Below are 115,343 nucleotides of genomic sequence, written 5' to 3'. Positions count from 1 at the left end.
AAGATTATACCCTCTTCCTATCACCTCCCCTTTACGAACGATCACCGCCCCTATCGGAACCTCCCCCAACTCCGCTGCTTTTCTCGCTTCCTCTAAGGCTAACAACATATATTGCTCATCATCAGGAATCATCATTGCACCACCTCTAGTATGCTGTATCCCATTATGACAAGCATCTAAACGAGATGCAATCATGATGCCTTAATTGAGGTGTTCGTAAAAGGCCTCATCCTCTAATTCACCCTCTACAATATCCCATACCCATTCTCCATGATCATTTTGATGCACGAAGATTTCAGGCTCTTCCAACATCCTCTTTAAATAATGCTTCAAGGCAAAACGTATATCCTCTTGGCTTGGTTCAAGCTCTAAATCCCCATACCGAATTTCCATATAAGCTTCAACAATCGTTTTTACTTGATCATCCGTTAAACGATTCCCAAAGAACTCCATAAACTCCCTCCTTGTTACTCCTAGTATTTGTTTTTTAAGACCATAAATCCTGATTCCGCAAAAATCCTTTAAATGAGAAAAAAGAAAGGCATGATTCTTAACGAATCATGCCTAGTCTCTATTAAGGAATTAATAATTGTTGTCCTGGTTGAATTAAGAATCCAGCCTTGATCTTGCCTTGATTTGCTTTAACAATCTTGGTGAAAGCAGACCCTTTACCATAGTGCTTCTTCGCAATTGCCCATAGGTTTTCACCTTTTTGAACAACATGAGTCTTCTCAGCAGCCACTGCTGGTACTTGAGCAGATACTTGTACAGGAGCCGGAGTTACAACTGGTGCTGGAGTCTTCGCCTCTTCTGCAGCTGGACCACTTAAGTCAATGCTAAAGATACCAAAGCCCTTATCGTCAGTTTTTCCAGTATACGTAATATGATCTACTTGTTTAGCAAGCTCTTCTCCTTTTGGATTAGAAGGGAAAGTAACATTTACTTTTCCATTAATAGTAGAGAACTTCCAGTTGTTGTTTACAGAAGCATCAACAACCTTATTCGTTACTACATATTCCATTACTGCTTGGCGATTAGAATCAGGAGAGTTAAGGATGGTGTTTACTCCTCCTGGATTGACTAACTTTCCTGTACTTGCACGGTAGTCATTGGTCGCTACAACGAACTCCATGTTTGGATCAAGAGCCTTACCATCAAACTTAAGATTCTTGATACGGTTCGCTGTTGGGTTAATAACCGCTTGGCCATTATCGTATTTAGCAGGCTCTGTTATATCAATCTCATAAGTTACTCCATCAATAACATCAAAGTTATAAGTTGGGAAACTGGAGTTGATTAGGTTTTGTTCTTCTGTGCTGTTCGGATCAATCTGATTAAACTGACCAGCAGACCACTCTAGCCATTCTTTAATGTCAGAACCCTTAACCTTGATAGCTGTAACTACGTTGTTGTCATACAAGTAAAGGTCAGCAATATTTTTGATAGTAATCGTTCCGGATGAAACATTCGTGTAGTTATCTACACCACCGCGACCTGCCTTAAATGGTGCTGCAGCAGATAATACAGGAATTCCTTCGTACTCTGTACCCTTTAGGGCTTTTTCTACATATGCCTTTTGTGCACGATTTACAATTTCCATAGAAGCATTATCTTGCACTAGTGCAAAAAATGTATTCAAGTCACCCTTCAATTCTCCAACTGGACTAGCCATATATTGAATGGTAGCTTCATGTTCAACCTTCACTGCCTCTTCAATTTCTTTATTGGAATCAGCAACGGACTCTTTATTAACGACAATCGGACGTAATTGCGCTTTACTTTCAGTTACCGCCCACTTGCCATCCTTCTTTTCGATTGTTAAGTCAATTAAACCTAAGTTATCTCCCCAAGAACCAGGCATAATGGTAGGTACGCCATTCACTGTACCCTTTTCATTATCAAAGCCATTTCCATTAGGGAACACTTTATTATCAGCTAGAGGGAACTTTTGGTGTTGGTGCCCTGTAACGATCGCATCAATACCTTCTACTTGACTCAAGTAGTAACCGGCATTTTCCATTCCTTCAGAATAAGCCTTCAAGTTCTTGTTGTGGTCAAATTCTGCGATGCCAGAGTGAGAAAGAACTACTACGACATCTGCTCCAGCTGCTTTCATCTGTGGAACGATTTCCTTAGCAGATTTTACAATATCTTCTACTACTAGTTTTCCTTCAAGGTGCTTCTTATCCCAGCTCAAAATTTGAGGAGGAACAAATCCTGTTACGCCCACTTTAAGTGTATGAGTTTCTCCATCCATATCTACCACTTGACGCTCAAGGATCGTATACGGGGTGAAATAGTTCTTACCGGTTTCCTTATCATAAACATTACCGTTTACCCAAGGAAACTCTGCACCCTTAAGCGTAAGATCCAAGAACTCCATACCATAGTTAAATTCATGGTTTCCTGGAGTCGCTGCATCATAGTTTAATAGGTTCATTGCTCTCATTACCGGATGAACATATCCAGGCTTGACTAAGCCTTTGTTTTCCACATAATCACCTAGCGGACTTCCTTGAATCGTGTCTCCATTATCTACGAGAAGGCTGTTCGGAACCTCTGTACGAGCTTGGTTGATTAAGGTTGCGGCTTTAGACAATCCGAATGCATTAGTAACACCATTATTGTAGTAATCAAAGTTAACAACGTTAGCATGAATATCCGTAGTACCAATAATTCGGAAGTTAACAATGTCTTGATTGTTTGCAAAAATCAAGTTTGGATTAGCCATTGGTGCTATTAAGCCCAAGACAAGTGTAGCACTTACAATCGCTCTCTTCTTTAATGGGGACTTCTTCAATGCGGTTCCTCCTCATTTTGAAAACATTTTTAATAATAACTCGCTTCTCATTATCCAGATTGACTTGTTAGACATCTGACTTTAACATTCGACATTTTGCTACAAAAACCTTCTTTTACTTAAAAAGTATTTTCTCAAGGAGCAATTTCACATTCATGTAATACAGAACAAAAAAAAAGGCTGTACAATATGTACAACCTCTTAGGCTTATCTTATCTCTGTCCTTTTTCATACGGCTTCCCTAATGCGCTAGGAGCGTTTGCTTTACCAACCAAGCCTGCTAGAGCGAGGATGGTGAGGATATAAGGAAGCATCGTTAAAAAGTCCGCAGGGACGTATTTCGTTAGTCCTAGAACTTGTCCTACCGCTGCAAGAGCTTGGGCCATACCAAAGAATAAAGCCGCTCCTAATGCACCGATCGGATGCCACTTACCAAAGATAAGGGCAGCAAGTGCCATGAAACCTTGTCCGGATATCGTACTGTGCGTGAAGTTATTTGTAATCCCTAATGAGATAGCCGCACCACCAGCTGCTGCTAGCGCGCCACTTAACAATACTGCAATATATCTCATCTGAACTACGTTGACGCCGACGGTATCCGCCGCCTTGGGATGTTCCCCAACGGCACGTAAACGTAAACCAAAAGGAGTCTTAAAGAAAACATAATACACCACAACAGCCAAGATAATGGCTAGATAAGAAGTAGGATAGGCAATAAAAATGGCTTTTCCCAAGTAAGGGATGTCCGACAAAAATGGAATAGCAAATTTCTTAAATGGGTTTTGAATGGTCGTCGTTTGGGCTGCACCATCAAACAGTTTCTTCAGCATGAAAACAGCAAATCCAATGGCCAAGAAGTTAATCGCTACTCCACTTACCACTTGATCCGCACGGAAGCTAATGGAAGCCACGGCATGTGGAAGAGCAAAAATAATCCCGAAAACAATTGCAAATAAGAGTCCTATCCACGGGGCTATTGGCCCAAGCCCCATCGTTTCACCAAAAAATATGGTGGTAACCGCAGCAGCAAAACCACCCGATATCATTAAGCCTTCCAATCCGATATTCACTACCCCAGAACGTTCTGAAAAGGCTCCACCTAATGCCGCAAAGATGAGAGGCGTGGAATAAACAATCGTATTATGTATGAGTGTTGTTAATATATCAAGTACGGTCATATCCTTTAGCCTCCCCTTCCGGCCTGCGGCGAGCCCTCTTTACTAACCATTTCACCGCGCCATTAGCTGCAACGAATAGGATAATCACGGCAATGACAATGGTAATAATCTCTGTTGGAATATGCGCCGTATGCTGCATATTATTGGAACCGTACTGTAAAGAACCAAACAATATGGCTGCCAAAATAATTCCGATTGGCGAATTGGCTCCTAGTAGAGCTACTGCAATCCCATCAAATCCATATCCAGGCATGGCTGCGTTGATAGCTAGATAACCATACACACCAAGACTTTCTGCTGCTCCTCCAGCACCAGCCAAGAAGCCACTGATCATCATTGAGGTGACAAGGTTCTTCGGCACACTCATGCCCGCATACTGGGAAGCGAAAGGATTATATCCAACCGAGCGAAGCTCGTATCCCCAGATCGTTTTCCATAGTACAACGTAAAACAAATAGGCAAATAGGAGGGCAATAATAATCCCTAAATGGATACGAGAGTAATCAAACAAAGCAGACAGTGGCTCAAAGGTAAGCGAAGCGGAGCTGTGAATTTTCTCCGTTCTCTCGGAAGAAGACTTTAAATAGGTTCGAATTAAATAATTGACAGAGATAAGAGCTACATAGTTTAACATGATCGTCGTAATAACTTCATGCACGTGCAGCTTAGCTTTTAATATACCAGGAATGGCTGCCCAGAGTCCTCCTGCAATACACCCTGCTAGAAAAGCTAATGGTGCATGGAGATACCAAGGAAGGTCAAACAATACCCCTACTACAACAGCAGCAAGTGAACCCACAATAAATTGTCCTTCCACACCAATGTTAAATAAACCTGTGCGGAAAGCAAAAGCAACGGCTAGTCCCGTAAAAATAAGAGGGGTTATCTCTCGAATCGTTTCTCCAACATCATAGAGCGAACCGAAAATTCCTGAGAAAAGAGCACCGTATCCTACTATCGGATTATAACCGCTAATTAACATGAGCAAAGCTCCAGTTAATAAGCCAATAAGCACGGCAATCAGCGGAATTAATAATGCATGTTCTTTCTTATCAGCTGCCAATCTCATCACCTTCTTGCTTGTCTTTTCTTCCTCCGGCCATCAAGAATCCTAGTTCCTGCTCTGTTGTTTCTTTAGGGTTAACGATGGCTATGATTTTACCCTCATAGATAACGGCAATCCGATCGGAAAGTTGCATTACTTCCTCTAATTCAAAGGATACAAGTAAAATAGCTTTTCCCTTATCACGTTGCTCAATTAGACGTTTATGAATGAATTCAATAGCCCCTACATCCACCCCTCTAGTAGGTTGAGCTGCAATTAATAAATTGGGGTCCTTATCAACCTCTCGAGCAATAATGGCTTTCTGCTGGTTACCACCAGAGAGCGAGCGAGCTAAGGTATGCTCACTTGGAGTCCGAACATCATACTCTTCAATAAGTCTTCTAGAATAGTCATAAACCTCTTTGTAATTAATGATCCCTCCCTTAGAGAAGGGTTCTTTATAATAAGTCTCAAGGACCATATTTTCACCAACACTAAAATCTAATACCAATCCTCTTTTTTGGCGGTCTTCTGGAATATGAGAGACTCCCGACTCAATAACAGTCCTTGGGGACTTATTGGTCAGATCCTGATCATTTAGGAATATTCTACCACCATTTACTTTACGAAGCCCTGTAATGGCCTCAATTAACTCGGATTGACCATTTCCATCTACACCTGCAATACCTACAATTTCCCCAGCTTTTACCTCTAAATGAATGCCATTAAGAACAGATATTCCTTTTTCATTCTGGGATGTTACACCCTCTACATTAAGAACAGTTTTTCCTGTAACAGCTTCTTTCTTTTGAACCTCAAAGGAGACTTCCTTACCCACCATCATAGCGGCTAATTTATTTGGATTCGTTTCTGCTGTCGCGACAGAACCTACTACTTTTCCACGGCGAATAACGGTTACCATATCGGATACAGCCATAATTTCTTTCAGTTTATGCGTAATAAGAATAATGGACTTACCTTCACGGACAAGGTTCTTCATGATAACCATTAATTCTTCTATTTCCTGAGGGGTTAATACTGCTGTTGGCTCATCAAAAATAAGGATTTCTGCACCACGGTATAGGGTCTTTAAGATCTCCACGCGCTGCTGCATCCCAACAGATATCTCTGAAATCATGGCATCAGCATTTACAGACAAACCATAACGTTCAGAGATTTCCTTAACCTTTGCTCGGGCCGTCTCCCGGTCAATAGCTGCACCACGTCTAGGTTCAATTCCTAAGATAATATTTTCTGTGACAGTAAACGGTTCCACGAGCATAAAGTGCTGGTGCACCATGCCGATTCCCAATCGATTAGCATCATTGGGATTTTGAACTTTTACTTTCTGTCCGCGAATGAGGATATCCCCTTCATCTTGTTCATATAGACCGAACAAGATATTCATAAGGGTGGACTTCCCCGCACCATTCTCGCCTAGAAGAGCATGGATTTCACCTTGTTTAACCGCGAAAGAAATATTATCGTTGGCTACAATGCCAGGAAATCGCTTCGTTATTCCTCTCATCTCTACCACTGTATCCGCCATATGTTTCACCACCCCTTTGTAACGACTAAAGACCTTATAACTTACATTTAGGTAAAACACAGGACTAGATTGTTATGACAACCTAGTCCTGTGTAGTATTCACTATAGCAAGATTTTACATGTATTACTTAAACTCGTTAAACTCTGCTTCGGTTTGAGGTACCTTGATTTCGCCGCCCTTGATTTTTCCTTCATAGTCTTTAACTAGGTCAAGAACATCTTGAGGGACGTTCTTATCAGAGGTTGGAGCGATCCCTACACCTTCTTCAGCCAAGCCAAGAACAGTCTCTTGTCCACCTGGGAATTGGTCGTTCTGTAATTGCTCAGAGATCGAATATACAGCTACGTCTACACGCTTAACCATGGAGCTCAAAGTCTGATCTGGAGCCAAGAAAGACTGATCCTTATCTACCCCGATTACCCATACGTTTCCGCGTTCCTTAGCTTCAGCAAAAACCCCATCACCTGTTGCACCAGAAGCGTGGAAAATAATATCTACGCCACTGTCATACATGGTTGCAGCAAAAGTTTTACCTTGGTCAGGCTTATCAAAATAACCTACATAGTTTACACTTACTTCCGCGTCAGGGTTTACAGCTTTCACACCCGCTCTGAATCCATATTCAAACTTCTCGATAAGCGCGAATTTCACTCCGCCAACAAAACCAACTTTATTCGTTTTTGTCATCTTACCAGCGATAACTCCCATCAAGAAGGAACCCTCATGCTCTTTAAATGTTACAGCTGCAACGTTAGATGGAATTTCACCATTTAAGTTGGAGTCAATGATACCAAATTTAGCATCAGGGATTGCTTTTGACGTATTAGAAATTGCGTCAGCCATCAAGAATCCAATACCCCAAGTCAAGTTTGTGCCACCGCGAGCAAAACGGTTTAAGTTAGGCTCATAGTCTGCATCAGACTTAGATTCGGCGTATTGAGCTTCTATGCCAAGTTCACTTTGAGCTCTTTGTAGTCCTTCCCATGCAGATTGATTGAAAGAGTTATCGTTAACTCCACCAACGTCCGTAACCATACCAACTTTTAACTTTTCTCCTGCATCTTGTGCAGGTGCTTCTGTTCCTTGCTGAGGTGCTTGCTCAGCAGGTGGTTGTGCTTGGTTTCCGCCACCGCAACCAGTGAGTACACCAGCTGCTATAAGCATAGTAGCCATGAAGGTAGATAGGCCTTTCTTTAACATGTGTATTGCCCCCTTAATTTTTTCTTCGTCGAACAACGGAAAACTTAAATTTGTTCGCTCGAAAATAATTGTTGGAATATATAATCGGCCTGTCCAGACGGTCGTAATGCATCTGATTCAGGACAAGCAGACTTTCCCCCTGGTCACAATTCAGTAGATTGGAGATCTCAGCTTCATATCCCAGAGCTGATATGTCCGATCTTGCGTATTGAATCTCTAAAGAATTGCTTTCTTTAAGATCTTCAAATAGAGATTGATGTTTGTACGTGAAGTTTTCCGGCAAATACTTAGCTGGAATCTTGTCGATACAAAAAATCACATTCTCATTATTGGCTGTACGTATTCTTTTTAAAAGTAAAATTTTATCTTTTGGGTTAAGTTGTAGTTTTACTTGGTCTTTCTCTTCTACTTCAACAAACTCCAGGCTGACCAACTTAGCTCCAGGGATCTGTCCGTTTCTCTCAATCATCTCCGTAATGCTGAGTAACTCTTCAATCCCGCCGGCAATGATGGGATCACTCTTCACAAATGTCCCTACACCATGGATTCTTTCCACTACATTCTCTTCTTCAAGTACCCTTAACGCTTCGCGCAAAGTTGCCCGACTAACCCCTAAAGACTTCGCTAATCTCGGTTCAGGGGGCAGTTGTTGTCCAGGTTGAAAACGTTCCTGTTGTATCTCCTCTTTAAGCTTATCGACCACTCTCATATAAAGAGGCCGAGGGTCAGGGTTAATTATCATCATGATATTCTCCTCCTAGATGTCCCAAACCTCATTCTAGTCTGATGTCTGACAAATATCAAGTGAAATTTTCCAAGGCAACCATAGTTAATATTTTTTGGATTTTAAATCTAAAACCCACGGTTTTCCTTAGTTCCGCGGGTTCGCAACATAACTAACATTTTTCAACATACTCTCTACTTCTTGAATAGGCATGGGTTTATAAAATAGGTAACCTTGAACCGCATCACATCGATTATCCTTAAAGAAGTGCAGCTCTTCTTCAGATTCAATACCTTCGGCTACAACATTCAACTCCAATCCATGAGCTAATTCAATAATTGCCTTCGCGATGGCTGCATTTCTCGGATCTGTTAGAATATCCTTAACGAAGGATCGATCAATCTTTAATCGATCAATTCTATACTGCTTAAGATAACTTAAAGAAGAATAACCTGTACCAAAATCATCGATGGATACAGTCACACCAAGATCTCTGATACCATCAATAATCTTGATAATGCTATCAATGTGATGAATACTTATTCCTTCCGTAATCTCCAATTCGAGGTAAGACGGGTCTAACTTCGTCTCTCGTAAAATACGAGAAATCGTTTTTAGTAAACCTTTATCTTGAAGCTGTCTAGGGGAGAGATTTACCGCTATCTTCATCGGCTTATACCCATTGTCTTGCCACGCCTTGTTCTGTCTACAAACGGTTTCAAGCACCCATTCGCCGATCTGTACAATTAGGCCCGTCTCTTCAGCAAGAGGGATAAATTCCGCAGGAGAAACGACCCCCATCTCGGGGTGATTCCAGCGAATTAAGGCCTCCATACTGATAATCTCTCTTGTATGAATATCCACTTGAGGTTGATAATAGACCATAAACTCATGTCTATCCAGAGCCTTATGAAGACTATTCTCCAGCATGATCTTCTCTGTGGTCGTCTCTTTCATTTCGGTGGTGAAAAATTGATAATTGTTCCCTAGTTCTTTTGCACAATACATAGCTGCATCGGCGTTTTTAATAAGTGTTTCGAGATTCCTCCCATCAGCTGGGTAGACGCTGATTCCAATACTCGTTGTAATAAAAAATTCATTTTCTTCAAGTTGAAAGGGTTGGGATAAAGCCTGAGCAATCTTCTCAGCAACCTTCGCAGCATCCTTAGCTTGTTGAATAGTGGAAAGGATAACCGTAAATTCATCCCCTCCCAAGCGGGCAACCGTATCGCTTTTTCTTACACATTTCTTCAAGCGGTTGGCAACACTTTGCAATAGTTGGTCCCCGATCCCATGTCCGTATGTATCATTAATCCACTTAAACCTATCTAGATCAAGAAACATGACGGCCACTTGTCTTCCTAATCGTTGCGCTTGAAGCAACGCCTGTGTCAAGCGATCTTGAAATAAAAATCGATTAGGCAGCTCGGTTAACACATCATAGTGTGCAAGAAACTTTAGGTGTTCTTCCGATTTTTTTCGTTCCGTAATATCAGAGAACATCCCTACATAGTTTGTAATGAATCCACTTTCATCCTTCACCGTATTGATACTTAACCACTCTGGATAGATCTCGCCATTTTTCCTTCGGTTCCAAATCTCCCCTTGCCAACTTCCCTTATCGTAGATCGTCGTCCACATATCTACATAAAACTGGGCATCATGTTGGTTTGAGGATAACATGCTGGGTTTTTTTCCGATTGCTTCCTCCGCAATATAGCCGGTTGTCGCCGTAAACGCAGGATTAACCCACAGTATGGTTCCTCTTGTATCTGTAATCATAATCCCTTCACTCGTATTCTCAAATATCCTGCTGTACAAGTGAAGTTTCTCTTCTGTTCGCTTGCGTTCTGTTATGTCCCAAAAAATTCCAACAAAATGAGTAATCTGTCCCTCTTCATCTTTTACAGCATCAATGGTTAACCACTCTAAATAGACTTCTCCATTTTTCCGCCGGTTCCAGATCTCTCCCTGCCAGGTTCCCTTCTCATAGATGCTCGCCCACATCTCAATATAAAAGCTTGGAGATTGCTTTCCAGACTGTAGAATACTTGGTCTCTTTCTTATTACCTCTTCTTCCGTATATCCGGTGGTCAATGTAAATGCGCGATTTACAGAAAGAATGGAACCCCGTTTATCTGTAATCACGATACCTTCATGGACATTTTGAAAGACTGCTGCGTATAAATCTGCTCGATTAACAAGATCCACACTCTCACCCCCTCGGAAAAACGGCTATCAAATTAATGAATGTCAAACACTCTTGTTAATCTTGTAAGTTCGAATAGTTCCTTCACATGACCATGCAATCCGTAGATGGATACCCCTCCACCATTCTGTACAGCCTTTTTCTGAAGGGCCACTAATACACCTAACCCTGAACTGTCAATATAATCTACCTCTGCAAGGTAAATAGAAAAATACTTATAACCCTTCTCAACATAAGGAAAAAGCTTTTCCCTCATGGCTGTAGCTACATCGACATAAATTCGCCCAGAGAGAGAGACATTAACTTGTCCATTCGCAGTTTGAATCTCTTTTATCATAACTAACCTCCTACAGTATTAAATGATTCGCCATGAATTTCTCCGGATATCCAGGGTTTCATTATATATCTATTAATGATAGCAATCATTTTTATTTCCTATTATAATACATAATCAATCCATTAAGTTGTTTCATTTTCGTAAACCCACTATACGACCACCTTTCTCATTATTCATATGTCATTTTTATGTCTGGTTTTGATTTTTCATAATTTCCACTATTAGCACGATATTAAAGTTGTTTTGTGAAAACGTTCACAAGTTCTTGTATACTAAACATACAATGAACCTAGTTGATAGTCAATTATTGGTTTTTTTGATCGCGAAAAAATAATTAAAAAGGAACGCAACTATTTGCACATCCTATAGTCTAATATAATAACTAAACTATTACGGATGGTTTAGGTGAGAGTTATTAAGGGCTTTCCTTTAGAGATGCGTCTCTAGTGGGAGGCCCTCTTTTTATATTTTCTAGTCTCTCTATCACTCTTGTAGAAACTAAACAGTCAAGGTACAATTGCTATCAACCCCCTCACATCTTTAAAAAGGAGAATCACGTTGGAGAAGCGATTACTACTTGGCAAACTGATCAAATGGATATTAATTATTGGTACAATCATCTTTCTTTACTTTCATTTTTCCGTATTTGTCCCCATCATCATGGCCTTTATTACCGCTTTAGTACTAGAACCTTTAGTCAAGTGGTTTCAATTTCGCCTTAGAACCAACAAAAGACTCATCCCTGTCTCCATTTCCTTCACTTTATTTGTTCTCGTCATAGGGGTGGTCATTCATTTTACTACTACTTATCTTGTACGAGAGGCCATCAAGTTTATTTATAGACTCCCTCATTATATGATTGAGATTAATGGATTTATTGATCAGTTGATAAGGGACTTTAACAAAGCGATCGCTGACGTTCCACAGAAGGACCTAATTATTAGAGAGCTAGAGCAACAGAGTCAAATGGCCCTAGCCAAAACACAAATGCTGTCGCAAACCGCTATCCCTACACTCGCTCAGTGGATTCAAGGTATTCCTAATATGATTGTCGTTACGTTAATCTATCTCATTACCCTTTTCTTACTTAGCTTGGACATGCCTTCCATCATTCAGAATTTCTACGCTCACTTTCAGGAAGGAACAAGCCAGAAACTGAAGTTTATTTTCCAACGTTTAAGTAAAGTATTTACAGGGTTTCTTAAAGCACAAGTACTCATCAGTATCGTCATCTTTGCTGTTGCCTATGTGGGTCTTCTTTATATCACTCCGAAGAACGCCCTCATTATGGCCATTATCATTTGGATTATTGATGTTATCCCACTAATAGGTTCCATTGTGATTCTATTACCTTGGTCTCTTTACACCTTAGTTTCCGGAGATACTACGACTGGGCTGCAATTAGTTACGCTTACCATTATCTTATTAATCTTGCGCAGAACCTTGGAACCCAAGATTATGGGGGATCAGATCGGACTTTCTGCATTACCCACTTTACTCTCCATTTATTTCGGATTTTACTTCTTTGGTTTTCTAGGAATGTTTATTGGTCCTCTATTATTCATCGCTTATCGCTCAGCTGTAGAGGTAGGCATTATTAGAACAAATTTTAAACTCTAAAAGAAATAAAGGATGAACCGAGAAACTGATGGTTCATCCTTTTTGTTTTATTATCAATAAAAAAAGCCCCTATCAAAAAAGAATAGGGACAAAGAGGATGTAAAAATATAAAAACATTCGACAAGAGAAAATTATACTGAGTAGTACAGAAAATGTCTATAGTTATTTTTTATCTCTACTATCACTTCCAACTTTCTCCTTCCCAAGCCATAATTGTTTATATATAATATAGTAAAAAGATGTAAAAAGATAAAAACAATCGACAATGTTATTATACAGTACAATGAGGCTGATCCACCCTTTTCGGATTAGCCTTTTTCTCTTTTTCTATCTTTCACAACAAGGATTTCGCTGGATTATGTAGAATTTTTTGATTATCTGTAGATATGAAGAAAGTTGAGGGGGGATTACTAGTGACAAAGCTAAATACCGAAGAGATCAAAGATTTCTTTGATGCCGTCATGGAAACATTGAACACCCTCGTCATTATCTTAGATCCACAAGGACGAATCGTCCAAATGAATCAAGCTTGCGAGAGAATTTCCGGTTATTTTTTAGATGAAATAAAGGGAGAATACTTCTGGAATGTATTCATTCCTGAGGAAGAAAAAAATACTATGATCACAGCCTATCAATCCCTACTAAAGAATAAAAAAGGAAAGCTAGAACACGTCAATGTATGGGTGAATAGAACTGGTGAAAGAAGACTTATATCTTGGAATAACCGCTGTTATCCCCATGGAAATAACCCTGTTCAATATGTGATCGGATCAGGTATAGACATAACAGAACAAAAAGAAGTCGAAGAGAAACTTAAACTAGCCCAACAAGATTTAAAAAATACAATAAGCTATCATCAAGGCGTTATCTTTAAGTTCATTAAAATTGGTGATCAGTACATCCATACGATGTGTGAAGGTAACCTTCATGATTCACCCCTTATTCCCTCGCTCATAGGTAAAAGTTTAGAAGAAATTATCCCTGTTGATAAAGCTCTAAGTCTCAACACTTACTATGACCGGGCATGGAATGGAGAGAGCTCTGTTTATTTCGAATACACCCTTCTTAATGGAATCACCCTCCTTGTCCGTTTGCGTCCGCGATGGGAGGATGGCAGAGTTATTGAGGTCATTGGCTCCGCTATCGATATCACGGATCAGAAAAGAATAGAACGGGCCTTTCGGGAGAGCGAAGCTCGTTATCGCTTAATTGCCGAACATACGACGGATCTTATTACTGTTTTAGATAGTCAAGGCAGAACCCTATACGCCTCTCCTTCCCACGAGACCGTGTTAGGATATCCTCCTTCCGCTCTAGAGGGAACCCTTCCTCTAGATCACTATCATCCGGAGGACAAGCCTATCATGCATCAAGTTCTTAGAGAAATTAGAGAAACTAAGAAACCTATAGAAATGGTATATCGGTTCAGACATGCGAATGGACATTGGATTTATATTGAATCCCGCGGCGTACCTGTATTTGATGATTCGGGTGAACTTAAGATCATTGTAAATATTAGTCGTGACATCACCAAGCGCAAGCAAACCGAAAACGAACTTCATGAGGCGAAAGAGCAACTTCGCAATATCTTTGATAATTTAGATGAGGTCTTCTTCTCCGTGGATGTAGCAACCGATAGATTCCTTCAGATATCATCATCCTGTGAATCTATCATAGGGATAAACCATGCTGATTTATTAAAAGATTCAAGCCTACTCTTTAGTGTCATAGATCCTGAAGACATACCAGGCATTATCGGTAAAAACAATGAACTGCAAAGCGGGAGAACAGTGACTTACGAACATCCAATTTACCATCCCACCGATGGAATCAAGTGGCTTAGAGCCAAAGCTATCCCCGTCATGAAGGAAGGACAACTCACTCGGATCGATGGTATTATCACAGACATTACAGAACAAAGAAAAACAGAGGAACTGCTTAGGAAATGGGAGCGGGTATCAGCTGTGGGAGAGATGGCTGCGGGAATAGCCCATGAAATTCGTAATCCACTCACCACTTTAAAAGGATTTTTACAACTCCTCCAGAAACAAACGGACGATCCAAAATACTTCACTCTCATGCGATCAGAGCTTGAGCGCATTGAAATGGTGACCAACGAATTCCTTATGTTGGCCAAACCACAAGCGAAACAATATATCCCTATTGACGTTGTTGTTTTGCTTGATGGTATTATTACGATCTACAACACGCAAGCCATTATCAAAAAGATCCAGATCACGCTAGAAACAGACGGCACCAGCCCCCAAATCCTAGGTGACCCTAATCAATTAAAACAGCTTTTTATAAACTTACTTAAGAATTCTCTAGAATCAATGACGAAAGGTGGAAATATTGTAGTTAAGGTCGCATCACAAGAAAATAATCAGGTCCTGATCCAGGTCATTGATCAAGGATGTGGAATTCCTGAAGAGCTTATCTCTAAGCTTGGGGAACCTTTTTATACCTTAAAAGAAAAAGGTACCGGCTTAGGTCTAATGATTAGTTATAAGATTATTAGAGAACATCAAGGACTGATCCAGATTAAGAGTCACGTAGGCGTCGGGACGGACATACACATCTCTTTCCCTCTTGCAAATTAAAAGCAAAAACCCCGTACTTGAGAAGTACGGGGTTTGTTATTATTTAATATGTATGGTGGAGCATAGCGGGATCGAACCGCTGACCTCTACACTGCCAGTGTAGCGCTCTCCCAGCTGAGCTAATGCCCCATAAGTTACACAACATAGAAGTTGTTGTGGTGCCGGCTAAAGGACTTGAACCCTCAACCCCCTGATTACAAGTCAGGTGCTCTACCAATTGAGCTAAGCCGGCAATATGGTGGACGATGACGGATTCGAACCGCCGACCTCTACGATGTCAACGTAGCGCTCTAACCAACTGAGCTAATCGTCCATTAAATTATGGTGGGCCCAAGTGGACTCGAACCACCGACCTCACGCTTATCAGGCGTGCGCTCTAACCAGCTGAGCTATGGGCCCTCTTGCTGCTATCTATAAGAACACCAGCGTTATTAACTTAATATGGAGCGGGTGATGGGAATCGAACCCACGCGACCAGCTTGGAAGGCTGGAGTTCTACCATTGAACTACACCCGCAATAGAATCTTGCACTACGCGAACTACGTCTTCTCAGTTGCGGTATATGGAGCGGACGACGAGACTCGAACTCGCGACCCCAACCTTGGCAAGGTTGTGCTCTACCAACTGAGCTACGTCCGCCTAATGGTGACCCGTAGGGGATTCGAACCCCTGAATGCATGCGTGAAAGGCATGTGAGTTAAGCCGCTTCTCCAACGGGCCAAGCTATAAATGTGATAGCGAAATTTATATTATAACATTTTTTCATAGTTGTCAAGGTTTCTTAAATCTTTTTTTATTTTATAAGTCATCTCCCTGACCACATTTAATAATTTAGCATAGATCTTTATACAAGTCATTAGAAAATTTTGCTGTTCAACTGTTTTCTACACTGTTTTTCCTGCATACCATCTCAAGTTTGTGTTATCTTATCAATAATAAGGTCAGACTGTAAGGTGGGATAACCGGCTTGAGAATTAACAAGTACATTAGTGAAACAGGAATTACTTCGCGACGTGAAGTGGATAAGTGGATTGCAGAAAGAAGAATAACCATTAATGGTGTAGTTGCCGAATTAGGAAGCCAGGTTCAACCGGGTGATGAAGTACTCATTGATAGTAAACCCATTAAAAGCAAACCTAGGTCTATTTATATTGCATTAAATAAACCTATGGGCATAACCACAACCACAGAGCAGCATATTGAGGGGAACATTATTGATTTTGTAAACCATCCCCAACGCATCTTTCCTATTGGACGTCTGGATAAGGACTCTGACGGCTTGATCATGCTTACGAACGATGGAGATATCGTCAACAGGATTCTACGATCCGAGAACAAACACGAGAAAGAATATATCGTTACAGTGGATAAACCCATAACTCCTGCCTTTCTTAAAGGTATGGCAGGGGGCGTAAGAATTTTAGGAACCAAAACATTACCCTGTAGAATCTTCAAAGTCTCCGATCGAGTTTTCCGGATCATTCTCACCCAAGGACTCAATCGCCAAATCCGTAGAATGTGCTCGGCCTTCGGATATCAGGTGCGTAGACTTCAACGCACCCGTATTATGAATATCCATTTAGGCGACCTTAAAGTTGGACAATGGCGCGACCTCTCGAAGGAAGAACTAAAGGAGCTGTTTAAGAGCTTAAATTACTCCCCTAAGCTCTAGGCTGAAGCAGACAAATCAGATCCATGGGTATTGTTTTGGTCTGTACGTTGAGCCCAAAAACTATACCCTACAGCTGCTACGATATAAGAAAGCAAAATAACCGGAAAAAGATCCTCTTTCCCGGTTACGACATTCCACGTTTATGGCAGCACACTCCCGCCTCTCATAAAACGATATTCATAATGCGTGTCGAATACATTGTCTATACGAACTCCTCCTGTCCTCTGACTCGCTGTATGCAGCATTCTTCCATTTCCTAAGTAGATTCCTACATGCGTAATCGTCTCATTATTTTTATTAATGCCACTGTAGTTCTCTCTAGTCGGCCCCTTATAAGACATAAAGAACAGTAGATCCCCTCTGCTCGCTTCACGGATATTCCATACTTTTCGATTAGAATGAGCATCTACATATCTCGCCTGGCTTCTCGAATCCTTAGGCAGATCCATCCCTAAAGAAGCGAGGTAAGCCCACCTAGTAAAATCTGAGCAATCGAACGCACTTGGATCTGATCGATCTGAACCATATTGGTAAGGAGTGCCCATATAATTCTTACCTAAGGAAATTACGTTCTCCACATAGCTCCCATTCAAAGGCGGAATGCTTCTGTTAGGGAACACCTCATGAATCGTATTGTAATCATGTCCTTGATGATGACTAATAGAGGCTCCGTCAGTTAATTCACTTTCTAAACCAAGATCCCCTATATGAAAGAGTCCATCTTGATTAAGTATTTCCGGATTATTTCCTCGATCATCTGTAGGCATTTCATAAATCATGTTCCCATTAGCCTGATTTAGATTTGCCTGCGTGTTTTGCTGTTGTTGACCACAGCCAACTAAGAGAAGTAATACACCCATGATGATTAACTTGTTCAGCACCATTCATCCACCTTTTCTTGTTGTTGTCTTTAGTTATTCCCTGGATGTGAAAAGGATATTTGAATGGAATTGAACCCCTACCCCAAGCGTTTGAAGTTGGTTTAGTTAAAGTTCTTGCGTTGGTCTGTGTTGAGTTGTACATACTGGTTGATTTATTTGGAATCATTATTGGTTCGTGACTACGTAACAATCGTTCGTAACAATAGGGCCCGGATTCATGAGTATCAGCAATGACTAGGTCTATCGGCTACGAATGGTAGATGTTTAATCTGCAATTATTACACCTTTGTAATAAAAAGGACGTTGTTCGTGACTTTTTTTGTTCTCTTATTTGAAATAGATACAGCATCGGGAGTTCCGGGGGGGCGTTCATGACAAAAATGGATAAATACGTGAGTATTGACTATAAATCGTGAGTATCCTGTAAAAGACAGACTTCTCAAGCCTTTTAGTTTCCCTATAACCAATGGTCCGGGGAAGTATTTTGAACGCACCCTCTAAAAATAAACCCTTTTAACCGTAAGAAGGTCCCCTACGTCCCCCTGACTAAGAAAATTTTAAAATAAAAACCAAAAAAGTGACCCCTAAAATAGACTAAAATGAAAAAAGCCTGGCTTCCGCCAAGCTAATTCTCCTCAAACCTACTATGATGCAATCTGTTTATGAGATGAGGAACGACGAAACTGAATATCTGAGATAAAGAAAATACTACTCAAAATAACTACAAGCCCAGCAACCATACCAAGTGTAATTTTCTCGCCTAGGAAAACCACACCCCAGATCATGCCAAACAATGGAATCAAAAAAGTTACACTAGCCGTCTTTGTCGGTCCAACACTAGTAATGAGATAAAAATACAATAAATAAGCAATAGCTGTGCACAATAATGCCACCCCAACAACAGAGAACACAACAACGGGAGTTACATCAGCTGTGGATGGCGGTAATTGGAATAAGGTAAAGGGGAGGAGCAGTAAAGATGCTCCCATTTGTTGTCCTACTGCCAATGGTAAAGGTGATACACCTACAAAGTACTTTTTAGTGTATACGCCTGCAAAACCATAGGATACGGTAGATAAAACGGAAAGAACGATGGCAAAAATTACATGGGGTGTATATTCTATTGGGCTCCACCCAACGAGTATCATTACACCTATAATCCCAACCATAATACCTATCCACTTTCTTAAGCCCAATGGTTCCTTCATCCAACCCCATACGACAAGCGCCGTAAATAGCGGTGTCATGGAATTAAGTAGGGCTGACATCGATGCATTTAAGTAAAGAGCCGCTGTTGCAATAAACACAAATGGAATGGCTGCATTCAGAGCACCGATCATTAAATAGGATTTCCATCGTTGCCTCCATTCTGAAGAACGGCCAATAACCACCATATAAATAAATAGGGCTATAGCCGCGATGCTCACACGACCTTGAATGGTAAGGAACGGACCTAATACAGGTGATGCAATTCGGATAAAAAGGAAAGAAGCTCCCCATAATGCCGCAAGAGCAAATAGCGCCCCAATATCTTTAATTTTCATGTGTTCTCCTATGAGCTGGTGTGTATTTGTTAACTAAAAATGGAAAGTTATTGAAACTAGTATATCATTTTGATAGAGTTTATAATAGCTACATAAGAGCCCCTTCACAGATTCTTGTGATGGGGCTCTTATGTTTTACATTAAGAAGAAGTAGAATACAGCCGCTAAAATGAAACGATAAGCCGCAAACCACTCCAGTTTTAATCGCTTAATTAAGTTGAGGAAGGTGACTACTGCAATCATAGCCACGACGAAAGCAGAGATAAAACCGATAAGGAATAATACTAGATCATCGGAAGTTAAGAATTCACGACTATTATACATATCTAATACCGTTGCTCCAAACATCACGGGTACGGATATAATAAAGGTGAAGTCAGCTGCTGCTTTCTGACTTGTCCCTAGTAAGAGACCACCAGAGATCGTCGATCCTGACCTAGAAAAGCCAGGCCACAACGCAAGGCACTGAAACAGACCGATACCAAATGCTTGCTTATATGTAATCTCATCCGTATTCTCGGCAGTAACTTTGACCTTAGCTCGAGAAGCCACAATCATTAAGACACCACCAACAATTAATCCAATTAATACTGCAGTTGGCCCGAACAAGACTTGTTTGATAAAATCCTTGAAAATTAGATATACGATTAAAGCAGGCAACATCGCAATGATCATATGAATAGCGTTCAACTTCTTAGCCGTAAAGTTTAAACCCAATAGATTCCTCAATATTTCCATGTATCTTTTCCAATATAGAACAAGAACCGCCATAACCGCTCCGAGCTGGATCACAATTTTAAACGTGGTGGCTGCGTCTCCTTCAAAATCAAGAAGATGTCCTACTAGAATCAAATGTCCCGTTGATGATACCGGGAGAAATTCCGTTAATCCCTCTACTATACCTAAAATAATAGCCTTAATCATATCAGACATAGGTCATATCCGCCTTTCATTTGACGCTTCTCGTTAATCATCATACAGTGTTTCTTGAAAATGAGGTAGTTATTTTTTATAAGCATCCACGCTAAAATAATACCTTGGGTGCGAAGTACAAAGGGAACCAAAATCAAAAACCAACCAGGATGAAAAAATCTGGTTGGTTCTTTAATCTACGACCCTAAGCCTCAAGGGTTTCATGCTCCTCAACTTCTTTCATGCTCATGAAAACTTTTTTTACGCGTTCACGTTGAGGCTTTGAAATTAATACATACAGTATGTCCCCTACACATAATCTGGTGTTACCCCGAGGGGTTATTAATTTTTCCCCTCTTATAACGGCTGTAATCAATGTATCTTCCGGAAGAAGCAAAAGGTGCAATTCTTTACCTACAACGCTTGATTCTTCTTCAATATGAATCTCAATAATTTCATTGTTGGTCTTCCCCATAGAAACTAATTCCAAACTATGAGGAACGCTAACCTTGTCTCCTCCAGATAATCCAAGTTTATTCGCTAGAGGAGATATACTGGATCCTTGTACAAGAGCCGAAATAAAAACAACGAAGAATACCACATTAAAGAATAATTGACCATTTTCAAGACCGGCAATTAAGGGGTATGTTGCCAATACGATAGGTACAGCTCCCCTTAAACCTGCCCATGAGATAAAGACCTTTTCTTTCACCGAGAACTTCATAAAGCTTGTGCTGATAAATACGCCTATTGGTCTAGCCACAAACATTAATAGGATCGAAAGGGCTATACCTTGCCATGTCACAGCAATTAACTCGGCTGGGAACACAAGCAATCCCAGTATGATAAACATCAGAATTTGCATCATCCACGCAAAACCTTCATTAAATCGAAAAATAGAATGACGATACGTTAAATCGGAGTTCCCCATCCAAAGAGCCATGACATAAACGGCAAGAAGTCCGCTTCCGTATAATAAGGCAGTTGAACTATAAGTGAAAATAGCAAAAGCTAAGGCAAGAACAGGATATAAACCAGAGGAATCCAAATTGACTCGATTAATGCTCCAAACCGCTACTCTACCCATAATTAATCCCATCAATAGACCAAAGCCCATTTGCCACAAAAATGCCACTATCAGGGTAAATAAACCATTCGATTCTGGTGCGTGTATTAATTGGATAAGAGAGATGGTAAGAAAGACCGCCATTGGGTCATTCGTTCCAGATTCCGCTTCTAGAACAGAGGTCAAACGACGCTTGATATTCTTATTACCAAGAACCGCAAATACCGCGGCCGCATCCGTTGACCCTACAATAGCCCCAAACAGCATTCCTTCTAACCAAGATACCCCAAGTATATATTTTGCAAAAACTCCAATTACAACCGTCGTTAACACAACACCTAATGTTGCGAGTGTAAGAGAAGGAACAGCTACCTTACGTACATCTGTCCATTTCGTTTGTAATCCACCCTCAAATAAGATAACAATAAGAGCAAGTATTCCAAACAGTTGTGTTAAGAAAGCATTATCATAGTAAACAAAATGACTTAATACCATCCCTACGACAATAAAGAGAACAAGGGATGGTAACCCAAAACGAGTAGAGAACTTCGTTGTAATAACCCCAACAACTAAAAGAATTGCAAACAGAAATATTGAATTATCGGTTGTAAATTCCATTTACACCGTCCTCCATAAATAATTTTTTATAAAAGAACATCGTCCTTTCTTTATAATGGATATATCTATAGTAAGTAAGAATACTCTACTCAATATGACAGTATGCCCACCTTTTCCTTCAACTCATTGACTTTACAAGCCCATTCCTCAAGACCATTTGTTAATAACTTGGAGATCTTCCAAGCCTTATTAGATCCCATAATTATCATACCATACTTTTAGTACTTATTTTATGAGAGCCACCCTAAATAAACACATTATCAGAAAAGCTTTTTCAAAAACATATTCGTAGCCTAGGTCTCCTAACCAAAATCATAAGTTTCAACTATTCATTGAATAGTTTGCAAACTTACATCAATTAGTCTCTTGGAACCGTAAAGATCATTTTAGGATGGAAAATGCTATAAAATTGACATTTTATACTTATTAGTTTAGAATGTTTACATATAAAAAGTTGATATAGCAACTGGGTTAGTTTAACACAAGAACTTCATTTATTCTTAACAATACTCACTTTCGATTAGTTGCTACAACACCGTAAAATATAGTTGCTATATCAACCAAACTACAATGAAAGTTTTATGGAGGTATATAAAATGGCTAAGGTTCTGTTTGTAAAAGCAAATTGTCGTCCAGTTGAACAAGCGGTAAGTGTAAAGCTCTATGAAGCTTTTCTTGAAAGTTATAAGGAGTCTCATCCAGGAGATGAGATTATAGAGCTTGATCTTTTTGAAGAGAACCTACCTTATTACGACAATGATAAAATGAACGGTATGTTTAAACTCGGGAGAGGATTAGAACTTACGGAGAAAGAAAAAGAAGCTACTGATTTGGTTAACAAATACTTGAACCAGTTCCTTTCTGCCGATAAGATCGTGTTTGCTTTCCCACTATGGAATTTCACCATCCCTGCTGTGCTTCATACGTACTTAGACTACCTCGGTCAGGCTGGCAAGACGTTCCGCTATACTCAAGACGGTCCAATAGGTCTGCTCTCTGATAAGAAAGTTGCCCTTCTTAATGCAAGAGGAGGGGTCTACTCAGAAGGACCAGCTCAAGCAGTGGAAATGTCTGTGAAATATGTATCTGCTGTTCTTAATTTCTGGGGCATTACAGATATCACATCCGTCATTGTTGAAGGACATAATCAATTCCCTGATAGAGCAGAAGAGATTATTGGAGATGGTATTGCAAGAGCAGCCACAGCAGCAAACCAGTTATAAAATTTAAATTATAAAAAGGGGCTGTAACTGGGTTTCTCTTTCCCACGCAGTCCCTTTTTCCTTAACTCTTAAATAGGTAGAATCCCATATAAAATATCATTACGCTTCCTAATAATGATACTAAAACATAGAATACCGCTTTCTTGTAATGCTGATGACGTAGTAATTCCACGCTCTCCATACTAAACGTTGAAAAGGTGGTAAAAGCACCAAAAAATCCGATACCCAGTCCGAGGTAAGTTAGGTTATTATATACATTTACCGGGAAATCCTCTAAATATAAACCAAATAATATACCTAGTCCCGCCGAACCAAGCAGATTACACAGCATCATCGCAATTGGAATCGGTGGATGCAGAAACTTTCTCATGATCAGAAGTCCAACTAGGTAACGAGCGATGGCCCCAGCCGCTCCACCAATCGTTAGTGAAATAAGGCTCATTTCGTTTCCACCGTCCTCGTTTTTAATAATTTACTCCCTCGTCTCCCTACAACAAAACCCACAAATGCTAAGGATAGTCCACCAAACAGGGATATGGATAAATATAGAACAACTTGATGAATAGAAGAATGCTGATGCATCATAAATGTATCTGCTGCTAAAGTGGACATCGTCGTAAAGCCACCGCAAAAACCAACACCTAAGCCTAAACGAAGCCATTCCTTCATCTTTCGATGCAATAACCAACCTGTTAGCACACCAAGTATAAAACTCCCGACCAAATTTACTAATATTGTCCCTAATGGGTATCCGAAACCAACGGTATTTATATTGAACATATATCTAAAATTTGTCCCAAGTGCCCCTCCCAGACCAATAGCGAGTAGATTTCGCCAACTCATCTTTCCACTCCTTCTATGCTTTCATTTAGTATAGTCTTTAGCGGTGGTGACATTTCGCGGCTATTTATCTCTCCCATAGATAATCTCCCGTTAAAAATTTTTTGTCCTGCATCCAATTATTAATTTATATTTAACCATAATCAATAATTATAGCTTTCCAGGTGGAGGGGTCGAGTTGGAGGAAGACCTCATTACAGGACTCAGAAGAGAAGTTGCAGAGGAAACAGGGGCTCGGAATATAGAAGTTCTGCGCAAGTTTGGCATCATTGACGAGTATAGACCTCAGTATAAACCGGAGTATGATCTCATTCATATGATTTCGTATTTTTATGTATGCCAGACGGTGGCGCTCTATATCTGATGGGATAAGCGGAGAAACTTCCGCTATTGCCCACAGATGGACAAAAATCTGCTAAATAGGCGGCATTTTTTCCGCTAACTCGGAAATTCACCCCAGGAACCCACTCTCTAACACAAATAACAGGAATTCCTTCCCTTATTTGAACATTATGAGCACCCCTTTTAAAAATAACCGGAAATTCTCCGCTTATTCTTGGCAGCTAACCTCCCTGCCTGTCTTCGAATCAAGTTCGCACTCAAAATAAAAGAGTTCGTCTCCCGAACCCTTCGCAGTAAATTTCATTTTTTAGTTTTGGACAAACATGGCTGTAACGATGGTTATCAAGTATTTAATAGGTTGATACTTGAGATGGCGGTTTTCCTCAAAAATTTGCTTTAACTCTTTTTTTGTTTCTTCCTTGTCGCTCTCCCATGACTCAAGGGCTTTCCTACGGTATTGAGATTCGAAAATCACCCATCATTCCCCCAATTGGTCATAATAATGAAAACGCTTACCATTATTATACATCTCTTAAAGGGGATTTCCAAACAATTTTATCTGAATATTACAAAAGGTATTTCCAGATATTCATTTTCTAGAACAAGATAAGAAGGAATCAATTGGTCCCTACTACTTATATCCCTCTAGAACCGAGGTCATTAGATATGGTTTGAGCCGTATCCATGACGAAATTAATCCACTTCTGTATGTTCTCTTCCATTCTTTCCGAAGGACCAATAATACTGAGTGCTGCGAACACTTCTTCATTAGCATCTCGTATGGGGGCAGCAATACCCGTTACCCCCACATTTCTCATGTTGGAGCTAAATTCATAACCGTTTTGTCTTATATTGTTCAATCTTTGTTTCATTTCGTCCGCTGCTTTTACACTATACGGCGTAAAGGTCTTCATTTCTTGGGACAAGACTTCCTCAATTAATTCTTCGGACTGAAAGGCTAATATACTCCTAGCTGCTGATGTGGAGTAAAGAGGAAAACGACGATAAATATCCACATTAAATCGAACGGGATGGGGAGAGTCAACTTTATCAATATAAATGGCATCTTTACCATCAAGGATACATAAGCAAACAAGCTCTTTCGTTGAATCAGCTAGCTGTCTTAGATAAGGCTTGCTAAAGTCCACCATGTCATGATTTTTCAAGACTCTATTCCCTAATTCGAGTAAAGTGTAGCCCAGGGAATATTGTTTGTTTTTAGGATTCTGACGTATGAAGCCCTCACTCTCCAGTGTGATTAACAGCTTATGTACAGCGCCCTTCGACATATTTAGTTTTTTACTAATTTCTGTAACCCCAAACTCTTTTGATGAGTTTAGAAAAAGCTTTAAAAGGGTACAGGCATTCTTAACAGAGGATAAATAATTGTCCATGACGGTCTTCCTTTCTTTAGCGAATACTGCCAGTTCTCTTAATTATATAAAAATTTACATTAGTATATTGATGTTTTTTGTCGAAAATGGTAATATCTCTTCATAGGTTCCCTATACAAAAACAACGTTCACGTATAGAGAACAGTATATCATGAGGGGGCACATTATGAAAAGAAAATTATGGTCCATTTTATCCGTTACCTTGTTGGCCGGATCTTTGCTAACAGGTTGTGGAGGAGCGAAGCAAGATTCAGCCGCACCGGCAGCACCAACACCGTCTACAGAACCACCTGTTGCAGAGGTAAAGATGGAATCGGAGCTTATTGTTGCGGGGAACGGAGCAACGGTAGAAACGCTTATGAAGGACAAGATCTTCAAACTATTTAACGAAAAGTATCCTGATGTGAAGTTAACGTATGTTTCAGGTGTTTCCACGGATATTGTAGCCAAGGTTAAAGGTCAACAAGCTTCTCCACAAATCGATGTCGCTATTATTGAAGGTGGAGAACAAGAAAAAGGAAGACAAGAAGGGCTGTGGGAACCTTTAACTGCAGATATGATTCCGAATCTTAGCCGAGTGCCTAGTGATCTAGCCATGACGGAGAATAGCGGAGTAACTGTAAACTTCACGCCAATGGGAATTTCTTATAACAGCAAAGTTGTACAAGAGAAGGGACTTCCTGTTCCTACTTCATGGAATGATTTGGCTCGACCAGAGTTAAAAGGTAACATCACTATTACAGACGTTAAGAGTAACTTTGGACGTTCTGCTCTTATTATGCTTTCTTATGCTAATGGTGGTTCTGAAAAAGATATGGAGCCTGGTTTCAAGCAGATGGAAACGATTGCAGGGTATATCCCAACCTTTGCAAAGAGTGCGGCTCAGTTACAACAAGATTTGCAAAGTGAAACAGCAGCTTACACTACATGGACCATGGCAAGAAGCTTAACGCAAAAAGCAGCCGGGCTTCCTCTTGAGTTCGTGTTCCCGCAAGAAGGTGGAAACATCGTACCAAACGTAGGCGTTATGATTAAAGGGGCTAAGCATCCTGAGGCGGCAAAAGAATTCTTGAACATGATACTAACCGATGAAGTTCAGAAGTTATATGCAACCGATCTTTACTATAACCCAGCAACAGACGTAGAGCTTCCAGCTGACGTTGCAAAAACACTAGAGTTTGATCGTTCTAAAGTCGTTAATTTTGATTATGAAGCGATTGCAACCAGCATGCCTGCATGGCTAGACCGTTACGACAAGGAAATATCAGTAAAAATAGGAAAGTAGGTATAAGCCATGTTTGATGTGGAATTGAAAAATATTCAAAAGCGATTTAATAACCAAGCGGTTGTTAAAGACTTTAACCTACAGATCGAGCAGGGGGAGTTTATCTCCTTCCTCGGTCCTTCCGGTTGTGGGAAGACTACAACCCTGAACATGGTTGCGGGATTCCTCGAGCCTGATGAAGGAGAATTGCTCATTAAGGGTAAAAAGATGAATGGTGTTCCCCCTTATAAGAGAGAACTAGGCATGGTATTTCAAACCTATTCCCTCTTTCCTCATATGACGATTGAAGAGAACATCGGATATGGATTGAAGTTTCGTAAGGTACCTAAATCTGAAATGAAAGATCGTATTCAAAAAGTGCTTGAACTTATTAAGCTTCCTCATGTTGCTGATCGATTTCCAAAGCAACTATCCGGCGGACAGCGCCAACGGATCGCAATAGCTAGAGCTCTCGTTATTGAGCCTTCCTTATTGCTGCTTGATGAGCCATTGAGTAACTTAGATGCCAAACTTCGCCATGAACTTCGAAATGAGTTGAAGCGACTTCATCAAGAAATCGGTGTCACTACCATTTTTGTTACGCACGACCAAGAAGAAGCTTTATCTTTATCCGATCGTATTGTGGTCATGAGCCACGGGAATATTGAACAGATTGGGAAGCCATGGGATATCTATCATCATCCTAAGACTGAATTTGTTCATACGTTTATCGGAAGCACCAACCGTATTGACGGTACCCTCGTTTCCAAGTCAGGTACTGAACTGACGATTAAAACGGCACAGGGCTTGATTCGATCCACTACCCATTCAGTGGATACCAATATAGGAGGTCCTATATCCGCTTATGTGCGTCCAGAAAAAATCCGACTTGTTCATGATCATGGTGGTGAACTCACGACCAATCAGTTCAGAGGAACCGTTACCATGATGAACTTTTTAGGGGCTTTTATGGATTGTGATGTTACAAATGGAGATATGAAGCTTACCGTAAAACTGCAGTTGAATAATGACAATATGTCTATACAAACTGGAAAATCCGTTATTTGTGAGTGGAATTCTGAGGATCTGTTCTTGATCCCAAGAGGGGAGGCTTAGGGGAATGACTACCCTTTCCTCCAAATCTGCTAAGACTCTTAGTATTATCCTGTTACTGATACCAGCCATGGTAATTTTGTTAAGTGTATTTATCATCCCGATGCTCAACATTTTAATGATTAGTTTTCAAGATAAACAACAGCAATTTAGTTTGGCCAATTACCTGCTGCTCTTCCAAGACCCATTTTATATGCAAGTATTATGGAAGACGATTAAGCTAAGTTTATGGACGGTGGCTTGTACCATTCTTCTTGGATACCCTGTTGCTATGTATATGTCACAAGCCTCAGGCAAGATGAGAGGAATCATTACTCTATTAATTCTATCGCCCCATCTAATTAGTGTGGTTATTCGGAATTTTGGATGGGTTGTTATTCTCGGGCCTAAAGGCTGGGTTAATGAAATGTTATTGAAATTGGGAATAATTCAGGAACCGTTGAGACTACTTTATAACGAGCTTGGCGTAATTATCGGTCTAACAGATGCTTTTATTGCCTATATGGTAATAGCCATTGCTACAAGTCTTTATACTATTGATTCCTCCCTCTATAAAGCAGCCTCCATTCTTGGAGCATCCAGATTTCAAGTATTTAAGACTGTAACTTTACCACTAAGTTTGCCTGGTTTGTTTGCAGGAACCATTCTCGTATTTAGTTTGTCTATGAGTGCGTTTGTCACACCTGCACTAATGGGGGGAACATCAGTAAAGGTAATCCCAGTCTTAGCGTACGATCAGATAATGGCTACATTGAATTGGCCATTAGGCGCAGCCTTAGCGTTTCTACTTTTAGGTAGTACCGTAGTGTTGGTGACCGTCTTTACTCGTCTTTTTGAGACGAAGAAATATAAAGAGGTGTTTGCTTCATGATTCGATTTTCCTGGCTGGGCCTACTTACGTTCCTCATCATATTGTTTGTCACGGCACCTCTTTGGGTAATTATACCAACCTCTTTCACGTCGGCTGGTTACTTATCCTTTCCCCCTGTAGGGTTCTCCTTGCAGTGGTATTACAAAATTTTGGAGAGACAAGAGTTTGTTGATTCCCTCATTTTCAGCTTACAACTAGCAGCGATTACAGCTATTCTATCTACGTTAGTAGGAACGTTGGCTGCTTTTGCCATAGCGAAGTACCGTTTTCCGGGGAGTACGATTATCAATAATCTATTGCTCTCTCCTTTAACGGTTCCTTCCTTAATTATTGGAATCGCGGCTCTTGTATTTTTTACGAGAATTGGACTCTCTGGTACGTTTTTAGGATTGCTGTTGGCTCACATTCTCATCTCGATTCCTTATGTAGTTCGGCTTGTATTAACGGGCTTAACAAGCTTTGACTTCACCTTGGAACGAGCTGGATATATGCTTGGTGCTAGTCCATTTCGGGTATTTTGGGATATTACTCTTCCGTTGATTCGACCAGCTATTTTTTCCGGAATGATCTTTTCATTCTTGACGTCCTTTGATAACGTCACCGTGTCTTTGTTCTTGGTTTCTCCGGATACCACAACACTTCCGTTAGCTATCTTTAGTTATATGCAAGAGACACTTGACCCCCTTGTGGCATCCATATCATCGGTTGTTATTTTACTAAGCTTACTGTTCATTTTTATTCTTGAGCGTGTATATGGTTTAGACCGCATGTTCGGATTAAATTCACATTCACACTAATGGAGTTGTCTATTTATGGCTTTGCTTTCACACATCAAGAAGGAGTTACCTCAATTTCTGAATCTATTGGAAGAGAGTGTCAATATGGACTCTCCATCGAAAGAAAAAGAACAAAATGATCAAGTAGCCCAGTGGTACGCTACTCAATTTGAATCTATTGTTGGCGGTCGTTCTGAGATCATTCAAAACCAAGACTATGGGAACATCGTACGGTGCACCTTTGGGCAGGGTTCTAAGCAAATTTTGATCATGGGACACTATGACACGGTCTGGCCGATGGGCGAAGCGACTAAACGCCCCTTCTCTATTAAAGAGAACAAGGCCTACGGACCCGGTGTATATGATATGAAAGCAGGTCTCCTGCAAGCTTTTTTTGCCTTAAAAGCACTTCGAGATCTAGACCTCTTTCCAGTAGATACGCAGGTCGTGTTGTTCATTAACAGCGATGAAGAAATCGGCAGCCCAAGTTCAAGGAAGTGGATTGAAGAGGAGGCCAAGCGTTCTCATGTCTGTTTTGTATTAGAGCCTCCTCTTGAGCCATTGGGTGCGCTAAAAACCTGGAGAAAAGGAAGTGGCCGATTCTATCTCACGGTCAAAGGAATTTCTGCACATGCCGGAGTTAATCCAGAAAGTGGTGTCTCCGCCATTGAAGAATTATCCCATCAAGTCCTTCGTATCCATTCCTTTACGGATTACGCTAACGGAACCACCTTAAATGTTGGACTAATTAAAGGTGGAATCGGAGCTAACGTCGTGGCGGAATCGGCTGAAGCTGAAATTGATGTAAGGATAAAGTCTATTGAGCAGATGAAAAAGATCGAGGAGGAGCTTCTCCACCTTCAGCCTGTGCTAAAAGATACTGAGCTTTCTATTAAAGGCGGGTTTATCCGACCTCCAATGGAGCGAACAGAAGGCGTAGGCCTCCTCGTCTCCCAAGCAAAAAAACTAGGGAAATTGCTAGATTTAGATTTACAAGAACAAGGCACAGGTGGAGTGAGTGACGGCAATTTTACAGCAGCTTGTGGCATCCCGACTCTCGATGGGCTAGGTGCTAGAGGTGGTTATGCCCACTCCCCTCACGAATTTGTAGATATCGATCAGATTCCAGTAAGGACCGCACTGTTAGCATTGTTAATTCAAGAATTAGAGTTTTAATAAGTGACTGCGGACATACAGTTTTATATCAACGACCAAGCAAAAACAGGCAGAGATCTCTATGAATCTCTGCCTGTTGCAATATGTTCAGTTATGATAAACGTTATATTAATTTCTCTTTTCCTTAGTTCTAACAGTAACTATCTTTTCGGTTTATCTCATTATCACAGCGTTTATTCAAGCTCTACTGCAGCTTGTTGTATTCATGCACGCTGGTGAAACGGAAGATAAATGGATAATTTATGGGAAATTGTATTTTATGATTGCCATGGCTCTTATCACCGTTTTTGGAACATTGCTCATTTTCCTTTGGGATATGTAAGATTTATACAAGATTCCAGAACAGGAATCATACAAAATGGGCTAGGCAGATATCTGCCTAGCCCTTACACTGTTATCTTCTCCTTAACTCATCTCATTATTTTGAAAGTCATCATGTTGGATTATTAGTTGCCACCATTGGAAAAGATAAATAAAAAAGGGAAGAATTGGGTTGAGTAAATTGGGACTTTTTTTTAAGAAAAAAAGAAAAACAAACCAAAATCAATCGGTTGAACATATAAAAGACCTAACGGAATTTATAAAGAGCTCCTTTCATTACCCTAACAACAAAGATTTTAAAATAAGAGAAGTTTTCATCCCTAGTTTGAAACGAACAGCACAGTTATTCTTTCTTGAAACGATAGTAGATTCACAAGAATTGGAAACAGCTATCATTCGACCACTAACATTAGATTATTCTGAATCACGTACACTCCAATCGTTAATAACGGCTAAATCTATAGAGATAGCGAGTGATCGTAAGGATGCCCTTACAAAAATGGTAAAAGGGTCTGTTGGATTAATCGTTGAAAGGGACAAAAATATCTATCTCCTCAATGTAACCAAATTTCCTAAACGTTCGATTGGAAAAGCAGAGAGTGAAATTGTTTTAAAAGGACCTAAAGAGGCTTTTACGGAATCCGCATCTGATAATATGGGGTTAATTCGCAAGCGAATTCTAAATGAGAACTTGGTATTTGAAAATGTAACTGTGGGTAATATATCCAATAATGATGCGGTAATTGTCTATCTCAGTAATGTGGCAAATGCTAACCTCATTGATTCGGTTAAGAAAAGAATTAAAGAAATACAGAGTGATGGGGTCATTAATCTAGAAATACTTGAACAATACATTGAAGATAATCCAAAATCACTGGTAGCAACGATGGCATATACGGAAAGACCGGATCGGGTCGCATCACATATTGATCAGGGTTATGTAGCAATTCTCATGGAAAACTCCTCAAGTGCTTTATTATTACCTACAACCTTTTGGTCTTTTTTCCATTCGGTGGAAGACCACTATCTTCGTATGCCTTATGGAAACTATATTCGAATTCTACGAGTGATAGCCCTACTCATTGCAATGTTAACTTCGGCTTCTTATGTTGCTATCACTAATTTTCATAGTGAAATGATACCCCCTGATTTACTGCTTGCGATTGCAGGGGCTAGAGAAAAGGTGCCCTTTCCCATTGCCGTAGAAGTTTTAATCATGGAAGTCGCTTTTGAACTCATACGTGAAGCTGGACTTCGTATTCCAAGTGCTATTGGCCCAACGATTGGCATTGTAGGTGCTTTAATTTTAGGACAAGCCGCAGTAGAAGCGAATATTGTTAGTCCTATCATCATTATAGTTGTAGCCATCAGTGGTTTATCCTCTTTTTTAATCTCAGATATTAGTTTTAATTTTGCTGTTCGTATCGGTCGATTTGGATTTATTTTGGGGGCAGCCACGTTTGGTTTCTTAGGCATCATGGGAGTTTTGGTCATGGGTCTTTCTTATTTAACAACAATAAAATCTTTTGGAGTACCGTTTTTTGCTCCTATGACCCCTCAATATAGGTCTAGTGGAGATACCATATTTCGAAGGATTGTGCAAAATGAGTTGTTTCGACCTGCCTTTTTGAAAACCAAGCGACCAAGGAGAAAAGGATGAGTAACTATTCACAAGGAAAAATTGGAATAAGAGAATTCGTTTCTCTTATTCTTCTTTCGATCGGTTCAAAACTTACAGATATGACTCCAGCCATTATCTTTAATCACGTTAAACAATCCACATGGATGGTCCCTATTTTTTCACTTATTATTATTGCTCCATCCCTTTTCATTTTACTTTCACTTTTCAAACGGTATAAAGATAAAAACTTATACGATATTATCGTACATTTGTTTGGTAAGTATATTGGTTTTATTGTAGGTATCCTCCTTTTTATCATAGTTATCGAAGCCATAATAACATCAAGTCGCAGTTACTCAGATATTCTGGGAACCATGTATTTTACAACAACTCCTCTTTTGGCTATTTACGGGGTATTCATCGGGGTAAGTTATATGGTTGCTAAAATGGGATTAGAAGCGATTGGTTCTTCTGCTTATCTTACGATTCCATATATAAAGGTAACCTTACTATTGCTTGGAATTCTCGGTTCATCTGAAGGGGTATTCGGAAGAGCCTTCCCACTTTTAGGTGATGGTGTGGATGTCATTTTAAAAGAATCACTTCTTAAGAGCTCGATCTTTGGAGATATTTTCGTTTTAACGATGATTTACCCCTTGGTCATGGAGGGAAAGAATTTTAGAAAAGGGTTGTGGATGGGGCTGGTCATCACGGCAGTGGAGATATCCTTCTTTATTTTCGTTTATGCCATCGTTTTTCTAGAAAAAATAGCCTACCCCTTTCACGAACTGGCACGATATGTTCGCTTAGGAACCTATTTTACCAATATTGAAACCCTATTTTTGGGATTCTGGCTCATCGCTGCCCTTATTCGCTTTGCCATTTATCTTTATATTGCTTCCCTATTGTTTGGGGCTATTTTTAAAATCAAAGAATTCGAACCTATATTATTACCTTTGACTATTATCGTGATTCTTGCCGGTATGTTGCCTGAAAATCCTATCTATAACGTCCTACATTATCGGGACATGCTTTTAAACATCGATTCCTTCTTCTTTTTGGGTTTACCCATAGTCCTCTGGCTAACGGCTAAATGGAAAGGGGATTTGTCTACATGAGAATGTTCCATATCATTTTTCTCCTTACATCATTTTTTTTGACTACGGGTTGTTGGGATAAAACTGAGTTGGAGGAACTTGCAGAAGTCATTGTAATTGGAATCGACCAAGCGGAGAACGGATATATCAACATTACCTATAAAGTAGCTAACCCTGAAGTAGGGACATCAGCAAAAGCTGGAGGTAATGAAGAAGAACCTGCTCAAACGTTTTCTCTTACTGCTACCGATTTCTTTAGTGCGAAAGATATCGCTAACTCCTTTATTACACGGAAAATGACTTATAATCACGTTCGAACTCTTATTGTTTCCGAAGATTTTTCACGTAGTGATGAATTCTTAAAGTTTGCCTATACCATGACTCGTGACAGAGAGCTTCGACGTGATACATGGCTTATCATCTCTAAGGAAAGTGCCAAGGAGTTTATTCAAAATAATAAACCAAAATTTGAAACCAGACCTCATAAATACTACCAATTTATGATGCAAAGATCGATGGAGACCGGTCTTGTACCACCTTCTAGCCTTCATCGTTTCCTTCAAGTGATGGAAGGAGGAGAAGACTTATTTCTAGCTCCTTATGTGACTACAAAGAAGGAGAATAAAAAAAAGGATGGAAACGAAGACGAATTTCTGGCAGGGCAAGTTCCGAAGGAAGGTGGAGATATCGCACAGGTTATCGGATCTGCTGTAATAAAAAAAGGGAAGGTAATTGGAACTTTAACAGGCGAAGAGACGCGTTTGGCCATCTTGTTAGATAATACGTTAGAGACAGAGGAGATGCTTGTAACGTATCCTGACCCTCTTCACCCCAAGTATCGTATTGCCGCAAGATTACTAAAAAAACAATCGACAGATATCAAGATGAAACTGGATAGTGAAACTCCAGAGATAGAAGTCCATGTTCCTATCACTTTAGAAGTTATTGCCATTCCGAGCATGGAGGACTATGTGGAGGATATTAAAAAGCAGCAACTATTGAAGGACTCTTTGGAAACTGGAATGAAGGATAAAATGTTAAGGATCATTAACAAGTCCCAAACTGAATTTGAGGCATGTCCGTTTTACTGGTCCATGGTAGCAAGAAAGCAATTTTTGACCAACCAAGAGTACAAGAAATTTGATTGGAAGAGTCAGTATCCGAAGGCCCGTATCGATGTTTCAGTATCCATTCAATTAAATGAATTTGGTTTGAAATTGCGTACAACTGAAAATAAAAATTATAAGGATGAGTAATCATGTCGATTGTTTTCTGGGGAGTAATTGTTTATTCGTTCATTTATAGCTGTTTGTACACAAAAGTAGTATATCAAGAAGGGAATCGTCTTGGCGCATTAGCCATTGGTTGTATGATCATTATCATGATTTCATTAGCTTTTTCTGTGAAAATTAGATAAGGGGAATAATATAATCTAACAAGCCGACTTTACGAAGTCGGCTCTTAATTTCTTACCGTCAGCTTTAATTGATTCAACAGCATAAATAGCTTTTTCTTGCTCCTTCGGGACATTAGAAAATTGAGCTTGCTTGTACCTTGGATGAAAGAGACCGTTTACGCTGTCTCTTTTGTTTTTTCTTTTTTGAATGTAAATGTGTTAAATGACTTTCATGAGGGGAATCCATTTTTATTAGAATATTCCAGTAAATTTTTGATTCTATTTTACAATTAGCACGGGGCAGTTTGCCCTTTTTGCTACTTTATGACTGACACTGCCGATAACAAATTCCTGTAGGGCATTCAATCCGCGACTACCAATAACCACAATATCGAAGCCATTTTCATTGGCGTACTTCACAATTGTCGGACCAGGTTCCCCGCGAAGAATTTTGATTTCGTAATTTACTCCTGCGTTTTTGGCTTTTTCTTCAGCCGTTCTAAATTTTTCTCTTCTTGTATCCGCTACTCCGGCAGTATTCCAATTCCTTAACACATCTGATTTTGCCCTGTCCTCGTCTACTACAAATACTACCTCTACTTTGGAATCAGCGTTGCATTTCGCAAGGGCTATGGCGTTCTCTGCGGCTCTAACGGAGTGTTCTGAACCGTCTGTTGCCAAAAGAATCTTCTTATACATTTAGAGTACCTCCTTTTGAACTAATGACTTCCAAATTTATTGGCTAATTTACCCACAAGTTCCGAACTATCTTCGTTTAGTCCTGTTACATTCACCTTTATCCCGTTTTCCTCAAATTTATAAACGATTTTATCTATAGCTGCTACTGCTGAATCATCCCACAAGTGAGACTTGCTTAAATTAATTTCCACTTCATCAATGCTTTCCTTGTAGTTGAAAGCAGCCAATAAATCCGTCACAGATGCAAAGAAGAGTTCCCCCGTAATACGGTATATGCGCCTATTATGTTCTAAGACACTGTTAATCTCCACTTTGGATATTTTAGATACAAAGAATATCGCACTCAAGATTATCCCTGCAAAAACACCAATAGCTAAGTTATGCGTGAAAACAACCGTGACAACAGTGACCAGCATCACAATGGCATCTGTTCTTGGTAGGAGGTGTAGCGTTTGAATGGAATTCCAATCAAACGTACTGATGGATACCATAATCATTACGCCAGCCAGTGCTGCCATAGGAATCTGTACCACAATGTCCCCAAGGATGACGATGAGGAACATGAGAAAAACTCCGGCAATTAAAGATGAAAGGCGTCCTCGACCACCTGATTTAACATTAATTATGGATTGTCCGATCATCGCACAACCCGCCATGCCTCCAAAGAATCCCGTAACGATATTTGCTATACCTTGTCCGCTGCTTTCCCTGTTTTTATCGCTTCCTGTATCCGTCATATCATCTACAATCGTAGCTGTAAGTAGGGACTCTAAAAGTCCGACCATCGCTAAGGCTAGTGCATAGGGAAGGATAATTATCAGAGTATCTAAATTAAATGGGACATTTGGGATAAAAAAGGAGGGTAAGGACTTTGAAATGGCCCCCATATCTCCAACCGTTCTGACCCCCGTGTCGCTAAACATTGCAAATGCTGTAACAGTGATAATTGCTACCAATGTGGAAGGAACGGCTTTGGTTAAATACGGAAATAGGTAAATGATAGCTAAAGTTACTGCAACCATTATATACATTATCCATGCCTCACCATAGAAGTGAGGAATTTGAGCCATAAAGATAAGAATGGCTAACGAATTTACAAATCCCACCATAACAGAGCGGGGGATAAACTTCATGTAACGCGATAAACCAAGAACACCGAAAATAATTTGTATTATTCCTGTTAACACGGTTGCTGCTAACAGGTAGTCAAGACCATGTTCATTTACCAGAGTTATCATTAACAGTGCCATCGCACCAGTTGCAGCAGATATCATTCCAGGTCTTCCGCCAACAAAGGCTATGGTTACAGCTATTGTAAAGGAAGCATATAATCCAACCATTGGGTCTACACCGGCTATAATGGAAAAAGCGATAGCTTCCGGTATTAGAGCGAGCGCTACCACTATTCCGGCAAGAACATCCCCCTTTATGTTCCCGAACCAAGATTCTTTTATAGAATCCATAAGTCACACTCCTCTTATTTAGTTCATTTTCCTTTTAAGGTTAGTATGTGTAGTTGATGTCAAAGAAGGGGATGAACATCTTTCCAAATTGGTCCATAAAGAGGAAGGAGATACGGTCTTTATTACGTTAAACTGCCCGTTAGCGTGCATGTTGAAAACACAAAAAAAACGAGCCTGTAGAATCAAGCTCGTTTAGACTAAAATTCATTATGTATGGTGGAGCATAGCGGGATCGAACCGCTGACCTCTACACTGCCAGTGTAGCGCTCTCCCAGCTGAGCTAATGCCCCATAGCACACGGAATACTTCCTGATGGCTGCTTCCTTCCAGATCTTACCTGTTCGAAAGCTTCCGTTGCCTTTGGGCGGTGAGTATATCACCATAAGATGGAGCGGGTGAAGGGAATCGAACCCTCGCGACCAGCTTGGAAGGCTGGAGTTCTACCATTGAACTACACCCGCAAAAGAAAAATTAATTTCCTTAAAGGAAGATAAGAGTAAAGAACGTTGGCTGATGAAATGGCTGTAAGCCAGGTTTTGTTCCTGCTGTGCTCAAACGATGCCAATCTCGCACATATACAGGTGTAGTCATTTAACTATCAGCAATGCCGATCCGTCCCTTTGGTTGAATTCCCGCAGGAAGGTGCCCCTACCATTTCCCTATCTTGACATCAACCCTTCGGGTCAAATTTGATAAAATGATTTTATCAAATTTGAGGTGGAACCTTGATGTCAAGATAGAGAATATTTGGGTTGCTCGCTCGTGGGGTTTACCCGTTCCATCCTTTTAGACAAGGCCCCGTTTCTGTGGCACTTTCAGGTTACTTTCAGCATATCCAATGAAGGACTTAGCAAGATTTCACCGCCGTCAGTTGACTTAATATCAACTGCCCATCCTTGCGAATGGCACGATCACTCCGTGCATCTCAGCACTGGGCGAGCCTGGACTTTCCTCACGGCATTCAGCCGCGCAACTACTCACCATTTCATGTTCTTTCGTTTAATCAGCGACAAGTAACAATTTATCATATATCAGGATCAAAATCATTACTCCATTTGTGTAAACGGAGGTAATGCCATCCATGGCAATAAACTAAACGGATTTCATTATCACCAGCACTTATATCCTCTCCTTTAATGTCCCCATAAATAAAAAACAGATGAGTTAGCTTCCTCACCTGCTTTATCCTATGGTTTCGTTAAGTTATGTATGGGGTTGTTTTGTACTATTTGTCCCCAATTTGTCCCCAATCGGGGTGTTTCATGATTTTTACTGTAACAGATAATTACAGATAAACCCTTGATACAACTGGATTTCTATGGCGGCCCCGAGAGGACTCGAACCTCCGACTCACAGTTTAGGAATGTCTACATTTATGTTGGTTATCATCTAGATTAGTTAAAAACCCTTGATTTTAATGGCTTTTCACTTGCTCTTTTTGAGGTCTAGTGAGTGGAAGTTGGGGCCATTTTGTAAAGTTTGGCCCCAATTTTGGCCCCAATGATTTTATCTCCAATAAGTCGGTCTTAAAACAGCGAACAGCAATCCCCTTATCGAGAAGAACCAAGCTGAAATCAACTTTTATAAATTCACCTTGTTATTCCGCTATCCCCTTTACTTCAACAACAAAGAGGAACAGCTAAAGAAAAGTATTCATTATTGGCATCACCGTACGCCTTGATGTCTGCTTTCCGCGTAAACGTCTTTACTTTTTTCCGTTTGTATCGAGGAAATCCACGACAAATTCATTTGAGTTTGGAAGTAATCGGACGTTTGCATCATACGATGTTAAATCAAATAGATTTGCAGAGGCTCCAGCTTCATTTACTTAAATCAAGCTACCCAATTAAAATTTTTTCCTCTACATACTTCACCTTACTCTTATTGCCTTGCTTCATAAGGGCAAAAGCCATCGTTAACGGACCAATTCTTCCAATAAGCATTAAAATCGTGATAAGAACTCTCCCTGCCGGGGATAGATCTCCCGTTAATCCAGCGGATAGACCTACGGTACCAAAGGCAGATATTGTCTCAAATAATATCAATTGCATTTCTGCTTGTTCGGTATAAGTAAGCAAAAAGAAGATTGAACCTACAAACATGATCGCGGTGACTGCAATCGAGAAGGCTTTATTCACTAACTCCCAGGGAATTCTTCTTTTAAAGATACTCACATTCTCCCTAGCCGTAAGAAAGCTCCAAAGGGCCAATAGTATGAGGGCAAACGTAGTGACCTTGATCCCCCCTCCTGTTGAGGCGGAAGAAGCTCCGATAAACATCAAGAACATAATAAAAATTTGAGAGGAAATCATCATTTCTCCGATATCGATCGTGTTAAAACCAGCCGTACGTGGCACCACTCCTTGGAAGTAGGACGCCCACCACTTGTCTGCGAGAGAGAAGTGGCCAATGGTTTGAGGGTTGTTATATTCTGTGGCAAAGATGATCAGAGTAGCTGTGACGTTCAGAGCTAAAGAAACCAGTAAAGCTAATTTGGAATGTAGGGATAATTTCCGTAAGGACTTCTTGTTCCACAAGTCTAAGATTACCGTGAAGCCTATTCCACCAGCCATAAATAAGAATGTAATTACAATATTGATCGTAGGGTCTCCCACCCACTTACTCAGGCTATCTGGCTCTAACCCAAATCCTGCGTTATTGAACGCAGAGATGGAATGAAAGATACCATAATACAATGCTTGGCTCCAAGGCATCTCGTATGACCAACGAAACGCTAATAGTAGAGCACCCACAGATTCAATAAAAACCGTTAAAGAAATGATGAGTAACACTAGCTTGACTACCCCTTGAATAGAGAATTGGTTTAAGGTGCTTTGAAGTACCACCCTTTCTTTTAATCCAATTCTCTTTCCTAAGACAATAAACATAAATACCCCGGCAGTCATAAATCCCCAACCGCCGATTTGAATTAACGCTAATAAAACAATCTGTCCGAAAAGCGTAAAGGTCGTTCCCGTATCCACAACGACCAATCCTGTCACGCAAACCGCTGATGTTGCCTCAAATAATGCATCTATAAAATTTAATTCATGACCATCTATCGTTGCCATGGGAAGCATCAAGAGAAGGGTGCCGATGAAGATTAGGAACCCAAAACCTAGGATTAATAGCCGTGCTGGATGCAACTCGATTAGATTTAGCTTCTTTAAAGAAAACATAACCCATACCCTCTAATCCTTACATAATGTGCTGCTCAAACCGCTTTAAATCCTGATTTTCTCCAATCACAACCAGGATATCCTCTTGTTGAATCTTGTCATTGGCTTGTGGAGCAATATTAATATGGGGTCCACTTTTTATGGCCATCACATTCACACCGAATCTAGCTCGGATATTTAATTCAACGAGTGACTTCCCCACGATCTTCTCTCCTACAAGCACTTCCACTACACTATAATCCTCAGCTAATTCAATGAAATCCAAAACGTTGGGTGATGCCAGATTGTTAGCTACTCGGCTACCCATATCTCTCTCAGGAAATACCACCTTATCGGCTCCTAGCTTATACAGTACCTTTCCATGGCGTTCGTTTTGCGCCTTGACGGTAATGTACCTTACTCCTAGTTCTTTAAGAATGAGTGTTGTGAGAATACTAGCTTGAATATCATCCCCGATTGCGACAACAACAATATCAAAGTTACGAATACCTAATTCTTTTAAAGCTTGCTCATCGGTTGAATCGGCTTGAACAGCGTAGGTTACATAAGAAATATACTCTTGGATTCTTTCCTCACTTGAGTCTATCGCCATGACTTCATAGCCCATTTCATAAAGTGTTTTTGCTACACTGGAGCCAAATCGTCCCATACCGATGACAGCAAAGGTTTTTTCTGACATAGATAAATTTCCTTTCTCATAATCACTACTAATGGATGATATCTTACTCTTAATATACAAAATTTGCAAACCTATTATCCTGAAGCTTATCGAAACTTAAAGCGATGCCCTATAGAGTGGCATCGCTTCTTTATGATACTACTCTATGTTGGTCCAGTCTTTTACCCGTCCATCCGACACCTTAATGATCTTAGTCTGATAATTTTCTATATACTTAAACAGCCCACTCTCAAAATCTGTATGAAGATCCTTAAAGAATATGCCCTCTACGTCCGTTTTTTCTGTTCTTTCAAAAGCTAATAAATATCCATCTTCTACCTTTTGCAGATAAGCTCTAACGCCTTTCTCATATTGGTCCTCCCACTGATGCAGCTCCCGCTGTACCGAAACAATGTGCAAATCTATGAAATCAATCTTCTTGAGTATTTCATTAACAATGGAACCTTTTGTTATCTGTTCCCAACGACTCTGAGCGGTCTGTCCAAGGACAATTTGCGTAACATGCTTTCGTCGAGAGATCTCAACAATAATATCTGCCACGGTGCGTGAACCCTTTTTCTCAACGAAGAACTCTGCCTGGTAGTGCTTGGCTAGTTCCTTCCATACAGTCAGATTTTCTTGCTTCTCCGTTTGATATTCCTCATAACTTACCGTATCCACAGTTAGGATATACAATGGTGCTTGAAAGGATTGAGCCATTCTCCAGCCCCTCCGAATGAGTCGCTCTGCATTTCGTCCATAACTGACACATACAAGAATAGCTTCTTTCATTTTCATCTCTCCTTTATTAGGAAGGGGGCTAGATTAATCCGCCACTACCAAGACATCCAAATGTCTTACTGCACGTAATAACTTCTGAACAACCGACCCCTCACATATCTCCTTCCAGCGGGTACGAGCCGATTGACCGATGATGACTTGAGTAGCCCCTTTTTCATTCATCTTTGCTACTAATTCTTTAAAGATCACTCTTCTATTTTGTGTCTCATATATTTCAAATCTTCCCCCGAGCCTTTCTGTTAATCCTATTAATCTCTCGAGTTGTATTTCTTCCTCCTGGGTTAAAGGATGATCCTTCACATACGCTACAATCCATTTCGCCTTCAATCGATAGGCAATGCGAAACCCTCTTCGGATTAATCGTTCACTATCCGATCGTATATTCACACAAACAAATATCACTTCTTCTTGTCTCCAAGGACCTCGTAATGTTCGTTTGCGCTCCCATGCTTCCAAGCGCTCATCGACATCATCTGCTACTTCACGTAAAGCCAGTTCACGCAAGGCAATGAGGTTTCCCGTTTTAAAAAAGTTGGATAGGGATTGTTCCACCTTCTCCATCTTATAGATATGTCCTTCTCTCATTCGCTGACGTAGCGCTTTGGGTGAAATATCAACTAATTCAATCTCATCAGCTTGGTGAAGAATATGATCTGGCACAGTTTCGCGGACACGTACTCCAGTGATTTGTTCAACACTATCATTTAAGCTTTCAAGATGCTGTATATTCATTGTCGAGATTACAGATATACCGGCATTTAATATTTCTTCGACGTCTTGATATCTTTTTTCATACTTACTTGTCGGTATATTGGTGTGAGCGAGCTCATCGACTAATACTACTTCCGGATTACGTCTAATAATGGTATCTGTATCCATCTCTTCTAATGTTACATTTTTGTAATTGATTTGCTTTCTAGGAATCGTCTCTAGTTTATCTACCTGTTCGGCTGTCTCTCTTCTCCCATGTGTTTCTAGTAGCCCAATAACCACATCAATTCCTTGTTTCTTTAACTGATTGGCTTCTCGTAACATGGTAAAAGTCTTTCCGACTCCCGGGGCTGCACCCACATAAACTTTGAATGTTCCGCGATTTATTCTCTCAATGGCTTCTACCTTTTCTTCCATGGATAATCGACGATAAGGGTCGGCTTGAGTTACATCCAGATTTTTGGCAGGGATTACTCGCTCCCCTTCCTTTTCACCTCGATCAGCCACAATGAAAATATCAATGTTTTTTGTCTTGCTCATAATTTTATTCACAATGGAGCCTCTCATCACTTCTTCCCAACGAGTTCTCTTGGATTGTCCCATGACAATACGGGTGACTTTTTGATTCATGGCGTACTGAACTATTTTATAAGCTACTTCTCTATCTTGTTCTAAGGGGATTTCCTCAAAGCTACCTCCTAGCTTCTCCACTAATTTAATGATGGATCTTCGAAAGGTGGCTTCCTCTTTGGATAGTTCACGCTTCTGAGATTTAAAGCAAACCACCAACAGCTCTGCCCCTAAGCGTTTGGCAATTTGATGTCCTCGACGGATAAGGATCGAGCCATTCCAATGATACTGAACAGAAACCAAAATTCGTTCTGATGCCCCAGAAGCTCCCACCATTCCATGCTTTTCACGATAATCGTCGAGGTCATCATTCACCCCTTCAGCAACCACTCGCAGGGCTAACTCTCGTAAAACAGCCAGATTATTTCTAGCAAAAAGTAAGTTACTGCGCTGGTCCCCGTGATCTGATATGTGGATTACTCCTTCTTTAATTCTTTTTAATATTGATTCTGGAGTTACATCTAGTAGTCGAACCTCATCTGCTTTCGCTAATGTATCTACAGGTACACAAAAGTCAACTTGCGGTGGTATTCCAGTAAGTTTTTCCGCTATTTCTTTGACTCCTTCTAGCTCATAAATGTTTACTGTTGTAATCACACTAATATTATTAGAAATGAGGTATTGAACATCCTCTAAACGGGTTTCCCTTTGGGCACCGGGACGATTTCGATGTGCCAACTGATCAATTAAGACGACCTCAGGGTTTCTATCTTTGATTTCTTCCACATTAAGATCATATTTCTCTTGATTTCCACAGTTCCAGCGAATAGGGGGGATCATTTCGAGATCGCCAGCTTGTTCCATCGTCTTCGGGTGATGATAAGAGCCAACCACACCGATGATGACATCAATGCCCCGTTTCTTTAAGCTGTTCCCCTCTTGCAACATATGGTAGGTTTTCCCTGAACCACTGACTGCTCCGAGAATGATTTTTAATCTACCTAAATGCATTTTTGAAATGGAATACAAGAGTTCTTCTGGCGATTTCCTTCGAAATGGTTCTTGCATAATTCCCCCCCCTCTTCGTTTATACTCTGAACCGCTGGATCAGTCCCTTTAATTCCATAGAAAGTCGGCTAAGCGAATCCGTAGCTGAAGCAATTTGGTCCATATTTTCCGATTGTCGTTCGGAAGCTACCGCTACTTGCTTCATACTGTCAGCAGCCGTCCTCGCAATAGAGGATAATTCTTCTACTGATGAAGTGGCATCCTTAGAGAATGTAGCAATGTCCTTTGAAATACTTGTAACATCCTGAATTTGTATTGTGACCTGTTGAACCGCCCGGAGTATATTTTGAAATGTTTTTCCTGCCTCATGGACAACTAAAACACCTGAGTCAACATCTTCTGTTCCTTTTTCTATGGAATTCACAGCTTGATTGGTTTCATGTTGAATCTCATTGATTAACAAGGCAATTTGTTCAGCCGATTGCCGCGACTGTTCAGCTAACTTCCTGACTTCGTTGGCTACTACCGCAAATCCTTTCCCCTGCTCCCCTGCTCTAGCCGCTTCAATCGCTGCATTGAGAGCCAATAAATTTGTTTGACTGCCAATCGAGGTAATGACTTCAATAATTTTACCAATCTCTTGTGATTTCGCGCCTAGGCTTCTTACAACTTTAGCCGATTCATCTACAGAAATAGCAATCGATCTCATTTGGGAAACGGTCCGATTTACAACGTCTTCTCCTCTCTCTGCTAACTCCGTTGCTTGTAGTGCCGATTGCGAAACGACCGATGAGGCATCCGTAATGCGTTGAATCCCAGCATGAACTTGGTTCATGGCTTTAGCTGTTTGTTGAGCAGCACCTACTTGCTTATCCGAGCCTACAGCTACTTCTTGGAATGCCGAAACAATCTGATGAATAGACTGCTTCGCCTGAGTTGCGTGTTGCGATAGCTCTGTAGAGGAGGTAGCGACTTCCTCTGAGCTCGGTCCTACTCGACTGATCAGGTTTCGTAGATTTCGTGCCATTTGGTTAATCGCTTGAGCCACGTTTCCTGTTTCATCCTGATGACTAACTTCTATATCTTTTCCTGTTAGATCTCCTAAAGCCATAGCCTCCGCTGATTTCGCTATTGTATTCATTGGCTTAGAGATCTTGGCAGAAATCCAAGCACCAACTAGGATAGAAAGTGAAAATGCGGTAACACTATAGAGATGAACGGCCTGCTTTTTTGACTCCACTTTTTCTGATATCTCCTTACTCCGTTCTTCTAAGCGTTGTAGTTGTTCCTGAGTTAGAGAGGTTGCCTGTTCTTTTATGACCGAGGTGTACGCTTGATCGAGTTCGTCAATATAATAGTAGTAAACTTCTCCTGTCACTCCTAATAGGGATGCGATAAATAGAAATCCTAGCATCAGCTTTAAACGAATGGTGTATTTCATTTGAGTACCTACCTAGATTGAATATTTTAAGCAGAGTGAAAGAACAAGAATACAAGGATAATATCTATCATTTTAATCGCTAGGAAAGGAAAGAGGATCCCTCCTAATCCAAAGATCATTAAATTTTGAGAAAGCAATTCATTCGCACTCATGGGAAGGTATTTAACTCCCTTTAAGGCAAGCGGGATGAGTCCCGGAATGATGAGCGCATTAAATAAAAGAGCTGACAACACCGCAGACATGGGGGAATGCAAGTTCATGATATTTAATATATTCAATGAAGGAATGGCCTGACTAAACATGGCTGGAATAATGGCAAAGTACTTGGAAAAGTCATTTGCTATACTAAATGTCGTTAAGGCGCCACGAGTCATCAATAACTGTTTACCAATAAGCACGACTTGAATTAGCTTCGTTGGATCGGAATCTAAATCGACCATATTCGCTGCTTCCTTAGCCGCAATAGTCCCACTGTTCATCGCTAATCCAACGTCTGCTTGTGCTAAAGCGGGAGCATCATTGGTTCCATCCCCTGTCATGGCCACCATTTTTCCTTCTGCTTGCTCGTCTTTTACCACTCGGATTTTATCTTCCGGCTTACACTCCGCAATAAATTCGTCAACCCCTGCCTCCTTGGCAATGGTGGCGGCCGTTAACGCATTATCCCCTGTACACATAACGGTCTTAATCCCCATCTTGCGAAGCTCTTCAAACTTTTCCTTCATTCCCGGTTTAACCGTATCCTTCAGGTAGATGACGCCTAGAATCATTTCATTTTTACATACTGCTAAAGGGGTGCCCCCTTGACTTGAAACCTGATCACTAATTCGAAATAAATCTACGGGAATACATCCGCCTATCGATTGAATATATTGCGTTATAGCCGAGACGGCTCCTTTTCGATATGTACCTTGTTTTTCTAAGATTAACCCACTCATCCGTTCCTCTGCAGAGAAGGGAATGATTTTTCCTTTATCGTAATTCTTTATATTCCAATGAAACTTCATGTTCTTTGCAAGCTCAAGCACTGAGCTTCCTTCTGGAGTTTCATCATACAGTGAAGTAATGACCGCAGCTTCGATGAGTTCTTGTTCATTTACATTAGAAACAGGAATAAACGAAGTTGCTAACCGATTCCCAAAGGTAATTGTCCCGGTTTTATCTAGGATAATCGTATTAATATCCCCTGCCGCTTCAACTGCTCTCCCAGATTTAGCAATGACATTGAATCGAGTGACTCGATCCATTCCCGCAATCCCAATGGCCGAAAGCAGTCCACCAATAGTGGTAGGAATCAAACAAACCAAAAGAATAATTAAAGTCGACAGGTCCATCTCAATCCCTAAATAACCAGCGATGGGAATCATCGTCATGACAACGATCAAAAAGATAATGGTGAACACCACTAACAATGTATTCAGTGCAATTTCATTAGGCGCTTTTTGCCTTTTGGCACCTTCTACGAGATATATCATACGATCGATAAAGGAGTCGCCAGGGTCTGTAGTGATTCTAACTTTGATCCAATCACTACACACCATCGTCCCCCCCGTTACGGAACTGAAATCACTCTTTGCCTTTCGAATGACTGGAGCTGATTCCCCTGTAATGGCTGATTCATCGATTGACGCTACTCCTTCCACAATCTCTCCATCGCCAGGTATAAATTCCCCCGCTTCGACTAGTACTAAGTCTCCTCTCCTTAGCTCTAAAGAAGAAACCGATTCTATTTTCCCACTCGAATGTATTCGTTTGGCAACAGTATCTTTTTGCGCCTTTTTCAAACTATCCGCTTGGGCCTTCCCACGCCCCTCTGCGAAAGCCTCCGCAAAATTAGCAAATAGAACGGTTAAAAAGAGGATGTCAAACACAATGACATTGTATAGAATCTGATTCTCAGTTCCAAAAAGAAAGGGAAACAGTATAGTTAGTAGGATCAGAAACGTCCCCATTTCAACCACAAACATCACGGGATTTGTCATCATATGAATGGGATTTAACTTTATGAAACTATCTTTAATTGCTTGACTTATTAGTCCTCTCTTCATCCTGTGTTGTTCTCCTTTTGCCCAACTATATCAGCAATCTAAAACTTCTCAATATTGGCTAGAGCGTAGCCTAAATATATGAGAATCCCTACTGCAAAAATGGATACAATGACCATGTTCAAGCTCTCCTACTCATAAGACTTGTAATTTCCTCTACGAGCCAACGGTAGTGCGTAATACTTGGTTTACAACAAATCACATGTTGAGCTCCAAACAGCTTGAAAATGGAGGTATATTTCACGTTTTGTGTAATTACGATCGGTCTCAAACCAAGATTATGAAGCAAGCTAATCCAATCGAGAGGCTTCTCTAAATCGTCTGGAAATACGTAGGTCATATCATAACTCGAGTACTCCAGGGAACGGTGCTGAATCTCTTCCATGCAAATAGAAGAACCTACTACGCTAGTATTTTGGATATAGCAAACATAGGTGTGCTCACCTGGTTCCTTCATGAATGAAGATAAATCAGTAAAATTAGAAGTGAAACACTCAAATTGAGCTCCTCTTCCCAAAATTAAGATAGTAGTACTCATGATCCGCCTCCATTAGATGGTATAAAAAAGACCAATGCAAACGGCTCCTGTTCACCACTTCCAATTGATTAATGATCATGGAAGGTGGATGAAGAATTGTCTACATCAGTCTATGCGATGTCCCGTCTCCCACTCTTATTTATAAAGGTAAAAATAATAGGCAATGGGTAAAATGACGGACGATAGAGCCAAAGCAATAAATAGTCCCCTCTTCACATCATCGTTAACCACTTTCAGTCTTTTCGCTTCTTCCAAGTCTGAGTTCATGAATACCTCCTTTTAGGAATTAGCTGCTCCATACTTCTCTTGTAAGGTTGAAATTAACTCGCTAATTGAAGGCCTTATCCACAGTTCCTGTTCTACTTGCTGCCTTACCCAGTCCTGTTTTTCCATCCATACCTTACCCATTTCGTTAGGACTGAGAGTAGCACTTAAGAAATAGACTTGCTCCCTTGGGCGAGGAAGGGCATGAGCACCTAACACATAACTATCTAAATATCTCAACAGCTGTTTTCGATGTTTGATCTTCAATAATTCATTGCCAGTGGTAATTTCCGTACCCAATTTCTGTTGTACATTTCCACTGTCTAAACCGTTAAGTAAATTTCCTACAATAAAATAGATATTCTCTGCAGCGACCTGATACTGTTCCTTCGCTTGGGAAACAATACGATTGACCCTGATATACCACTTCATCCCTTTGTAACTTGATAGATTGGGAATGATCTTGATCACCCCAACTTGATCCTCATTTTGTTTCAGCAACAGTACATCCTGTTGAGGCTCCATTTGAAGATGGGAAGGGAATCTATTCTGAAAAAATAGGGCGAGTTCTTGATATAGCATGGTGGTAATTCTTGTGTTTGACTTTCTGGCATTGTTTTGGCTCTTTCGGAGTTCTTCCTCCTTGGCATACACTTGTGTCATGCTAGAGAAGAACTCCCTCTCTAGAGAACCATCTCCAGACACGGTTCTTCTCTCTAATAAGCATGCCTTACATTCTGATATCACTTGTGTGATCTCATCGAGGAATTCCTCAATTTGCTTTAGTTTTCTTTGATCATCCATTCCACTCATGGCAGGTAACCCCCGATACCGGTAAGTCAGGCTGTCGATCATTCCTTCTTTAACTCCGCTAACACATCTAGGTTGAGCTTTAAGACATTCACACGAGGCTCACCGAAGATCCCCCATTCTTTTCCTTGTGTGTTCTTTTCAATTAAAGTTTGAATGGTCGCTGCATCTAGACCTGTATTTTTCTCAATGCGAGGAATCTGAGCAATGGCTGCTTCAGGGCTAATATGTGGATCCAATCCAGAACCAGAATTGGTCATTAGATCCATCGGTACTTCACTTACAGGAACATCTGGGTTTTCTGCTTGCCACTTCGCTATCGATTCCTTGGTTCGATTCATCATGTCTTCATTAGAAGGCGCATAATTGTTCGAACCTGAACCTGAACCGTCATGTTCAATACTTGAGATTCGCCCATGAAAGAGACCTGGGTCATTGAAATTCTGACCAATCAGTTCGGATCCAATGACTTGTTGTTGCTCATTCAAGATTAGACTTCCGTTCGCTTGGTAAGGAACAAGGGCTTGTGCAATACCTGTAACCAGTAAGTGATATCCTAATCCACATAACAGCATCAAAACGACACTTAAACGTAAACTTTTGAATAAATGAGATCCCATTGGGGTGCACCCTTTCGCATCGTATAGTAGAAGGAGGGCTTACCCCTCCTCGTCATTAGACCAATAGATTTAATAAAACATCAATTACCTTGATTCCGATAAACGGTGCAATGACACCGCCTAATCCATAGATAAAGAGATTCCTTCTTAATAATTCCGAAGAGCTCATCGGCTTGTAGACTACTCCCTTCATCGCTAACGGGATGAGCATGGGGATGATAATGGCATTAAAGATGAGCGCGGATAGAATCGCTGACATCGGTGAACCTAGACCCATGACATTAAGAACCGCCATCTCAGGAATTGCAAACATAAACATCGCCGGGATAATGGCAAAGTATTTGGCTACATCGTTGGCAATACTAAAGGTCGTCAACGCTCCACGGGTCATCAGTAACTGCTTACCAATCGAAACTACTTCAATGATTTTGGTAGGATCTGAATCCAGGTCTACCATATTGGCTGCTTCCTTGGCCGCAGCGGTTCCAGTATTCATCGCTAATCCGACATCCGCCTGAGCGAGCGCTGGTGCATCGTTCGTTCCGTCCCCTGTCATTGCCACGAGTTTCCCTTCCGCTTGCTCCTTGCGAATGACATCGATTTTATCCTCTGGTTTGGCTTCTGCGATAAAATCATCAACTCCGGCTTCCCGGGCAATCGTCGCTGCCGTCAGTGGGTTATCCCCCGTACACATAATCGTCTTAATGCCCATTTTTCGCAGTTGCTCAAAACGCTCACGCATACCAGGCTTAACCGTATCTTTCAGATAAATGAGTCCAAAGATTTCTTGACCCACAGCGACAGCCAGCGGTGTTCCACCTTCCTTGGCAATTTGATTGCTCTTGGCATCTAAATCCGCAGGAATCTGACCTCCATGAACGGATACCCATTTCTTCACGGCATCGACGGCGCCTTTGCGAATTTGACGTCCATCCTCTAAATCCAATCCACTCATGCGAGTTTCCGCTTTAAATTCGATAAAGTCACTTCCATAAGCCAAGGATTCATTATATTTGAGCTTCTGATTTTTCATTAATTCAAGTACTGAACGTCCTTCTGGCGTTTCGTCCTGCACCGAGCTAATCGCTGCCCAACCAGCTAGGTCCTCTAATTTGGAATCTCCAACTGGGATTAATGCACTGGCCATCCGATTCCCAAAGGTAATGGTTCCGGTTTTATCCAGGATAATCGTATTAATGTCACCAGATGCTTCGACGGCTTTACCGGACATCGCAATAACATTGAATTGGGTGACACGGTCCATCCCCGCAATCCCAATCGCAGACAGTAACCCCCCGATGGTCGTTGGAATTAAACAAACGAGCAAAGCGATTAAGTAGGGAACTTCAAGGGTAAACCCTAAATAGTTGGAGTAAAAAGGCAACGTAACCACAACAATCATAAAGATTAAAGTTAAACTCGTTAACACGGTGTTGAGTGCAATTTCGTTTGGTGTTTTTTGTCTTTGAGCGCCTTCCACGAGCGAGATCATGCGATCTAAGAAGGACTCTCCTGGATCATTGGTTATGCGAACCTTAATTTGGTCACTCACGACACGAGTTCCACCCGTGACAGAACTAAAGTCTCCACCTGCTTCTTTGATGACAAGAGCAGATTCACCTGTAATCGCCGATTCGTCGACGGAAGCCACTCCTTCAATGACTTCCCCATCGCCAGGGATGAGTTCACCTTGAGCTACGAGGACAATGTCCCCTTTCCGTAAATCCGTAGAAGGTACATTCTTAATGGCTCCATTCACGAGCTTTTTCGCTAAGATGTCCTTCTTCGTCTTCTTCAGCGAATCTGCTTGTGCTTTTCCACGCCCTTCGGCCAAAGCTTCTGCAAAATTAGCAAATAAAATGGTGACTAGTAAGATCAATGTAACCGTGACATTAAACCAGAAAGGAACCGCTCCGCCAAACGCACTCGGAAAGATGGTACCGAGTAAGGTGATGACAAAGCCAATTTCCACAACGAACATGATGGGATTTTTCACCATGATACGTGGGTCTAGTTTTACAAAAGATTGTTTCAGTGCATGGATGACCATCTCTGAATTCATCATTGATTTATTATTTTGACTCATTTCCATTCCTCCATCGAGTTCTTCACACTTAGCGAAGGGTTAAGTATTCAGCAATCGGACCCAGAACGAGCGCTGGGAAAAAGGTTAACGCACCAACCAGAAGTACGGTTCCAATGAATACCCCAGCAAATAATGGAGTGTCGGTACGGAAGGTACCTACAGTTTCAGGAACACTCTTCTTTGCAGCTAACGAACCCGCCACCGCTAACATCGTCACGAAGGAGAAGTAACGGCCCAAGAACATCACGATTCCCGTTGAAATATTCCAGAATGGGGTATTGTCTCCTAAGCCTTCAAAGCCAGAACCATTATTCGCTGCGGATGACGTATACTCATACATCGCTTGCGTAATTCCATGGAAGCCTGGGTTTGAAATCGTATCCGGATGAAGCATGACCGCAATCGCTGTAGGAACTAGAATTAAAATCGGATGTACCAACAAGGTTAAGGCAATCAGCTTCATTTCCTTTCCTTCAATTTTCTTACCTAAGAACTCGGGTGTGCGACCCACCATTAACCCAGATAAGAAAACCGCAATCATCGCATACATCAATACGTTTAAGAACCCAGCCCCGACCCCTCCAAAGATGGTGTTTAACATCATATTGGAGATCGTGATCATTCCACCGATTGGTGTTAAGGTATCATGCATCGTGTTAACTGCTCCTGTTTCGGAAGCGGTAGTAACGACAGAGTATAAGGCAGATTGAGCAACCCCAAAACGCACTTCTTTTCCTTCCATGCTTCCTTGCTCATGTTGGATTCCCAATGAATTTAAAGCTGGGTTACCCGCGTACTCAGAAGATAACGAAACACCCGCCATTATTAAAAACATCATGAACATCGAAACGAATAATACGCGGCCTTGCTTCGCATTTCCTACCATATGGCCATAAGCAAATGGTGTAGCTGTTCCTAATAACAACATGAGTAAGATTTGAATCAAATTACTAATCGCATTCGGATTTTCGAATGGATGGGCGGAGTTGACTCCGAAGAATCCTCCTCCGTTGTTTCCTAATTCCTTAATGGAAAGGAAGGAAGCAACCGGTCCTCTTCCGATTTGTTGTTCTTCACCGGTGATTGTCGTTGCCGTAACGGTTGGATCTAACGTTTGTGGCACCCCAAGCAATACAAAGAAAATAGCCGTTACAAAAGCGATGGGGAGCAACACTCGGAAAATGGATCGAATTAAGTCCACATAAAAGTTACCTAAAGGTTTTCCAGCTAATCCACGGATAAAAGCGATAATAACCGCTAACGCAGTACCTGGTGCTGTAAACATGAGGAATACAATCCCCATCATCTGAGCTAAATACGATAAGCTGCTTTCTCCACTATAATGCTGTAAGTTTGTATTGGTCATAAAGCTGATTGCTGTATTCAGAGATAAGGTCGGCTCCATCGCCGTAATCGCACTTGGATTCAGTGGTAGTACGCCTTGAATTCGGAAAAACGTGTAGGTAATCAAAATCATTAAGGTATTCGAATAAATAATAGCCAGCGCGTACTCTTTCCAGCTTTGATTTTGTTTTCGTACACCGCCTAATTTTAAAATCCAGTTATCAAATCCGAAGATGCGATCCACACCTGTCGGCTTGTAATCAAATGCTTTAGTTAAATATAGACCCATAGGTCTAGCAAGTAATAATACTAGAAGCAAGGTAATCCCAACAGAAATCAATGGCGTTGTCAACGTAATCCCTCCAAATGGTAGTTAAAATTTCTCAGGGTTCACTAATACGTATCCTAGATAGATAAAGGTGGCTGCTGTTACCAAACCCAAAACGATCATCATGATCTATCGCTTCCTTTCTCAATTACCTGCTCAGAAAATTTCGCTAGTCCCACCATCGTAGAAGCTAGACCCACAATGATTAACACCATAAAAACGTCCATCATCTTCAACACCTCCTTGTTCTCCGTCACCAAGAAGCCCTGTGAGCTACGTCCTCTTACTCCCTTGTGAACGGCCTGAATCGGTTCAAACCACTCACCCTGGAGCAAAAAAAATAGACCAATGCTTACCTCAACCCCACGAAACGAAATCAAATTCGTACGCAACACCAAATAGGCGTAAAGCGTTCTGTTACTAGCTTGATTTCGTTCCACATGTGGAGAAAAAGTACTCATTGGTCTACCTAACGCCCAGCCGACACGTAGTGCCCTCTTTGCGATCTGTCTCCCTGTTCCTTTTTAAACAGTGGTATTTAATTTTAAGCAAAACAAAAAGACCTGCGTTTATTCATCTTAAAGAAACCTTTTGTCACCCAGATCCCTAGATAACAAAAAAGCCCCCTCAAAATAGGCGGTCATTGACCTCCCTCGCTTTAGCCGACGAAGTTAGCTGACGGGTAGGATGGCGAAGAAGCTTTCTCATCCCTTCTACCGAAGTAGAATTAACCCCACTTAATTGGGTCCTCCGTTCCCAGGTGCCCTGGGATTTGGCCGATCTGCAATTGTTTGCTTGATGTGACTTATTATAATCTCATTTGTCGATCGTTGTGAAGCTTTGAATTGCTTCAATTTCAGCCATTTTTTTGCATTTACCCGAGATTACAATATTGTTTTCTACGTATTTATAACTGTCTTTATCTTTTTCTCCCATTTTCATGGTTTTAGTTAAGTTTTTTATAAATGATTTGAATTTCTAAAGTGTAAGATTTCTATTTATCCTAATAAACAGAGATAGAGCTAGAAAAAATAAGTAAACCATAAATGTTAGCGCAATCAAGATTACTTTTTCAGCTTTTTCTTGTGATTTTCACTCTTTACAAATTTTGTGAACAGCATGTATGATCATCCCATATCAAATGTTATAAACATGCTAATCGCTTAATCTCCTTAAGGAGAGCGGGGGAACCATCGTGATGGCTGCCATCACAGGGGTGAATCTCTTTTGAGTAGGGCTACTCTCATGCCCGAATCCGTCAGCTAACCTCGTCAGCGTTAGAGAGAGGCATCTTTTTTCGCGTGCTTTTCATCACGTTTATTTTGTGGTGAATTCAAAAGCCACAAGAGGAGACCTCTTCTTGTGGCTTTTTTGCGTCCAAAATGCATGTGCTCTCCCCTTTAACCATAATCTAGGAGGATACCCATGGCTTCAACAAAAAAGAAATTAGAAGCAGAGTTAAGCGAAGCATTTATTAAATTCCAAAGAGAATTAATTGGACGTGGTCCACAGGAGGCAAAGACCTACATTGTAGAGGATATGGTTATTCTTCGCTTTAAAGGGGTTCTTACCGTGGAAGAAAAGCACTTGGTTAAAAATGATCAAGGTCGAAGATTAATTAAAAAAATGAGACAAACCCTACGTGAGATGTATAGTCAAGATTTTGAAGCCATTGTTCAACGATACACCGGATGTAAAGTACTAAGTAGTCATAGCGATATCAGCACTAAGACAGAAGAACGTATTGAAGTCTTCGTGATGGATCGAGATGTCGAAAAAATGCTAGACAAAGAATGCACAGGAAAAAAATTATCAGCCAATTAAAAGGGGATCTATCATGATAGAAGAAATTCGTAGACAATTATTTGCTAATCAGAATATGATTGTTGAGGTTATGACCAAGCACCAGACACGCATCCAAGGTAAATTGACTTGGTTAAGTCCAGACAGATCGATGGCAGAGATTACCCTCCATGACGGTCAAATTAAAACCATTACTGACATTGATATCAAAAATGTCGTTGCTTTAGAGAAAGCTTAGCCAATTACAACGGAGAATTATCGAATCTGAGCTATTATAAAAAGATGACTGAAAATCATTCATGTTTATGAGGGTGCCAAACCATAAATGTTTGGCACTCTTTGTTCCCTAGTTCTAAGAGGTCCTATACTAGACATAGCTAATGAAACAAAGTCCACCATGATAAAAACACGAGCAGCAACAATCGTTGGTATTTAATGACTTGATCAAACACCAACACAGATAAACACAGGTATAAGCAAGAACTGCATAAAAATTGTTTTTAACGCAATCGCAGCGTAATGAATAAGTCTTTTGCTCTTCCTGGATGGATAAATAGAAATGCTGTTCCTATCATTAAGATGTAAGAAATAAAGTTTAATGCCATTAGGATAATGAATAAAGTTATTGTTTTGGACAAGATAATAGCTGTTCGGCTAATGGTAAAATAAATAGATTAATTACTGCCTCTGTTTGGTATTCCTGAACAGTAATAAAGGCCGTCAACACTCCAAAAGTAAGTGGAAAAATAAATAAATGGTTAATTTGCATACACAGTCCAATGATATCGTCCCAGTGAACCATTGAACCTGTTCCGTTAGTTTTAATGAATTAAGCCACAAAAATAGCGATAATAACAAAATAACAAACAACAAGATTTTTGAACGTTTCCCCTTCATGATATCCAATTGAATTGGAGTTCCCACTATTGCTCGCTTCCACACGATGGCTCTTTTAGGTTCATTTACTTTAAGCTCAATGTAGCAATTTCCATGTTTATGAATGTCTTCAAGTGTAACTTCTTCGGTAAGCTTCCATTTTGAACAATCCAATTACAAACAACAGACGCAATTCTATTTAGTTTCTAAATAGAATTGCGTCTGTTTTTTTCTAATTAGTTATCAGTATTTTATTTACTTTTAGCAGTAAACTCCGCTTGAGAAACGTTCATAATTTAGACACAAAAATGACGACCGTTTTCTCTTTCATGGTCGTTGACTAATAACATCATCATCTTGGAAGGAGGAGTATGCATGCTAAAAGCAACACTAACCGCAAAAGAAGCAGCTTCATATTTAGGGGTAAGCTACTGGCTCGTATTAGATGCTGCAAGGCAAAGAAAAATCCCACATTTCCGTATTGGGCAACGCATCATGTTTAGACTGGAAAGCCTTCAACAATGGATTGAACAACAGGAGGCAAGTTCAATAATTGCTCCACTTGAAACGCAATCCGGTAAAATCCGAAAGATCCTACCATAAAGTTTTACTAATTTTAAAGGAGCATATTCTATGGAGTCAATCCAAAGCAAATACCCTTGGTTAGTCTCAGCACTTGAGTGTAGTGAAGAGAACCATATCTCCCAAGAAGTAATTCAACTTTTCATACTTTGGATAGCAGAAAATTCGGGGGAACAAAATGAATAAAATCTTCAAAGAACTGAACATCCGTGGGAGCGAAACGTATGTTCTAACAATAAAAAGACCAAATACGCCAGATGTTGAACTCATTAAAGACAGTCAACTCCAACTTAACTTCTGGGATCTAGAACAAGAATCTAACGAAGACGTATAAAATCACCTTCTTCTGGAGAGTCTTTTAGCATTTCAGACTCTCCAAGGAGGATACTTTATGAAGGATCTAAAAGTAACGAGTATTACTTACACCAACGAATCACCCAAAGAATCATTGATTTGGTTCCATCAGTTGCTCACCAAACTGATCATTGATGAACTGAAACTTGATCCGTTCCATGCAGGTAGTTTCATCATGTCAGCGCATCAGTTCTTAAAGCTTATCGAAAATATGGAAGATAAAGGAGAAGTAAACAATGACTAAGTACATTGAATCCTCTATAGCTCTCTATTACCGTGTAAGTACATCGTCACAAAATGATGATATGCAAATTGGTGCCAACCAAAGTTATCTTGAGAAAATGGCAGTTAAGGAATTTATTGAATTAAACGATCATGGGGTATCTGCACTCAAGAATGAATTGCATAAGAGACCTAAACTGGTTGAATTACTTGAACTAATCAAAGCAGGTCAGATAAAGACTGTAATTGTTTACGCAAGAGATCGTCTGTCACGTGATATGTACGAATACTCCAGCATCGTACAAATATTTTATGACTACAAAGTAGAAGTCATTTTCACCATGGAAAATCATACGTCTTTCCAACAGACCAAGGATATGGAGCTATTGGCATTCCTTTTTTGCGACCAGGAAGGAAGAAACCTTCAGCAGAGAACAAAGGATCGTAACAAAAGAAACCCTTACGCAATTTTTGGATATAAAAAAATCAAAGATGGAAGCAATAAAGATTTCTATAAAATAAAGCTTGAAGAAAAGGACCGCTTAGTTAACCTCTTTAACCTTTGCTTGAAAGCTCAAACTCCTAAGGATATGCTTGATTACCTTGAGAAACAAAAGAAGTTATTCAAAAAGCCTAATGTATTTGAAATATTAAAAATACTACAGAATCCTTTTTATAGTGGCCACTGCGAAGAAGAATACGGATTTCAGTCACTACTACACGTTGAATCAGTGGTTTCATTGGAAATGTTCCTCAATGTGAGGACCAAGTTGAATCATTTCAGCAAGGACATCTTTGAAGCAATGAATGACAACCCTGTGGTTCAAGCTTACTGCGCAGTATGCAACCAACAAATGAAAATAAAGGGGAAAAGTTTAACCAGTGCTGGTTACTTTCTTTGCAAAAACAATCATTCTCGGGTAACTATTCATGTAGAGGAACTGGACAAATTATTGAAAGAGGCTATGGTTAATCATTTTAATAGTATGGCTACTGGAAAATTAAAGAAAATTACTAGAGCATCAGTTATCAAGCTAATAAATGAGATAGAAGCATCAATAACCAAGATTCATAATGAAATTAAAGAAGAAAGCATTAATTTATCCTTATCTTTTGCGCCAAATAAATCCAACCCACTTGTGTTACACAAATTTCAATTAATTAAAGAACTCAAATCCCAAATACGAAGACTGTCGGTAAAAAAATACCAACTTAACCTTACACTTAGCGACATAGATCTGTTACATCAAGAAGTACATAAAAAAGTTATTGAAGGATGTCTAAAAACTAACCTAAGAAAACTTGCAAATCTAGTTGTGGACAAAGTAGAAATTTCAAATGGAAATGTAATGTTCCATTTCTTTTTTAAAGAATTTATCCAACATCAGGGAAAGTAATCTCACTTTAAGGAGATGACCGAAATGGAAAAGTCGAAAGCGCTTGGAATTTTACGAAAGTCGTCATATAAACAAAAGAACAATCTTAGCTTTGATATTCAGAGGGAAAAAATTCTAGGTCTCCCATCAGCACAAGAGTATGACATAGAATTTATTGAGGAGATTGAATCGGCATATCATTCAAGTGCATCTGAAAGGTCGGGCATGCAAGAAGTAGTAGAAAAAGCTATTAATGGTGATTATAATGCTCTCTTCTTTTACGAGGAGTCACGGGTAAGCAGACAATCGGGCAGTGATTTCGTCATTGATATTGTACGTGAAATTGCACGAAGGAAACCTTACTTTAAATTCTATAGTACTAGCAAGAGTGGTGAATGGGATCCAGATAGCTTAGAAGTAAAAATCAAAATGATAAGTAGTGAGTCTGATTCAAGGAAAATATCCCAACGTGTCATTGATACAAGGAATACATTGTTAGGTAATAAAAAAAGGCCAGGAGGCCCACCGCCATATGGTTACATCCTAGTTGAAGGAAAGCTTGTTCCCGTTGAACATGAAGTCCCCATCGTTAACTTTATATTCTTCTTAGCAATATGGGGGACAAGTAACAAAGATATTTCGAACTTACTCAATCAATGCAATGTTCCAACTCGTTCAAATGGAAATTGGAGCCCAAGTAGTATAGATGTCATCCTTAATAATCACACATACATCGGTGATTATACAAATGGCAAACGGAAGAGTCATTCAAATGGTGCAAGGAAACCAAAAGATCAGTTTGAAGTAATAAAAGACTTTAATGAACCTATCATCCCTCAAATTCTCTGGAATCTTGTCGTTCAAGTACGTCAACTTAAGAATGATTTCGGAATGAAAATGAGGACACCTTTTCTTTTAAGGGGTGTTATTGAATGCAAAAAGTGTTCAGAAATCCTTAAATGCAAAGACAATACGCCAACAGGTTCTAAGAACAGTTATCTGAACTACTATTGCGACAAGTGTAAAAACAAGATATCCCCAGAGCTTGTTCACCCAGAGTTTATCAAGAAATTTATTCAAAAAATACTCACAGTTTTAACCGACAGTAAGGGATATACCAAACAAATGCTGAAGCAATGGGAAAAAGATCTCAAATCCAAGAGTACAGATCTCAAACACAAGTTAGACATAGTCGAGTATCATCGGTCCTTATTAGATGACAGTAATGAATTATTCGAAGAGTGGAAATCAGCTTTACAAGTTACAATGGATTCCTTTAAAGAACAAATAGAACTCAATAAAGAAGAACTTATCAAAGTAGAACGACTTATGTCCAACAAAGGATTTACCAACCTCTTTTCCATTATTACTAACTCAAATCTTTCCATGCTTAGACAGTCGGAACTCCGCATATTGGTCCTACAGTTTACGAAAAGAGTAATTATTGACTTCATCGATAATGAACAGCATATTGAATTAAAATCATTATCTCTCTAAAAAAAAGACATTGGTTCAAAAGCCTAAAATATTTGCATTAGAATTAAAGTTGTTGGACGAAAACTCTAAGAGTTGGTTTTATACGTCTAGAACATGCCGCAAAAGATTATAAGATCCCTTGATGCCAAGGGATTTTGTAATAAACGTCTCGGTTTTTTAGCCGTCGTGGGATCAAACGACGGTTATAAAACCGAGTACCTTATTAAGATTCTAGACAAAAAACCTAATCGTCAAACCTAGTGAATTAACACTTTTTTGCAGGGTTAAACTTTCTCTTGCCGAGATAATAAATCACTGGGAGGAACCATCATGGCTGGTACATTGGAAAAACGCGGTGAGGGTATTTGGAGACTTTCTGTTCGCTCTGGAATTGGCCCCGATGGAAAATACATTCGTTATAGAAAAACCATTAAAGCCACAACCGAGCGCGAGGCACGGAAGCAACTAGCCTTATTTGTTGCAGAAATAGAGAAGGGACAATATCATGAACCTTCAAAGATGAATCTTAACGAATACGTTGATTACTGGATAACAAATTACGGTGAAATTAATCTTGCACCTACTACACTATCATTGTACAAAGGTCTACTTAAACGTATATTAGCTGCAATGGGTCACCTTAAATTGGATCAGATAAAACCAGTTCATCTAATTGAATTTTATAAAAATTTATCTGAAGATGGTATCCGTGAAGATGGGCGTCCCGGCAAACTTTCACCTCGTCGAATTCTCCATCATCACAGTTGCTTATCTTCAATACTTCAAGATGCTGTAGAATGGCAGTTGTTATCGCAAAATCCTGCAAGTAATGTTACTCCACCAAAAGTTGAACACCAAGAAGCGGATTTTTTCACAGATCAGGAAGCTCAAAAACTGTTAGAGTCCCTTGATAATGAGCCGATGAAATACAAAGTATTGATCCTGCTTGCCATAACGACAGGACTCAGAAAAGGTGAGCTTCTTGGGTTAGAATGGTGTGATATTGATTTTACCAAAAACACACTATCTGTATGGCGAACTAGCCAATATACGAAGGATCTTGGTGTATTTGAGAAGGATACAAAGAATAATCACTCACGCAGAACAATATCAATTTCTTCATTATTGGTCCAACTATTACAAGCGTATAAAAAAATACAAGATCAAGAAATAGAAATGCTCGGTGAAAAATGGGAACATCATAATAGGCTCTTTACCCAATGGAATGGAGCACCTATGCACCCAGGAACACCAAACAACTGGTTTAAAAAATTCCTAAAGAGAAACGGGCTGCCAGAAAAATCCCTACACTCATTAAGACACACTAATGCAACAATATTGATCTCTGAAAACGTTGATTTAAAGACAGTGGTAAACCGGCTTGGGCATGGTGATCTAAGCATGATATCTAAAGTATATGCCCATGTTCTTCAAAAAAACGATCAAGCTGCAGCTGAGAAATTCGACAGATTGCTAATTCGCTGTTAGCATATTTATTTAATAAGTCCTTCTTAATAGCCTCTAGTTTAAGCCAACGTGGGTTCATATGTTATTTACTCTCTGCTAAATGTCATCTATACGAGGAATAAGTTTATCTATATCTTTCAATACAATCGCGTTTAATAGTCTATTTTCAAACAAGTTTTAGAACAAAAAAGGATTCTCAATAAAAACTTATAAAAAGGAAATAAAGAGGTGTTCGCGGAATAACTACCCTACTAACCTCCTAGCTCACACTCACAACTAGGAGGTTTTTTCTATCTTCTCAGTTAATCCCATATGCACGTCCACATCACCCTCTCGGTAGCTATAAGCACCATGCAAGGTCTTCTCGATCTTCCCCTCTGGAACCAGTATCTTCGCACCGTTATCAAAACATAGCTCCGTTTGGAAGTCATGTGTAATCACTTCCGTCAACACTCCCTCGCTCTTAAAGAGCATCCCCTGAGGAAGTAAACAAGGTTTCCAACATACACCATACTCTACCATTGGGATATACGTTTCCGGTATAACTTCATTACTTGGAGCAAATGGCTCTCCTAAGTGATATACGAAACTTGGTTACCTTGTCAGGAGCAGACATTTCAAAACCCCCATATGGCGTATTTTTCCACATCATTACATATAATTTTGCAGCCTGCAGATGATTTTGAAGGGCTAACAACATGCTGTTAGCCGAGTCGTAGCTAAATGTGGTGCATAATAAAAAGTAAAAAGCTACCGAAGGGACCGACAGATGAAGAAACATCCATAACTAAAGAAATTGCTGCCCAATTTCATCAGCAGCTCGGAAGTCAACTAAATTGTGACTAACCAAATCCTATGATTATCCCGCAGGATTTCTTTTTCTTTACAATAAATTATCCTAAAGTAGTTAAGACGCAGGTGACCTTCTACAGGTGATATGGTTTTCCAATATCAGGATGAGAGGTGTTTTGATATACAATAATAGGCGCATTCCATGTCTTATGCTTTAACATGTACTTCTGCAACCAAGATTTATCATGTCGCGCGTAAATCTGATAACCCAAAGAATCGATAAGGTCAGGGTAAAATGACTTTATATAGTTGTAGATATCATCCTTTGACCAAAGCTCTTCTTTGAAGTGCATCTTCTCAAAACCCAGAAATGAGTAGTTATCAATATCTGCATAATGTCTATAGATCCAATTCTTTAATGCACATTCTGGAAAATTCGGAAGTAAAGGTGCCGCGCGTTTCTTATATTCTTCGAAGGGTTCTTTATCAAAAGTGCCATCACCAATTGGTTTTAGACTCTTAATTAGATCTAAGTCCATAAATTTAAACTCCTTTGTCCGTCTTCCTTTCCAAAGCAATTTTGAAGGATCTTATCCATAGTTGCCCCATCAATGGATGGATCGGAAATCAGAAAGCATTTGATTCAATACTTCGCCTGTCTTCAAGCGAGATACGATATGTTCTTGATGTCTCTGATTATCTGCCTCTATCCATGAAAATTCTCTATCAAGACTGTTGAATTTGTCTATGAATACATTCTTATAATGTTCAACATATGCAAGGAAAGCATCCTTCTCAAAATCGTTTTCAAATAACAGAACGACTTCAAAGAAACGTCTTCGGGCGAACGATGCTTCCTGGTTATTATCGTCATATAGGAACTTGTTTAGTTTATAAGATGGGCTATCCTTCGTAAAATACTTTAGTGCATAATCGGGATTCACCCCATGCTCTCCAAAGAAGAGGAACCCCCATTCTGGAGTAGGAGTGCAATATCGCCCCCCATCAAGAAAAGCAACTAGAACACTATATAGCTGCGTTCCAAAATATTTGATACTGAGATTTCGATATGTAGTCGACGAATCCGTCAATGTGTACGCATAGAACTCAGATCTAGTTCTTGCCTCGCCATCATTATCACTTATTGTGATGGTGAACTCAGGATTATAGACATTGTGATATGTATCCTCATTACGCTTCCATTCACTCTTGTTTGCAAGACGTTTCATAACCTGTTCAAAGGGTGATCGGGTTAATAAGAACCGCTTCTTCCACAGATACTCTACGTTGTTAATGTCGGCACTCTTATTGATATCGGTATTTGTATCGCCTACCCGAGTATAGATGTAATTGGCACGAACCCTTCTACCTTGAAAGTCATAGTCTTCGGTTAGATAATACGGAGTGTCAGTGCTGTTCTTAATGACCAACACGTCAACCTCCTGACCAGCAATCATTAAGTTGCGCAACTCTACTTTGGGGCGGATACCTGACACAAACTTCTTATCCTTTAAAAAATCAATCATATGTTGCTGAGTCTTTCGATTTTCATCATTGCTAACCCCGACAACTTCGTAAGTCCTGTCTACAACTCCAAATATAATGTAGGCATCCCTATCTATACGATTGTTCGCCATACAAATAATGTCGTGTAAAAAATCAGCCGAATTGGTATGATAACTCACTTTGAAGTCCCAATAATCATCTTCACGTTTAGAATCGATTAGCATCAATACTTCGTCCCTGAGTTCCAAGCTCCTTAACCCACCTTTCATAAGTTAGTCATAGAAATTATCTATTTCTTTTTCGACCCCAACTGCATACGTCTGACTTCTATTTCGCGCTTACGCTCGGCTAGAATCTGCTCGACAGTCGCATCCTTCTGTACTAAAGAAAGACCTTTCTGTTGCTTACGTTGTCGGGTTCCATTGATATCGAATAACTTGTACTTAGTTTTCTGTTCTGGGTAGACGACATACGCAACTGGATCAGCGGTTGGCGTTAGTCCCATACGACTTAATCTACTCTGAGTAAATAAGTGGTCAGGTACTTCCTCGGGTAGATAATGCATTATTTCATTACTGGACATCCACATTTCCTCCTTTATATCAGCGTCTGCCCGTTTTCTTTACCCCAGGCACGAAATCATTCCGACACCATCTGACAAAGTTATTGGAGTGAAGAAGATACGTCTTAACTGTCTTTTCTTCAAGAATACCATCATGCTGCTTATCCAAAACTTCTTTCTCATATTGCTCATACAATAACTCTAACTGTTTGATAAAGTCCTGTGATGCCCTCATTGAATTTGGCCTCCTCGGCATGTGTTACAATCATTATACTGAACTGGAAGCATTTGCATAAGTAATTGGAGTGTTGTGATCTAGCTGTTGTGATGGAGTTTGTGACTTGAAGATTGTGATTAGAATAGAACCTTTAGGTTGCCTGACGACAGTAACATATCCAATGCTAAGTAAATAGCTACCGATTTTCGCGGCAGCTGCAGAATGGTTTTGCGTTATCTATTAAGTTCCTCGTTCATCTTATAAATCTTATCGGTCAAGTCTTCAAGACCTTCTCGTCCTGCTCGATTCAACTTATCGCTCAGAGTTTCCAAATAAATCCTCCCCAACACTATCTCCTTATCAACCACCTTGTTGAGGAACGTGACCATAAACTCTAAATCTGCATAGTAAGCGATTAACTTGAAGAAGGCTTCCTTCCACCAAATCTTCTCCAATAACTCATGAAATACCTCATCGCTAGACAGCAGACGCTCCTGAAACAGCTTAAGGCTCGTTATCATTGGCGTAAAGCCTTCCCTTATTAATGACTGAGCAGCTCGGGACGGGTACGAATATCCTGCTGCCTTATAAATGGAGCAGATCAAATTGATATGGTCGTCATAGGTGATGTGGTCAAAGATTGGTGCATTCCACTCCAACAACAAACCAATACCTGCATTTTGGTCATTGAAATATCCGCTTCTAATTATTTCAAGGATCTTACGGAAACAGACCCTGTGCAATTCGCCGTCAACAAACTCTCTCGAAGGAGCTAGGAACGCCTTAAGTTTTGCGCTGTCCGTAGAGGATTCATTACCTGTTAGGGCGAACGTAAGCTGTGATATTTGCCCCATAAGTTGCTCTGCATTAACATTCACCGCAAGGTCGAGTCTCCTGAACAGAGTTGATGCGAAGTAAAGTAACTCTAATGCTTCCTGTTCTGACGGATTTGCCCTTTGATCATGCGCTAAGACGTTCCTGACTCCCATAGCTCCTCCCGAAAAAAGTAACATTGCACCTAATTGGGCATCTGGAGCATCACTTAATTTCAGAACAGGACTATTTTTAGAAAATGCACTGTCCATTAAAGGTTTACCTGTAGTGGCAAGACAGCTTTTCCTTTGAACATCATTATCCAACGCTACATACGTATCGAGGACAGCCGAACGGAAGTGCCCATCTTGGTAAAGACTTTGGGCGACCTCCAACACTCTTGGATGAAGCCCCTCCAGCTTACTAGGTTGAGCAACAGGAGTCGGCGGCTCAATGACTAGTGTTGCAGGTGCTACAGGTGCTGTAGCAGAAGCGTGAGCCTCAATTTGGGATACACCTTTCGCCGTTACAGTGAGATGAGTAGGGATCTTTGCGTCACCAGTAACCAGACCTTCTTCGACCAACATCTTCATCATCATAATGCAAGGTTGTTCTTGATTTACCTCAGGGTAGAAGACAGGGTAGTCTTTGGTCTCAAGCAAAACTGCATGACCAAAATATGTTGAAAGTCCTTGAAGATTACTCAGTACTTTCCACTTACGATCTGAAATAGATGGGAATAGGTCAATAATTTGTTGAATCGAATACCCCTCAGGATAGCCATTTGGATCACAGATAAATAATGTTGCTACCGGCTCATGATTGATATTTCGCGATCTAATAAATGCAGAAACCTTCATCAAATGTGGATGTAGTTTCCGCTCAGCGGGTAAATCATCCAAACAATCCCGGGTGATTTGGAATTCACCGCAACTTGGACAACTAAGATTGTATACCTCAGACCCGTCTCTTTTTTGTACTGAATCATTGCCGCATAGTGGGCAATTAATCTTCGATGTCACATCAATCACTCCAAACATAAAATTCATAAGCAATGGCACTTGTAAATATTCACCAGTTGAGGACTTAACTCCTGCTCCAAAAGCACGAATCGACAAGAATCCCCTTTTGGGAAATAAAATGCGGCTACCCATCTAGGATAGCCGCTTCTGGTGTATAGAACTTTACTTCTCATACAGAGGGAGCCTTGCCGCGACATACTCCCAGATCGCAGGTAGTAACTTCTTCAACATTTCTACACATTCACTTGTAATCCACTGTGGCAGGGAGGGCACTGTTGCCCTCTTTACAAGCGACATCTAACTTCTTATCGTACTCTTTACCAATCTTGGTCAGTTACCCCAAACATGCAACCCGAACGTAGTCACGTTAATCGGGACAGGGTTTGTTACTTTACATCAAATACCCCTCATTAGACTTAAATGAATTCTTGTTTACTTTATATCGTCAGCAAGCCTCGCTAAGAGCAGGAGCTGCAGGTCGAGCTTGTCCGTTTCCAAACTGACGAATGGCGGCAATATCCCTGCGCCGATTAGCCGCTCAAGGTGATAGTCAACCATTGATAAAGGGTACGACGAATTGTTCAGGTACTCGAATACCTTGCCTAGATCGTAGAATACGTCTTTAAACCTGTGGGATCTCGAATGCAGAAGGTGTCCATGGGCCAAACCATCTTCACTAAACGTCATGCTCTGGAATGCTTCGTAAAGCTCATCGACCAACAGATGCAGGGAGTCCAAGTACTTCGCTACTTTTTCACGCCCTTGCTCGGGGAAGTCCTGCGGAGCGGTAAACAGCTCGATCAACGTCTGGATGTCATGATGATACCCTTCGCCGTCACCGATCCGAATACTGTTCTCCTTCAAGAGTAGTTGGAGCTGCTCGACAACATCGGAGCTACGCTCGATCTCCCGTTGCCGCTGCTCCTCGACAAAGATACCATTCTTTTTCTCAATTACACTAACCACGTTCGATAAGAGGGAGTATCGCTTAACGGTATATTCATGAATTTTGGCGAAGCTCATTGAGAAGGGGATCGGCTGAACCACATCAGGATTGTTGCTGTAGAGATAAACCGTATAATCTCCGCTACCACCTACATTACTAGACCAAGAAGCGAAGTACTTGTCCGTACTCTTCGTTCCGTCTGCACTCCTTAAATCTACTGGATGAGCCCCGAAGCATGCCCGGATCTGCGCGAAGTAGGCATCGTCTGGAACTGCCTCATTGAATACTGAATCGTCCTTCTTTAGCGGGTGTTCCATCTCGAAAACACGATGGAGCTGCTCGATGGCTTGGAAGACAAGATCGTATGTCATAATCAACTGTAGAACATTCAGCGACCGCACATCGTCGTGAGAGTGGTTCAAGTCGATGTAAGGCAACCCGTTCACACTGACCGATAGCCAGTCCTTCGCTGAGCAAATCAGGTTCCATAGGTTTTTACCGTTGTAGTTGCTATATGTGTTAATCAAGAACTCGTCATGATCGCTTACGGCTTGCTTGAACTTTTCAAGCAAGGAGCTATCGAGAATGTATAGGTTCTTGCTTTTCATGCTTTACCCCCGTTCGACAATGGATACATCAATTCTAGCTTAATTTCCCATTCTCAACCACCTTGTGACTGGGTGAGTGGGTGCTGAAAATCACACACCCCATGCGCCGACAAGTCCGCATAGGGCTTCGAATGCCTGTAAAATGGTACTTATCCATCTAATGACCGATTATAGTTTCATACATAGAGATTATCTTATCAATTATAACGTCATAGATTACTTTGTTATCTCTGCAGTTCTCATCCAATCCGATACGTTTACATACAGAGATAAACTTTTCTTCTCGACTCTCAGCAGAGGTTAAATGAGCATACACGATTCGCAAATCGTATAAAACAAACAGCGGAAGCAAGCGTTGATCTACCGTTTCTTCCGATAGTTGTAGGAATTGCATTAACCAACAACGAAGAAGCTTCATACCCCTTAACTCTGCTAGATCCTTTTTTTCAGACTCGTGTTTTGTATGATAATGGCTTTGATTTCCTTTACGTTCAGCGATTCTACAAGAACCTTATTGTTATCCTCATACGTATCACCAACCTCTTTGTCAGTGAACAGTATAGGCTTACTTATCCGTCTATTGATAATCTCCGCTTCCTCATCTAACATAAACAAATTCAAGCCATGTACCTGCGAAATCAGTTGAGATAATAATTTCGCAATGACTTAACCTGATTGATCTTTGAAGGTTCTACCCAAATGCACTCAAGTTGACCTTCATAAAATTCAGAACCAACATCATGGTCCAAAACTATCCATCTTTACATCAATAAAGTGCTAAACCATCTATATACACAGCCTTAGATTATATTATTCTAAAGACTCACTTCCGTAATGCTTCATGAGGAAACCATTAAAAGGCTCTCGAATTACCTATATTGCTATACTCAATACCTGAGATAAATACAGTATTCTCCAAGCAACCACCAAACTGATACCCATCGAAAAACGAAAAAGCAGACATCAAAATGCCTGCTGCTTTTGGGTAATTTATGCTGTTGTTAAGTCAGTTTTTGTATTGTTTGGCCCCAATTTGGCCCCAAGATCAAGTCATTCTTGGTTAATATCATTTAGATGAGTTTGGAGAACCCTTGATATTCCTGACTTTTTTGGCGGCCCCGAGAGGACTCGAACCTCCGACTCACAGTTTAGGAAACTGCAGCTCTATCCTGCTGAGCTACGGGGCCATCATTCACTTTCTAAATTATCATATTCAAATACAGAGTTCAAGTTCCCTTAATATGGATCCATCGTTTTACCTTTGTTCAGGAATACCTAGCAACTCTGTAACCGTGACAAACTGATATCCCTCATTTTTAAGTTCTGGAATCAATTCATCTAGTCCTTTAACGGTTCCCGATAAGTCCTGTCTCCAGTCTCCTGCACTATGTAAGAGGATAATGGCCCCGGGGTGCAAGGTTTTACGAATATTATTCTTTATTTGCTCTGCAGATAGTTGGTTCCAATCAAGTGAATCTACAGACCATCCAATGATCGAATAATTCAGATTCCCTAATACTTCTACCAAATCTTCACGAAGAAAGCCATAAGGCGCTCTAAACAACCTTGGGCGAAAACCATATACGGTTTGAAAAGCTCGGTCTGTTTCTTCCAATTCCCATATCATGCGTTCAGCGGGCTCTTTTGATAGGTTGGGATGCCAATAGGTATGGTTACCGACAACGTGTCCTTCTTCCTTGATTCTTCTTGCTATATCTTGATTTCCCATGACACGAGATCCCATGAGAAAAAACGTGCCTTTCACCTGATGCTTCTTAAGGACATCCAACACTTCCGGTGTATAGCGACGATCGGGTCCATCGTCAAACGTTAATGCTATCTTCTTCTCTTGAAGGGAACCATGTAACACGACAATAGAAGGATATTTCTCTTGCAATACGATATTGGATACGGCTGTTGTTCTGGCACTGCGAACTTGGCTTTCCGAGCCATCCTCTAAGTAGGCTGCTGACTCTTGATGATATTTCACGGGCTCTTTAACTTCTTCTGTAGCTGAGTAGCCACAAGCGGCAAAAAGAGGGGCAAACAACAAATATAACCATGCAAACTTAAGATGGTATGACTTCAACCCCATAAGTACCAAACCTCCAAACTTCCATACCTCAATAAGCTATTGATCATTCTACCCCTTAGTCCCTTTATTTATGAGAACCAACAATTCAGAATAGGAATATGATACAGGATAACTACCTAGAGAAAAGGGTGAATCTATGTGTCCCCAATCCAAAATCATTAAGAAGTGTGAACAAGTGCCTGTTGGTTTTCCTCCGCAAGAACAAGCCCGCCATCCAGGGATTGAATCCATTATGGTTCCAAGACCCATCTCCGAGAATCCTTATTATCGCCCCAACTATAAGCTCTGGGGGAAAGTAGCTGTCATAACTGGTGGGGATAGCGGCATTGGTCGCGCAGTGGCCATAGCTTTTGCAAAAGAAGGAGCAGATAGCGTCATTGTTTACTACAACGAACACGGTGATGCCAATGAGACGAAGCAACGCATTGAGCAGCTTGGCCGAAGATGCTTGCTTCTTTCTGGCGATATCCAAGAGGAGTCCTTTAACCAGCATGTTATAAACCAAACCCTTCAACACTTTGGTAAAATCGATATTCTTATTAATAATGCAGCCGTTCAATACGTACAGAAGAGCTTGCTCGATATTTCTGCAGAACAGCTCTTAAAAACATTTAAAACGAATATAATCTCCTATTTTTATCTAACCAAAGCCGCCCTTCCCCATCTTAAACCTGGGAGTACGATCATTAACACTACCTCCGTTACAGCTTATGAAGGTCATAAAGAGCTTCTGGACTATTCCTCAACCAAAGGCGCTGTCGTAACTTTTACCCGTTCTCTCTCGCAGTCATTAGTTTCCCAAGGTATTCGAGTAAACGGCATCGCTCCTGGCCCCATATGGACCCCGCTAATTCCTTCTAGTTTTTCTGCTGAAGATGTCCAAGAGTTTGGAAGAGACACACCTATGAAAAGGGCAGGTCAACCCTATGAATTAGCGCCGGCTTATGTTTACTTAGCCTCTGATGATTCGAGTTATGTAACAGGGCAAATCCTTCATATTAATGGGGGTACGATGGTAAGCTCCTAACAAGACTTGGCCTCCTTACATCCCCATGATAAGGAAGCCTTTTTTTATTCCCAATTACATCAGTATATCGTGTGACAAATTTATCCATAATGTTATAGTGAGTAACCACTCTTTTAAAAAAGGAGAGATACCATGGATCAAAATAATAAAGAGAGCTTTAAAGAAGCACAAGACAAGGTTGAGGATATGTCAGCCGATCTTGTCACCGTGGATACATTGCTCGCTGTTTTAGGAGTCGGGGCTGTGGTTATTGCTATCTGGTATGGAGTATGGTCTGTGTATACTTCCAGACTGTAAATTACGGTGATTAAAAAAGAAGGAGAAGAAAGATGCACATACATAAGTATGAAAAACTTTGGCTAATCTTGGGAACTGGCACCCTGATTGTTTTCTTAGCTACGGTGGGGGTTAGTGCGTATGTTCAGGGAAACCATCCTCCCAGCAGCTTAGAAACCATTCACCCGGATATGATTGATGTGACTCCTCCCTTCGATAACCCGGGAGTTGTACAAATTGGTGAAAATGAGTATGAGGTTAACATGGTTTCTTTGGCCTATGCTTATATTCCTTATGAAATCTCTGTACCTAAAGGCGCTACGGTTCACTTCAATGTGGTTACGAAGGACGTTTTGCACGGATTTGAGATTGCTGGAACGAGCGCTAATTTCATGGTTGTGCCAGGCCATATCAGCAAGCATACTGCCGTTTTTAATCAACCGGGAGAGTACTTAATTCTGTGTAACGAGTATTGTGGACTCGGACATCATGTCATGAATGCAAAATTGGAGGTGACCGAATAATGAATGACGCTGTTCGAGTTGACCCGCGTGATGCTCGTCTTTGTATGGCGAACCTCTATGTCGCCTTTATTGCTCTGGCATTGGGGGGAATTGCCGGATTATTACAGGTTCTGATTCGTTCCGGTAGCTTTATTTTGCCAACTTGGCTAAATTATTATCAAGTTTTAACACTCCATGGCGTGCTCTTAGCTTTAATTCTCACGACCTTCTTTATTATTGCTCTGTTCTTTGGCGCAATGAGTAGAACAATGGGGCCCTTTAGCAATGGAACTCGTCTCTGGGGATGGGTCGCTTTCTGGATGATGACAGCCGGAACTGCTATGGCTGGAACCTTAATGCTCTTGAATAAAGCCAGTGTACTCTATACTTTTTATGCTCCCCTACAAGCGCATACAGGCTTTTATATCGGACTAGCCCTTGTCATTGTCGGCAGTTGGATTGCTGGATATTGTATGTTTTATCATTATGCGAAGTGGAAAAAAGAAAATAAGGCTAAATTCGGTCCTTTGCTTGGTTTTATGGCCGTGATCACCATGCTCATGTGGCAAGTTGCTACTCTTGGTGTGGCTACAGCGGTTATTTTTTACTTTATTCCCTGGTCACTTGGTTTAGTTGAGCGGATTGACGTCTTAATTACCCGTACACTGTTTTGGTTTTTTGGACATCCTTTAGTTTACTTTTGGCTTCTTCCTGCCTACGCGGTATGGTATGTCATCGTCCCCAAAATCATCGGAGGGAAAGTATTCTCAGACTCTTTAGCTCGGTTATCCTTTATCTTATTTTTGCTTTTCTCCATCCCAGTTGGATTCCACCATCAGTTGATGGAGCCAGGTATTAGCCATAATTGGAAGTACCTTCAGGTCATTCTCACCTTTGCGGTTGTCGTCCCTTCTCTTATGACGGCCTTTACGATGTTCGCTACATTTGAAATGTACGGTCGCACCCAAGGAGCTACAGGAGTGTTCGGATGGTTTAAAAAATTACCTTGGAGAGACGCTCGCTTCTTGGCACCTTTCCTTGGCATGTTGATGTTCATTCCGGGAGGGGCTGGGGGAATTGTCAATGCGAGTCACCAGCTTAATCAAGCCATTCATAATACGATCTGGGTTCCAGGACATTTCCATCTAACCATTGCAACAACGGTTATTTTAACCTTTTTTGGGGTAACCTTCTGGTTGGTTCCTCATCTAACAGGCCGAGTGTTCACTCGCAATATGAATCAAATGGGTCTGATTATGACCGTGACTTGGGTTGTGGGGATGTTTTTCATGTCAGGCGCCATGCATTTAGCCGGTTTGTTGGGTGCACCCAGGAGATCATCCTTCTCTACTTATGGAGATGCCCCTCAAGCCTTTGAATGGATTCCTTATCAGATTGCTCAGGCGGTCGGAGGAGTTTTGCTGTTCATTGCGATCATACTGATGTTGATTATCTTCATTAACCTTGCCTTCCTGTCCCCGAAGGGCGAGACTGAGTTTCCTGTTGGTGAAGTGGCAGATAAGACGGAGCGAACACCTGTTGTATTTGAGAATTGGTATCTCTGGTTAGGCGTCCTAGCCTTTCTCATTTTTGTTGCTTATACCTACCCCGTCATGCATATGATTCATAATGCTCCGATTGGGGCCAAGGGATATATCTTGTGGTAAACAGGGAAGAAGAGTTGCCTTTTTGTAAGGCAACTCTCTATTTTTTACTAATAGAACTATCATACAACCTTCACCTTCACCTCAGCGATCGCATTGTAACCATAACCCTTTCGATTCCAGAATGGCTTCTCAGGTTGAACCCGTCCGTTGTAGTCCTTGGCTCTGGATTTAATTCTATACTCCCCTTTCTCCTTGACTTCCCACAGATACGACCACTGTGTCCAAGCATAGGGCTGTGCTGTACTGTTTACAAGGGTAGCCTTCTCCCAGCTTTCTCCTCCAGTCACACTTACTTCAACCTCTTTAATACGTCCTAACCCAGTCCATGCTAATCCTTCAAGTTGATGAATACCTTGATCTAGAATTTGAAATGGAAGCGGCTGTTGAATAATGGAATTAACGTTCGTCACGGTGACTGGTGTTTTTCCCTTATCGAGATCTGGGTAAGGATAATACTGATAGTCAATAGTTTGAAACGGCCCTTGATATTCATGATCAATTACCTTAATTCGCTTAAGCCATTTTACGGAAGCCATAGCATACCACTGAGGAACAATTAACCGGTAGGGATATCCATGCTTAAAAGGTATTGGTTTTCCATTGAACTCATAGGCTATGATCGTATCCGGATGTAAGGCTTTGGTTAGAGGAAGGCTTCTTCCATAATAAAAAACACCCTCCAGATCCTCACGTTTGCCGAAATCCTGTCCTTCGAAAACGACTTCCTTCGCTGTGGAATGAAGACCTGTAAGGGTTATAAGGTAGGCTAAGGGAACTCCTCTCCAAGTTCCCTGACTGACGGCTCCATTTTCCCATTGTTCTCCGTACACTCTAGGATCAAATTTAGACCGTTGATTGCCAGCACACTCTAAAGCTACTGTTAGGGTCTTTGAAGGCATACTTGCTAAATCCTGATAAGAAAACATTCTCGGTTGCTGAACATGACCTAATATAGGAAGAAAAAGATGATCCTCTGGTAATCGGGGATATTGAAAATGATTGCGTCTATAAAACAGTGGTTCTTCCGTTTGCCAACCCCTGATAAAGGAAATGGGAGTTTCTTGATTTTCCGGAATTAAGCTTCGCGTCGTTAGATATGGTCTCATCGTTCCCTCCCCCAAGTACATCATTTATCTTAAATATATTGGGAGAAGGGTCTTATGATGATACCTTGCGAGTAACAACCAATCTCTATGCTTTCGTAATCCGCTCTTTCCCTCCCATATAAGGACGAAGCACTTCAGGGATGATTACACTTCCATCTTCTTGCTGGTAGTTCTCCAAGATGGCAGCTACGGTTCTACCCACGGCTAGACCAGATCCATTGAGTGTATGCACGAATTCTGGCTTTCCTTTTGCTTCACGACGGAATCGGATGTTTGCACGACGAGCTTGGAAGTCTTCGCAGTTACTGCAAGAAGAGATTTCACGATAGGTCTCATAGCTCGGAAGCCATACTTCAAGATCGTAAGTCTTCGCGGCAGAGAAGCCCATATCCCCCGTGCACAAGCTCAACACACGGTAAGGAAGACCCAGTAATTGTAATACCTTTTCGGCGTTAGCTGTCATTTTCTCTAATTCATCATAAGATTCTTCCGGTCTTGCAAATTTAATTAATTCTACCTTGTTAAACTGGTGCTGACGAATCAACCCTCGTGTATCTCTTCCTGCAGATCCAGCTTCCGAGCGGAAACAAGCACTATAGGCTGTATAGTAAATGGGTAGTTGATCATTCGTTAAAATTTCTTCACGATGGTAGTTCGTTACTGGTACTTCCGCGGTTGGAATTAAGAAATATTCTGTTCCTTGGACTTTAAAGGCGTCATCTTCAAATTTCGGAAGTTGTCCTGTACCCGTCATGCTGGCCCGGTTCACCATCTGTGGCGGCATCATTTCCACATAACCATGCTGATCCACATGAAGATCTAGCATAAATTGAATTAAGGCGCGTTCTAATCTTGCCCCTAATCCTCTATAGAAGACGAAACGACTTCCGGTTACTTTCGCCGCAGCTTCGAAATCAAGGATGCCTAAGTCTGCCGCAAGATCCCAATGAGCCTTGGGAGTAAAGGAGAATGTGTTAGGTTCTCCCCATTGGCGAACCGGAACATTATCTTCCTCAGACGCACCGACAGGGACACTTTCGTGAGGGAGATTAGGTAGAGTCAACAATAATTGATCTAACTCCTCCTCTACACCGCGAATCTCTTCATCCAATTCCTTGATTTTGTCGCCAACACCCTTCATTTCGGCAATCAAATCATCAGCATTTTCTTTATTCCGTTTCTTTACCGCGATTTCTTCAGATACGGTATTTCTCTTATTCTTTAAGGTTTCGCTCTCAACTAATAACGATCTTCTCTTCTCATCCAATTCCGTAAATTGATCTAGTCCTGCAAATTCTCCACCACGATTCCCAAGCGCTTGTTTTACCCCTTCTAGATCGTTTCGAAGGCGTCTAATATCTAACATAAGTCATCCTCCTTTAAATAAATGAAAACAAAAAAATCCCGTCCCTAGAAATTAGGGACGAGATTTCACCCGCGTTGCCACCCTAGTTGACTATTGTTGAATAGCCCACTCTTTACATTACAACCGCTCAGGGATGGATTCATCATAAGACGAGTTCGGTTTGCACCCACCACCGACTCTCTAGACTCCGTCTGATATGACTACTATTCCCATCATTGCTTAAGTATGAAGCTTATGGAAAATAATGTACTATATTTTTACAGTTAATGCAAATCCATTATACAGAAGCAGGCTCAGATTGGTACTTCTCAACCAATTCCAAGAAGTAACCATGGATTCGCTCATCATCAGTTAATTCTGGATGGAACGAAGCGACCATAAGATGACCCTGTTGGGCTGCTACCACTTGGTCGTTGTGAACGGAAAGGACTTCTACGTCTTGACCTACTTCTAGGATTAAAGGAGCACGAATGAAAACCGCACGGAAGTCATCCGCAATCCCTTTTACCGGTAGATCGATCTCAAAGCTTTCACGTTGGCGTCCGAAGGCGTTTCGCTGTACGGTAATATCCATGAAACCTAAGTGATTCCAGTCCTGACCAGCAATCTGCCCGGCAAGGATAATCATCCCTGCACAAGTTCCGAATAGTGGTTTCTTCTGCTCATGAAACTCCTTCAAGGCGATATCAAATCCGTACTGCTTCATTAGCTTCCCGATGGTTGTACTCTCACCGCCAGGAATAATGATGCCGTCGATCTCATCAAGCTGAGATACCTTCTTAACCGCTACAGCTTCCGCTCCTGCTTTCTCAAGCAGGCGCATATGTTCTGCTACAGCTCCTTGAAGAGCTAATACTCCTACTTTTCTCATGATTACCAACCGCGCTCAGCCATACGCTCGTTTTTCAACAAAGTAGAGATCTCAATCCCTTTCATCGCTGTTCCAAGGTTCTTGGAAAGCTGACCGATTAAAGCGTAATCTTGGAAGTGAGTAGTTGCTTCCACGATAGCCTTCGCGAAACGCTCAGGATTGTCGGACTTGAAGATACCAGAACCTACGAATACTCCGTCAGAACCTAAGTGCATCATCAAAGCAGCATCTGCTGGTGTAGCTACTCCGCCTGCTGCAAAGTTAACCACTGGAAGCTTTCCGTTCTTGTGGATATACTCTAATAATTCATAAGGAGCACCTAAGTTTTTCGCTTCAGCCATTAATTCATCATAAGACATGCTTTGTACTTTACGAATCTGGCTTTGCATTGTACGTTGGTGACGAACAGCTTCTACGATGTTCCCTGTTCCTGGTTCACCCTTCGTACGGATCATGGATGCACCTTCTCCGATACGGCGAAGAGCTTCCCCAAGATCACGTGCACCACATACGAAAGGAACGGTGAAATCCTTCTTGTTTAAGTGGAATACTTCGTCAGCTGGAGTTAATACTTCACTCTCATCGATATAGTCTACTCCTAAAGCTTCTAATACCTTTGCCTCAACAAAGTGTCCAATACGGGCTTTCGCCATAACTGGAATAGACACAGCTGCCATAACTTCTTCTACAATGGTTGGATCAGCCATACGAGCTACTCCGCCAGCTGCACGAATATCAGCTGGTACTCTTTCTAGTGCCATAACCGCTACAGCACCTGCTGCTTCAGCGATCTTTGCTTGTTCAGCGTTGATAACGTCCATGATGACGCCGCCCTTTTGCATTTCAGCCATTCCGCGTTTGACTAAAGAAGTACCTGTTTCGATCATAATTAATTTATCCCCCTACTTATATCCGTTAGAAATATTTATAAAATTATTCTTATTGTACATAAAGCCTGACAAAATGACAACATTCCCCATGGAAATGCTAGAACATCCCGGTAATACTGTCGAAAATCCCTACAACAAAGCTCTTAATCGCGCGGAAGAACAGGCGAACCATTCCACCTTTTTCCACTTCTTCTTTTGCAACTAGTTGAACCATGACCTGTTCTTGATCAGTTGGACGAAGATATTCTTGTAAATCCTCTCCAGAATATTCAACACCTATTTTTCCTATAGATTGTCCCTTTTTCACTGGAGCTATTACTTCTTGGGTAGTGACAACCGGTTTGTAATTTGCTTCATCATCAATGCGAACCGGTACAACGAGATTTCGTTCAGGGATAGCCCTGGCTTCTAGCTCTTTCCCTTTTCTCACTTCTACGGTTTCGAAGCCTTCAATCTCTTTTCCTTGGGTTGCAATAGTTTGCATCTTATAATTATTAAAACCATGAGTCATGAGCTTCTTCGTTTCAGCGAATCGCTTCGCTTCCGTTTCAGCTCCCATTACCACGGTAATAATCCTCATACCATTACGTTCAGCGGTTCCTGTGAAGCAATATTTAGCCGCATCAGTATGTCCGGTCTTTAGACCATCTACTCCTTCAAAACCGTATACCAGACTCGGCAACATAAAGTTCCAGTTGTCCATACGAACCTTCTGTGGAGAATCTTCACCTCTGAAGAACTTTCTTGGGATTGAAGAGATCTCAAGGGCTTCAGGATGGTTCATTATAATTTCCCGAGCAAGAATGGCTGAATCCTTCGCCGTCATCAGATTGTCGCCTTCTGCATTAGGTATGAATTGCTTTAATCCACTCGCAGGATAACCTGTACTCGTGACAAAATAAGAGTTATCCATGCCAATCTCAGCGGCTTTCTGGTTCATCAACTTTGCGAAGTTCTCTTCCGTTCCGGATATATGCTCTGCTAGCATAACCGTAGCATCATTGGCAGAATAGATAGCCATCGCTTCGTATAGTTCTTTAACAGTTCGAACTTCTCCTAAACCAAGATAAACACGAGATCCCCCATATCTCCCCATCCAATGTCCATATTCCGATGTTTTCACTTTATCGTCCCAGGAGATCTTACCGCTTTTCACAGCTTCTAGCGTGAGGAGCTCTGTCATCATCTTCGTCATACTTGCTGGAGGAAGAGCCTCATTCTCGTTCATCTTGTAGAGAATACGACCTGTTGTAGGTTCCACCATGATGGCTGATTTCACTTCTAGATTAATTCCTGCCGGAGCTGCCTCCGCTTGATTCCCTGAAGGCAAAGCCAACATGAATACTAAGGCTAACGTCAGTAAAGATGCAATTCGTTTCTTGATGTTATATTTCAACCTTTTCTCCCCTCCTCATGTAATACAAGCCAATATTCATTGTACCACAAGAGAACTCAAGATTTTAAGAGCTAAATAAGAGCCGAGGAATTCTCCTCGGCCAATGGCTCTTTAACGTTTATTACATAGAGTAATTCGGTGCTTCTTTAGTGATATGAACATCGTGTGGGTGACTTTCCACCAAACCTGCGCCTGTAATACGTACGAACTTTCCATTCTCTTGCAGCTCATATAAACTTTTTGTTCCACAATAACCCATACCCGCTCGAAGACCCCCTACAAGCTGGAAGACAATATCGGATACAGGTCCTTTGTAAGCTACTCGTCCTTCAATTCCTTCAGGTACAAGCTTCTTTTCATTTTCCTGGAAATAACGATCCTTACTTCCTTCCTTCATCGCACCTAAAGAGCCCATTCCACGATACACTTTAAATCGACGACCTTGATAGATCTCGGACTCTCCTGGACTTTCTTCACAACCAGCAAATAGGCTTCCAAGCATAACAGCACTTGCTCCGGAGCCAATCGCTTTCGTAATATCCCCAGAATACTTAATTCCACCATCTGCAATAATAGGAATCCCATATTTTCTGGCAACCGTAGCACAGTCAAACACAGCCGTTACTTGTGGAACACCAATTCCAGCTACAACCCGTGTTGTACAGATGGAGCCTGGCCCGATACCCACCTTAATAACAGAAGCTCCTGCTTCAATTAAATCTTGTGTTGCCTCACCCGTAGCCACATTACCTGCAATAATCGTGAGGTCTGGGTACTTTGCTCTTAATTCGCGAACACTGTCCAATACCCCTTTAGAATGTCCGTGAGCTGTATCCACAACTAAGCAATCCGCTCCCGCAGCAATTAACGCTGCAGACCGTTCGAATAAATCCTTAGACACCCCTACAGCTGCTCCTACAAGCAGACGTCCTTGCTTATCCTTGGCTGCATGAGGAAATTGGATAGCCTTCTCGATATCTTTGATCGTAATGAGACCCTTAAGCACATTATTTTCGTCAACGAGAGGCAACTTCTCAATTTTATGTTTTTGCAGAGTGCTTTCCGCTTCTTTGAGCGTCGTACCTACAGGTGCCGTTACTAAGTTTTCTTTCGTCATCACTTCAGAGATCGCAATAGAATAGTCATGGACAAATCGTAGGTCGCGATTCGTCAGTATCCCCACTAAATGGTTTGCCTCGTCCACAATTGGAACGCCAGAGATTCGATACTTGGCCATAATTTCTTCCGCACGATAAACTTGTTCTTCTGGTCTTAGGGAAAAAGGATTAGAAATGACTCCACTTTCAGAACGTTTTACACGATCTACTTCTTCAGCTTGTTGTTCTATACTCATATTTTTGTGGATGATTCCCATTCCACCTTGCCTAGCCATAGCAACAGCCATTGCCGACTCCGTTACCGTATCCATTCCGGCACTAATAATGGGCACATTCAATCGGACATTCTCACTCAATTGAATCGCTACATCTACATCACGAGGCAAGATTTCTGATTTGGCAGGTACCAACAACACATCGTCAAAGGTTAATCCTTCTTTAGCAAATTTGTTTTCCCACACTTGTTTTCCCTTCCCTTCGTCCATTTATTTTTCATAGGCTCAAGCTGATATAAAAAGATATTAGACGTAGTTTAACAAAACCCATAATTTACTGTCAAGAATCCCCTTATATTGTTCGTATTCTGAAGCAAACTATTAGGAAACAGATAAAATATTGTCACACCTTATCAACCATTACCGAATATTAGAGAAGATTGGTGATGCTTGTGGACTGTATTCATCGCATAGCATGCGAAAATCCTAACGAAAAAATGTTAAGTATGTTCGTGTATTTTGAAAGTGAGCCTCATGTGAAAAGCTTCCTAGAAAAAGCTTACCGGACTCAACATGGAGATCATGCTTCACGTTTTGCTTTCCAAAATACGCATAAGTTTATTTATTACATTAAGCAAGGCAGAGAATATTACACTGCCGCTTTCAATAGCAATATCCTTGTTAAACCCTTGCTCATCTACTACGGAATGGTTAGCTTGTTAAAAGCGGTCATTCTAACCTCCGATCCCGGATATCCAGCGCATACTCGTGTTCTTCAGCATGGGATTACCAGTCGAAAGCTTAAAAAGCTTGAATATAGTTTCTCTGAGGACGAGGTCAAAGTTCAGAAAGAAGGGCTGTTTCCAATGGTGGCCCAACACTTGCAATCGGGCCATATTGTAGGAGAGAAGTTTAAACTGAAAGATCTCCTCTCCATGATTCCTGAATTACGGGAGAGCTATGAGAAGACCTATGAGGAAGTTTCCTTGATTCCTCTACATATCTCCAAACATATTGACTTTTCTTCTCCTGTAACGATGTTTTACCTTCCTGAACATATTTTGGATAAATACCACTTATCTTATGAAAGCTTTATCCATTTTCTCAATCGGCGTAATCAAGGAAAGGCGATTTTTGCTCCCCACTCCCTCCGAGCGCCTAAGGGAATCATTCGTATCAGTTGGGAACATCCGTTAAACATCCATGTATCTGAATCGCCGTCTGGATTTGAGAATGACTTATTTATTCAAGATTATAAAGGGAATCATTACTTTCTCTTGAAGGACAATCCTGCTCTATTTTTTCCAGAGCTCATGTCTCATTACATGCTGATGTATATTCTAGGAATGCTTTGTCGATATGAAACCGAACTATGGGGAGAAATCATATTCTCCTTTACATCTGGGGAGATGTTTATTATTAATGAATTCTTGAATATTAGTTTAAGAAAATTCCCCAACATGATCCTCAACTTATTGTTTAATGAACGGTTTATTTTTGAAACCATGTAAGATAGAAAAAGAGTATCCCAACGATAAGGATACTCTTCTTTCCTAATTTTAGTGGCCAAGATACGCCTCTTTCACTTTACTGTCATTCAAGAGGTCGGTTGAAGTACCTGAAGTTACAATTTTCCCCGTTTCTAGTACATAACCTTTATGAGCCACCTTCAATGCTTGACGTACATTCTGTTCTACGAGCAAGACTGTTGTTCCGGAGTCATTAATTTCTCTAACAATCTTAAAGATATCCGCCACGATTAATGGCGCTAAACCCATGGAAGGTTCATCTAGTAATAGTAACTTCGGGCGAGACATCAAAGCACGGGCAATCGCGAGCATTTGTTGCTGTCCACCTGATAAGGTTCCACCTAATTGAGTCTTCCTCTCTCTTAGGATCGGGAATCTATCCATTACCTTTTCAAGGTCACCCTTTATTTCTGCATCATTTCGCTGAAAGGCGCCCATCTCCAGATTCTCTAAAACCGTCATCTTAGCAAGGATGGCCCGGCCTTCTGGAACAAGGGCGATTCCCTTGCTTACCAACTGGTCAGGACGCAAACCTGTAATGTCTTCTCCAAGGAACTCAATCTTTCCTTTTTTGGGTTTGATTAGCCCAGCTACCGTTTTCATTGTCGTGGTTTTTCCTGCTCCGTTTGCTCCGATGATGGTTACTACCTCACCTGCAGAAACTTCGATATCAATCCCTTTTAGAGCTTGTATGTTGCCGTAGTAGGTCTCCACTCCTGTTAGTTTTAGCATACTTCTTCATCCTCTTCTTTTCCGAGATAGGCCTCAATAACTTCTGGATTATTTTGAACCTCCTCAGGCTTTCCTTCTGCAATCTTTTTCCCAAAGTTAATTACTGTTAATCGATCACAGATGTTCATCACGAGTTTCATATCATGCTCAATTAAAACGACGGTAATATCCATGGATTGAATTCGTTTAATCAAGTGAAATAAATCATCCGTTTCACTTTCGTTCATTCCAGCAGCAGGTTCGTCCAGCAATATTAACTTCGGATCCGTAGCAAGTGCACGGGCAATCTCTAAGCGACGCTGTTGACCATAGGCCAGATTTTCCGCAATCGTTTCTTCGTACCCTTTAAGTCCAACTACCTCAAGAAGGCGGAATGCTTTTTCTTTCGTTGCTTTTTCTTCTTGTCGTTGTGACTTGGTCTTCAAGACACTTCCCCAAACTCCGGACTTCGTTCGACAATGCGCCCCTACCATCACATTGTCTAAGGCAGACAAATGGCTAAATAACTTGATATTCTGAAAGGTACGAGTAATGCCTAATTCAGCAATCTGATGAGCTTTCCAACTGCTAATCGGCTTTCCCTCGAATGTGATTGTTCCCTGAGTGGGCGGGAAAATCGCCGTAATGACGTTAAACAAAGTGGTCTTCCCTGCCCCATTCGGACCAATGAGCCCGAATATTTCTCCTTTCTTTACTTCGAAGCTAATATCGGAAAGAGCAGCTAGACCGCCAAACATTTTACTCACGTTCTCAAGCTTTAAGCTCATGAAGACACCTCCTTCGATTGGCCGTCTGTTTTCTGATTAGGCTTTCTCCATGAAGTAAGAGCTCTTAGCAAATTCGCATCCAAGAAACCTTGAGGTCTAAAGATCATCATTAATACTAGAATCGTTCCGAAGATCATCATGCGATAATCACTAGCAAAACGCAATGCCTCAGGAAGAAGGGTTAAAAGAGTTGCTCCTAATAGAGGCCCCCAGATGACTTCACTTCCTCCTAATACAGCAAAGATAAGAATATCTACAGCCTTATGATAGTCAAAGTCTACCGGACTGATAAAGAACGTCACATGCGCAAATATAGCACCTGCCATCCCCGCTAGTACTGCTCCCTGAGCAAACGCAAGAACCTTATAGTACGTGATATTAATTCCCATAGCTTGTGCAGCACTTTCATCCGCTCGAATGGCCTCGAAGGCTCTTCCCACACGAGATTGCCCTTGGCGATAGATAAATAAGAATACTAACACTAATAAAAGCAATAAGACCAAGATGGTCAATAGGGAGGAGAGTTGAGGAGAAGTCAACCCTAATGTTTTGGCTTGAATCCCCATCTCCTTGAGCATTTTGCTCAAGTTCTGACCCAATTGAGGAATTCCACTCAAGCCCAGCGCTCCATTTGTAATCTCTAAGTTGTTAAAAATAACGCGAACCATCTCACCAAAACCTAGGGTACAAATCGCTAAATAGACACCGCTCAGACGCAGAGCCGGAATTCCAATCAGCACGCCGATAAATCCAGCCATTAAGCCACCTGTGACGATACCAATGGGCATAGGAAAGCCCAGTTTCATCGTCAATAAGGCTGACGTATACGCACCGATACTCATAAAACCTGCGGCCCCTAAAGATAACTGCCCTGTAGAAAGGGGAAGATACATACTTAAGGCCAACATACAGTTAATTAAAATAAAGATAAAGATCTGTAAATAATATGGGTTGAATAACATATCAAACATACATCTCACCGCCTAACTGGTTGCCCAGAGCCAAAGAGTCCCTGTGGACGAAGCAATAATATAAGAATAATCATTCCAAATGCCACGGCATCACGGTAAGCGGAGTCTCCGTAAGCAACTGCAAATACCTCAGTTACCCCAAGAATCAAACCACCAGCCATAGCGCCTGGTACGTTGCCCATTCCCCCAAGAATAATGATAGCTAGTCCTTTAAGACCCATCGATATTCCCATAGTAGGAGCTACTGCGTTAAATCCCATACCTACGAGTACGCCAGCTAGACCACCGAGCGCAGAAGCCAACATGACGGTCATGATCACGATTTTTTTCGTATTCACCCCTAGTAAGCTGGCAGTTTCCATGTTCTCTGCAGCCGCTCTTAGCGCCTTACCATACTTCGTTTTACCTAACCAAATCTGTAACATTACCATAACAGCTACTGCAATAGCAAAAATAATGATTTGCACTAAGGAAATACGAGTGGTTCCAACTTCGAAGATAATGTTGTTGAAGGGAATAGGGAAGGGTTGTGTTTCAGCTCCAAACAGCTTATGAGCTAGATTCTCCAAGATAATCGATACTCCAATGGTACTGATTAAGGAGGCTAGATGAGATACCCCTTTTTTCCCTCGCAAAGGTCTAAGCGCGAACCATTCTAATAAAAGACCTAGAACAACGGTTACAGCAACGGCTGCAATAATCGCTGTCAAAATCGAGCCTTGATAATAAACGACGGTCATAAGACCGACAAAAGCCCCAAACATAAAGATAGCTCCGTGGGCCATATTAATGATCTCTAACACCCCGAAAATTAACGTATACCCTAGTGCAACTAGGGCATACGTACTTCCGAGGGTCAAACCATTGATGAGCTGTTGCGTTAACATATGAATGTCCCCTTCTTCATCTCAACATTTTTCCCTCTAATTTTTACTGTTTACTGTACAAGTACAAACTCTCCGCCTTCAATATGAAGAACCTTCACTTCCATTACTGGATCACGATTTTCGTTAAATGCAAACTTTCCTGTAACTCCTTCAAAGTCCTTCAATTCCATTAGGGCATCCTTCAGAGCGTCACGATCGTCTGCTACACCAGCATTTAGTACCGAGTTAGCCATAATGTAAAGAGCATCATACGCTTGTGCTGCGAATTGGTCAGGACCTTTTCCATACTTTTCAGTATATTTCTTCACGAACGCATCTACCTTCTCAGAACCACTTGGATACCAAGGAGTTGCTACATAGCTATGATCTGCTGCTGCTCCCGCTTGCTTAACAAGCTGCGGTGAGTTAAACCCATTTCCTCCGACGAAAGGTACATCAAGTCCCATTTCTCTTGCTTTCGCCAATACAAGTCCTGCTTCCTTATATAGAGCAGAAACAAGAACAGCATCTGGCTTCTTAGAAGCAACGGCTGTTAATTGAGCACTGTAATCGGTATCCCCATCCGCAAACGTTTGGGTATCTACTACTTCAAGACCCATATCTTTTACGGCTTGTTCCATAGTTTTATATCCAGAAACGGCAAAGTCATTGTTACTTGCATACATAAGAGCGACTTTCTTCACGCCATGCTTCTCTACCGCTGTCTTAATCGCTTCAGGAATCGCAATAGATTCTGGAAGGGCATTACGGAACACATACTCTCCAATATCCGTAATTCCTTCTGCTGTAGTAGAAGTACCCATGATTGGTACACCATTCTGATTCGCTACAGGTCCAGCAGCAAACATCTCACCACTTAAAGTTGGTCCAATGATTCCTACTACGTTATCATTATTAATCAGCTTATTAACCGCACTGATAGCTTGATCTTTCTTCCCTGCAGAGTCTTCAATCACTAACTCTACCTTCAGCTTCCCTGCATTAACTTCATTTAGTTCTTCTTGGGCCATCTTCAAACCGTTCGTAATAGCTTCTCCATAAGCCGAACCACTTCCCGTTAAGAAGGAAACGACGCCAATCTTAGCTAGTAATTCTCCTTGAGCTTGTCCAGCATCCTGTTTTGTTTCTCCATTTGTTGCAGGTGCAGTTGACTGTCCTCCACCGCCGCATCCTGCTAGCATACTAACCGCTAGGACAGATGATGCAAAGATAGAGAAAGCCTTTTTCTTAAAAAGCCTCATTTAATGATTCCCCCTGATCCCTCATTGTTTTGTTTTAATTTTTCTACAATTCTTTTCTTCAAAGAATTATATATGATTATCTGATAATTTACAAATCATATTTTATTACAATACTATAATTTCAAGAAAAAGGAAAAACCCTTGTTCTATAAGGGTTTTTGTATACTAAAATATTTTTTTAAATGAGAACTGCTTTAATATATATATTACGGTTTAAGGATAAATTAATAATTTTACCGTTTACCTCTACCATTGGTCGTGTCGGCTGGCTCGGATCCACGAAGACGATTTTCCCCACTGATCCGTCATGTAATTCTACATTCGTACCTAGTGAGAATTGCGTCATCCCGTCTACAAAGGTTCTAACGAACCCAGGATCTAACTTTCCAAAGCTATCACTGATTAACTGCTCCAATACGACATAAGGGGAAAACCCTGACTTATAGCTTTTGGAAGAACACATCGCGTGAAAGATGTCCGTTATGGCAACAATCTTGGCATACAAGTGAATCGATTGCGATTGAATGGCTAGAGGGTAACCTGAACCATCTTCCCTTTCTTGGTGTTGTAAAACTCCAAGAGTTACTCCCTCAAGAACCGCAGGGATTGCTTTAACAAGGTGATAGCCATACACGGGATATTTCCGCAGCTCTTTCATCTCTAGTATAGTTAGTTTCTCTGGTTTATAAAGAATGGAGGGATCAATTTTACTCTTCCCGATATCATGGAGGGCACCTGTTAAGGCAATAGACATGATCTCTGCCTCAGCTACACGGCTCCATCTTGCTATACATGAGCTTAAATAACTAACAGAAATACTATGGAAATACGTATAATCTTCTATGGGATAATTTTGCTTTAAGGTATTCATAATGTTCGACAGTTCTAAAGGGCCTCGAATAAGCTCTGCTAATTTCTCCTGAAGCTCTTTGATAGGGATAGGCTGCCCGTCTCTCACCGATAGAAACATCGTTTTAAACCACTGTACTGTTTCTCTGAATCGTTGCTCAAACGTGACTGGAGCGTTCATTTTGGCTTTAGGAACATCATCCTTAGGTAACGGTGGGCTCTTCTTCTCCATTTGGTCCACGGGCTCTAGAAGTGCCTTCTCCATCTCTTCTCTACTAGGCGACGCTGTTGTTGATTTTGATTCTGGTTTCACTTTAGGTTGCTGAGGTTGTTGCTCCTCTACTGTGACTTCTTCGACAAAGAACGCTTTTAGGATTTCAATTTCTCGTTCATATATTTTCCTTCCCTTTTCAAACAAAAGACCGCCAAGCGGAGTGACAACATCCGCACTAAGAGTGTATCCTGGTTTCAAATGGGCTACTAATACCTGCGGCATGACATCTCCCTTCCTCTCCGTCCATTTCCTTATCCTTACTGTACAATAGGAAAAGCAATCCTTCCACATAAAAAAAGAAAGGCCGATAGGATCGACCTTTCACCTTATTCACTATCTTCTACTTCAAAGATCTCTTCATCTTCTTCTTTTTCACCTGTTCTCTCTACCTTTGCAACAGAAGCTACTTCCTGTTCGTTCTCAATTCGGATGAGCTTTACACCTTGAGTGTTTCTACCCATGGTGGAGATCCCGCTGATATGCAAGCGAATAATGACGCCCGCCTCGGTTACGATCATGAGGTCATTTTCTTCACTTACTACCTTTAAGGCTACGATATCGCCATTGCGTTCCGTCACATTGAGTGTCTTGATCCCTTTACCACCACGAGATTGAATACGGTAATCCGCCTCAGGTGTTCGCTTGCCGTAACCCCTAGAAGTTACGATAAGCACATCAGCGCCTTCTTCAATGAGATCCATATCGATAACCTGATCATCATCGTCTAAGGAAATTCCTTTTACTCCGGTAGCCGAACGACCCATGGATCGAACATCCTTCTCGTTAAAACGGATAGACATTCCGTGCTTGGTTCCCATGATTAAGTCCTGGTCTCCATCTGTAAGAGCAACACCTACGAGTTCATCATCCTCTTTGATGTTAATCGCGAAGAGACCACCCTTACGAATGTTCTCGAAAGCTTTCAAGTAGGTTCGTTTCACGATTCCTTGCTGCGTAGCAAAGAATAGATAATGGTCTTCAGTGAAATCCTTAACAGGAATAACCGCCTTCACATATTCCCCTTGCTCAATTTGAATGAGGTTAATGATCGGAGTTCCTCGAGCTGTCCGACTAAATTCCGGTACTTCGTAGGCCTTGATTCGATACACCTTGCCTCGATTCGTAAAGATAAGGAGATAGTTATGAGAATGAGTTACATATAGATTCTGGACAAAGTCATTTTCCTTGGCTTCCGCTCCTTGAATCCCTCGGCCTCCTCTACGTTGACTCTTATACGTAGATAATGGCAAGCGCTTAATATAGCCATTGTGGGTAAGCGTAATGCAAACTTCATCCTCTGGAATCAAGTCTTCAATTTCAATCAGATCTTCTGACTCGGCAATCTCTGTGCGTCGTGGATCTGCGAATCTCTCTTTTACTTCAAGCAATTCTTCTCGGATAATGGCTAGGATCTTCTTTTCATCTGCGAGGATAGCCTTCAATTCCGCGATCTTCTTCACGAGTTCTTGGTATTCTTCTTCGATTTTATCCCGTTCAAGACCTGTTAGACGCTGCAAACGCATGTCAAGGATGGCTTGAGCCTGTTCATAGCTCAGAGCAAACCGATCCATTAATCCGGTTCGAGCTTCTTCTGTTGTGCGAGAACTTCGAATCAAAGTGATAATTTCATCGATATGGTCAAGTGCAATCCTTAGACCTTCTAAGATATGCGCTCTCGCCTCCGCTTTTCGAAGCTCGAACTCGGTACGGCGACGAATGACAGATCGTTGATGATTAAGATAATGAGTGAGCACTTCCTTCAGGTTTAATACCTTAGGCTGCCCATTCACTAATGCCAGCATGTTGACCCCGAAGGTAGTTTGTAATGCAGTCTGCTTATATAGATTGTTAAGCAAGACCTGGGGATTGATATCTCGTCTTAATTCCATGACAATGCTCATCCCATTACGGTCTGATTCATCACGGAGATCTGTAATCCCTTCAATTTTCTTGTCGCGAACTAATTCTGCAATTCTCTCAATGAGCTTGGCTTTGTTTACTTGGTAAGGGATTTCTTCCACGACAATGCGGAACTTTCCTTTTACTTCTTCAACATTCGCCTTGGCTCTTACGGTAATACTTCCACGTCCCGTTTCATAAGCACGATAAATGCCACTACGTCCCATGATCTGAGCTGCCGTTGGGAAGTCCGGACCCTTTATCACTTCCATTAAGTCCCGTATGGTAACTTCTTCATGATCAATCAGGAGAAGAACTCCATCAATGACTTCCCCTAAGTTATGTGGAGGAATGTTCGTTGCCATTCCGACGGCAATCCCTGCAGCTCCGTTTACCAATAAATTAGGAAACCGTGCAGGTAAAACAAGAGGCTCCTTCTCATTGCCGTCATAGTTTGGACCGTAGTCAATCGTGTCTTTGTTAATATCACGAAGCAATTCCGTTGCTATCTTAGATAACCTTGCCTCTGTATATCTCATCGCCGCTGCCGGATCACCGTCAACAGAACCGAAATTCCCATGGCCATCCACTAAAGTGTAGCGATAAGAGAAGTCTTGCGCCATCCGAACCATCGTCTCGTAAACAGCTGAATCTCCATGTGGGTGATATTTACCAATAACGTCCCCTACGATTCTCGCTGACTTTTTGTAAGGCTTATCCGGCGTCATTCCCATTTCATTCATGGCGAAGAGAATTCGGCGATGTACCGGCTTGAGCCCGTCACGGACATCTGGCAGAGCACGGCTTACGATGACGCTCATAGCATATCCCAAGAAGGATTCTCGCATTTCCTGAGCGATATTTCTATCTATTACGTTGGAACGTTGCTCTTCAGCCATTCCGCTTTACCTCCGTATCGTATCATCCTAAATGTCCAAATTCACTGCGTACTGCGCGTTCTCTTGGATAAAGTCGCGTCTCGGCTCCACTCGATCCCCCATCAAGGTATCAAAGATTTCATCCGCTTCCATCGCATCCTCAAGACTTACTCTTAGCAGGGTACGTGTTTCAGGATCCATCGTCGTATCCCATAGCTGATCAGGATTCATCTCTCCTAAACCTTTATAGCGCTGAATGTTAGGTTCCGGTTTATCGCCTATTTCTTTTAGTGTTGCACGAAGTTGTTCATCCGTGTAGGCATAGCGAACGCTTTTTCCTTGTGAAATCTTATAGAGTGGAGGCTGGGCAATATAGACGTACCCTTCCTCAATCAACGGTTTCATATATCGATACAAAAAGGTTAACAACAATGTGCGAATATGAGCTCCGTCGACATCTGCATCTGTCATGATGATAATCTTATGGTAGCGTGCCTTCGCGATATCAAAGTCTTCGCCAATTCCTGTTCCAAACGCTGTAATAATCGTTCGAATCTCATTGTTTGAAAGAATCTTATCCAATCTGGCCTTTTCTACGTTAATGACTTTCCCTCGTAAAGGCAATATAGCCTGGAAGTGTCTGTCCCGACCTTGTTTGGCCGAACCCCCTGCTGAGTCTCCCTCAACAATGTAGATCTCACTGATAGACGGGTCTTTAGAAGAACAGTCCGCTAATTTACCAGGTAGGGCACTGACTTCAAGCGCATTCTTTCTTCGCGTTAACTCTCTTGCTTTTTTAGCTGCTTCTCTAGCACGGGAAGCCATCATGGCTTTCTCCATGATTTTACGTGCTTCCACCGGATGCTCGTTCAGATAATCCATAAAATGCTCAGAAAACACCGATTCTGTAATACTTCGAGCTTCACTGTTTCCTAATTTCGTTTTCGTTTGTCCTTCGAATTGAGGGTCAGGAATCTTTACGCTAATAATCGCGGTTAATCCCTCACGTGCATCATCCCCTGTAAGGTTATCATCTTTTTCCTTTAGGACATTGTGCTTTCTTGCATAATCATTGATAACCCGAGTTAACGCACTCTTAAACCCTGACTCATGCGTTCCCCCTTCGTGGGTGTGAATGTTATTTGCGTAGGAGTATAGATTACTTACAAAGCTATCGTTATATTGGATGGCCACTTCGACGAATAAACCGTCCTTTTCCGTGGAAATATAGATAGGCTCTTCCAATAAGCTCTCTTTGTTTTTATCTAAGTGTTGTACGAAGGAAACAATTCCTCCGTCATATTTATACGTGTCATTACGGTCTTGACGTTCATCTACAAGAGAGATACGAATGCCTTTATTTAAGAAGGCCAGTTCACGTAGTCTTTTTTGAAGGACTTCATACTCATAGACAGTGGTTTCTGTAAAAATCTGCGAATCTGGTTTGAAGGTAACCTTTGTCCCTGTTTCTTCTGCCGTGCCAACAACCTCTAGATTGCCCTCTGGACTTCCAAAGGCGAACCGTTGCTTATGAATTTTTCCGTCCCGTTTAACCTCTACTTCCACCCATTCGGACAGTGCATTTACGACGGAGATCCCTACACCATGAAGACCGCCAGATACTTTATAGCCCTCTCCTCCGAATTTTCCACCCGCATGAAGAACCGTCAATACCGTTTCTACTGTCGATTTACCTGTCTTTTCATGGATGCCTGTAGGAATCCCACGACCGTTGTCAATGACTGAAACACTGTTATCCTCATGAATCGTTACTAGAACGTCGCTGCAGTAACCAGCCAAGGCTTCGTCAATACTGTTGTCAACGACCTCCCAAACCAAATGATGAAGCCCTCTGCTGCTCGTTGACCCAATATACATCCCCGGACGTTTCCGAACGGCTTCAAGACCTTCTAACACCTGAATCTGACTCGCATCGTATGAATGATTTTCAGTCGTCAAGGAAATCACCTACTCTCTAAACTGCTTACAAAATTTGCTCTTCGCTTTAACGTTAAGGATGAAATGGGGGAACAATAAACTCTGTCATGCATGATGACATAGGACTTTGTTTCTTCTTTACTGATGCGAATCAATAGCTGCTCTCCACTCCTTTGATCAAGGAACTCCTTCGTAATTTTTGAAGACTCCATATGATTGTCGATAATAGCAATCACATCGGTAGATCGAACCACTGTATCTCCGCCTAGATGAATAAACAAACATCCCACCTCATTTCTCCATAGTCGCTTGTCCTGCATGAATTCGAAAGATAGACGCATTCTCTAGAGTCTCATGGTGAAGCCCTTCTACTCCTGTTGTCGTAACAAAAGTCTGAACTCTGTCTTTAATGGCATCGAGTAAGTGAGACTGTCTTGATGCATCGAGTTCTGATAGGACATCATCCAACAAAAGAATGGGATATTCTCCGATTTCTTCGTAAATCAATTGGATTTCTGCTAGCTTCAACGATAGTGCTGTAGTTCTCTGCTGGCCCTGAGATCCGTACTGTTGGACATTCGTCCCGTTAATATGAAAAGTAAGATCATCCCGATGTGGACCAAGCAACGTTGTTCCACGGGCAATCTCTTTTTCCTTTAGCTGATCAAGTTGTCGGATAAATTGACCCATAGTTTCCTGATCAGACTTATCTTGCGCAAGAGGGAACGAAGGGAGATATTCCAACGTTAAGGTTTCTTTCCCTTGGGTAATGCCCTGATGTACATTATTAGCCCAAATACCCATTTTTTTGAGGAAGTCTATTCTTCGGGATATGATCTTTACCGCCAGTTCAGCTAATTGCTCGTTAAGAATATCTAAAAAGCTGATATATTTCTTGTTTTTATAAGCATCTTTTAAGCATTGATTACGCTGGGTAAGTACTTTTTGATACTGTGACAATAGATGCAGATACATAGGAGAAACCTGTCCTATTTCCATATCTACAAACTTCCTTCTTTGTTGGGGAGTTCCCTTCACAATGCTGAGATCTTCGGGAGCAAACATGACCACATTCATAGCTCCGATATAATCGCTCAGCTTTTTTTGCTCCAATCCATTTATTTTCGCTTTTTTTCCCTTTCCAGTCAACTGAATTTCCAACTGGAGAGGTCCCCTTTTTCTTTCAACCGTTCCTTTAATCCAACTAAACTCCTCATCCCAGTTAATCCACTCTTTATCTTTGGTGGATCGATGTGATTTCGTTAGTGCTAAAACGTAGATGGATTCCATAAGGTTGGTTTTTCCCTGTGCATTTTGTCCGAGAAAAAGGGTTATATTTTGATGAAAGGTTAACTTCTGTTGCCCATAATTCCGAAAGTGCTTAATATCGAGTTCCTTCAAAAACACTACAGGGATCCTCCCTTTTATTCAAAGGACCACTAATTAAGTTAGGAAGACTTGCCAATCACATAGGAATGAGTGCCTTCAATCTCAATACGATCCTCTGGGTAAAGTTTCTTACCACGGCGATTCTCTGGCTCATCATTAACGAGAATCTGTGCTTCTTCCAAGAAGACTTTTACTTGTCCACCTGTATCTACAAGTCCTACCAGCTTAATAAACTGTCCTAGCGTAATGTATTCATCACGAATATGAACCATTTCTTGATTCATAAATACACCTCATCATCTTGTTATTAGTAAGTTCTGACAGGAAGAATGAGATATAAGCTTAACTCATTTTCCGTTGGATGAATAATAAAAGGACTCATCGCGCCCGTAAAACGAATTTTGACTTCTTCACTATCAATAACCCTTAAAGTATCAAGCATATACTTAGCATTGAAGGAAATTTTTAATTCCTCTCCTTCAATCGAAGTAGCTTGAAGTTCTTCTGTTACCTTTCCCACCTCTGGAGAAATAGAAGAGAGCTCCACATGAGAATCAGGGGTTACAGAAAACTTGACGACATTATTTTTTCCATCCTTTGCTAATAAGGATGCCCTTTCTATCGCATGTAGAAACTCTTTTGTTTTTAAAATTATATCGGTTTTACTTTGTTGAGGAATAATTCGGTTTACATCTGGGTATGTTCCATTTAACAAGCGAGAATAAAACAAGATACGTTGGGTTTTAAACAAAATTTGATTGTCGGTTACGACAATATCCACTAAGGAATCGTTATCAGACAAGATCTTGCTTAATTCTTGCATACTTTTTCCTGGGGTAACAATGTTATCTATGGTTAATTCCGACGATGCTTCTACAAAGGATTTCTTGCTAGCTAGTCGATGGCTGTCCGTTGCCACAAAACGAAGTTGATCCCCTTCTAACGCCCACATAATCCCTGTTAAGATTGGACGCAATTCGGTTGTAGCGGCTGCGAATACCGTTTGTTTAACCATCGTCTTTAGAATATCGCATGGAAGACTAAAAACTTTTTCTTCTTCAATTTGAGGCAACCTAGGGAAATCATCTGGATCTAGGCCATTCAAATTAAATTCCGACTTACCGGAGCGAAGAATGGTTTGGAAACGATCTCCTACTTCTAATTCCACAAACTCTCCTGGTAATCGACGAACAATATCGTTTAAATATCGTGCAGGAAGAACAATACTTCCATGCTGCTTAATATCAACATAGAGATCCCCTTCTTGTTCTAAGGGAATGGTGTATTCAATAGAGATATCAGAATCACTTGCGGTTAAAGTAATCCCTTCGGAATGACTGCTAATTTTAATCCCCGTTAGGATAGGAATAGTAGTGCGAGTTGAGACAGCTTTACTTACGTCATTGATGGCTGCTGTCATAATGTCACGGTTAATCATCAAATGCATGATAGATTACCCCCTTTTTCTATTTCATAAACTTATATTCTATCTTCTTGAAGAAGCGTTTTTTTCTAGAATGTTAATCTTTATTATAACTTATCTATATCTTTTTTTTAACAGTAATAGTAGTAGGGCCTGTGAGTTTGTGGATAAGAGCCTTAACGGAATGAAAAGACAGTCCATCCACATGTGGATAAGTTGTGGTTAGACTGTCTCTTCTATTCACAGGTTATTAGCCCTTTATTTTACGTTTTTAATTTTATCGATCAACTCTTTAACGGTTTCCTGCAGAGTGTGGTTAGACTGCAACTCTGTTGTAATTTTATCATTGGCATGAATAACGGTTGTATGATCCCTTCCTCCAAATTCGTCACCAATCTTCGGAAGAGAGTAGTCAGTCAATTCTCGAGATAAGTACATCGCAATCTGCCGCGGATAAGCAATGGATTTATTTCGTTTTTTAGCTTTAAAGTCTTCCAACTTCACCCCAAAATGCTCGCCGACCACGCGTTGAATATCCAAGATCGTAATCACCCTAGGTTTACTAGATGGAATAATATCTTTTAGAGCTTCGGTAGCCAGATCAACATCAATATCGCGATTAATAAGAGAAGAATAAGCAACAACACGAATAAGAGCACCTTCAAGCTCACGAATATTTGTATCAATCTGGTTCGCTATATAAACCATCACTTCATTGGCTATGTCTAGATTTTCTGCTTTGGCCTTCTTCCTGAGAATCGCAATTCTTGTCTCGAGATCGGGCGGCTGAATATCCGTAATTAATCCCCATTCAAATCGAGATCGAAGGCGATCTTCTAGCGTTGGGATTTCTTTCGGCGGCCGATCACTAGATATGACAATTTGTTTACTCTCATCGTGCAAAGCATTGAATGTATGGAAAAACTCCTCTTGGGTTTGTTCTTTTCCCGCTAGAAACTGAATATCATCTATTAGCAAAACATCAACACTTCGATACTTATTGCGGAAATCCACTGCTTTATTATCACGAATACTATTAATAAACTCATTCGTAAATTTTTCTGAGGAAAGATAAACGACTTTAGCTGATGGGTTATGTTCTAAAACATAGTGACCAATCGCGTGCATCAAGTGCGTTTTTCCTAATCCTACCCCTCCATAGATAAATAAGGGGTTATAAGCTTTAGCCGGGGCCTCCGCAACCGCCAGTGACGCTGCATGAGCAAACCGATTTCCCGTACCGATAACAAAAGTGTCAAACACATACTTAGAATTAAGCATGTGGCCAGGCCCTGGGTCATCTGACGCATAAGATCTCTTATCATCTATCTTTTTAGGTGAACTGGATTTCAGATTTACATCAGGATCTGAAGTTACAATTTTTACTTTCATATTCTCGCCAGTGATCTCATATAATGTCTCAACGATTAATTGAGCATAGCGCGATTCCAACCAATCTCTCGAAAACTCATTGGGAGCTGAAATGAATAAGGTATCATCGTCAAGGGCAATGGCCTTTGTTGACTTTAACCATGTTTCGAAGCTAGGTTTACTTAATTTTGTCTCAATCATGGCTAGGGCCTTATCCCATACTCCTTGAATCCCTTTCATACCATTCCCCCCAAATGCTTATACACAATTACTGTGAATAGGAAGAGCTTGTTTTCTCTCTATTTTCGACAACATTCGCCCATCATCCACATAATCACAGATGTTATTATTCACAATAGTGGATAATTGTCCACAATTCTATCCACAGATTGTGGAAAACTCCCTCATACCTTTTACTTTATCCACGAGTTAAAACACACTTATGATAGCAGATAAAACTCCTTATATCAATGGGTTTTTGTGATTTATCCACAACCACAACACGTTGTGGCTTATTCTTATTCACAATACTATATTATGTGGATATTAGCTCGATAACCCTGTCGATATCCGACGAAAAATGTTTCACGCTTTTCCACAACGAGGTTTGGGAAATAATTTCAAGTCTTTTATTCTTAAGTGATGACTGTACTATTCAATAAGTGATACAGTTTTTCTTAGGTCCAGGATTTGGACAAGCAATATTCTTGACAGAGCTAGGCAGAAGGAATATAATAATCGAGAATGTCTGGAGAACTTGTGGTACTTGCAAGACGAAGGGCAGCACTCCTATTCGAAGAATGAAAGTGAATACTGATTTGGTCTGGAGTGTTAGAATAAGTGTTATTCCTCAAGGGAGGTGGATATAATGAAACCAACGTTTAGTCCGAATAATCGTAAGCGTAAGAAAGTGCACGGATTCCGTAAGAGAATGAGCACAAAGAACGGTCGTAAAGTTCTAGCTGCGCGTCGCAGAAAAGGAAGAAAAGTATTATCTGCCTAGGCCACTTTTGCAAGTGGCCTTTCTGTAATTCAAGGCTTTTTTCCGGCAGTTTGGGTTTATTCCGATCTCCGCTTTCCCATAATCTTAAAAGAGGAACCAACTTACATGGGATAGGGGTTTACTTATGTTACATAGCAACAACCGTCTTCGTGATCAAAATGAATTTCAGAAAGTCTTTCAACAGGGGAAATCGGCGGCTAACCGCCAATTTGTTGTCTATATGCTCCCTAAAGAGGGACAAGAACAGATTCGTATAGGGATTTCAGTTTCTAAGAAAATTGGCAAGGCAGTAGTCAGAAATCGGGTGAAGAGGCTGATCCGAGAGGCTTCTCGGTTAGTGCTCCCAGAGATAACCTGGAGAGGTGATCTTGTGATTATTGCACGGACTCCCGTAGCAGAGATGGAATTCCATGAATTATCCGCGAGTTTGAACCATTGTTTGAGGAAAGCCAAGCTCCTATCTAAGGAATAGCTTCTAAGGGAGGAAGGGTTAGTGAAGCGCTTGCTATTAAGGGGAATTCGGTTCTATCAATTAGGAATTTCACCATTAAAACCGCCAAGCTGCCGTTTTTATCCCAGTTGTTCAGCCTACGGCTTTGAAGCCATTGAAAAATTTGGAGCGTTGAAAGGAACATGGCTAACGGTGCGAAGAATAGGAAAATGTCATCCTTTTCATCCTGGAGGCTATGATCCCGTTCCTTAAATCTTATACATATTCGTGCAAGGAGGAGTTTTCTTGCGTTTTAGGAAGAAAAGCTTTACCTATTTATCTTTACCTTTTATGATGCTTCTCCTAACCGGTTGCGGCACCGATTATATGACCAATCCACCTCCCATTGATCCGAATACAGGCGGGTTTTGGGATCGTTATTTCGTTTATCCATTATCTTGGCTGATCGATGAGTCTGCTTTATTGTTATGGGGTAGCTATGGTCTTGGGATTCTAGCAACGACCATCATTATTCGTCTTGCTGTATTGCCATTAATGATAAAGCAATTAAAAAGTTCTAAAGCGATGCAAGCCCTGCAACCAGAGCTGCAGAAGATTAGAGATAAGTATAAAGATAATCAGCAAAAGATCCAAGAGGAAACATTAAAGTTATTTCAAAAGCATAACGTAAATCCACTTGCTGGCTGTTTACCTTTGTTAGTTCAAATGCCGATCCTCATTGCTTTCTACCAAGCTATTATGCGCAATGAGCATGTAAGAGAACATAGTTTTCTCTGGATGGCGTTAGGACAACCGGATCCATATTATATTTTACCGATACTTGCTGCCGTCACAACATACTTCCAAAGTAAAATGATGGGAATGGGAATGCCTCCTAACCCTCAAATGCAGATGATGATTGTCATTATGCCAATCATGATTCTTGTAATTGCTGTAACTTTACCTTCTGCCTTATCTTTGTATTGGGTATTTGGTAATATCTTCACCATCGTTCAAACCTTTTTCATTAAAGGGAACACACCGGTTCCAGCCCAGGAGGTTAAAAAGAAGTGAAGAAAGTAACGGTTACCGCCAAAACGGTCGATGAAGCTATTGCCCTGGCACTTAAACAGTTAAATGCTGAGAAGAACCAAGTAACCGTAACTATCCTAGAAGAACCAACAAAAGGTTTTTTTGGTTTCATTGGCGCCCGCCCTGCAAAATTGGAAGTAGAACTTAAGATTGATCCAATTCAAGAAGCGAAAACTTTCCTTCAAGATATACTTGCTACCATGAGTGTAACGGCCACTATCGAAGTGAAGAATGAAAAGGATGCTACGCTTTTGGATATTATTGGTGAGGATCTAGGTATTATCATTGGCAGACGTGGCCAGACTTTAGATTCACTACAATTTTTAGTTAATACGGTCGCGAACAAGCACTCAGATTCTTATCTTCGGATTGTTTTGGATGCAGAAAATTATCGACTCAAGCGCAGACAAACCCTAGAGCAACTTGCTGATCGATTAGCACATAAAGCGATAAAAACCGGCCAAGTGATCAAGTTAGAGCCAATGCCTTCACATGAACGAAAAGTAATTCATACTTTTCTTCAAGAACGCAAAAACATTAATACATATAGTGAGGGACAAGATCCGAATCGCTATATTGTTATTCAAGCGAAGAAATAGAAAAAAACACCTTGTACAATCTTTGTATAAGGTGTTTTTTGTGATTCTGATTGGGATATGAATAATTATTCAAGTCAGCACGTTGCTAGGCTTTTTTATTTTCTACTGGTATGATATTCTAATATTTTAGGGAAATCTATATACTAAGGCATTTTTATATAAGGAGCACTCATTCTATGGAATTCGATACCATTGCAGCCATTGCCACGCCTATGGGTGAAGGTGGGATAGGGATTATTCGTGTAAGTGGACCCGAGTCCATTCTGGTTGTGGATAAGATATTTAAAGGAAAACACAAGTTATCCACTGTGGATACACATACGATCCATTATGGATATTTAATTGAGCCCAGTGAGGGAACGATTCAGGAAGAAGCAATGATTTCTGTCATGAAGGCGCCGCGCACATTTACGAAAGAGGATGTTGTTGAAATTAATTGCCACGGAGGAATTGTCTCGGTTAATCGGACGTTGCAGTTAGTGTTGGAGAATGGAGCTAGATTAGCCGAACCAGGTGAATTTACGAAGAGGGCATTCTTAAATGGAAGAATTGATTTATCTCAAGCAGAGGCTGTAATTGACTTGATTCGAGCAAAGACGGACCGCGCAATGAAAGTAGCCCTACATCAAGTAGAGGGGAAGCTCTCGAGACTGATTCAACGCTTGAGACAAGATATCTTAGAATTGCTGGCTCATATTGAAGTGAATATTGATTATCCTGAGCATGATGTAGAATCGGTTACGAGAAACATGTTGTTAGAAAAGAGTAAGCTCATTAACAAAGAGATCCTGCGACTTGTTAGTACTTCGGAGCAAGGCAAGATTCTTAGAGAAGGATTGTCCACCGTTATCGTAGGTCGCCCCAATGTGGGGAAGTCCTCATTGCTTAACAGCCTCATACATGAGAACCGGGCGATTGTTACAGACATTCCAGGCACGACACGTGATGTTATTGAAGAGTATGTTAACGTCAAGGGAGTTCCGTTGCGGTTGGTCGATACAGCAGGGATAAGAGAGACAGAGGATATCGTAGAGCGAATTGGAGTAGAGAAGTCTAGACAGATGTTAAAGGAAGCGGATTTAATCCTACTCATGTTGAATTATAATGAAGAACTCTCTGAAGAAGATAAGACCTTATTGGATTTAGTTAAAGGATTAAATACAATAGTAATTATTAACAAAGTAGACCTACCAAAGAAATTAGACCTAGAGGAATTGAAAAAACTAGTTCCTGATCTAAAATTGATTACAACGTCTGTAAAAGAGGAAGAGGGAATTGAGGATCTTGAGCAGGCTATAGCTACATTGTTTTTCCAAGGGCATGTCATGCAAGAAGATCAAACCTATGTAAGTAATGCAAGGCATATTGCTTTATTAAAGGAGTCCATTAAAGCGATGGACGATTTTGCTGAAAGTATCGAATCTGGAATGCCAGTCGATATCTCAGCTTTTGATTTAAAACGAACCTGGGAGCTGCTTGGTGAAATTGTTGGGGATACAGCAAGCGACAGCTTACTAGATCAGATTTTTTCTCAATTTTGTCTTGGAAAATAAGGAGGGGAGTTCATTGGTATCACAATATGATGCGGGCTCGTATGATGTTATTGTAGTTGGAGCTGGACATGCAGGAGCGGAAGCGGCACTAGCTGCAGCACGAATGGGATGTAATACCCTTTTACTTACCATTAATTTAGATGCAGTGGCCTATATGCCTTGCAATCCTTCGATTGGAGGTCCGGCTAAAGGGCACGTGGTTCGGGAGATTGATGCATTAGGCGGGGAAATGGGTCGAAATATCGACCAGACTTATATACAAATGAGGATGCTCAATACCGGTAAAGGGCCTGCCGTTCATGCTCTGCGTGCGCAAGCAGATAAGTTCTTATACCAACATAGAATGAAGGAAACTATTGAGAACACGCCTAATCTCATGTTAAGACAAGGGCTGGTAGAGGAGTTAATCGTAAACAATGGAGTATGTGGGGGCGTCATCACGAAAACAGGAGCAAGGTATCTTTCCAAGGCAGTTGTTTTGACCACAGGTACCTATTTAAGAGGAAAGATCATTATAGGAGAGCTTCAATATGAGAGTGGGCCAAATAATATGGCACCGTCTATAAACCTCTCCCATAACTTGAAGGATTTAGGATTTGAACTTGTTCGCTTCAAAACAGGGACACCTCCTCGCGTGAATCAGAACACCGTAGATTTTAGTCAGATGGAAATCCAACCTGGAGATGATAAACCCCAATTTTTCTCTTATGAAACGAAAGAGGAAGTACCAAATCAAATTCCTTGCTGGCTTACCTATACAAGTAGCGAAACACATGAGATTATTAATTCCAATTTACATCGAGCCCCTATGTTTTCAGGGGTCATTGAAGGAACGGGTCCACGCTATTGTCCTTCCATTGAAGATAAAGTGGTTAGATTTAATGATAAACCAAGACATCAGATTTTCTTAGAGCCTGAGGGGAGAAATACGTTGGAAATGTATGTTCAAGGTTTCTCAACCTCCTTACCTGAAGATGTTCAACTTCAGATGTTACGCAGCATTCCCGGAATGGAAAATGTAAAAATGATGCGTACAGGATATGCAATAGAATACGACGCTGTCGTACCCTCTCAACTTTGGCCTACATTAGAGACCAAGAAGGTCGAGAATCTGTATACGGCTGGGCAACTTAACGGAACATCTGGTTATGAAGAAGCGGCTGGCCAAGGTTTAATGGCAGGAATTAACGCAGCACTAAAAGTCCAAGGAAAAGAACCGCTTATCTTGGACCGTTCCGAAGCTTATATTGCTGTGATGATTGATGACTTAGTAACGAAAGGAACGTTAGAGCCTTATCGTCTACTTACCTCTCGTGCGGAATATCGCCTCCTGTTGCGTCATGATAATGCAGATCTAAGATTGACGGAGAAGGGATATGAAATTGGATTAATCTCTGAAGAGAGATATACAAAGTTCGTGGAAAAGAAAAAGTGGATTGAAGATGAGAAGGAACGCTTGATGAATACGAAAGTTAAGCCAGATGCCCATGTTCAGGAATTTCTGAAGCGGTCCGGTTCTGCCGTGATAGATAATGCAATAGAACTTGGGGTTCTATTACGGAGACCAGAAATTAAGTACAAAGAATTGGTTGAGTTAGCTCCCCCGGACATGGAGATACCAGCTGATGTGACGGAGCAAGTAGAGATTCAAATCAAGTATGAGGGATATATTCGCAAACAACTACAGGATGTAGAGCGAATGAAAAAGATGGAGAGTAAGAAGATCCCGGCTCACATTGACTATCAACAACTACAAGGTCTCGCTAAGGAAGCTAGAGATAAATTAGCTAAGATCCGACCTTTAAATATTGGTCAAGCAGCTCGAATCTCCGGTGTTACACCTTCTGACATATCCGTGCTCCTGATTTATTTAGAACAAAGAAACAAAGTCACGAGTTAGGAGAGTTTTATGGAACCGACAATTTTTCAAGAGAAGTTAGCTGAAAGAGGGGTAACCTTAACAGCTGGGCAGATGGGTCAATTTGAAAAGTATTACACCATGCTCGTGGAGTGGAATGAGAAAATCAATCTTACAGCTATTACGGAGAAGGGCGACGTATATGAAAAACATTTCTTTGATTCCATCTCAGCGTCTTTCTTCTTTGATTTTTCTAAGGTTGAAACGCTAATTGATATTGGAGCAGGAGCAGGGTTTCCCTCTTTACCTATTAAGATTATTTATCCTCATTTACGAGTTACTATTGTAGACTCACTCAATAAGAGAATTACATTTTTACAGCAACTTGCTCAAGAATTAGGCCTTCAAGATGTGGCGTGTGTACATGGAAGAGCGGAGGAGCTAGGAATAAATCCTCAATATAGAGATCGCTTCGATGTCGTGACAGCAAGAGCGGTGGCTCGATTGAATATTCTATCTGAGTTTTGCCTGCCATTCGCCAAGGCAGGGGGAGTTTTCCTTGTATTAAAGGGAGCAGATGCCTCGAATGAACTAGATGAAGCGAAAAAGGCTATCAAAACCCTAGGCGGTAAGACGGAGAAAATGGAGAGTTTTCAGCTTCCAAATGAGCAATCCGAAAGAAGTATTATATTAATTCACAAACTTTTTCAAACACCCAAAGGGTATCCTAGAAAAGCGGGTACTCCTGCAAAAAAACCAATCGTATAGGCAAGTTCAATTTAGAGGCTTCTAATAAAGCCTCTTTTTAATTTGCTTGTTGTTTCACGTGGAACATAATACTTAGATAAGGGATGGGGAGGCAGGAGAATAGTAGTGGATGGCGAATTATATAATAATATGTTTCAACATGACGACTATATCATGATCTTCCAGGAAAGTACGAAGATTTCATATATCCCACAGGGTGGTGTACGAAATTGAGGGATCAATTTACCCGTTTGTTTGGTTTGTCAGAAAAAAGTGAGCAAGATGAAATTAAACATATTGCTGTAGAATCTATTATCCCGAATCCGTATCAACCTCGAACGGTCTTCGATGATGAGCGGATTGACGAGTTGTGTATAACCATCAAAGAGCATGGAATAATCCAACCCATCGTCGTGCGGGTACGCAATGGACAATACGAGCTCATTGCTGGAGAAAGAAGATGGCGTGCTACGAAGAAGTTAGGTTATGAGACGATCCCTGCGATTGTAAAAGACCTGAACGACTCTCAAGCTGCCTCTATCGCACTAATAGAAAACCTGCAACGTGAAGGATTAACAGCCATCGAAGAAGCTATTGCCTATCAGAAGCTCATTGACTTACATCAGTTAACACAGGAAAGTTTAGCGCAAAAACTTGGAAAAGGACAGTCAACCATTGCAAATAAGCTTAGGTTGTTGAATCTTCCAAGTACAGTTCAAGAGTACCTACTGCAAAGAAAAGTAACAGAGAGACATGCTCGGGCACTATTAGCACTCAAAGATGAAAATATCCAATTAAAGATGTTAGAAGAAATTCTAGAAAAGGATCTGAATGTAAAGCAAACGGAAAATAGAATTAAACAGATTCTTGAAGCTAAAGAACCTAAGAAACCACAAAAAAGAGTTTCCTTCTCTAAGGATACAAGATTGGCTATCAATACTGTCCGTCAGTCCATCGATATGGTGATGAAGAATGGACTCTCTATTCAGTCTGAAGAAGAGGATTATGAAGAGTTTTACCAGATTACGATTAAGATACCTAAAAACAAGTAGATGGTTAGTCTATTCACTGTGAAAGAAATGAGATACAATAGAATTTGACCCTTCATAGACTCTTGAAGGGAGCAAACGCACCTAATACAAATAAAGTTTCTGGTGAATGCTTGGACAGTAAGAGGTGAATAGAAGATGGGGAAGGTCATTGCGGTGGCTAACCAAAAAGGAGGCGTAGGTAAAACTACGACTTCAGTGAATTTAAGCGCCTGTCTTGCTACTTTAGGCAAGAAGGTCTTATTGGTTGACATCGACCCGCAAGGAAATGCAACAAGTGGAATAGGGATTAATAAAGCCGATATTCGTTATTGCATTTATGATGTACTTATTAATGATATCGACCCATTGGATGCCATTATTCCGACTGAGGTTGAAAATTTATTTTCTCTTCCAGCTTCTATACAATTAGCTGGAGCCGAAATTGAGTTAGTACCTACGATTTCCCGTGAGGTTCGGTTGAAGAAAGCAATAGAATCGATTCGAGATAAATACGATTATATTTTTATAGATTGTCCTCCGTCCCTTGGGATTTTAACGGTCAACTCCTTGACGGCGTCGGATTCAGTGTTGATACCTATTCAATGTGAATTTTATGCATTAGAAGGGGTAAGTCAACTGTTGAATACGATTAGACTAGTACAAAAACATCTTAATACCTCTCTTCAGATCGAGGGGATTTTGCTAACGATGTTGGATGCTCGGACGAATCTTGGCATCCAGGTGATAGAGGAAGTTAAAAAGTATTTTCGCGAGAAGGTGTACCAGGCGGTTATCCCTCGTAATGTACGTTTAAGTGAGGCGCCAAGTCACGGACAAGCCATTATATCGTACGATCCTCGCTCTCGTGGCGCGGAGGTTTATATGGATTTAGCAAGGGAGGTGTTGGGAGTTGGCTAAGAGACTTGGAAAAGGATTAGACGCTTTAATTCCATCGCTTCACGTTGAAGAAAATGATTTAATTGTAGAAGTTCCGCATGCAGAGATCAGACCGAATCCGTATCAACCACGTAAAGACTTTGATGAAAAAGCGCTCGACGAACTGGCAGAATCGATTAAAGAACACGGAGTTATTCAGCCTCTTATCGTTAGAAAGAGTATCAAAGGGTATGAGTTAGTTGCAGGAGAACGACGATTAAGAGCCTCTGAAAGAGCTGGGTTAAAGAAGGTACCGGTTGTTGTACGGGAGTTTTCAAATGAGCAGATCATGGAGATCGCCCTTATCGAAAACCTCCAACGAGAAAATTTGAATGCCATTGAAGTAGCACTTGCTTATGAAAAATTAATGAAGCACTTATCTCTTACTCAGGAAGAACTAGCAAAAAAAGTAGGAAAGAGTCGCCCGCATGTCGCGAACTTTTTGCGACTGATGCATCTTCCTCAAGAAATTCAAGACTATGTTTCACGTGGAACATTATCTATGGGGCATGCTAGAGCTTTGCTTGGACTAGAGGATAACGCATTGCGAAAAAAGGTTGCCCAAGAAGTGATTAAGAAAGATCTAAGTGTAAGACAAGTGGAAGAGATGATCAAAACTCTCTCTCAACCTGTTTCACGTGAAACAAAAGAGAAACCGAAGAGAGATGTGTTTCTATCTCAGTTTGAGGAAAGATTACGGGATACCTTTGCGACCTCTGTGCAAATTAAAAAAGGTAAAAACAAAGGTAAAATCGAAATAGAGTTTTACACAAATGACGATTTGGAACGGATTATGGAAATTATTCAAAAAGGGTAAGCTAAGTATGTTGGTTATGTCGGGAAAGTACCGCATAACCTTTTCTTTTTGATCTATGTGGAAAGGGGGATGGGGAATGGAGATTACGTATCTAGACAATGCGGCTTCAACTTGGCCGAAACCAACGGCAGTTAAGCAGAAGATGGTGGAATGTTTAGAAGAATATGCGGCTAACCCTGGAAGGGGAGGTCACCAACTTGCCTTGCGAGCTAGCAAAGAATTGTTCTACACTCGAGCGAAAATAGCGAAATTATTTCATGTAAAGAATCCAAATGATATTGTGTTCACTCTTAATGCGACAGCTGCGTTAAATTTAGGGATAAGAGGTTTACTGAAACCGGGAGATCACGTCATCACTACGACGTTGGAACACAACTCTGTAAGAAGGCCGTTGGAGTTTTTGAAAAAAGAAATAGGGGTAGAGATCTCTTACGTGAAGCCAAATAGTGAATATATCTTTGAGTTGGAAAGCTTCCGGAAAGAGTTTAGGTTTAATACGGCTTTAGTAGTTGTAAGTCATGCCTCTAATCTCATAGGAGCACTAGCTCCTGTTGAGGAAATTGGTCGGCTGTGTAAAGAGAAGGGAGTTCCGTTCATGGTGGATGCCTCTCAATCAGCTGGTGTGTTTCCTATTGATGTGGAAAAGATGAATATACAGCTACTTGCATTCCCGGGTCATAAGGGACTATATGGACCGCAAGGGACGGGGGGGCTGTACATACATCCAGAGTTAGAAATATCCCCAATAATGGTTGGGGGGACTGGTAGTCACTCGGAGGCAATTGAACAACCTTTGACAAGACCTGACCGTTATGAAAGTGGGACCCAAAACACGGTTGGGATTGTAGGGTTGGGTGCAGGGGTGGATTTTGTACTTCAGACCGGTGTGGATCAAATTAGAGAAAAAGAATTTTCACTTACCTATGAGCTAATGAGTCGGTTAGAACAACTTGAAGGTGTAACTCTTTACGGACAAAGTAAAGAGGTGGAACGAGCTGCTGTTGTTGCGTTCTCGATAGATGGTTTGGATGCTTCAGAGGCAGCGTTTATCCTTGATCATGAGTACGGTATTGCTGTGCGTTCTGGATATCACTGTACACCTCTCGGTCATGAGACGATTGGTACCCTTGACCAAGGGGTTGTGAGAGCAAGTTTTGGTTATTTTAATAAGATGGATGATGTTAAGGTTTTAGTAAAGGCTATCCAAGAAATAATGGAAAAACTAAAACAGTAGGAAAATCTATAAAAAAAGATTGTTAAGTGAGAGAGGGGCAAGTGAGAAGTATGGTTTTGTGGGGTACAATTATCAATGCTGTCGCCATAATTTGTGGAGCGATCCTTGGTAGTGTGTTTACGCGAATTAGTGATGGAATCCGAACGACGGTCATGCAAGGGATTGGAATTGCGGTTGGGTTATTAGGTCTTACTATGGCATTGAAAACGGAAAATTTTCTTATTCTTATCTTTAGTGTTGTTATTGGTGGAATATTAGGCGAATTGATTCGTCTTGATCACTGGTTAAATGAGTTGGGGCAATGGATAGAGCGAAGAGTTGGTGGAAAAGGTAAAGGGAATATTGCAACTGGTTTCGTTACAGCTACACTAGTTTATTGTGTTGGGGCTATGGCGATTCTTGGAGCGATGGATAGCGGGTTAAGAAACAATCACGATATCTTATATACGAAGTCGATGCTTGACGGTTTTTCTGCTATTATCTTTACTTCAACTTTAGGTATTGGCGTTATGTTTTCTGCTATTCCGGTCTTTTTATATCAAGGACTAATAGCGATTGCTTCGACTTTTATCTCCGTGTTAGTCAGTCAGGAAATGCTAGAGGCAATTATTGCCGAGATTACTGCGGTTGGTGGAATACTGATTATTGGGATTGGGATTAATGTTCTCGAGATCAAAAAGATTAACGTCGCGAATTTATTGCCAGCTATCGTTGTTGCTGCTCTTATGGTCCCGTTAATTTCAAAGACTTCTCAATTGTTTGGATAGATAAGAAAAGCTCAATGGCCTTTAATTGCCTGTTGAGCTTTTAGTTGTTTTTATAGAGATGAAGTTTAATTGTGAACTAAAGTTTAACGTTAGCTAAGTTTTCTTTAGGGTGGAAAAGTTGATATGATGATTTATAAAGAGAATGAGCAATGGTGTCTGCCATCTTCATAACGATGCTTAATCGAGTGTTTTGGAGGACAAAATACTCCATAAAACCTCCGATATTTACAATCCCTGTAATGTGAAGGTTTCCTACTTCAGGTAGTTCTTTTTTTACACCGGCTCCGGGTTTCAGAGGACCGTGAGAGATTGTAATATTGCCAACGCTGTTAAATTGACCAAGACAGGCGTCTACTGCAATGACAAGGGCGTAGGGGTGTTTCTTTTCAATCTTTTCGATGTTCTCTTTAAGATTGACGGCATGGACAGGCTCGTCTATCGTTCCGTAGATTTGCATGCCAGGTGGGTACAGCTTTTGAAGTCGTGTTCCAACCAGAGGACCTAGTGCATCCCCTGTAGATCGATCCGTTCCAATGCAAAGAGTAACGACCTCCGTAAATGGTCTGTAAGCCAGCATACGTTTGTTGAGATCGTGAGTAAGAGCGTCAATTGCATCATCACGAGTATATTCTATCTTGAATGGGGATGAAGGCGTTTGAAAAAAAGGGTTACGCTTCATAGCTACCTCCTGGAAAAATAAGTATTAATAGTATACGGAATTTAGAAAAATAATATACATTTGGACATTCTTAAAACGCCTCTTACATAAAATTTTGTAAGGGGGTGTCCAAGCGGTTATGTGGAGAGCGGTCAAGATTGGATTAACGATTATCGGAACAACCATTGGAGCTGGGTTCGCATCGGGAAGAGAGATTTGGGAGTTCTTTGGGTCCTATGGTGTGAGGAGTCAATATAGTTTGCTTCTTGCTATGGTTTTATTTTTTATAATGGTCATTGTAGTTCTCAATATTAGTAAGACAAAACAAACTGCTAATTATTATGGAGTGTTAGAAGCGTTAATGGGAAAGAGACTGGCTGCAGTGTTTGATGTCTTAACCATGCTTTATTTACTATCTATGTCTGTTGTTATGTTTGCAGGGAGTGGGGCAACATTTGCTCAATGGAATTACTCGTATATGATAGGGGTTCTGTTTATTGCTGTTATGGTTTTTGTTGTTCTTCTATTTGACGTAAAAGGACTAGTTTCCATTCAATCTTTTATCATTCCAGTACTTATTGGTGTGTTGTTATTTGTATGTATTCGTTTTATTATGGGATACGAAGCAGTAGGTCAAGCTAATCAAGTGGATACAGATTCATGGCCATCTGGAATCACTTATGCAGCCTTGAATATTGTTCCTCTAATAGCTGTATTATCGACGCTGGGAGGGGAGTTGAAGACGAGACGAGAGCTTTGGGTGGCTGGTTTGGTGAGTACGGCAGGGTTAGCTTCCATAGCCCTATTGATGAACTATTCTCTCATGCAAATGTCCGAGGAGATCAGTACATATGAAATTCCGCTGTTCTCGTTATTACAACAGTACCCAACAGGGATGATTATTGTTGTATCTGTTATTTTGTGGTTAGCCATCTACACAACAGCATTAAGTGGAGTGCATGGGATCGTCTCAAGGGTTTCATCTATACTAACCGTACCTTCTTGGGTTATGTCATTTATCTTGATATTGCTGATGATTCCCTTAAGCCAATTCGGATTTTCCACATTAGTAAGTGTCCTTTATCCTATCTATGGTGTACTGAATTTATTTGTCTTAGGCTTATTAATTTTATATCCTATTAGTAGAAGGCTCGAAAGTAGACCTTAGAGAAAAGATGAAAGGAAAATGAGATGGCGAGTATATTAATTGCATTCGATTCGACCCAGCAAGCAATTCGTACAGAAATGCTCCTGGAATTTGCTGATATTGACATTGATACCAGACCTACACCTAAAGAGATAACAGCAGGGTGCGCTTTGTCTATTGAATTTCCAGAGGAAGATCTGCACACGGCAGCGAAGATTATTCGAGATGAGAAGGTAGAGATTCGAGGCTTCTTTCAGAAAAGAGAGGCAGGTTACATGGCGATCGAATGGAATAAAGAGGTGGAGGGTTAATCTTGGATAAACAGCTTGAGGCTTCTAGCCAGTGGTTTGAAGCCGTCTATTTTGAAATGTATAGATATATAACCAATACCGATATGTGGATTACAATTGGAAAAGCATCGGTAAAGATTTTGTTTATTTACATCGTAGCTCGGATCCTAGTTAAAGTCCTGTTAGGAAGCATCAATCGAATTTTTCAGCAACGGGGCAAGTTTCAAGTAGATGAAAGACGAATGGAAACGATGCGTAGCTTGGCAAGTAATGTAGTCACCTATGTCATTTATTTTGTGGCGATACTCTCAATTTTGACTCAATTGGGATTCAATTTAGCCCCTGTACTCGCTAGTGCCGGTGTTGTAGGGTTAGCAGTGGGTTTTGGGGCGCAGAACCTAGTCCGCGACGTCATCACTGGATTCTTTATTATATTTGAAGACCAGTTTGCTGTGGGGGATTATGTTACAACCGGAAACTTCACAGGTACCGTACAGGAAATTGGCCTAAGAATCACGAAGATTAAAAGTATAACAGGGGAAGTTCATATTATACCTAACGGAAGTATTACCGAAGTAACAAACTTCTCGACTCAAAACAGTGTAGCTGTACTAGATATCAGTGTAGCTTACGAGGAAGATGTAGAGAGGGTAGTTGGAATCTTAAAAGAAGAACTAGAGAAAGCCCCTATGGAGATTGAGGAATTAATTGGAGTACCTAATGTCCTCGGGGTTCAAAATTTTGGGGCTTCAGAAGTGGTGATTAGGCTGACAGCAGATTGTAAGCCCATGGGACACTTTTCTGCTAATCGCAAATTAAGAGCCATGATAAAGAGGATATTCGATGAAAGAGGTATAGAGATACCGTATCCTCGACTTGTAACAATTCCAAACCCGAAGGAAAAGGTGTAAGCATCATAGGAGGAGTTCTAATGGAGAGAAAGCAATTCGCTTTAGGGGATGTTGTAGAAATGAAGAAGCCTCATCCATGTGGAGTGAATGCATGGAAGGTCATTCGTATGGGAGCCGATATACGTATAAAATGTACAGGCTGTGACCATAGCGTCATGATCCCGAGATTAGAGTTTGAGAAGAAGATGAAGAAGGTGCTTATTACAGAAACTGATCAATAATCCTCGTAATGAAACTTTCCGAAAAGCTTCAAGATAAGTTATAATAGGAAGCGTTCAAATGAATAGGTTGTTAGGAAAAAAGTTGAAATAGAGGAGTGCTTTGATCCATGTCTAGATCAGTAGGAATCGTCGGGTTGCCTAACGTAGGGAAGTCGACGTTATTTAATGCGATTACCCAGGCAGGTGCAGAGTCTGCCAATTATCCCTTCTGTACCATTGACCCTAATGTCGGGGTAGTAGAAGTGCCAGATGAGCGTTTAGATAAATTAACCGAACTTGTCGTACCAAAGAAAACCGTGCCTACAGCATTTCAGTTTGTAGATATTGCGGGTCTTGTAGAAGGAGCGAGTCGAGGAGAAGGGTTAGGGAATAAATTCTTATCCCATATTCGTGAAGTAGATGCCATTGCCCATGTGGTTCGATGCTTTGAAGATCCTAACATCACTCACGTTGCAGGTAAAGTCGATCCAATTAGCGACATTCAAGTTATCAACTTAGAACTTATCTTAGCTGACTTAGATTCTGTCGAGAAAAAAATTGACCGTATGGGAAGAAAAGTGAAGTCCGGAGATAAGGAAGCGAAGCTTGAGCTCGACGTGTTAACAAAGCTTAAGGAAGCATTCGAAGCGGACAAGCCTGCTCGAAGTGTAGAGCTAACAGATGAAGAAAAGTTAATCGTAAGAGATCTTCATTTGCTGACCATGAAACCGATTCTTTATGTTTCGAATGTCAGTGAAGATGGTCTGCTTGAAGCCGATTCTAATCCACTAGTTCAGAAGGTCCGTGATTTTGCTGCTACAGAAGGAGCAGAAGTCGTCGTGATCAGCGCCAAGGTAGAAGCTGAGATTGCGGAGTTAGAAGGCGAAGATAAGAAGATGTTTTTAGAGGAACTAGGACTTGAGGAATCAGGACTTGATCGCCTCATTCGTGCGGCTTATAGCTTGCTTGGACTTATCACATATTTTACCGCTGGGGTACAGGAAGTAAGAGCTTGGACAATTCGCCGAAATACGAAAGCTCCCCAGGCTGCGGCGGTCATTCACACGGATTTTGAGCGTGGCTTTATTCGAGCAGAAGTCGTTGCGTATCAAGATCTTGTAAACTGTGGATCGATGAATGCAGCAAAAGAGAAGGGGTTAGTCCGTTTGGAAGGAAAAGAGTATGTAGTGCAAGATGGAGATGTTATGCATTTCCGATTTAACGTGTAATATCTACGCGTTAAAAAGCTTGTGTTCTACTTCTCCTTCTGATATAATACGGAAATGCGAGTCGAAAAAGAACCGAATTTTTAACTCGCTCCTTGCCCTGTAATAGGGCCGTCTAGTCCAAAAGGAGGTGAATCAGATGCGTAACTACGAATTAATGTATATCCAACGCCCTGATGTTGAGGAAGAAAAAAGAAAAGCTAATAACGAGCGTTTCAATTCCATCATCACAGAGCGTGGTGGAGAGCTTACTAAGGTAAACGAAATGGGTAAGCGCCGTCTTGCTTATGAAATCGATAGAAACCGTGATGGTTACTATACGTTAACCAACTTCAAGGCAACCCCTGAAGCGGTAAATGAATTAGAGCGGATCATGAAGATTTCTGACGACGTCATCCGTTATTTGATTGTTAGAGAAGAAGAATAATCTGTAGTCCTGAGGGGGAGGGGTATTAGTGATTAATCGCGTTATTCTTGTGGGAAGATTAACCAAGGACCCTGAGTTGAGATATACGCCATCTGGAGTTGCTGTAACTACCTTTACAATAGCAGTAGACAAGCAGTTTAAGAATGCCCAAGGGGAAAGGGAAGCTGATTTTATCAGTGTAGTTGCCTGGAGGCAAACCGCAGAATTGTGCGCACAGTACCTGAAGAAGGGATCTCAAACTGGTGTTGACGGTCGCTTACAAAGCCGATCTTATGATAATAAGGAAGGTAAGCGTGTTTATGTAACGGAAGTAGTTGCAGAGAATGTTCAATTCTTGTCTCCAGCTGGAGAAAGAAGAGAAGGCGGCGGAAGTGGATACTCAAGCCCACCGGCATCTAACCAAGGAAGAGGATACGGCGGATATGATCGCTCGGATGACCCCTTTGCTAATGAAAGTAAGACTGTAGATATCTCTGACGATGATTTGCCGTTTTAATAAAAGCCTAAAGAAGGAGGGATAAGCATGGCAGCCCCAAGAGGAAAACGTGGTAAGCGCCGTAAGGTGTGTTACTTCACAGTAAACAAGATCGCTAAGATCGATTACAAGGATATTGATACGCTAAAGAAATTCGTTAGCGAGCGTGGGAAGATCCTTCCTCGCCGTGTAACTGGAACTTCTGCGAAGTATCAGCGTCAGTTAACTAGAGCGATCAAGCGTGCTCGTCAAATCGCTTTGTTACCATACACAACTGAATCTTAAGAGAAAAAAAGGGGGCACTTGGTGTCCCTTTTTTTCATATTATTCAAGGAGCGGATGTCTTTTGCAAAGTAATGTTCGTTCGATGTTAGAAGGAGCCTTGATTAGTGGTATCTTCTTAGTTTTAATGTTTACAACGATCTACACTCCATTAGGCATTATCACGGCAATGGCCTTGCCTGTTCCTTTCACCATCTATGCAGCAAGACATGATTTGAAGAAGTCACTATTAGTGGTTGTTGCGAGCGGTTTATTAACAATTTTTATTGGTGCACTACCGTCCATCTTTAGTGCATTGTTTGCAGGGATGATAGGGGTTATGATGGGCGTGCTCTATCGACAAAACAAGAGTGCTTTCCATGTGTTTATTGGAGGTACCCTGGCTAGTCTAGTTTTCTTACTTGG

The 115,343-nt window shown here is 41.0% G+C and carries 114 protein-coding genes, 10 tRNA genes, 1 other RNA gene, 2 riboswitches and 1 other annotated feature (2 of these 128 only partly in view); of the genes, 50 read left to right on the top strand and 75 right to left on the bottom strand.

Translation table 11 applies throughout. The features are described 5' to 3' along the window. The 10 genes from tadA to EIZ39_RS09300 form a co-directional block, all read right to left on the bottom strand. Positions 1-132 carry the start of a tRNA adenosine(34) deaminase TadA gene (tadA, locus tag EIZ39_RS09345; RefSeq protein ID WP_129199838.1) on the bottom strand. It extends 357 nt beyond the left edge of the window, so 132 of the gene's 489 nt are visible here — the first part of the coding sequence; its start codon is at positions 130-132; the stop codon falls past the left edge of the window. A gap of 69 nt (positions 133-201) precedes the next feature. Beyond that, positions 202-453, bottom strand: coding sequence for an RNA-binding protein (locus tag EIZ39_RS09340; RefSeq protein WP_129199680.1), 252 nt, complete (start codon positions 451-453; stop codon positions 202-204). 121 nt (positions 454-574) lie between these two features. Beyond that, a complete protein-coding gene (locus EIZ39_RS09335) occupies positions 575-2,800 on the bottom strand; it encodes a bifunctional 2',3'-cyclic-nucleotide 2'-phosphodiesterase/3'-nucleotidase (protein ID WP_129199679.1) in 2,226 nt (741 codons plus the stop codon). 212 nt (positions 2,801-3,012) lie between these two features. Further along, positions 3,013-3,978, bottom strand: coding sequence for an ABC transporter permease (locus EIZ39_RS09330; RefSeq protein WP_129199678.1), 966 nt, complete (start codon positions 3,976-3,978; stop codon positions 3,013-3,015). After that, positions 3,965-5,047: an ABC transporter permease gene (locus tag EIZ39_RS09325; protein WP_129199677.1), complete on the bottom strand. Its 1,083-nt coding sequence runs from the start codon at positions 5,045-5,047 to the stop codon at positions 3,965-3,967. The genes EIZ39_RS09330 and EIZ39_RS09325 overlap by 14 nt, the downstream gene beginning before the upstream one ends. Beyond that, entirely contained in the window at positions 5,031-6,572 is a 1,542-nt protein-coding gene (locus EIZ39_RS09320; protein WP_129199676.1) for an ABC transporter ATP-binding protein, read from the bottom strand. The genes EIZ39_RS09325 and EIZ39_RS09320 overlap by 17 nt, the downstream gene beginning before the upstream one ends. A gap of 124 nt (positions 6,573-6,696) precedes the next feature. Further along, positions 6,697-7,773 carry a BMP family lipoprotein gene (locus EIZ39_RS09315; RefSeq protein WP_240675752.1) on the bottom strand — a complete coding sequence of 359 codons (1,077 nt, stop codon included), beginning with the start codon at positions 7,771-7,773 and terminating at the stop codon, positions 6,697-6,699. 13 nt (positions 7,774-7,786) lie between these two features. After that, a complete protein-coding gene (locus EIZ39_RS09310; protein ID WP_240675751.1) occupies positions 7,787-8,518 on the bottom strand; it encodes a GntR family transcriptional regulator in 732 nt (243 codons plus the stop codon). A 126-nt stretch (positions 8,519-8,644) separates the two neighbouring features. Beyond that, on the bottom strand, positions 8,645-10,708 hold the full coding sequence (locus EIZ39_RS09305) for an EAL domain-containing protein (RefSeq protein ID WP_129199675.1): 2,064 nt from the start codon (positions 10,706-10,708) through the stop codon (positions 8,645-8,647). 32 nt (positions 10,709-10,740) lie between these two features. Further along, complete coding sequence (locus tag EIZ39_RS09300; RefSeq protein ID WP_129199674.1) at positions 10,741-11,043, bottom strand: STAS domain-containing protein; 303 nt, start codon at positions 11,041-11,043, stop codon at positions 10,741-10,743. A gap of 558 nt (positions 11,044-11,601) precedes the next feature. Here EIZ39_RS09300 and ytvI point away from each other — a divergent pair. Both ytvI and EIZ39_RS09290 read left to right on the top strand, forming a co-directional pair. Further along, positions 11,602-12,663, top strand: a complete 1,062-nt coding sequence (gene ytvI / locus EIZ39_RS09295) for a sporulation integral membrane protein YtvI (protein WP_240675750.1) — start codon at positions 11,602-11,604, stop codon at positions 12,661-12,663. 413 nt (positions 12,664-13,076) lie between these two features. Continuing rightward, positions 13,077-15,263, top strand: a complete 2,187-nt coding sequence (locus EIZ39_RS09290; protein WP_164984989.1) for a PAS domain S-box protein — start codon at positions 13,077-13,079, stop codon at positions 15,261-15,263. Positions 15,264-15,316: 53 nt separating this feature from the next. On the opposite strand, the gene EIZ39_RS09285 is transcribed toward EIZ39_RS09290, so the two are convergent. From EIZ39_RS09285 to EIZ39_RS09255, 7 genes are all read right to left on the bottom strand, one after another. Continuing rightward, positions 15,317-15,392 (bottom strand) — tRNA-Ala (locus tag EIZ39_RS09285). Between the two features lie 27 nt (positions 15,393-15,419). Continuing rightward, a tRNA-Thr gene (locus tag EIZ39_RS09280) sits at positions 15,420-15,495 on the bottom strand. Positions 15,496-15,499: 4 nt separating this feature from the next. Beyond that, positions 15,500-15,576 (bottom strand) — tRNA-Val (locus tag EIZ39_RS09275). A 9-nt stretch (positions 15,577-15,585) separates the two neighbouring features. Beyond that, positions 15,586-15,662: transfer RNA gene (locus EIZ39_RS09270), tRNA-Ile, on the bottom strand. A gap of 43 nt (positions 15,663-15,705) precedes the next feature. Then, positions 15,706-15,779, bottom strand: a tRNA-Gly gene (locus EIZ39_RS09265). Positions 15,780-15,826: 47 nt separating this feature from the next. Further along, positions 15,827-15,902, bottom strand: a tRNA-Gly gene (locus tag EIZ39_RS09260). A gap of 4 nt (positions 15,903-15,906) precedes the next feature. Continuing rightward, positions 15,907-15,983, bottom strand: a tRNA-Glu gene (locus EIZ39_RS09255). Between the two features lie 247 nt (positions 15,984-16,230). Here EIZ39_RS09255 and rluF point away from each other — a divergent pair. Further along, complete coding sequence (gene rluF / locus EIZ39_RS09250) at positions 16,231-16,935, top strand: 23S rRNA pseudouridine(2604) synthase RluF (RefSeq protein ID WP_129199671.1); 705 nt, start codon at positions 16,231-16,233, stop codon at positions 16,933-16,935. 140 nt (positions 16,936-17,075) lie between these two features. On the opposite strand, the gene EIZ39_RS09245 is transcribed toward rluF, so the two are convergent. From EIZ39_RS09245 to EIZ39_RS09230, 4 genes are all read right to left on the bottom strand, one after another. Then, on the bottom strand, positions 17,076-17,819 hold the full coding sequence (locus EIZ39_RS09245; protein WP_129199670.1) for a C40 family peptidase: 744 nt from the start codon (positions 17,817-17,819) through the stop codon (positions 17,076-17,078). A 641-nt stretch (positions 17,820-18,460) separates the two neighbouring features. After that, positions 18,461-19,360 carry a DMT family transporter gene (locus EIZ39_RS09240; RefSeq protein WP_129199669.1) on the bottom strand — a complete coding sequence of 300 codons (900 nt, stop codon included), beginning with the start codon at positions 19,358-19,360 and terminating at the stop codon, positions 18,461-18,463. Between the two features lie 135 nt (positions 19,361-19,495). After that, a complete protein-coding gene (locus EIZ39_RS09235; RefSeq protein ID WP_129199668.1) occupies positions 19,496-20,293 on the bottom strand; it encodes an undecaprenyl-diphosphate phosphatase in 798 nt (265 codons plus the stop codon). A gap of 184 nt (positions 20,294-20,477) precedes the next feature. Further along, the gene (locus EIZ39_RS09230) at positions 20,478-21,956 is read right to left on the bottom strand and encodes a potassium/proton antiporter (RefSeq protein WP_129199667.1); all 1,479 of its coding nucleotides are present in this window, start codon (positions 21,954-21,956) and stop codon (positions 20,478-20,480) included. A 596-nt stretch (positions 21,957-22,552) separates the two neighbouring features. Between EIZ39_RS09230 and EIZ39_RS09225 the strand changes: the two genes are divergently transcribed. Beyond that, on the top strand, positions 22,553-23,179 hold the full coding sequence (locus EIZ39_RS09225) for an FMN-dependent NADH-azoreductase (protein WP_129199666.1): 627 nt from the start codon (positions 22,553-22,555) through the stop codon (positions 23,177-23,179). A gap of 61 nt (positions 23,180-23,240) precedes the next feature. Here EIZ39_RS09225 and crcB read toward each other — a convergent pair whose 3' ends face one another. Both crcB and EIZ39_RS09215 read right to left on the bottom strand, forming a co-directional pair. After that, positions 23,241-23,621 carry a fluoride efflux transporter CrcB gene (gene crcB, locus EIZ39_RS09220; protein WP_129199665.1) on the bottom strand — a complete coding sequence of 127 codons (381 nt, stop codon included), beginning with the start codon at positions 23,619-23,621 and terminating at the stop codon, positions 23,241-23,243. Then, positions 23,618-24,022, bottom strand: coding sequence for a fluoride efflux transporter FluC (locus EIZ39_RS09215; RefSeq protein ID WP_129199664.1), 405 nt, complete (start codon positions 24,020-24,022; stop codon positions 23,618-23,620). Before EIZ39_RS09215 ends, crcB begins: the two co-directional genes overlap by 4 nt. A 106-nt stretch (positions 24,023-24,128) precedes the next feature. Between EIZ39_RS09215 and EIZ39_RS09210 the strand changes: the two genes are divergently transcribed. Further along, positions 24,129-24,383: an NUDIX hydrolase gene (locus tag EIZ39_RS09210; protein ID WP_129199663.1), complete on the top strand. Its 255-nt coding sequence runs from the start codon at positions 24,129-24,131 to the stop codon at positions 24,381-24,383. Positions 24,384-24,668: 285 nt separating this feature from the next. Here the strand turns inward: EIZ39_RS09210 and EIZ39_RS26510 are convergent, their stop codons facing one another. Together EIZ39_RS26510 and EIZ39_RS09205 are read right to left on the bottom strand one after the other, a co-directional pair. After that, positions 24,669-24,836 (bottom strand): hypothetical protein, encoded by a 168-nt coding sequence (locus EIZ39_RS26510; protein WP_164984988.1) that lies wholly within the window; start codon positions 24,834-24,836, stop codon positions 24,669-24,671. Between the two features lie 160 nt (positions 24,837-24,996). Continuing rightward, a complete protein-coding gene (locus tag EIZ39_RS09205) occupies positions 24,997-25,755 on the bottom strand; it encodes an IclR family transcriptional regulator (protein WP_129199662.1) in 759 nt (252 codons plus the stop codon). Between the two features lie 166 nt (positions 25,756-25,921). On the opposite strand from EIZ39_RS09205, the gene EIZ39_RS09200 reads away from it, so the two are divergent. The 10 genes from EIZ39_RS09200 to EIZ39_RS26505 all read left to right on the top strand — a co-directional run bounded on the left by EIZ39_RS09200 (position 25,922) and on the right by EIZ39_RS26505 (position 35,411). Beyond that, positions 25,922-27,040: an ABC transporter substrate-binding protein gene (locus tag EIZ39_RS09200; protein WP_129199661.1), complete on the top strand. Its 1,119-nt coding sequence runs from the start codon at positions 25,922-25,924 to the stop codon at positions 27,038-27,040. 9 nt (positions 27,041-27,049) lie between these two features. Continuing rightward, the gene (locus tag EIZ39_RS09195; protein ID WP_129199660.1) at positions 27,050-28,135 is read left to right on the top strand and encodes an ABC transporter ATP-binding protein; all 1,086 of its coding nucleotides are present in this window, start codon (positions 27,050-27,052) and stop codon (positions 28,133-28,135) included. Between the two features lie 4 nt (positions 28,136-28,139). Then, positions 28,140-29,003, top strand: a complete 864-nt coding sequence (locus EIZ39_RS09190) for an ABC transporter permease (RefSeq protein ID WP_129199659.1) — start codon at positions 28,140-28,142, stop codon at positions 29,001-29,003. Next, positions 29,000-29,800: an ABC transporter permease gene (locus tag EIZ39_RS09185; RefSeq protein WP_129199658.1), complete on the top strand. Its 801-nt coding sequence runs from the start codon at positions 29,000-29,002 to the stop codon at positions 29,798-29,800. The genes EIZ39_RS09190 and EIZ39_RS09185 overlap by 4 nt, the downstream gene beginning before the upstream one ends. Positions 29,801-29,815: 15 nt before the next feature. Next, positions 29,816-30,955 (top strand): M20 family metallopeptidase, encoded by a 1,140-nt coding sequence (locus EIZ39_RS09180; protein ID WP_129199657.1) that lies wholly within the window; start codon positions 29,816-29,818, stop codon positions 30,953-30,955. Positions 30,956-31,097: 142 nt separating this feature from the next. Further along, positions 31,098-31,277: a cytochrome C oxidase subunit IV family protein gene (locus tag EIZ39_RS27275; protein ID WP_483296032.1), complete on the top strand. Its 180-nt coding sequence runs from the start codon at positions 31,098-31,100 to the stop codon at positions 31,275-31,277. A 171-nt stretch (positions 31,278-31,448) separates the two neighbouring features. After that, positions 31,449-32,936, top strand: coding sequence for a spore germination protein (locus tag EIZ39_RS09170; protein WP_483296028.1), 1,488 nt, complete (start codon positions 31,449-31,451; stop codon positions 32,934-32,936). After that, positions 32,933-34,015, top strand: coding sequence for a GerAB/ArcD/ProY family transporter (locus EIZ39_RS09165; RefSeq protein WP_129199656.1), 1,083 nt, complete (start codon positions 32,933-32,935; stop codon positions 34,013-34,015). The genes EIZ39_RS09170 and EIZ39_RS09165 overlap by 4 nt, the downstream gene beginning before the upstream one ends. Then, complete coding sequence (locus EIZ39_RS09160) at positions 34,012-35,250, top strand: Ger(x)C family spore germination protein (protein ID WP_164984987.1); 1,239 nt, start codon at positions 34,012-34,014, stop codon at positions 35,248-35,250. Before EIZ39_RS09165 ends, EIZ39_RS09160 begins: the two co-directional genes overlap by 4 nt. 2 nt (positions 35,251-35,252) lie before the next feature. Beyond that, the gene (locus EIZ39_RS26505) at positions 35,253-35,411 is read left to right on the top strand and encodes a hypothetical protein (RefSeq protein WP_164984986.1); all 159 of its coding nucleotides are present in this window, start codon (positions 35,253-35,255) and stop codon (positions 35,409-35,411) included. 258 nt (positions 35,412-35,669) lie between these two features. Here the strand turns inward: EIZ39_RS26505 and EIZ39_RS09155 are convergent, their stop codons facing one another. The 19 genes from EIZ39_RS09155 to EIZ39_RS09070 form a co-directional block, all read right to left on the bottom strand. Then, entirely contained in the window at positions 35,670-36,089 is a 420-nt protein-coding gene (locus EIZ39_RS09155) for a universal stress protein (RefSeq protein ID WP_129199654.1), read from the bottom strand. A 20-nt stretch (positions 36,090-36,109) separates the two neighbouring features. Continuing rightward, a complete protein-coding gene (locus EIZ39_RS09150) occupies positions 36,110-37,552 on the bottom strand; it encodes a SulP family inorganic anion transporter (RefSeq protein WP_129199653.1) in 1,443 nt (480 codons plus the stop codon). Between the two features lie 214 nt (positions 37,553-37,766). After that, a tRNA-Ala gene (locus tag EIZ39_RS09145) sits at positions 37,767-37,842 on the bottom strand. Between the two features lie 97 nt (positions 37,843-37,939). Continuing rightward, positions 37,940-38,013 (bottom strand) — tRNA-Gly (locus tag EIZ39_RS09140). A gap of 59 nt (positions 38,014-38,072) precedes the next feature. Continuing rightward, an RNA gene (gene rnpB, locus EIZ39_RS09135) (RNase P RNA component class B) lies at positions 38,073-38,537 on the bottom strand. Between the two features lie 853 nt (positions 38,538-39,390). Beyond that, positions 39,391-40,731 (bottom strand): TrkH family potassium uptake protein, encoded by a 1,341-nt coding sequence (locus EIZ39_RS09130; protein WP_129199652.1) that lies wholly within the window; start codon positions 40,729-40,731, stop codon positions 39,391-39,393. 19 nt (positions 40,732-40,750) lie between these two features. Then, the gene (locus EIZ39_RS09125; RefSeq protein WP_129199651.1) at positions 40,751-41,410 is read right to left on the bottom strand and encodes a potassium channel family protein; all 660 of its coding nucleotides are present in this window, start codon (positions 41,408-41,410) and stop codon (positions 40,751-40,753) included. Between the two features lie 138 nt (positions 41,411-41,548). Then, on the bottom strand, positions 41,549-42,181 hold the full coding sequence (locus EIZ39_RS09120; protein ID WP_240675749.1) for a universal stress protein: 633 nt from the start codon (positions 42,179-42,181) through the stop codon (positions 41,549-41,551). A 33-nt stretch (positions 42,182-42,214) separates the two neighbouring features. After that, positions 42,215-44,539, bottom strand: coding sequence for a histidine kinase (locus EIZ39_RS27650; protein WP_129199649.1), 2,325 nt, complete (start codon positions 44,537-44,539; stop codon positions 42,215-42,217). 19 nt (positions 44,540-44,558) lie between these two features. Further along, positions 44,559-45,920 carry a methyl-accepting chemotaxis protein gene (locus EIZ39_RS09110; RefSeq protein ID WP_129199648.1) on the bottom strand — a complete coding sequence of 454 codons (1,362 nt, stop codon included), beginning with the start codon at positions 45,918-45,920 and terminating at the stop codon, positions 44,559-44,561. Between the two features lie 26 nt (positions 45,921-45,946). Further along, positions 45,947-47,968: a potassium-transporting ATPase subunit KdpB gene (gene kdpB / locus EIZ39_RS09105; RefSeq protein ID WP_129199647.1), complete on the bottom strand. Its 2,022-nt coding sequence runs from the start codon at positions 47,966-47,968 to the stop codon at positions 45,947-45,949. A gap of 118 nt (positions 47,969-48,086) precedes the next feature. Beyond that, a complete protein-coding gene (locus EIZ39_RS09100; RefSeq protein ID WP_129199646.1) occupies positions 48,087-48,503 on the bottom strand; it encodes a hypothetical protein in 417 nt (138 codons plus the stop codon). Positions 48,504-48,638: 135 nt separating this feature from the next. Further along, positions 48,639-48,770 carry a hypothetical protein gene (locus tag EIZ39_RS27505; protein WP_255433907.1) on the bottom strand — a complete coding sequence of 44 codons (132 nt, stop codon included), beginning with the start codon at positions 48,768-48,770 and terminating at the stop codon, positions 48,639-48,641. Between the two features lie 12 nt (positions 48,771-48,782). Further along, on the bottom strand, positions 48,783-49,580 hold the full coding sequence (locus EIZ39_RS09095) for a hypothetical protein (RefSeq protein WP_129199645.1): 798 nt from the start codon (positions 49,578-49,580) through the stop codon (positions 48,783-48,785). Between the two features lie 38 nt (positions 49,581-49,618). Next, complete coding sequence (gene kdpC, locus EIZ39_RS09090; protein WP_129199644.1) at positions 49,619-50,197, bottom strand: potassium-transporting ATPase subunit KdpC; 579 nt, start codon at positions 50,195-50,197, stop codon at positions 49,619-49,621. Between the two features lie 55 nt (positions 50,198-50,252). Beyond that, positions 50,253-52,283, bottom strand: a complete 2,031-nt coding sequence (gene kdpB, locus EIZ39_RS09085; RefSeq protein WP_129199643.1) for a potassium-transporting ATPase subunit KdpB — start codon at positions 52,281-52,283, stop codon at positions 50,253-50,255. A gap of 28 nt (positions 52,284-52,311) precedes the next feature. Next, positions 52,312-53,967: a potassium-transporting ATPase subunit KdpA gene (gene kdpA, locus EIZ39_RS09080; RefSeq protein WP_483296031.1), complete on the bottom strand. Its 1,656-nt coding sequence runs from the start codon at positions 53,965-53,967 to the stop codon at positions 52,312-52,314. A 33-nt stretch (positions 53,968-54,000) separates the two neighbouring features. Further along, positions 54,001-54,078 carry a potassium-transporting ATPase subunit F gene (locus tag EIZ39_RS27710; RefSeq protein ID WP_368666312.1) on the bottom strand — a complete coding sequence of 26 codons (78 nt, stop codon included), beginning with the start codon at positions 54,076-54,078 and terminating at the stop codon, positions 54,001-54,003. After that, the gene (locus EIZ39_RS09070) at positions 54,078-54,416 is read right to left on the bottom strand and encodes a hypothetical protein (RefSeq protein ID WP_164984985.1); all 339 of its coding nucleotides are present in this window, start codon (positions 54,414-54,416) and stop codon (positions 54,078-54,080) included. Before EIZ39_RS09070 ends, EIZ39_RS27710 begins: the two co-directional genes overlap by 1 nt. A gap of 184 nt (positions 54,417-54,600) precedes the next feature. Then, positions 54,601-54,743, bottom strand: a riboswitch (cyclic di-AMP (ydaO/yuaA leader). A gap of 362 nt (positions 54,744-55,105) precedes the next feature. Beyond that, positions 55,106-55,247, top strand: a riboswitch (cyclic di-AMP (ydaO/yuaA leader). A gap of 133 nt (positions 55,248-55,380) precedes the next feature. Between EIZ39_RS09070 and EIZ39_RS09065 the strand changes: the two genes are divergently transcribed. The 8 genes from EIZ39_RS09065 (at position 55,381) to EIZ39_RS09030 (ending at position 62,132) form a co-directional block, all read left to right on the top strand. Further along, entirely contained in the window at positions 55,381-55,779 is a 399-nt protein-coding gene (locus EIZ39_RS09065) for a Na-translocating system protein MpsC family protein (RefSeq protein WP_129199640.1), read from the top strand. Between the two features lie 13 nt (positions 55,780-55,792). Further along, a complete protein-coding gene (locus tag EIZ39_RS09060; RefSeq protein WP_129199639.1) occupies positions 55,793-55,996 on the top strand; it encodes a hypothetical protein in 204 nt (67 codons plus the stop codon). 1,013 nt (positions 55,997-57,009) lie between these two features. Then, on the top strand, positions 57,010-57,237 hold the full coding sequence (locus EIZ39_RS09050; RefSeq protein WP_129199637.1) for a helix-turn-helix domain-containing protein: 228 nt from the start codon (positions 57,010-57,012) through the stop codon (positions 57,235-57,237). Between the two features lie 157 nt (positions 57,238-57,394). Next, positions 57,395-57,550 carry a hypothetical protein gene (locus EIZ39_RS26500; protein ID WP_164984984.1) on the top strand — a complete coding sequence of 52 codons (156 nt, stop codon included), beginning with the start codon at positions 57,395-57,397 and terminating at the stop codon, positions 57,548-57,550. A gap of 57 nt (positions 57,551-57,607) precedes the next feature. Continuing rightward, positions 57,608-57,814: a hypothetical protein gene (locus tag EIZ39_RS09045; protein ID WP_129199636.1), complete on the top strand. Its 207-nt coding sequence runs from the start codon at positions 57,608-57,610 to the stop codon at positions 57,812-57,814. Next, positions 57,807-59,189 (top strand): recombinase family protein, encoded by a 1,383-nt coding sequence (locus EIZ39_RS09040; RefSeq protein WP_129199635.1) that lies wholly within the window; start codon positions 57,807-57,809, stop codon positions 59,187-59,189. Before EIZ39_RS09045 ends, EIZ39_RS09040 begins: the two co-directional genes overlap by 8 nt. 24 nt (positions 59,190-59,213) lie before the next feature. Beyond that, positions 59,214-60,665 (top strand): recombinase family protein, encoded by a 1,452-nt coding sequence (locus EIZ39_RS09035; RefSeq protein ID WP_164984983.1) that lies wholly within the window; start codon positions 59,214-59,216, stop codon positions 60,663-60,665. 309 nt (positions 60,666-60,974) lie between these two features. Further along, positions 60,975-62,132, top strand: a complete 1,158-nt coding sequence (locus EIZ39_RS09030) for a site-specific integrase (RefSeq protein WP_129199633.1) — start codon at positions 60,975-60,977, stop codon at positions 62,130-62,132. A 255-nt stretch (positions 62,133-62,387) separates the two neighbouring features. Here EIZ39_RS09030 and EIZ39_RS26495 read toward each other — a convergent pair whose 3' ends face one another. From EIZ39_RS26495 to EIZ39_RS08980, 11 genes are all read right to left on the bottom strand, one after another. Continuing rightward, a complete protein-coding gene (locus EIZ39_RS26495; protein WP_164984982.1) occupies positions 62,388-62,552 on the bottom strand; it encodes a hypothetical protein in 165 nt (54 codons plus the stop codon). Positions 62,553-63,037: 485 nt separating this feature from the next. Continuing rightward, the gene (locus tag EIZ39_RS09025; RefSeq protein ID WP_129199632.1) at positions 63,038-63,442 is read right to left on the bottom strand and encodes a hypothetical protein; all 405 of its coding nucleotides are present in this window, start codon (positions 63,440-63,442) and stop codon (positions 63,038-63,040) included. A gap of 69 nt (positions 63,443-63,511) precedes the next feature. Further along, on the bottom strand, positions 63,512-64,657 hold the full coding sequence (locus EIZ39_RS09020; RefSeq protein ID WP_164984981.1) for an ATP-binding protein: 1,146 nt from the start codon (positions 64,655-64,657) through the stop codon (positions 63,512-63,514). Positions 64,658-64,698: 41 nt separating this feature from the next. Beyond that, entirely contained in the window at positions 64,699-64,992 is a 294-nt protein-coding gene (locus EIZ39_RS09015) for a hypothetical protein (protein ID WP_129199630.1), read from the bottom strand. Between the two features lie 19 nt (positions 64,993-65,011). After that, entirely contained in the window at positions 65,012-65,206 is a 195-nt protein-coding gene (locus EIZ39_RS09010) for a hypothetical protein (protein WP_129199629.1), read from the bottom strand. A 215-nt stretch (positions 65,207-65,421) separates the two neighbouring features. Further along, on the bottom strand, positions 65,422-67,119 hold the full coding sequence (locus EIZ39_RS09005; protein ID WP_164984980.1) for a TIGR02391 family protein: 1,698 nt from the start codon (positions 67,117-67,119) through the stop codon (positions 65,422-65,424). A gap of 336 nt (positions 67,120-67,455) precedes the next feature. Then, the gene (locus tag EIZ39_RS09000; RefSeq protein WP_129199627.1) at positions 67,456-68,577 is read right to left on the bottom strand and encodes a hypothetical protein; all 1,122 of its coding nucleotides are present in this window, start codon (positions 68,575-68,577) and stop codon (positions 67,456-67,458) included. Positions 68,578-68,734: 157 nt separating this feature from the next. After that, positions 68,735-68,995: a hypothetical protein gene (locus tag EIZ39_RS08995; protein ID WP_164984979.1), complete on the bottom strand. Its 261-nt coding sequence runs from the start codon at positions 68,993-68,995 to the stop codon at positions 68,735-68,737. A 14-nt stretch (positions 68,996-69,009) separates the two neighbouring features. After that, entirely contained in the window at positions 69,010-69,198 is a 189-nt protein-coding gene (locus EIZ39_RS08990; RefSeq protein ID WP_129199625.1) for a hypothetical protein, read from the bottom strand. Between the two features lie 489 nt (positions 69,199-69,687). Beyond that, positions 69,688-69,764: transfer RNA gene (locus EIZ39_RS08985), tRNA-Arg, on the bottom strand. A 68-nt stretch (positions 69,765-69,832) separates the two neighbouring features. Beyond that, positions 69,833-70,672 (bottom strand): polysaccharide deacetylase family protein, encoded by an 840-nt coding sequence (locus EIZ39_RS08980; protein WP_129199624.1) that lies wholly within the window; start codon positions 70,670-70,672, stop codon positions 69,833-69,835. 136 nt (positions 70,673-70,808) lie between these two features. Here EIZ39_RS08980 and EIZ39_RS08975 point away from each other — a divergent pair, with 136 nt between their 5' ends. The 4 genes from EIZ39_RS08975 to EIZ39_RS08965 all read left to right on the top strand — a co-directional run bounded on the left by EIZ39_RS08975 (position 70,809) and on the right by EIZ39_RS08965 (position 74,145). Next, on the top strand, positions 70,809-71,699 hold the full coding sequence (locus EIZ39_RS08975; protein ID WP_129199623.1) for an SDR family oxidoreductase: 891 nt from the start codon (positions 70,809-70,811) through the stop codon (positions 71,697-71,699). Positions 71,700-71,831: 132 nt separating this feature from the next. After that, a complete protein-coding gene (locus EIZ39_RS26490; protein WP_164984978.1) occupies positions 71,832-71,996 on the top strand; it encodes a hypothetical protein in 165 nt (54 codons plus the stop codon). Positions 71,997-72,028: 32 nt separating this feature from the next. Then, the gene (locus EIZ39_RS08970; protein ID WP_129199622.1) at positions 72,029-72,499 is read left to right on the top strand and encodes a cytochrome c oxidase subunit II; all 471 of its coding nucleotides are present in this window, start codon (positions 72,029-72,031) and stop codon (positions 72,497-72,499) included. Next, a complete protein-coding gene (locus tag EIZ39_RS08965; RefSeq protein WP_240675748.1) occupies positions 72,499-74,145 on the top strand; it encodes a b(o/a)3-type cytochrome-c oxidase subunit 1 in 1,647 nt (548 codons plus the stop codon). The genes EIZ39_RS08970 and EIZ39_RS08965 overlap by 1 nt, the downstream gene beginning before the upstream one ends. Before the next feature lie 59 nt (positions 74,146-74,204). Here the strand turns inward: EIZ39_RS08965 and EIZ39_RS08960 are convergent, their stop codons facing one another. From EIZ39_RS08960 to guaB, 6 genes are all read right to left on the bottom strand, one after another. After that, entirely contained in the window at positions 74,205-75,251 is a 1,047-nt protein-coding gene (locus EIZ39_RS08960) for a sulfite oxidase (protein WP_240675747.1), read from the bottom strand. Positions 75,252-75,336: 85 nt separating this feature from the next. Next, complete coding sequence (gene serS, locus EIZ39_RS08955; protein ID WP_129199621.1) at positions 75,337-76,617, bottom strand: serine--tRNA ligase; 1,281 nt, start codon at positions 76,615-76,617, stop codon at positions 75,337-75,339. A gap of 50 nt (positions 76,618-76,667) precedes the next feature. Further along, positions 76,668-76,842, bottom strand: a binding site (T-box leader). A 52-nt stretch (positions 76,843-76,894) separates the two neighbouring features. Then, on the bottom strand, positions 76,895-77,488 hold the full coding sequence (gene pdxT, locus EIZ39_RS08950) for a pyridoxal 5'-phosphate synthase glutaminase subunit PdxT (protein ID WP_129199620.1): 594 nt from the start codon (positions 77,486-77,488) through the stop codon (positions 76,895-76,897). A 2-nt stretch (positions 77,489-77,490) separates the two neighbouring features. Beyond that, positions 77,491-78,375, bottom strand: a complete 885-nt coding sequence (gene pdxS / locus EIZ39_RS08945) for a pyridoxal 5'-phosphate synthase lyase subunit PdxS (RefSeq protein WP_205668532.1) — start codon at positions 78,373-78,375, stop codon at positions 77,491-77,493. Positions 78,376-78,475: 100 nt separating this feature from the next. Continuing rightward, complete coding sequence (locus EIZ39_RS08940; protein WP_240675746.1) at positions 78,476-79,774, bottom strand: D-alanyl-D-alanine carboxypeptidase family protein; 1,299 nt, start codon at positions 79,772-79,774, stop codon at positions 78,476-78,478. A 121-nt stretch (positions 79,775-79,895) separates the two neighbouring features. Next, positions 79,896-81,353 (bottom strand): IMP dehydrogenase, encoded by a 1,458-nt coding sequence (guaB, locus tag EIZ39_RS08935; RefSeq protein WP_129199619.1) that lies wholly within the window; start codon positions 81,351-81,353, stop codon positions 79,896-79,898. Positions 81,354-81,553: 200 nt separating this feature from the next. Between guaB and EIZ39_RS08930 the strand changes: the two genes are divergently transcribed. Continuing rightward, positions 81,554-82,618, top strand: a complete 1,065-nt coding sequence (locus tag EIZ39_RS08930; RefSeq protein WP_129199618.1) for a YaaC family protein — start codon at positions 81,554-81,556, stop codon at positions 82,616-82,618. A 48-nt stretch (positions 82,619-82,666) separates the two neighbouring features. Here EIZ39_RS08930 and EIZ39_RS08925 read toward each other — a convergent pair whose 3' ends face one another. The 13 genes from EIZ39_RS08925 to dnaA all read right to left on the bottom strand — a co-directional run bounded on the left by EIZ39_RS08925 (position 82,667) and on the right by dnaA (position 97,495). Then, on the bottom strand, positions 82,667-83,368 hold the full coding sequence (locus EIZ39_RS08925) for an ABC transporter ATP-binding protein (RefSeq protein ID WP_129199617.1): 702 nt from the start codon (positions 83,366-83,368) through the stop codon (positions 82,667-82,669). Beyond that, positions 83,362-84,135 carry an ABC transporter ATP-binding protein gene (locus tag EIZ39_RS08920; protein ID WP_129199616.1) on the bottom strand — a complete coding sequence of 258 codons (774 nt, stop codon included), beginning with the start codon at positions 84,133-84,135 and terminating at the stop codon, positions 83,362-83,364. The genes EIZ39_RS08925 and EIZ39_RS08920 overlap by 7 nt, the downstream gene beginning before the upstream one ends. After that, positions 84,132-85,106, bottom strand: coding sequence for a branched-chain amino acid ABC transporter permease (locus tag EIZ39_RS08915; protein WP_129199615.1), 975 nt, complete (start codon positions 85,104-85,106; stop codon positions 84,132-84,134). Before EIZ39_RS08915 ends, EIZ39_RS08920 begins: the two co-directional genes overlap by 4 nt. Positions 85,107-85,111: 5 nt before the next feature. After that, positions 85,112-85,993: a branched-chain amino acid ABC transporter permease gene (locus tag EIZ39_RS08910; protein ID WP_129199614.1), complete on the bottom strand. Its 882-nt coding sequence runs from the start codon at positions 85,991-85,993 to the stop codon at positions 85,112-85,114. Positions 85,994-86,043: 50 nt separating this feature from the next. Then, complete coding sequence (locus EIZ39_RS08905) at positions 86,044-87,234, bottom strand: ABC transporter substrate-binding protein (RefSeq protein WP_129199612.1); 1,191 nt, start codon at positions 87,232-87,234, stop codon at positions 86,044-86,046. 178 nt (positions 87,235-87,412) lie between these two features. Beyond that, positions 87,413-88,579, bottom strand: coding sequence for a cyclic di-GMP phosphodiesterase (locus EIZ39_RS08900; protein WP_164984977.1), 1,167 nt, complete (start codon positions 88,577-88,579; stop codon positions 87,413-87,415). Positions 88,580-88,683: 104 nt separating this feature from the next. After that, positions 88,684-91,155 (bottom strand): DNA gyrase subunit A, encoded by a 2,472-nt coding sequence (gene gyrA, locus EIZ39_RS08895; protein WP_129199607.1) that lies wholly within the window; start codon positions 91,153-91,155, stop codon positions 88,684-88,686. Positions 91,156-91,182: 27 nt separating this feature from the next. Beyond that, on the bottom strand, positions 91,183-93,102 hold the full coding sequence (gyrB, locus tag EIZ39_RS08890) for a DNA topoisomerase (ATP-hydrolyzing) subunit B (protein ID WP_129199605.1): 1,920 nt from the start codon (positions 93,100-93,102) through the stop codon (positions 91,183-91,185). Continuing rightward, entirely contained in the window at positions 93,099-93,353 is a 255-nt protein-coding gene (gene remB / locus EIZ39_RS08885) for an extracellular matrix regulator RemB (protein ID WP_129199603.1), read from the bottom strand. Before remB ends, gyrB begins: the two co-directional genes overlap by 4 nt. Positions 93,354-93,363: 10 nt before the next feature. Continuing rightward, entirely contained in the window at positions 93,364-94,479 is a 1,116-nt protein-coding gene (recF, locus tag EIZ39_RS08880) for a DNA replication/repair protein RecF (protein ID WP_129199601.1), read from the bottom strand. Positions 94,480-94,520: 41 nt separating this feature from the next. Then, complete coding sequence (gene yaaA / locus EIZ39_RS08875) at positions 94,521-94,745, bottom strand: S4 domain-containing protein YaaA (RefSeq protein ID WP_129199599.1); 225 nt, start codon at positions 94,743-94,745, stop codon at positions 94,521-94,523. A gap of 23 nt (positions 94,746-94,768) precedes the next feature. After that, a complete protein-coding gene (gene dnaN, locus EIZ39_RS08870) occupies positions 94,769-95,908 on the bottom strand; it encodes a DNA polymerase III subunit beta (protein WP_129199597.1) in 1,140 nt (379 codons plus the stop codon). Positions 95,909-96,142: 234 nt separating this feature from the next. Next, positions 96,143-97,495 (bottom strand): chromosomal replication initiator protein DnaA, encoded by a 1,353-nt coding sequence (gene dnaA, locus EIZ39_RS08865; protein ID WP_129199595.1) that lies wholly within the window; start codon positions 97,493-97,495, stop codon positions 96,143-96,145. A 625-nt stretch (positions 97,496-98,120) separates the two neighbouring features. On the opposite strand from dnaA, the gene rpmH reads away from it, so the two are divergent. The 13 genes from rpmH to EIZ39_RS08800 all read left to right on the top strand — a co-directional run bounded on the left by rpmH (position 98,121) and on the right by EIZ39_RS08800 (position 109,322). Further along, on the top strand, positions 98,121-98,258 hold the full coding sequence (rpmH, locus tag EIZ39_RS08860) for a 50S ribosomal protein L34 (RefSeq protein WP_205668534.1): 138 nt from the start codon (positions 98,121-98,123) through the stop codon (positions 98,256-98,258). 124 nt (positions 98,259-98,382) lie between these two features. Continuing rightward, complete coding sequence (gene rnpA, locus EIZ39_RS08855) at positions 98,383-98,730, top strand: ribonuclease P protein component (protein ID WP_129199593.1); 348 nt, start codon at positions 98,383-98,385, stop codon at positions 98,728-98,730. 21 nt (positions 98,731-98,751) lie between these two features. Further along, complete coding sequence (yidD, locus tag EIZ39_RS08850; protein ID WP_129199591.1) at positions 98,752-98,961, top strand: membrane protein insertion efficiency factor YidD; 210 nt, start codon at positions 98,752-98,754, stop codon at positions 98,959-98,961. A 78-nt stretch (positions 98,962-99,039) separates the two neighbouring features. After that, positions 99,040-99,762, top strand: a complete 723-nt coding sequence (yidC, locus tag EIZ39_RS08845; RefSeq protein ID WP_129199829.1) for a membrane protein insertase YidC — start codon at positions 99,040-99,042, stop codon at positions 99,760-99,762. After that, positions 99,759-100,379 carry an RNA-binding cell elongation regulator Jag/EloR gene (gene jag / locus EIZ39_RS08840; RefSeq protein WP_129199589.1) on the top strand — a complete coding sequence of 207 codons (621 nt, stop codon included), beginning with the start codon at positions 99,759-99,761 and terminating at the stop codon, positions 100,377-100,379. Before yidC ends, jag begins: the two co-directional genes overlap by 4 nt. A gap of 176 nt (positions 100,380-100,555) precedes the next feature. Beyond that, the gene (gene mnmE / locus EIZ39_RS08835) at positions 100,556-101,932 is read left to right on the top strand and encodes a tRNA uridine-5-carboxymethylaminomethyl(34) synthesis GTPase MnmE (RefSeq protein ID WP_129199587.1); all 1,377 of its coding nucleotides are present in this window, start codon (positions 100,556-100,558) and stop codon (positions 101,930-101,932) included. 13 nt (positions 101,933-101,945) lie between these two features. Beyond that, complete coding sequence (gene mnmG, locus EIZ39_RS08830) at positions 101,946-103,832, top strand: tRNA uridine-5-carboxymethylaminomethyl(34) synthesis enzyme MnmG (RefSeq protein ID WP_129199585.1); 1,887 nt, start codon at positions 101,946-101,948, stop codon at positions 103,830-103,832. 9 nt (positions 103,833-103,841) lie between these two features. Next, positions 103,842-104,558 (top strand): 16S rRNA (guanine(527)-N(7))-methyltransferase RsmG, encoded by a 717-nt coding sequence (gene rsmG / locus EIZ39_RS08825; protein WP_129199583.1) that lies wholly within the window; start codon positions 103,842-103,844, stop codon positions 104,556-104,558. Positions 104,559-104,767: 209 nt separating this feature from the next. After that, entirely contained in the window at positions 104,768-105,589 is an 822-nt protein-coding gene (gene noc, locus EIZ39_RS08820; protein WP_129199581.1) for a nucleoid occlusion protein, read from the top strand. Positions 105,590-105,724: 135 nt separating this feature from the next. Continuing rightward, positions 105,725-106,486 (top strand): ParA family protein, encoded by a 762-nt coding sequence (locus tag EIZ39_RS08815; RefSeq protein WP_129199579.1) that lies wholly within the window; start codon positions 105,725-105,727, stop codon positions 106,484-106,486. Then, positions 106,479-107,321, top strand: a complete 843-nt coding sequence (locus EIZ39_RS08810) for a ParB/RepB/Spo0J family partition protein (RefSeq protein ID WP_129199577.1) — start codon at positions 106,479-106,481, stop codon at positions 107,319-107,321. The genes EIZ39_RS08815 and EIZ39_RS08810 overlap by 8 nt, the downstream gene beginning before the upstream one ends. A gap of 76 nt (positions 107,322-107,397) precedes the next feature. Then, positions 107,398-108,555, top strand: a complete 1,158-nt coding sequence (locus EIZ39_RS08805; protein ID WP_129199575.1) for an aminotransferase class V-fold PLP-dependent enzyme — start codon at positions 107,398-107,400, stop codon at positions 108,553-108,555. A gap of 50 nt (positions 108,556-108,605) precedes the next feature. Then, positions 108,606-109,322, top strand: a complete 717-nt coding sequence (locus EIZ39_RS08800; protein ID WP_129199828.1) for a DUF554 domain-containing protein — start codon at positions 108,606-108,608, stop codon at positions 109,320-109,322. 76 nt (positions 109,323-109,398) lie between these two features. On the opposite strand, the gene yyaC is transcribed toward EIZ39_RS08800, so the two are convergent. Further along, positions 109,399-110,001: a spore protease YyaC gene (gene yyaC, locus EIZ39_RS08795; protein ID WP_129199573.1), complete on the bottom strand. Its 603-nt coding sequence runs from the start codon at positions 109,999-110,001 to the stop codon at positions 109,399-109,401. Positions 110,002-110,119: 118 nt separating this feature from the next. Here yyaC and EIZ39_RS08790 point away from each other — a divergent pair, with 118 nt between their 5' ends. From EIZ39_RS08790 to EIZ39_RS08750, 9 genes are all read left to right on the top strand, one after another. After that, complete coding sequence (locus tag EIZ39_RS08790; protein WP_129199571.1) at positions 110,120-111,148, top strand: YkvI family membrane protein; 1,029 nt, start codon at positions 110,120-110,122, stop codon at positions 111,146-111,148. A 23-nt stretch (positions 111,149-111,171) separates the two neighbouring features. Beyond that, positions 111,172-111,438, top strand: coding sequence for a putative Se/S carrier protein (locus EIZ39_RS08785; protein WP_129199569.1), 267 nt, complete (start codon positions 111,172-111,174; stop codon positions 111,436-111,438). Positions 111,439-111,494: 56 nt separating this feature from the next. Next, on the top strand, positions 111,495-112,328 hold the full coding sequence (locus tag EIZ39_RS08780; protein ID WP_129199827.1) for a mechanosensitive ion channel family protein: 834 nt from the start codon (positions 111,495-111,497) through the stop codon (positions 112,326-112,328). Positions 112,329-112,348: 20 nt separating this feature from the next. Next, the gene (locus EIZ39_RS08775) at positions 112,349-112,549 is read left to right on the top strand and encodes a DUF951 domain-containing protein (protein WP_129199567.1); all 201 of its coding nucleotides are present in this window, start codon (positions 112,349-112,351) and stop codon (positions 112,547-112,549) included. Positions 112,550-112,656: 107 nt separating this feature from the next. Then, entirely contained in the window at positions 112,657-113,757 is a 1,101-nt protein-coding gene (gene ychF / locus EIZ39_RS08770) for a redox-regulated ATPase YchF (protein ID WP_129199565.1), read from the top strand. A gap of 136 nt (positions 113,758-113,893) precedes the next feature. Next, positions 113,894-114,181 (top strand): 30S ribosomal protein S6, encoded by a 288-nt coding sequence (rpsF, locus tag EIZ39_RS08765; protein WP_129199563.1) that lies wholly within the window; start codon positions 113,894-113,896, stop codon positions 114,179-114,181. A 28-nt stretch (positions 114,182-114,209) separates the two neighbouring features. Beyond that, on the top strand, positions 114,210-114,677 hold the full coding sequence (gene ssb, locus EIZ39_RS08760) for a single-stranded DNA-binding protein (protein WP_129199562.1): 468 nt from the start codon (positions 114,210-114,212) through the stop codon (positions 114,675-114,677). Positions 114,678-114,704: 27 nt separating this feature from the next. After that, positions 114,705-114,941, top strand: coding sequence for a 30S ribosomal protein S18 (gene rpsR / locus EIZ39_RS08755; RefSeq protein ID WP_129199561.1), 237 nt, complete (start codon positions 114,705-114,707; stop codon positions 114,939-114,941). Between the two features lie 61 nt (positions 114,942-115,002). Continuing rightward, on the top strand, positions 115,003-115,343 hold the start of the coding sequence (locus tag EIZ39_RS08750) for a YybS family protein (RefSeq protein WP_129199560.1). It continues 592 nt past the right edge of the window; only the first 341 of its 933 coding nucleotides appear in the window; the start codon lies at positions 115,003-115,005; its stop codon lies beyond the right edge, outside the window.

This window comes from Ammoniphilus sp. CFH 90114 (genome assembly GCF_004123195.1).
Lineage (GTDB): Bacteria > Bacillota > Bacilli > Aneurinibacillales > RAOX-1 > YIM-78166.
Note: the sequence above shows the minus strand (reverse complement) of the source record. Positions and strands in the feature narration are given on the sequence as shown.

Coding starts and splice junctions, on each gene's coding strand:
- EIZ39_RS09340 (WP_129199680.1), bottom strand. CDS start 453: ATGGAGTTCTTTGGGAATCGTTTAACGGATGATCAAGTAAAAACGATT.
- EIZ39_RS09330 (WP_129199678.1), bottom strand. CDS start 3,978: ATGACCGTACTTGATATATTAACAACACTCATACATAATACGATTGTT.
- EIZ39_RS09325 (WP_129199677.1), bottom strand. CDS start 5,047: ATGAGATTGGCAGCTGATAAGAAAGAACATGCATTATTAATTCCGCTG.
- EIZ39_RS09320 (WP_129199676.1), bottom strand. CDS start 6,572: ATGGCGGATACAGTGGTAGAGATGAGAGGAATAACGAAGCGATTTCCT.
- EIZ39_RS09315 (WP_240675752.1), bottom strand. CDS start 7,773: ATGTTAAAGAAAGGCCTATCTACCTTCATGGCTACTATGCTTATAGCA.
- EIZ39_RS09310 (WP_240675751.1), bottom strand. CDS start 8,518: ATGATGATAATTAACCCTGACCCTCGGCCTCTTTATATGAGAGTGGTC.
- EIZ39_RS09300 (WP_129199674.1), bottom strand. CDS start 11,043: ATGATAAAAGAGATTCAAACTGCGAATGGACAAGTTAATGTCTCTCTC.
- EIZ39_RS09245 (WP_129199670.1), bottom strand. CDS start 17,819: ATGGTGCTGAACAAGTTAATCATCATGGGTGTATTACTTCTCTTAGTT.
- EIZ39_RS09240 (WP_129199669.1), bottom strand. CDS start 19,360: ATGAAAATTAAAGATATTGGGGCGCTATTTGCTCTTGCGGCATTATGG.
- EIZ39_RS09235 (WP_129199668.1), bottom strand. CDS start 20,293: ATGTCTGATATGATTAAGGCTATTATTTTAGGTATAGTAGAGGGATTA.
- EIZ39_RS09230 (WP_129199667.1), bottom strand. CDS start 21,956: ATGGAATTTACAACCGATAATTCAATATTTCTGTTTGCAATTCTTTTA.
- EIZ39_RS09225 (WP_129199666.1), top strand. CDS start 22,553: ATGGCTAAGGTTCTGTTTGTAAAAGCAAATTGTCGTCCAGTTGAACAA.
- crcB (WP_129199665.1), bottom strand. CDS start 23,621: ATGAGCCTTATTTCACTAACGATTGGTGGAGCGGCTGGGGCCATCGCT.
- EIZ39_RS09215 (WP_129199664.1), bottom strand. CDS start 24,022: ATGAGTTGGCGAAATCTACTCGCTATTGGTCTGGGAGGGGCACTTGGG.
- EIZ39_RS09205 (WP_129199662.1), bottom strand. CDS start 25,755: ATGGACAATTATTTATCCTCTGTTAAGAATGCCTGTACCCTTTTAAAG.
- EIZ39_RS09200 (WP_129199661.1), top strand. CDS start 25,922: ATGAAAAGAAAATTATGGTCCATTTTATCCGTTACCTTGTTGGCCGGA.
- EIZ39_RS09195 (WP_129199660.1), top strand. CDS start 27,050: ATGTTTGATGTGGAATTGAAAAATATTCAAAAGCGATTTAATAACCAA.
- EIZ39_RS09190 (WP_129199659.1), top strand. CDS start 28,140: ATGACTACCCTTTCCTCCAAATCTGCTAAGACTCTTAGTATTATCCTG.
- EIZ39_RS09185 (WP_129199658.1), top strand. CDS start 29,000: ATGATTCGATTTTCCTGGCTGGGCCTACTTACGTTCCTCATCATATTG.
- EIZ39_RS09180 (WP_129199657.1), top strand. CDS start 29,816: ATGGCTTTGCTTTCACACATCAAGAAGGAGTTACCTCAATTTCTGAAT.
- EIZ39_RS09165 (WP_129199656.1), top strand. CDS start 32,933: ATGAGTAACTATTCACAAGGAAAAATTGGAATAAGAGAATTCGTTTCT.
- EIZ39_RS09160 (WP_164984987.1), top strand. CDS start 34,012: ATGAGAATGTTCCATATCATTTTTCTCCTTACATCATTTTTTTTGACT.
- EIZ39_RS26505 (WP_164984986.1), top strand. CDS start 35,253: ATGTCGATTGTTTTCTGGGGAGTAATTGTTTATTCGTTCATTTATAGC.
- EIZ39_RS09155 (WP_129199654.1), bottom strand. CDS start 36,089: ATGTATAAGAAGATTCTTTTGGCAACAGACGGTTCAGAACACTCCGTT.
- EIZ39_RS09150 (WP_129199653.1), bottom strand. CDS start 37,552: ATGGATTCTATAAAAGAATCTTGGTTCGGGAACATAAAGGGGGATGTT.
- EIZ39_RS09130 (WP_129199652.1), bottom strand. CDS start 40,731: ATGTTTTCTTTAAAGAAGCTAAATCTAATCGAGTTGCATCCAGCACGG.
- EIZ39_RS09125 (WP_129199651.1), bottom strand. CDS start 41,410: ATGTCAGAAAAAACCTTTGCTGTCATCGGTATGGGACGATTTGGCTCC.
- EIZ39_RS09120 (WP_240675749.1), bottom strand. CDS start 42,181: ATGAAAGAAGCTATTCTTGTATGTGTCAGTTATGGACGAAATGCAGAG.
- EIZ39_RS27650 (WP_129199649.1), bottom strand. CDS start 44,539: ATGCAAGAACCATTTCGAAGGAAATCGCCAGAAGAACTCTTGTATTCC.
- EIZ39_RS09110 (WP_129199648.1), bottom strand. CDS start 45,920: ATGAAATACACCATTCGTTTAAAGCTGATGCTAGGATTTCTATTTATC.
- kdpB (WP_129199647.1), bottom strand. CDS start 47,968: ATGAAGAGAGGACTAATAAGTCAAGCAATTAAAGATAGTTTCATAAAG.
- EIZ39_RS09100 (WP_129199646.1), bottom strand. CDS start 48,503: ATGAGTACTACTATCTTAATTTTGGGAAGAGGAGCTCAATTTGAGTGT.
- EIZ39_RS27505 (WP_255433907.1), bottom strand. CDS start 48,770: ATGAACTCAGACTTGGAAGAAGCGAAAAGACTGAAAGTGGTTAACGAT.
- EIZ39_RS09095 (WP_129199645.1), bottom strand. CDS start 49,580: ATGAGTGGAATGGATGATCAAAGAAAACTAAAGCAAATTGAGGAATTC.
- kdpC (WP_129199644.1), bottom strand. CDS start 50,197: ATGGGATCTCATTTATTCAAAAGTTTACGTTTAAGTGTCGTTTTGATG.
- kdpB (WP_129199643.1), bottom strand. CDS start 52,283: ATGAGTCAAAATAATAAATCAATGATGAATTCAGAGATGGTCATCCAT.
- EIZ39_RS27710 (WP_368666312.1), bottom strand. CDS start 54,078: ATGATCGTTTTGGGTTTGGTAACAGCAGCCACCTTTATCTATCTAGGA.
- EIZ39_RS09070 (WP_164984985.1), bottom strand. CDS start 54,416: ATGAGTACTTTTTCTCCACATGTGGAACGAAATCAAGCTAGTAACAGA.
- EIZ39_RS09065 (WP_129199640.1), top strand. CDS start 55,381: ATGGCTTCAACAAAAAAGAAATTAGAAGCAGAGTTAAGCGAAGCATTT.
- EIZ39_RS09060 (WP_129199639.1), top strand. CDS start 55,793: ATGATAGAAGAAATTCGTAGACAATTATTTGCTAATCAGAATATGATT.
- EIZ39_RS09050 (WP_129199637.1), top strand. CDS start 57,010: ATGCTAAAAGCAACACTAACCGCAAAAGAAGCAGCTTCATATTTAGGG.
- EIZ39_RS26500 (WP_164984984.1), top strand. CDS start 57,395: ATGAATAAAATCTTCAAAGAACTGAACATCCGTGGGAGCGAAACGTAT.
- EIZ39_RS09045 (WP_129199636.1), top strand. CDS start 57,608: ATGAAGGATCTAAAAGTAACGAGTATTACTTACACCAACGAATCACCC.
- EIZ39_RS09040 (WP_129199635.1), top strand. CDS start 57,807: ATGACTAAGTACATTGAATCCTCTATAGCTCTCTATTACCGTGTAAGT.
- EIZ39_RS09035 (WP_164984983.1), top strand. CDS start 59,214: ATGGAAAAGTCGAAAGCGCTTGGAATTTTACGAAAGTCGTCATATAAA.
- EIZ39_RS09030 (WP_129199633.1), top strand. CDS start 60,975: ATGGCTGGTACATTGGAAAAACGCGGTGAGGGTATTTGGAGACTTTCT.
- EIZ39_RS09025 (WP_129199632.1), bottom strand. CDS start 63,442: ATGGACTTAGATCTAATTAAGAGTCTAAAACCAATTGGTGATGGCACT.
- EIZ39_RS09015 (WP_129199630.1), bottom strand. CDS start 64,992: ATGTCCAGTAATGAAATAATGCATTATCTACCCGAGGAAGTACCTGAC.
- EIZ39_RS09010 (WP_129199629.1), bottom strand. CDS start 65,206: ATGAGGGCATCACAGGACTTTATCAAACAGTTAGAGTTATTGTATGAG.
- EIZ39_RS09000 (WP_129199627.1), bottom strand. CDS start 68,577: ATGAAAAGCAAGAACCTATACATTCTCGATAGCTCCTTGCTTGAAAAG.
- EIZ39_RS08995 (WP_164984979.1), bottom strand. CDS start 68,995: ATGAAGCTTCTTCGTTGTTGGTTAATGCAATTCCTACAACTATCGGAA.
- EIZ39_RS08980 (WP_129199624.1), bottom strand. CDS start 70,672: ATGGGGTTGAAGTCATACCATCTTAAGTTTGCATGGTTATATTTGTTG.
- EIZ39_RS08975 (WP_129199623.1), top strand. CDS start 70,809: ATGTGTCCCCAATCCAAAATCATTAAGAAGTGTGAACAAGTGCCTGTT.
- EIZ39_RS26490 (WP_164984978.1), top strand. CDS start 71,832: ATGGATCAAAATAATAAAGAGAGCTTTAAAGAAGCACAAGACAAGGTT.
- EIZ39_RS08970 (WP_129199622.1), top strand. CDS start 72,029: ATGCACATACATAAGTATGAAAAACTTTGGCTAATCTTGGGAACTGGC.
- EIZ39_RS08965 (WP_240675748.1), top strand. CDS start 72,499: ATGAATGACGCTGTTCGAGTTGACCCGCGTGATGCTCGTCTTTGTATG.
- EIZ39_RS08960 (WP_240675747.1), bottom strand. CDS start 75,251: ATGAGACCATATCTAACGACGCGAAGCTTAATTCCGGAAAATCAAGAA.
- serS (WP_129199621.1), bottom strand. CDS start 76,617: ATGTTAGATATTAGACGCCTTCGAAACGATCTAGAAGGGGTAAAACAA.
- pdxT (WP_129199620.1), bottom strand. CDS start 77,488: ATGAGAAAAGTAGGAGTATTAGCTCTTCAAGGAGCTGTAGCAGAACAT.
- pdxS (WP_205668532.1), bottom strand. CDS start 78,375: ATGATCGAAACAGGTACTTCTTTAGTCAAACGCGGAATGGCTGAAATG.
- EIZ39_RS08930 (WP_129199618.1), top strand. CDS start 81,554: ATGCTTGTGGACTGTATTCATCGCATAGCATGCGAAAATCCTAACGAA.
- EIZ39_RS08925 (WP_129199617.1), bottom strand. CDS start 83,368: ATGCTAAAACTAACAGGAGTGGAGACCTACTACGGCAACATACAAGCT.
- EIZ39_RS08920 (WP_129199616.1), bottom strand. CDS start 84,135: ATGAGCTTAAAGCTTGAGAACGTGAGTAAAATGTTTGGCGGTCTAGCT.
- EIZ39_RS08915 (WP_129199615.1), bottom strand. CDS start 85,106: ATGTTTGATATGTTATTCAACCCATATTATTTACAGATCTTTATCTTT.
- EIZ39_RS08910 (WP_129199614.1), bottom strand. CDS start 85,993: ATGTTAACGCAACAGCTCATCAATGGTTTGACCCTCGGAAGTACGTAT.
- EIZ39_RS08905 (WP_129199612.1), bottom strand. CDS start 87,234: ATGAGGCTTTTTAAGAAAAAGGCTTTCTCTATCTTTGCATCATCTGTC.
- EIZ39_RS08900 (WP_164984977.1), bottom strand. CDS start 88,579: ATGCCGCAGGTATTAGTAGCCCATTTGAAACCAGGATACACTCTTAGT.
- gyrA (WP_129199607.1), bottom strand. CDS start 91,155: ATGGCTGAAGAGCAACGTTCCAACGTAATAGATAGAAATATCGCTCAG.
- yaaA (WP_129199599.1), bottom strand. CDS start 94,745: ATGAATCAAGAAATGGTTCATATTCGTGATGAATACATTACGCTAGGA.
- dnaN (WP_129199597.1), bottom strand. CDS start 95,908: ATGCATTTGATGATTAACCGTGACATTATGACAGCAGCCATCAATGAC.
- dnaA (WP_129199595.1), bottom strand. CDS start 97,495: ATGAAAGGGATTCAAGGAGTATGGGATAAGGCCCTAGCCATGATTGAG.
- rnpA (WP_129199593.1), top strand. CDS start 98,383: ATGTTACATAGCAACAACCGTCTTCGTGATCAAAATGAATTTCAGAAA.
- yidC (WP_129199829.1), top strand. CDS start 99,040: ATGATGCTTCTCCTAACCGGTTGCGGCACCGATTATATGACCAATCCA.
- mnmE (WP_129199587.1), top strand. CDS start 100,556: ATGGAATTCGATACCATTGCAGCCATTGCCACGCCTATGGGTGAAGGT.
- rsmG (WP_129199583.1), top strand. CDS start 103,842: ATGGAACCGACAATTTTTCAAGAGAAGTTAGCTGAAAGAGGGGTAACC.
- EIZ39_RS08815 (WP_129199579.1), top strand. CDS start 105,725: ATGGGGAAGGTCATTGCGGTGGCTAACCAAAAAGGAGGCGTAGGTAAA.
- EIZ39_RS08805 (WP_129199575.1), top strand. CDS start 107,398: ATGGAGATTACGTATCTAGACAATGCGGCTTCAACTTGGCCGAAACCA.
- EIZ39_RS08800 (WP_129199828.1), top strand. CDS start 108,606: ATGGTTTTGTGGGGTACAATTATCAATGCTGTCGCCATAATTTGTGGA.
- yyaC (WP_129199573.1), bottom strand. CDS start 110,001: ATGAAGCGTAACCCTTTTTTTCAAACGCCTTCATCCCCATTCAAGATA.
- EIZ39_RS08790 (WP_129199571.1), top strand. CDS start 110,120: ATGTGGAGAGCGGTCAAGATTGGATTAACGATTATCGGAACAACCATT.
- EIZ39_RS08785 (WP_129199569.1), top strand. CDS start 111,172: ATGGCGAGTATATTAATTGCATTCGATTCGACCCAGCAAGCAATTCGT.
- EIZ39_RS08780 (WP_129199827.1), top strand. CDS start 111,495: ATGTATAGATATATAACCAATACCGATATGTGGATTACAATTGGAAAA.
- EIZ39_RS08775 (WP_129199567.1), top strand. CDS start 112,349: ATGGAGAGAAAGCAATTCGCTTTAGGGGATGTTGTAGAAATGAAGAAG.
- ychF (WP_129199565.1), top strand. CDS start 112,657: ATGTCTAGATCAGTAGGAATCGTCGGGTTGCCTAACGTAGGGAAGTCG.
- rpsF (WP_129199563.1), top strand. CDS start 113,894: ATGCGTAACTACGAATTAATGTATATCCAACGCCCTGATGTTGAGGAA.
- rpsR (WP_129199561.1), top strand. CDS start 114,705: ATGGCAGCCCCAAGAGGAAAACGTGGTAAGCGCCGTAAGGTGTGTTAC.